This window comes from Xanthomonas cucurbitae (genome assembly GCF_002939885.1).
Lineage (GTDB): Bacteria > Pseudomonadota > Gammaproteobacteria > Xanthomonadales > Xanthomonadaceae > Xanthomonas > Xanthomonas cucurbitae.
In genome coordinates this window covers 1-115,343 of sequence record NZ_MDED01000004.1, presented here as the reverse complement: position 1 = coordinate 115,343, position 115,343 = coordinate 1, and the positions used below count along the sequence as shown (strand labels likewise).

The following is a 115,343-nucleotide window of genomic DNA, read 5'->3' as shown; positions in this document are numbered from 1 at the left end:
CAGCAGCACGTCATCCGGCTGCGGCTGCAGCGCGATCTCGGCGGTGGTGGGCAGGTCGGTGCGGCGCGCGTCGAAGGACAGGAAGGCGGGCAGTTTCTCGAACAGCCAGTCGCTCAGGTCGATGCGCCGGCCCTGCCCGTCCTGGCTCAACGGCAACTGCGCCTGCCATTGCTTGAACAAGGGCTGCGAGGTGGCGCTGCCCAGCAGCAGCAGATCGCGATCGGCGTGCTGCTGCACCGCGCTGGGGCCGATGATCTGCACATGCAACGCCGGGTAGCCGGTGGATGCGCCGAAGCGCCCGAGCAAGGTCAGCACATTGCCCAGATCCTGGTCGCCCGGGTTGTTGGGCAGCACGATGGTCGATTCGGCCAGGTCGGCCAGCCGCGTGAACGGATAGCCGGCGTTGGCGAACGCGGCCAGGTTCGGCATCGCCATGTAGTGATGGAAGCCGCTCAGGTCGATGGTGGAATCGGCATCGATGGCGCCAGAGACGTCCGGGAAACTGTTCTTGCATTCCTCGTCCTGCGGGCGATCGAAGAAGAAATGGAAGCGCAGCTGGCTATTGGCCGAAAACGCGCCCACCGGCAAGGTCAGGTCCTGGTGCACCGGCATGCTGCCGCGCGCGCCCAGGCTGTTCCACCAGCGCATCGGGGTGGACTCGGCGAACGGGCGCCCGGTCAGCGGCAGCGTGGTGACGAACGACTCGTTGATGCTGACGTTGAGCGCGGACTTGTTGTCCACCTCCGGCACCGTGTAGCGGTATTTCAGCGCCACCGGAATGCCCTCGCGCTCCCACACGAACAGGTCCGGCGGCAGCTGCAGGCCGACCCGGATCAGGTCCGGGTGGTAGCCGGTGACATTGAGCGCGCCGGGTTGGGTGACCAGATCACCGAAACGCACCGGGTGTTCGCTGGAGACCCACTTGGGCGCGTCATAGGGCTGGCGCGGCGCCGGCGCGGACATCTCGCCAATGCGGGCTACCGCACCGGTCAACGGCGCACGCAGCGCCAGTGCGGCGGCGGCACGTTGCAGGTCATCGGTATTGCGACCGAGCACCAGCAGCAGCTTGCCGTTGGGATCGGTGGGGTTGACCACCACCGCCACGGTGGGGCCACGGATATCGGCCACGCCGCTGTCGGCGGTGGCGAACTGCGCCGGCAAGGTGGCCGGGGTGGCGAACACCACCGCATTGCCGCTGGCCGGCAGCGCCGTGGTCGATGCCGGGAACACCGCGCCGCGATACCCGGCCAGGGTGCCGAACCACGAGGCCACCGTGCCGGCCGCCTGCAACGTGTCCATGTCCGGCTGCTGCGGGAAATAGAACGGCAGCTCCAGCCGGCGCGTGTCGCGCACATCGAAGAACGGCACCGGCAGCAGTGCCAGGTTGTTGGCCAGCGCCAGCGGCGTGGTGGTCAGCGACAGGCTGGTGGCCGCGTCCACGTTCGCCCACAGGCTGCTGTGGTCGGGGTCTTCGCACTCGCGCGTGTAATGGCCGATCAGCTGCAGGTTGAGCTGGTTGTAGTCGGTAATCAGGCGCGGGTCGATCGGCACATCGGCCGAGAGCAGCTTGCCCGCGTTGGCCTTGTCGGTGGGCAAGGTGGCCACGGTGACGCCGTTGATGGTGACCTTGACGTGCGACAGGTCCGGCAGCAGCGACGGCGAATAGCTGTATTTGAGATTGAGCGTGGCGGCGGTGACGATCTCGTCGCTGCGCACGCTGAAGGGCACCCCGGCACTGCCCTGCACGCCGCGCAAGGTGATTTCGTAATCGATGCCCAGATCGCGCAGCGTGGCCACGCGCGCGCTGCCGGCGGGCAGCGGCGCCTCGGGCACGGTTGCCGCGGCGGCCTGCGCATCGGCTGCGGGCGCCGTCGGCGCGGCCTGCTGCGCCTGTGCCAGACCGGCCAGGAGGGTAAGCGCGCAGGTCAACACGGCGGGGGACATTCGCATCAATCGATTCTTGGCAAGGGAAAGGGACACAGCACGCATCGCACTCACGACTCCAGATCCAGCGGGCGCGCCGGGCGAAAGCCCTGCCGCGCACTGTCCACCATATGCCGGCCCAACCGCCCAAATCCGCGCGCACTGGCTTCCAGCACCTGGCCCATCGAGCGCCAGAAAGAATCACGGTCGTGCTGGCCCCATTGCGAAAGCCAGATATCGGCACGCGCGAAGGTGGACGCCACCAGCCAGCGTTCCTGTTCCATCGACATCTGCGTGAACTGGATGCTGACCTGGCCATCGCGATCCTGCCGTACCACCGCCGGCAGGGTCTGTTCGATGCCGCGATGGCTCAGGCCGATCTGGACCTGCATGCCGGGTTCGATCGGCTGCGGCTGATCGAGCATGATCGCCATGCCGCCGGTGGAGAAATTCAACGAACGGCTGGCCAGCACGTTGCCATCGGGCAGGTACAGATTGACCGGGATATCCAGCGGCACGCGGTGGGCGCTGCGCACCTGGCGGGTTTCGCTGGCAGTGGCGATCGTGGCGCCCAGCAGCACCATGTTGTACAGCGTCCAGGCCAGGTTGAACCAGATCGTCTGTTGCTCGCCGCTGCCGCCCACATAGATCAGCCGCAGCACGCCGGCCACCACGCCCACCACGTTGAGCAGCAGCAGGAACAGGTAGGGCTTGGCGATCTGCGCATCGAAATAGCTGCGCGCCACCAGACCGCCCTTGGGGGTGACGTTGAACTTGCCCAGCTTGGGGTTGAGCAGCGCCACCAGCGTCGGGCGGAAGATGTACCAGGCCAGCGTGGTCTCGTAGACCTCGTTCCACAGCAGATGCCGAAACCGGCTCTGCACGCGCAGATTGGTCAGGTTGGCCTGCAGGATATGCGGCAACGCATAGGCCAGGATCATCAACGCCGAGGCCTGGATCACATGCGCGCCGAAGAACAGATAGGCCAGCGGCGCGGTGAGATAGATGATGCGCGGCACCCCGTAGAAGAAGTGCAGCATCGCGTTGAGATAGCACAGCCGCTGCGACAGCTTGAGCCCACGGCCCAACAAAGGGTTGTCAATACGCGCGATCTGCGCCATGCCGCGCGCCCAGCGGATGCGCTGCGCCACATGGCCGGACAGGCTCTCGGTCGCCAGCCCTGCGGCCTGCGGCACCGCCAGGTACGCGGTGCGGTAGCCGCGGCGCTGCAGCTTGAGCGCGGTGTGCGCATCTTCGGTGACGGTTTCCACTGCCACCCCGCCCACTTCTTCCAGCGCGGTGCGCTTGATGACCGCGCACGAGCCGCAGAAGAACGTGGCATTCCACTGGTCGTTGCCGTCCTGCAGCAGGCCGTAGAACAGCTCGCCCTCGTTGGGCACCTTGCCGTGGGTGTCGAGGTTGCGCTCGAACGGATCGGGCGAGAAGAAATAGTGCGGCATCTGCACCAGCGCCAGCTGGGTGTCGCGCAGGAACCAGCCCATCGCCACCTGCAGGAACGAGCGGGTCGGGATGTGGTCGCAGTCGAAGATCGCCACGTACTCGCCGCTGCACTTCTTCAGCGCCGCGTTGATGTTGCCGGCCTTGGCGTGCGCATTGTTGGTGCGGGTGACATAGTTGATGCCGACCTCGGCGCAGAACTCGCGGAACGCGTCGCGGCGGCCGTCATCGAGCAGGTGGATGGTGATCTTGCCGGCCGGCCAATCGATCACACTGGCGGCCAGCACGGTGGTACGCACCACCGACAGCGGCTCGTTGTAGGTGGGAATGAACACGTCCACGCTCGGCCACAGGCTCTGGTCGGCCGGCAATGGCACCGGTTTGCGGTTGAGCGGCCACAGCACCTGGAAATAGCCCAGCACCAGGATCACGAACGCATACAGCTCGGCGCCGAGCAGGCCCAGGCCAAGAATGAAATCCACCGCGCTGCCCACGCCCATGGTCTGGGTCATGCGCCACCAGATGTAGCGGCACGACACCGCCAGCGACATGCCCATCATCATCAGGATGACCACGCGCCCGCCCCGGTTGCGCACCGCCAGTGCCACGGCGAACAGCACGCCGGAAAACACCAGCTGCTGGGTTACGTCCATCGGCACGGCCACCACGAACACCAGCAGCAACGCACCCAGCGACCACAGCGCCCAGGTCGCCAGCCTTGGCAGCGGTGATGCGGAACGGATACGGGCAGCGGTCATCGGGAAAATCCTTTCAGGCGTGGCGGCATGCGGCAGAACAGGCACTGACAAGCGCGCGGGCGCTTGCCGTGGATCATTCAGTCAAGCGGGTCAACGCGACCGCAGCCGCCTGAGCGGGCTCTGTGCCGAACTGCGCACATCGGCCTGCGACAGGCGCTGGAACAGACGCTCCAGCGGTGTGTGCGCCAGTCGTCCGGGCGCCGGCAGGCCGCGCGGCCCTGGTTCGTCGAGCTGGCGCAGCTTGCGCAGCGGTGCCAGCGCATCGGCCGGCGGCACCTCGCCAGGGTCGCCGGCCGGCGTCGCGGCGACGGCCGCCTGCACGATCGGCCCACGCGGCGCGGGCGCCGGTATCGGCAGAGCCGGCGTCAGCGCTTCCGGTGCGGGCCGTGCTGTCTCGGCGGGCGCAGGCACATCGGCCGGCACCACCTCCGGCTTGCGTGGCGGCAGCTGGGTGTAGGCGAAGTCGTGATACCCCTCGCTCGCCTGCGTCCCCAGACGCGCGAACAGGCCCGAGACATCGTCGTGCTCAGGTGCATTCTTGGTGTTCTTCGGTGCCATCACAGTCCCCTTGCCCGGTCACACATGCTCATTGCGCCCGCGCCAGCACGAACTGACGCAGATCCACGGTTTCGCCCGGAACGGTCTGCACCGCCAGGCCTGCCAGCATCCCCACTTGCTGGAACCACCCTTCATACACACCCTGCAAGAACCCGTCGCTCCACGCCGCGCCATCCAGCACCACGCCCAACGGCGCGCCGGCATGCCGGATCCACACATGGTCGGCCTGCTCGTCCAACGCGCACCGCCCCCAGTCGCAGTCGTCCCAGACCGCGTTGGCGGCCTGCTGCATCTCTTCCAGCGTCGCGCACGGCAGCAAGCGATGCGCCTGCGCGAAGCGGCGGCCGATACGCGCCATCAACGTCGCCAGATCGTGCTCGGGCAGCTCGGCGCCGAACTCCTCGGCCATTGCACGCACAAATCCCAGCCACTGCCGGGAACAGCTGCGGGTGCGGTAGAGCGACAACGGGTCCAGTGCTGACATTCGGCGGGTTTCGCGATGGAGGGACACCACATACGACAGATGCACCAGAAGTGATGCAAGCGTGATGCCAATGTTAACGCGCGCAAACTGCCAATTGAGAGATGCATCTCACTTTTCAGCGTATTCACCGAAGGCAGCCTTTCCGTCCGGGCAGTTTGTGCCCGATTGCGTCATTCCCTGTCGCGCGCAGTCACCTCGTCGGACAGGGGCGGCAGGCCGAATACATCGCGCAGGTACCGCAGGTAGCCAACGTCCTCGCACATGCGCTTGCCGGGCGAATCGCTGAGCTTGGCCACCGGCTGGCCGTTGCAGCGGACCATCTTGATGACGATCTGCAGCGGCGTCGGCCCCAGGTCGTTGGTCAGGCTGGTGCCGACCCCGAAGGCCAGCCGGCAGCGGGTGTGGAAGTGCTGGTACAGCCGCATCACCTTGTCGATGTTGAGGCCGTCGCTGAACACCAGCACCTTGCTGCGGGGGTCGATGCGGTGCGCCTGCAGGTGCGCGATGACGCGCTCGCCCCACTCGAACGGGTCGCCGGAGTCGTGGCGCATGCCGTCGAACAGCTTGCAGAAGTACAGGTCGAAATCGCGCAGGAAGGCGTCCAGCCCCACCACGTCCGACAGCGCGATGCCCAGATCGCCGCGGTACTCGCGCGCCCACGATTCCAGCGCGGCCACCTGCGAGTCGCGCAGCCGCGGTCCCAGCGCCTGGAACGCCTGCAGGTATTCGTGCGCCATCGTGCCCAATGGTGTCAGCCTGTAATGCTTGGCGAAGTACACATTGCTGGTGCCCACGAACTGCTCGCCCAGCCCATCGCGCAGCAACGGCAGCAGCTCGCCGTGCCAGTGCCGCGAGTAGCGCCGCCGGGTGCCGTAATCGGCGATCTTGCAGCCAGCCGGCATACTGCGCAGGCTGGCGATCTTCTCGCGCAGGCGACAGCGGCCCTCCTCGAAATCCGGCTCGGAGGTGTTGCGGAACCACACCTCGTTGATGATCGCCAGCAGTGGCACCTCGAACAGGATGGTGTGCAGCCACGGCCCACGGATGGTCAGCTCGATCTCACCCGGCGCGCTGGTGGATGCCGCCAGCTGCAGGTACTTGCGATCCAGATGGAACAGCGCCAGGAAGTCGGCAAAGTCCGGCTTGATGAAGCGCAGGCCGCGCAGATAGTCCACCTCGTCCTCGCGCAGGCGCAGCCGGCACAGCGCATCGATCTCGCGCGCGATCTCATCGATGAACTGCGCCAGGTCCACGCCAGGGGTGCGGCACTTGAAACGGTACTCGACCTGCGCGGCCGGGTGCTGGTGCAGCACCGCCTGCATCATGGTGAACTTGTAGAGGTCGGTATCGAGCAATGAATGGATAATCATGCGGCTGGATTATGCCCGCCACGCCGCCGCCTGCATGTGTCGCGGCGCGCGCTGCGCCGCAGCCATGGGCGCAGTAGGCGGCCGATGACGCGCGCACATCGACGTGCGAGGCGATCTTACCGCCCCGCCTCCGCATATCTCCAGCGATGCCCCCCCCAGATGGATGGGCCGCCGGCAGCGGCATCGCTGTCCCCTGCCCCACCGCGCCCTCAGCGCGCCAGCACCTGTTGCGCCGGTTTGCCTTGCACGGTGAAGTCGCTGTCGTCCGGGCCGCCAGCCGTGGGATCGGTGTACCAGCACCACAGCGCGATGCCGTCCATGCCGTGTGCCTGCAACACCGTGCGCCATTGCTGCAGCACCTGCCGCTGCAGATGGGTGTCCACCGCTGCGGTGCGTTGCTCCGGGCTTTCCCACGGCGCCGCCAGGCTGCCGCGCGCCGAGCGCAGACCCAGCTCGGCCACCCAGACCGGCTTGCCCACGCGCTGCCCCAGCTGCTGCAGCCGCTGCGCGGCGGCCTGCATTTCCTGCGTGCGTGCCTTGGCTGCTTCGGACAGACGCGGATACAGGCTGGTGCCCACCGCATCGAACAGCGACCAGTAACGGAAGCTCTCCGCGTGCTCCATGCCATCGGCCACGTACAACAGCTTGCCGCGATAGACCTGGCGCACCGCCGCCACCAGCCCGGGCCATTGCGGGGCGTCCTGCAGCTTACGTAGCTCGGTGCCGACCACCAGCGCCTCGGCGTGTTCGTCCTCGGCCAGCTGTGCCAGCGGCAACAACGCCTTCTGATACGCGGCGAACCAGGCCGCCTGATCGTCGGGCGCCACCTCGCCAGCCCAGTGCCCGGGGATCCAGACATGCACCTTGAGCGTGGGACTCAGGCCGGCGCGATGGCTCTGGCGCAGCGCCGCCCGCAGCGCCTCCAGGCGGCTGTCGCTGCCCAGCACCGGGTCGTTGGAATGTGGGGTTGCCTGCCACACGAACGCCACCAGCAACGCCTTGCTCGCACCGGTGGCGGCCAAGGCCTCCAGCGACTGCGCGGCAGCCGGGCTTTCCCAGGGCGCGTTGGCCGAAACCTTGACGTTGGCGCCCATCCACATCGGCGCGGCGGCATTGCAGCCATTGGCCAGCAGGCACACACCCAGCACCGCAAAAAGGGTCAGAACGCGCTTGAACATGCAGCCGCTGCCTCGCTGGTCGACGCTGCCGTGCCCTGCACGCAGCGGGTCGTGCCCAGGGTCGCATGTGTCGTGTCGGGCGGCGCCATGGTGCCGGTGGTTGGGCCCACGGCCGCGTCAGGAGCGCTGGCGGGCGTGGATGCACCGAGCACGGCTTGCGTCTGCACTCGGCCCTGCCATGCCACTGGCGCATTCGCTGGCAGCACCACCGCCTCACCCTTCACCAATGCCCGTGCGTGGGCGGCTGGCACCGCGCGCAGCCAGCTCCCCCAGCCCTGCGGTTGCACCCAGGCTGCACCGAGCAGGCCAAGCAGCAGCAAGCCGGCCGCCTGGCTGCGCTGGTCCGGCTGCAAAGCGCGCAGCAGCAACGCGGCCGGCACCCACAGCAGCACCAGCGCATCGAACCCGGCCCAGCCGAAGGCGAACGACAGCGCTGCCGCGCAGATCACGGTCCCGGCGCTGGCGATCACGCCACGCGCCAGCGCCGCGCTGCGCGCACGTAGCACGAGCGCCAGCACCGGGAAGCAGACCGCCGCAGCCACGCCCCAACGCACCGCTGGCAACCAACCCTGCGCCTGCGCGGCCAGCGGCAACGGCAGCGAGTGCGCGCCCTGCGCGATGTTCGACAGTGCCGGCCACGGCGCATGGAACACGGTCAGATTGACGTACGCCCATATGCCGAGCAGAAACACGAACGGCAGATAACACACCAGGTAGAACGACCCCGGCGCCTTGCGCCGCAGTTGCGGCGGGATCACCAGCAACAGCCACGGCGCCACCATTGTCGACAGTGCCAGCGTCTGCACATCCAGGCACAGCAAGAGGCACAGCCAGCCAGCGATACGCAGGTAGGTAAACGCCTCCACCGGCGCCTGCAGGCGGCGCAGCGTACGGCACAAGCCATAGAACGCCAGCAGCCCCACCGCCTGGCTGCCGCCGGCCGTGATCGGCAGCAGGAACAGCGGGTTGCAGCCCACCAACAGGGTCAAACCGCTGGCCCAGCCACGCCCGAACACACCGGCCAGGTCGCGCCACAGCAGTGACAGGAACACGGCATTGGCCGCCACCGCCAGAAACGGCCAGACCAGGAACGGCAGATCCCAGCGATGTAGCGCCCGCTCCACCGCCCAGGTCAACAGACCCGTCGCCGGCACGCCCACGCCGGGGGCGGCCACCGGTGCGGCGCCGCCCAACGACTGCACCAGCAAGGGCTGACTCAACAGCGACAGCGCTACCACCGCCACCAGGAATGCCGGCAGACCGCGGTCGCGACGCACGGCAGCCGGCTCATTCTTCGAGTGCGGCACGGCGCTCGTTTTCCGAATGCTTGCTGAGGCCATGCGTGGTCTTCTCCCAATAGAAAGGATTGTGGATCAGCTGCCAAAGACCTTTGTAGCCGGCGATCAACTGCAATACCCAGTAAAGCGGCACCGTGAGCGCGTACGGTGCCAGCTTGAAGTAGTCGCGTTTGAACGCAGCCACCAGCGTGATGTAGATGAAAAACGCGTTGGCCAGCAGCAGATTCACCAGCGAGATCGCAGCCAGCCACGGCGGAAAGATCGCATCGAACACGCGCGCACCGCTCACCACGCTAATCAGGCACAACGCCCACATCACCGGCACGCCCAGCGCAATGAAGAAATTGCCGCCGATGAAGAACTGGAAGCCCCAAAACCCCTTGAATCCGGTACTGCGGTACAGATGCACCGGGTCGCGCATATGCACCAGCCAGGTCTGCATGTAGCCCTTGAGCCAGCGCGAGCGCTGCCGGATCCAGTTGGGGATGCTGACGTTGGCTTCTTCGAAGGTAGTGGAATTGACCACGTTGACGCGGTAACCGTTCTGGATCAGGCGCACGCCCAGGTCGGCGTCTTCGGTGACGTTGTAGGGGTCCCATGCGCGCACCTGCCGCAGCACATCCAGACGGAAGTGATTGGAGGTGCCACCCAGTGGAATCGGGATGCGCAGGTATTCCAGCGCCGGCAGGTAGAAGTCGAACCAGAGCGTGTACTCCAGCGTGAACATCCGTGTCAGCCAGTTTTCGTCGGCGTTGTAGTAATTCAGCCGTGCCTGGATGCACACCACGTCTTTTTCCGCCTTGCGGAATGCGGCCACCACGCGCTTGAGCTGGTCCGGCTCGGGCTTGTCTTCGGCGTCGTAGATGGTGAGCAGCTCCCCACGCGCGAAATGCAGCGCATAGTTGCAGGCCTTGGGCTTGGTCTTGGGCTGCGACGGTGGCACCCGAATGATTTCGAAGAACGTTTCCAGGCCGAGTTTCTTGGCCGCCTCGATGGTCTCCACGTCGTCGGCTTCCAGCACCAGCTTCACGTCGAGCTTGCTGATCGGGTAATCCAGCTTGCGCAGTGCGTTAGCCAGGATCGGCAGGACTTCCGGCTCCTTGTACATCGGCACCAGCACGGTATAGACCGGCAGGTCGTCATCGCGCAGCGCAGCCACCTCGCCTTCGGTGACCTTGATGTCGATGCGATGACGCGAGCCAAACCACACCAGCAACAGCTTCAGGCCGAAGGTGGCCAGGAAGCCCAGCGCCACCAGCATGTTGACGGCAATCAGCGCCGGCACCGGAAACACCACCAGCGTTACCACCAGCAAGGCGGCCAGCACCCACAGCGTGATCTTCTGCCTGTGCGTCACCACCTGGCGCGCCGAATAGGTCGGCGCATGCGCGGCGAGCAGGTTCAGCGCGTTGTCGGTGAGCTGCTCGTCGGCGTGGCGTTGCAGGCTCCAGATGATGTCGAACTTGGCGGTGCCGACAAAGCGCACCTCTTCGCCGTAGTGCGCGCGCGCCCAGGCAAACAGCGCCGGGTCCGGGTCGGCCACTGCCAGCACCAGCACGTCGTTCTCGCGCCGCCACGGCAGCAGCAGGCGTTGTGCATAGCTGTCCAGATCTCCGGGAACCAGCAGCGCCGGATCCGGCGGCTGCTGCACCAGGTCGATGAATTCCAGCCCGAAGTGCGCCGCCACGATGGCGTAGAAACGCTGCGCCGGCACGCCGCGCTGGGCCAGAATCACATCACCCAGGCGCGAGTTCCAGCGCTGCTGCAGTGCCAGCGCCGCACCCAGTTGCTCGTCGGTGATGACGCCTGCCGACACCAGCGCACGACCCAGCAGCCCGCGTTCGCGGCCGATGTCCGGCGCCCGTCCCAGCGCATCCAGTTCACAGGTGACCGTCATGGCGTGGCGTCCTTAGAACCGCCACCAGGCCGCCACGAAGGGCCCGCCTGCGGCACCGGTATTGCGGCCCATCACCGGCTGCTGATAGCCCAGCTGCCACTGGCTGCCGCCCGGCGCGGTGTACAGCGAGGACAGCTGCAGCTTGGTGAGGTCGTAGTTGGTGCCGGTGGCGACGAAGCCGGTATCGCCAGGCCTGGAACTGATGACAAACGCATCATTGCGCCCATTGCCCAGACCCTGGATGACGTTGAGCTCGCCCAGTAGCAACCAGTTCGGAGCCAGGCTCAAGCCGGTGGACGCATCCACCCGCACTTCGTCCGACGCGGCACTGCCACGCAAACGCACCGCGCCGCCCAGGTCGACATAACCGTTGTGGCTACCCAGCGTGTAACCACGACCGCGGCTATAGCGCAGCTCCAGGCCGTAATCACCCAGGCCCAATGCCGGATCAGGTCCGGGATTGCCCGGGTGATACGTCTTGCTGCGGCCGTAAGCGGGAATGCTCACCAATGCCTGCACGGCACTGCGCCACACATCGTCTGCCGCAGCGGGCAGTGCGTAGCGCAGACCGATTTCCTGGTCCGCGAACCCCGTGGTGCTGCGACGCGCACGAGCTGGCACGCCGTCGACCGGCTCGTCGTTGTTGAAACCGACTTCGGTGAAATACAAATTGCCGATCAGGCTCAGACGGTCGCTCAGGCCATGCTCGACGTAGACGTTGAGCTGGTCCTGGCGGCTACGCCCGTTATTGGCGAAATCGCCGCGGCGATGCGCATCGTCAAACCAGCCGGTTCCATCGCTATGCAACGCCTTGACGATCACCAGCGTGTCGCCCTGCGGCTGGGTCCAGGCACCGGCCATGGCGGTGCCCGGCAGTGCCGACAAGGAGCAGCCCATGGCAAGCACGCAGATTGCAGCCAGTGGCAGCCGGCAGGATCGGCGACGGGACACGGCTGCCAGGGCAACCGAACTGGACTGCAGGCAGACAAGGCACGCCTGACGGACCCGCGAGCGCGGGTCGTTCTTTGCAAACATTTGTACGATTCCTGATGGGGGACCCGTTAGGGGCAGGACGCACGGATGAGGTCACACTTCTAAGCGAAACGTATCACAGTTTAGACCAATTCCCGATCACAGATTTACCATCAATTTAACGCGCGGAGGTCATTTCGAACGCAACAATCTGGGCACCTGGGCAGCCGCGTGGGTCCAGATCGCCAGCCAGACTCCCAGCTGGGTCGGCAGGTCGCGCTGGCCCGCCTCGAACTTGCGGAAATACCGCCACAGGCCGCGGTGCTTGTGCCACTCCACGAAGAATGGGCGGGCACGGCTGGAGACGCCGCGCACATGGACCACCTGCAGATCGTTGGCCACGGCCACCAGCGCGCCGGCCTGGCGCGCGCGCCGGCACAGGTCCAGATCTTCGGCATGCAGCCGGTAGCGGCCATCCCAGCCACCCAGCCGCTCGAACAGGCTGCGCTGCATCAGCATCAACGCACCGGAAATGGCGTCCACCGGCTGCAGCGACAGGCGCGAGTCGGCCGGCACCGCCAGTTGCGCGGCAGCACGCGGCGCGCGCAGCATCGCCGCAAAGTCGGGGTCACGCCGCCGCACCGCCGCATCCGGCCGGCCCTGCTCGTCCACCTGCTCCACCCCCAGCAGCACGGCGGCGTGCCCGGCGGCGCGGGTGCACAACTGCACCAGCGTGTCGGTTTCGACCATCAGGTCCGGGTTGATGAACACCAGCCACGGGGCGGTGGAATCGCGGGCGCCCTGGTTGCAGGCGGTGGCAAAGCCGGGATTGTCGGGATTGGCGATGAAGTGCACCCGGGCGTCGGCCAGGGCATGCCGTTGCACCAGCTCCAGGGTGTCGTCGCTGGAGGCATTGTCCACCACCCGGATCTCGTCAATGCCCTCGGCTGCGCGCAGCCGCGACAGACACGCATCGATGGTGCTGCTGCTCTGGTAGGTAACGACGACGGCGGCGATCTGGACAGGAGTCATTGGCGCATTATCCGGTGGCCAGGCCTCGCAGCGCCATCGCAGGCGCACGTCCGGCATCCAGCGCTCGCGCAGCGGGCGAAAACCACACGCGGGCGGCGAGCGTCTTGAGCACCGATACCGGTCCAGCGTGGCGGCCGGCAACCGCAGCGGGCATACTGCGCGCCCGACGGCCGCCCAGCGGCATGCATCGGTGCCGTTCGCGGCGCACCCCCTCACTCGATCTCCGTGATGACAGCCAGCAACCGCGTGGTTTGCCGCTGCCTTTTCACCTTTTGCCTCGCGGCGGCCTGATGCGGCCAGCGCGGCAACGACGGCCCGGCAGCGCCGTCCTTGGTTTCGCCGGCCTGCGCACCGGTCATGCAAACGCGCTTCTACATGACTGGTCTATACCAATAGTGATTCTCGTCAGTAGCAGTCGTCTGTCCGGGGTTGCCTGATGAGTGCCATCCATCAGGTCCACGGCATGAGCCTGGCGTTGGCGCTGCCGGACTGGCCAGCGCTGACCGTGGACGAAATCCAGCAGGTGCTGCAGCAGTTCGTCGGCATCGGCGGTGGCGAGGTGGTGCGCTGGCATAGCGCGCGTCCGTTCTCCGCAGCCGCCTTGGTCGAAACCGCCAGCGGGCCGGTGATCGTCAAGCGCCACCATCGCCGCGTGCGCAGTGCCGCAGCCTTGCGCGAGGAACACGGCTTCATGGCGCATCTGCGCTGGGCCGGCGCACCGGTGGTGGAGGTCCTGCATGCGGCCGGCGGCCAGACTGCGCTGGCGCAGGACCCATGGGTCTATGAGGTGCAACGCGTCGGTGCCGGCCAGGACCTGTATCGCGACGCCTTGTCGTGGACGCCGTTCGCCAACTGCGTCCATGCGCAGGCGGCAGGCGAGGCGCTGGCACAGGTGCACCGCGCCGCGCAGGGCTTCGATGCGCCGCCGCGCTCCACCAGCGTGCTGGTCGCCAACCTGCAGCTGTTCGCACAGGCAGAACCACTGCTGGCGCTGCAGCGCACGCTGCCGACGCGGCCGCTCCTGGCGGCGGCCCTGCAGCGCTTTGCATGGCAACGCGACCTGACCACCCATCTGTTGCCCTGGCATGCCAAGGCCTGGCCGCTGCTGTCTGCGCCGGGTGCGATGCCGCCGCTGTGGACGCATGGCGACTGGCATGCGTCCAACCTGCTCTGGAACACAGATGCCGACGGCCACGTCGGGGTCAGCGCGATCTTCGACTTCGGCCTGAGCGATTGCAACAGCGCGCTGTTCGATCTGGCCACCGCCATCGAACGCAACCTGGTGCCCTGGCTGCAGCTGGATGCTGGCGCACGCGCGCGGCCCCAGCTCGCCCAACTCGATGCCTTGCTGGATGGCTACGCCCTGCACCGGCCGTTAACGGGCGCGCAGCTGCGTTGCCTGGCGGCGCTGTTGCCGATCGTGCATGCCGATTTTGCGCTGAGCGAAATCGAATACTTCGCCGGCATCACCCGCTCCGCCGACAACGTGGACATCGCCTACCACCGCTACCTGCTGGGCCATGCGGACTGGTTCGCCAGTGCCGATGGCCAGGACCTGCTCGCGCATCTGCACGCGCGCGCGCACCGCTCGCCATGAACGCTTCCTCCTACTCTCGAGTCTTTCGCATGCCTGCATTACGCCCCACCCTGCTCTCCCGCTGCCCGCTCACACTCGCCATGACGCTCTGCCTGGCAGCGCCCGCGCTGGCACAGCAACACTCCGATGCCGACGCGGTGGAACTGGACGCGGTGAATGTACGCGGCGAACGTGGCGACACCGCCACCGCACTGGGCGGCTTCGGCGCCACCGCCCTGCTCGATGCACCCGCCTCGATCGCCGTGATCGAGCGCGGGCAACTGCTCGACCGCCAGGCGCGCGTGCTCAGCGAGGTGCTGCGTGCCGATGCCTCGGCCGGCGATGCGTATGCGCCGATCGGCTACTACGAAAACTTCGTAGTGCGCGGCTATTCGCTCAATGCCGCCAACAGCTACCGCATCAACGGGCTGAGCGCGGTGGGCGAGCAATCGATCGCGCTGGAGAACAAGCAGCAGGTGCAACTGCTCAAGGGCTTGTCCGGGCTGCAATCGGGCGTCAACGAACCGGCCGGGCTGATCGACTACCGCACCAAGCGGCCAGAGCAGGTGCGCAGCCTGACCCTGGGCACCGACGAGCAGGGCTCGCGCTATATCGCCGCCGACCTGGGCGATTGGTTCGGTGCCGAGCGCTCGCTGGGCCTGCGCGTGAATGCTGCGCGCGAAGACATCGACAGCTATGTCGATCATGCCGATGGCCATCGCAACTTTCTGTCGCTGGCCGGCGACTGGAAGATCACCCCGCAATCGCTGCTGCAGCTGGACGTTGAATACCAGCATCGTCAGCAGCGCTCGGTGCCCGGGTACCAGCTGCTGGGCGGTACGCAGGTGCCACGCGAGATCGACGTGCGCCGCCTGCTCGGCTACCAGCCGTGGGCGCGCCCGGTGGAAATGGCCTCGCTCAACGCGCAACTGCGCTATGCCTACCAGTTCAACGACGACTGGCGCGCCACCGCAGAAGCATCGCGCAGCCGTTCGGCGATCAACGATTTCTCCGCGTTCGCCTGGGGCTGCTATGGCGCCACCAGTTGCGCCGACATCGCCACGCCCAATTTCTTCAGCGCGCAGGGCGAGTACGACATCTACGACTATCGCAGCCCCGACGACACCCGCGTGCACGATCAGCTGCGCGCCACGCTGGAAGGCCGCCTGGTCACCGGTCCGCTGGAGCATCACCTGAGCATCGGCGGCGACTGGCTGCGCCGCACCATCGACCGCTTCGGCTCGGTCAACGCGTTCGTCGGCAGCGGCCGCATCGACCGCGACCCGGAGGTCTTTGCGCAGACCGATGTGGCACTGGACCCCAAACAACGCCGCCTGGATAGTCGCCAGCGCGCGCTGGTGCTGGCCGACCGCATCGGCCTGGGAGCCCTGTGGGAACTGTCACTGGGCGCACGCGCCGTGCGCCTGGACGAGCGCACCTTCGACCGCGACGGCCTGCTGGAGCGACGCACGCGCAAGGACGCGGTGTTGCCGCAGGCGGCGCTGTTGTTCAAGCCGCAACAGAACCTGTCGCTGTATACCAGCTACGCCAAGAGCCTGGCCGCCGGCGGCACCGCGCCATGGTTTGCCGACAACGCCGATGAAATCCTGCCGCCCACCAACGCCTATCAGCTGGAAACCGGGGCCAAGTTCGCGCTGGAGGGCCTGCGCCTGGGCGCGGCGCTGTTCGATATCCGCCAGGCCTATCAATTCACCCAGCCGCAGGCCGACGGCGGCCTGCGGTTCGTGCAGCAGGGCCGCCTGCACAACCGCGGGCTGGAACTGTCGGCCGATGGGGCGGCGACCGAGCAACTGCGCCTGTTCGCCAGCGTTGCGGCCATCCGCGCGCGCGCCGAAGACACCGGCATCCCCGACATCGAAGGCCACCAGGCCATCAACGTGCCCAAGCTGCGTGCCAGCCTGCAGGCCGACTACCGCGTGCCCGGCGTCGATGGCCTGGCCGTGCTGGCAGGCCTGCAGTACAGCGGGCGCAAGTTCGCCGACCGGCTCGGCAACGCCAGCGTGCCGGCCTATACCGTGGCCAATCTGGGCGCGCTATGCCACCACCGTCGGCGGCCTGGCGACCACCCGGCGGGTGAACGTGGACAACCTGTTCGACAAGCGCTACTGGCGCGATTCGGGCGAGTACCAGGGCGATGCGTACCTGTTCCCAGGCGCACCACGTACCGCGCGCCTGACGGTGCAGGTGGATTTTTGAGGTCTGCGGCCCCCATCCGCCCTTCGGGCACCTTCCCCCGCAAGCGGGAGAAGGGAGTCGAAGCGAGTCACTTGTGATTGAGCGTGTTTCAGGCACCGGCTGAAGGCAGCAGCAGCTTATTCCGCGGCGAAGGCGCTGGCGTGTTTCCATCGCACGCAGACTCGGGGCATCGCGCAGCATCCACTGACAACTGCAACACGGCTTTGCTTGTGCTGCACCTCTCCCCCGCTCTCCACTTTCCATCAGGCAGTGCATGTCGTTGCTCGAATCCATCGCTGTCGTGATCAACCTGCTGGGCGTGTGGCTGACCGCGCGACGCATCCGCTGGTGCTGGCCGGTAGGCATCGTGGCGGTGGCCTTGTACGCCTGGCTGTTCTACCAGTGGAAGCTGTATTCGGACATGCTGCTACAGGGCGTGTACGTGCTGACCCAGCTGTATGGCTGGTGGCAGTGGCGACAAAGCAGTGGCATGCAGGCACGCATCCGCCCGCTGCCGATGCCGCCGCCGGAGCTGTGGCTCTCGCTGTGCATCGGCGCCGCGTTCGCCGCCGCGCTGGGCGCGTACATGCACCATCGCACCGACGCCGTGCTGCCATGGCTGGATGCGGCGCTGGCCAGCTTCAGCCTGGTCGCCAGCGTGTGGGCGGCGCGCAAGCGCATCGCCAACTGGGTTTTGTGGATCGTCCTGGATTGTGTCTACGTCGGCGTGTTCGTCTACAAGGGGCTGTACCCCACCGCCCTGCTCTACGCCGGCTTCGTGGTGCTGGCCGTGTACGGCTGGCGCAGCTGGAACGCCCAACGCGCGCGGGGCCCGATGCCCGCAGCGTGAATCAGGGCCGGTTTGCGGCCGCGGTCTTTCTTTACCATCGTGGCCTTGCCGGTTTCTGGTCATCACCTTGCACATGCTGTGTGTCACCTCGCGGCGGATCGCCGCATGAACGTTTCGCGCCAAGCCGCCATCACCGATGCCATCGGCGCGCAGATTGCAGCCGGCGCCTGGGGCCCGGACCATCGCCTGCCGGTGGAACGCGCGCTGGCCGAGCGCTTCGGTTGCACCCGGATCACGCTACGCGAAGCACTGCAGCAGCTCGAAGCCGAAGGCCGCATCTACCGCGAGAATCGCCGTGGCTGGTTTGTCAGTGCACCGCGCGTGCGCTACGACCCCACCAGCATCGCCGGGTTCATGCAGTACGTGGCTGCGCAGGGGCGCAGACCGCGCACCGAGTTGTTGAGCGCCAGCCTGCAACCGGCCGGTGCGCAGTTTGCCGCCGCGCTGCGCCTGCACGGCCCGCAGGAGCAGGTCTTCGTGCTGCAGCGTCGGCGCTGGATCGATCGGCGTGCGGTGCTGCTGGAAACCAATGTCGTGCGCGCCGCGTGGGCGCCGGGCCTGCTGGAACACGACCTGGCCGGCTCGTTATCGAACGTGTTCACCCAGAAGCTGGGCCTGTTCCTGAGCCGCAGCCAGTTGTCCATGCATCCGGCCGGGCTGGATCCAGCGCAGGCGGTGCTGCTGCAGTCCACCCCCGGCACCCCGTGCTTCCGCCTGCAGCGGGTGAGCTTTGCCGAGGACGGCAGCGCGGTGGAGCTGGATATCGAATCCTGGCGCCACGATGCGTTGGACGTGGTGGTGCACACGCAGGCACCGGCGCGTTCGGCGCTGTAGCGCCGGGAATCGGGAATCGGGAATCGGTGACGAGCGTGCTGCGCTGCCATCTTCGTTGCAAGGCAGCTACGGGCCAAACAATGTGCGCTGCGGGTCCGGCGGCGGCAGCTCGGCCAGCAGCTGGCTCAGCTGCTCGCGCTGGGCACGTAGTGGGTCGTGCATGAGGAAGCCGGCCAGGCGGGCGTGCCAGGCCGGCCAGCGGGTGGCCAGCGCGTCCATGTCGCCGTCGGCCGGGCGACCTTCATGCGGCGAGGCGACGAAGGCGGTGTCGCACAGCACGTTGCGCCAGCCCAGCCCGCCCATGCGCAGGCTCAGGTCCACCAGCGCGGCATACCAGGAGCCGTAACTGCTGGCATCCAGGCCGCCGGCCTTGCGCCGTGCACTGCCGCGCAACAACACCGCATGGCCGACCGCCGATGGCAGCTCCGGATGCAGCGGCGGCATCGCCGCACAGGCGGCGGCCAGCCGTTCCGGAGCCTCCGGCAGGGGGTTGAGTTCGCCCAGGCGCGGCCAGCTACAGGCTTCGCCCACATTGCTCCACGGGGTGGCCGTGGCGATGGCGGCATCGCGCGCGAAGCATGCGCTCAACTGGCCCAGCCAGCCCGCTAGCGGGCAGGCATCCACGCCCAGCACCACCACATCGGCATCGCCGCAGGCGCTGAGCATTTCATCCAGATGCGCCACCTCGCCCAGCATGCGCTGGCGACGGGTGTGGTGCGCCTGCAACGGCGTGCGTGCCAACCAGTGTTCGATCACCGCGCGTCCGCGCGGACCGGCCTGCGCATCGTCGGCCAGCCACACCCGCGTGCCGGCCGGCGTGGCCGATTCCAACGCTCCTAGGCAAGCGTCCAACCGGAACTCATCGAATCCAACCCCAACCAAAATGATGGGTAGATCCTGACCCATCAACAGCTCCAAACAAAGGCGTGCACTATTTTCCCTTAATGTAAATAAATTCTCTAACTACCCAGGTATCTGCTTAGTGCATGTAACAGTTACGATTACAACATAGCCTCCTGCGGCACCGTTAGGCTTATACCACGTGATGTTTGTCATAGGACAAACCTTACTTGAAACTGCAGGATTAGTAGCGCCAAGCCACCCGTCAAAGTACGCATATGTAAGCGCGGTATTGAGCGCATTAACCCGAGCAGTTTCATAAACCGGATGGCTAGCTTGTGCACTATAAAGGAGACTGAATGGGACAGCTTGCACATTTGTCGAGAAAAATAAGAGCAAGAAAAAAATCGTAAGCGGATAACAGATAATCCGATTTCTTTTAAAAATTTTCATGCTGGTTAGTCCCTACGTCTTAGTGAAATGAACTATAAAAACGAAACCGTCATTTTTTTATCGGCCTCATTGCGTTAAACTTCTGACCATATTCATCCGTCAATTTTCTCGCCTCCTGAGGATTTCTCACAATAGATGGAGTAATCAGCACAATAACTTCCCTGCGATTCTTATTTTGTGTCTTACGTCCAAAAAGCGCACCAACAACCGGCAATTTGCTCAAAATTGGAAGCCCATCGCTACCATCTGAGGTCGAGTCATCGATCAAACCGGCCAGCATTATCGTGTCCCCATTCTGGACAGCGGCTTCTGTTTTTACTCGACGAGTATTGATATCAACATTACATGCAGCACTATTAACAGTAGTTGTTGCCGCTGAGGTACATGCTGCCGGGCGCGCGCCCGGCGTACTAACCTCCTGAACAATATCAAGAAAAACCATTCCATCTTTAGTAACGCGCGGACGCACCTTCAAAATTACACCGGTATCAATATACTGAACCGATGAAAAACTACTATCACTACCCAATCCGGTATTTATTGATGTCGAATTGATAGGAATTCGAGAACCAACATTAAGTGTGGCTTCAGCGTTATTTCGCACAAAAACCGACGGAGTTTGAAGCAAACGCAAGTTAGTAACACGATCCAGCGCGCTAATTATTGCAGCTGCATTTTTACCCAGGAAAGTCCAGGCAAGACCATTATTTGTAACGCTCCCGGACACATCACCCCATATACCTCTACCAACAGCTGGCGGCAAACCAGCGCCCCCCGTGCCATCCGCATTTACGGGCGCACTGACCGCATTTTCGAAATACCAATTAACACCATACTCTAGCTGCCCCGTCAGGGTCACTTCGGCAATCTGTGCCTCGATGTGCACCTGCATAGGCATCACGTCGAGCCTTTCAATCACATCACGAATAGAGCCCCATGCTTGAGCACTTGCACGTACCAGCAGCGTATTAGTCTCGGAAACTGCCGAAACGCCGACTTTGCCGCCTTCAACTTCAAGAGTTACGCTACCGTTTTGGTTAGTGCTGGGCTGTAGCTGGAGCATGCCACTTCCACCGCCTGCTCCAATGCCCCCAGGTCCACCAGACTGACTTGAACCGCCAGTCTCGCCTCCAATACTTCCACCCGTTGTTCCACTGCTACTTCCAAGACTTTCGTCTCGATCGGCTCCGCCGCTGTTATTGCCCAACATATTCACGACACCGCCAGGCACCAACGTAGAACTGCTATTGCCGCCGTTACCGCGCCCACCAAACACTTCCGACAATCGATCCGCCAGGTCCTTGGCCTTGATGTACTTCAACTCGTAGGAGAACAGCCGCACGCCGCCGCCGGCGCTGTCGATGCGGTCCAGCCACTGCTGGATCTGGTCCAGATAGCGCGGCTGCGGGGTGATGACCAGCACCGCGTTGGCGTTTTCCAGCGGCATGAAACGGAACATGCCGGCGCTGGGTGTCTTGCTCTGTTCGCCGAACACCTTTTCCAGATCCGCGCTGACTTTCTCCGCCTTGCCGGACTGGATCGGGAACACGCCCACCGACATGCCCGACAACCAGTCCACGTCGAAGATCTGCACGGTGCGCAGGTAGTTTTCCAGCTCGGCGCGGGTGCCGCCCAGGGTGATGACGTTACGCGCCGGGTCGGTGCCGACGATGGCATTCGGGCGTGCGTAGGGCTCGAGCACCTTTTTCATTTCGCTGGCGGAAATGAACTTCAACGGCACCACGCGCACTTCGAAACCGCGTGCGGCCGAGGGCGATGCAGTGCTGGGCGCGACCGTGCCGGCCAATGCCTGGTCGGCCGGCACGATGTTGTAGCGGCCACCGCTGAACACCATGCGGGCGTTGTTCCAGCCCAGCACCATCTCCAGCAGGTTCAGCGCCTGCGCAGGCGAGACCGGGTTGGGCGTGGCCAGGGTCACGGTGCCCTGCACGCCCGGCGCGATGACGTAGTTCTGCCCGAGCATGTCGCCCAGGATCGCCTTGACCACGGCCTGCACCGATTCGCCTTCGAAGTTGAAGGTGGCGCTGCCGCTGCTGGCCATGCCCAACGTGGGCGACGGCGCCGACGCGGCGCTCTGGTTGATCATGGTGCCGCTGCCGCGGCGGATCACCGGGCTGGGCTTGGCGTCGGCATTGGCGTCGGCCCGCTGCTCGGCAGCGGTCTGGGTGGCGCCGGCGGCGCCGACTTGCGGATCCAGGCGCGCAGTGCGGCGCACGTCCGGTGGCGGAGTGGTGGCGCAACCGGCCAGCAGGCCAATCAGCAGGGACACGGAAAACAGGCGCGGCGTCATGCGTTCACTCATTGGGTCTGACCGGGGGGTGAGCCGCTCTGGCGCTGCTGTTGCAGCTGGCGGCGTCGGGCTTCGATGCGTTCGCGGATGGCACGCATCTGATCGTCGGAGGGGCGTGGGGCTTCCTGCGCACCATCGCTGCGCTGCGGCGGCACCGTGGGCGGTGCCTGCCCGCCGGGTTGCTGCTGCGGCGGCGTGGTCGGTTGCGGCTGCGGCTGCTGCGGCGGTTGCACGGCCGCGCCGGTATCGGGCACCGGCAATGGCGGGGTGCTGCCGGCAGCGCCGCGCGCGGCGGCATTGGCGGTGGGTGGCTGCCCGCCCTGGCCGTTGAATACATGCAATTCCAGGGTCTGGGTGCCGCCGGGGCCTTCGATGGTGGCGCTGCGCGGTTGCAGCGCCAGCAGGCGCCAGCCCTTGACCGCATCGCCGCCCAATTGCACGCGCACCGAATCGCGCGGGTCCAGGGTCAGCGTGGCCATCTTGAAGGTCTCGGTCAGCAACACGCCGGTCAGGCGCACCGTGGAGGCAGCGCCGCTGCCGTCGTTGCCGGACAGGAAGAACGGATGCGGCAGGCGGTCTTCGGCGAAGGCCGGGTGCGCGGCGATCTCCGAATATTTTTCGAAGGCGCCCAGGCGCTCCGGTGCCGGCGCCGGCAAGGTGGGCAGGCGTTGTACCAGGGCCGGGTCGTCCGGCAGCAGTTCCACCCGCTTGCCCAGCCCGGCCACGGCCAGGATGCACACCAGCAACGCCCAGCCGGCCACGGCGGCCAGCAGCCAGGTGCGCAGGCCGATCAGGTCAGGGCGCATTGCTGGCCTCCCCGGCGGCGGCGGGTGCTGCATCGGTGTTCAACGGCGCGGCGCTGGCGCCCGGGCGCAGATAGCCGGCCAGTTCGAAGGCGATATCCAGGCCGTTGCCGCTTTCGTTGGGCGAGAGTTGGTAGCGCTGCGCCATCACGTTGAGGTTGTCCACGAACAGGCGCGGGGTGCCGTTTTCCAGGCTGTACAGCACCGAGGCCAGCTCCGGGGTGCCGCAGCGCAGGCGCACCTGCACTGCCACGCGGGTGAAGCGGGCCTTGCTTTCCGGCTGCAAGGGCGAGCGGTTGCTGATGGCGCAGCTACGGTTGCCGGGGCTGGCCTCCACCACCGCGCGCTCCAGCCGTTGCACCAGCCCGGCCGAGGCCAGCTCGGCGGAGGTTTCCGGCAGGAAGCCGGGGCGGCTTTCCAGGGTCTGGCGCGCCTGCTGCAGCCGTTTGCTGACTTCCGGTGCCTGCTGCAGCTGCACGCGCACGCGCAGCTCGCGCTCGCGCAGCGATTGCAGGTCGTCCTGTGCGGCGATCATCGGCTGGGTGAACCAGGGGTGCACCAGTACCAGGTAGGCTACGCCCAGCACCAGCAGCAGCAGGCCCAAGGCGATCCAGCGGTCGCGCTTAACGCTGCGTGGCATCGGCGGCCTCCTTCGCACCCGGGCCCGCCAGCTCGGCGGTGATGGTGAAGCGATCGACATTGCGGCCGGCATCGCTTTGCAGCACGCCGGTCAGCGAGGGCGTGCGCCACAGCGACGAGCCTTCCAGGCGCCGCACCAGCGAGGAGGCTTCGTTGCTCAAGCCGATCAATTGCAATTGCCCACCTTCGACCGAGAATTTTTCCAGATAGGTGCCGCCCGGCAGACGCCGGCTCAGCTCGTCCCAGATCTCCACCGAGGTGGGGCGCGTGGCACGTTGTTGCTGGAAGAAGTTGGCGCCTTCGACCAGGTCCATCAGTTGCTGGCGTTCGGCGGCCACCTGGCGCGCGCGCGCGGCATTGGCCTGCACCTTGGCGCGCAGGTCGTCGGCGGCCTGGCGGCGATTGTCCAGCAGCAGCCAACCGGCCACTGCCAGCAGCAGCACGGCGGTGGCGGCAAGCAACAGGTTCCAGCGCTGCATCGGGTCGCTGCGGCGCAGGCGACGTGCCGGCGGCAGCAGGTTCACGCCCAGCGGCGCGCCCTGCGCATCGGCCACGTCGATGCCGGACAGCGCCGTGGCCCAGGCATCGGGCACACCGGCCGGACCATCGATCATGCGCCGTGGCACCACCACCAGTTCGACATCGAGCTGGCCGTCTTCGCGCACCTCGAGCACGCGTGCATCGAAATACACCTGGTCGGCGGTAAACGGGGTTTGCCGGTCGATCTCGAAGCGCGCCACATCCTGCAGCCGCGCCGCGGCGGCGGCCGGCAGGCGCAAGGGCCGCCGCAACGTGTGCGTGGCCGGCAACAGCCAGTGGCGCGGCAAGCCGTCCAATGCGCTCGGCAGCACCGCATTGACTTCCTGCGGCTGCAGCGGCCACGGCAGGCTGGCGATCGCCTCGCGGCTGTGATCGCGCTGGCGCACCACCTGCAAGGTCTCCCCGTCCAGCTGCAACAGCAGGCGCGCCTGCGACAGGCCCAGCTGCCATTGCCAGCGCTGCGGCAACCATGCCAGCAGCGATTGCTGCCACCAACGCCAGAAGCCTCCGGCGCCCGGCATGGCGCGTACGCCGATACGGCCCAAGGTGTCCCGCCATGCGGTCATTGCACTGCTGCTCCCTCTTCCCAACGCAACACGGTGTAGGCCGATCCCGGCAAGGCAGACGCGCTGGTGGACACCACCGCGCGCAATACGGCCTCGCGTCCCTGACTCAGTCGCGCCCGGCTCTCGATACTATAAGTGTCCGAGCCACCGACCGTCGCGTCACTGCCCGGCAAACCCGGCGGCGCGTCACGCTGGGCCAGCAGCTGCCGTGCGTCCAGGCCCATCGCGGTCAACACCGGACCAGGTGCAAAGCGCGCTTCCGGCCGCGAACGGCCGCTGTGCAAGGTGATGTTGGGCAACAGCTTGCGATACAGCTCGCTGTCCATGCCCAACACCAGCCGCAGTTCGCCCAGGGTTTCGAACGGGCTGTCCTTGGCGCCGTATGGGAGGCCGGCATCGGCGTAATCGCGGTCTTCCGCGCCGCCACCGGGCTGGCTCAACGAGTCGCCATCGCGCCAATCGACGATGGCGCCGGCAATGCGCGTGTCGCGGCCCTGTTCACCGCCGACTGCACGCACCAACCCGGCCAGCAGCGCCGGCTCGGCCATGTTCAGATCCACCTTGCCACTTTCATCGGTGATGCGGATCTCCACCGTGGCATCGTCCATCTGCCAGCGATAGCGCCGGCCATCGGCGCGCCAGCGTGTCTGGAGATCGGCGCTGCGCAAGCGAAACAAGGCGTATTCCAGGCCGGCACGTGCGTATTCCTGCGCCTGCGTGCCATTGCGCAGCATGCTGCCCTGCAGCGCCTCCACGCGCGCGCTCAACGCGAATGCGCCGATCATCGCGGTGAGCAAGGCGATCAACCACAACACCAGCACCAGCGCGGCCCCGCGCGCCCGGCTCATTGTCCTGCCCCCGGGTTGCTGGATTGCGGCAGGGCCACCACCACCGGCGGCCAGGGCGCATCTTCGCTGCGGATGTCGATGCGCACCAGCAGCGGCAGGCGGTCGTGCCATTCCCACTGCGGCAACCATGCGCTCAGGCGGCCGTTCTGCGGGTCCATGCCGCGATAGCGAAAGCTGACCTGCTGCACGCCGTCGGCCAGCGTCTCCGGCGGCAAGGCGGTGCCTTCCTCGATCGACTTGCCCGATTGCAGCATGGTCAGCGCAATCTGCAGGCGGCGTTGCTCGCCCTCGCCAGCCACCGACAGGTCGTGCAGATACGGGCCGCCACGGCCCAGGTAATCCGGCACGTCGGCAGCAAAGCGCATGCGCTGCGGCTCGCCGACGAACAGCATCGGTTGCTGGCTCTGCGGATCGATGCCCATGGCCAACGGCAAAGCGGCCGCCAGCCGCTGGCGCAGGAACTGTTCCACTGCACGCATGCGCTCGCTACGTTGGGCGATGGCCTCGCCGCGCTGGCTCACCGCACTGGCAGAGCGCAAGGTGGCAAACGCCAGCGCCAGCCCGCCGACCAGCAGCATGGTGGCCAGCAGCACCTCGATCAGGGTGAAGCCGGCGCTGCGCGAACGGGTCATCGCGCCCCCTCCTGCGCGGTGGCCGTCACCAGCCGCAAACTGCGCCATTGCAGCATCTGGTTGGCCGCCTCGCCCCACCGCACCACCAGGGTGAGTTGCAGCAACGTGGACCCGCCAGGGGCCACCGGTGCCTGCGGGTTGCGCCGCGGTTCGTCGTACGGGCGCACCTCCATGGACCAACGGAAATGCCCGTTTTCGAAACTGCCCTGCTGCTGCCCGGGCAGCAACGGCTTCTCCACGCCCTGCACGGCCAGCAGCGATTGCGCGTGCAGCGCCGCGCGCGTGCCTTCGTCGGCTGCACGCACCTGGCGTGCGGCACCGGACAACGATCCCAGCAGCAGGGTCAGCGCCAGGGCGAGCAGCGCGAAGGCGACGATCACCTCGATCAGGGAGTAGCCGCGTTGCCGCTTCATGGCACCGGCGTCCGCAATGGGCCCGAACGTACCTCGCCGGTGATCCAGCCCACGTCCACGCGCCAGCGCGCGTCCTTGACCTGCAGATCGATACGGCCGCCCGTAGAGGCGCCATCGGGGAAGAACTGGATGGCGCCTTGATCTTCCCGCGACTGCACTTGGCGCGCGCCGGTGAAGCGCACCTGCAGCGAGGACGGCAGATCGCCGTGATGGCCGCCGGGCGCTTCCCAGCGGCGCTGCAACGGGTCGATCAGGAACCGCTGCGGGGTGCCGGTGGCGATGGCCTGGGTGCGGGTGTAGCGCAACTGCGAGGCAATCGCCTTGCCGGCGGTGCGCAGGCGCATGCCGTCGATGCCGCCGTTCAAGGCAGCGGCCGCCAGCACGCCGGCCATGGCGATCAGCGCGATCACCAGCAGCATTTCCAGCAGCGAAGTACCACGCACGCCTCCGCCGCCAGGGCCGAACACGGCGGACGGGCAACGCAACGGCGGAGGCGCAACGCGCATGACCTGAAACTTATTGGTACTTGATGTCCGCGTCGTAACTGCTGCCACCGGGGCGGCCGTCCTTGCCCAGGCTCATCAGGTCGAATGGCTGGCCATCGCCGGGGACGCGGTATTCGATGGTGTGGCCCCACGGGTCGTTCAGTTCGGCCGGTTTGGCGTACGGCCCCAGCCAGCCGCTGCTGCCGCCGGGCTGGGTGACCAGGTCGTCGAGCTTGCCGGGCAGCTTGCCGGTGTCGAGCTGGAAATTCTCGATCTTGCCGGCCAGGGTCTGGATCTGCGATTTGGCCAGGTTGGCCTTGCCGCGATCGGCGCCGCCCAGCACGCGGCTACCGACCAGGGTGAGCACCGCGCCGATCAGCACGATGACGATGATGATTTCCAGCAGGCTCATGCCGGCCTGGCCTGCGCGCGACGGACTGCGAGTGATGGAACGCTTACTCATGAACGATTTCCTTGCATGTCGATGAAGGATGCCGACACCCACTGAAGACCGGGCGGGCAGTGCAATGGTTCCCGCCGGTTGCCCGGCAGTGGCCGAAAACAGGTGTCGAAACTGCCGGGCCAGCCGCGCCTAGCCGATCGCATTGGTGAGGTCATACAGCGGCACCAGCACCGAAATGATGACAAGCCCCACCACCGAGGCCAGCACCAGGGTAATCAAGGGCACCAGCGCCGCCAATGCACGGTCGATGGCCTGTGCGGTTTCCAGCTCGAAGGTGTCGGCCGTCTTCAGCAGCATGGTGTCCAGGGCACCGGATTCTTCGCCCACCTGGATCATCTGCAACGCCAGCCGCGGGAACCGCTTGCCGCGCGCCAGCGACATCGACAGGCCATGGCCGTTCTTGACGTCGTCGGCAGCGGCGGACACGTCCTCGACCAGCGCGGTATTGGACATCACGTTGCGCGCGATGCCGATCGCCGCCAGCAGCGGCACGCCGTTGCGCAACAAGGTGCCCAGCGTGCGCGTGAGCCTTGCGGTTTCCAGCCGCGCGATCAGGCTGCCGATCACCTTCTGCCGCAACAGCCAGTGATCCAATGCCGCACGGAATGCCGCGTTGCGTCGCTTGCGATCCAGCCACGCTCCCAGCACGCCCGGCACCACCACCAGCACGATCCACCAGTCGCGCACCAGCAGGCCCACGCTCAGCACCGCCTGGGTAAACCACGGCAGGGCGACATCCAGGCTTTCGTACATCTGCGCAAACTGCGGCACCACGTAGCCGAGCAGGAACAACAGCGCACAGCCCACCACCGCCAGCAGGATCGCCGGGTAGATCAGCGCATTGATGACCTTGCCCTTGAGCGCGCGGCTACGCTCCAGGTAGTCGGCCAGCCGTTGCAAGGTGTCCTGCATGCTGCCACCGGCCTCGCCGGCGCGCACCATGTTGATGTACAGCTTGGAAAACAACCCATGCTGGCGCTCCAGTGCCGAGGACAGCGGCGCGCCACCGCGCACGGTGTCGCGTATGTCGCCAATCACGCGCCGGCTTTTGTCGTCTTCGGGCAGATCCATCAGGATCGACAGGGCGCGATCCAGCGGCTGCCCGGCACCGATCAGGGTGGACAGCTGCTGGGTGAACTGCACCAGTGCCGCGTTGTCGAAGGGCTTCTTGCGCAGCAGCATGCGCAACGACGGCGAATCGCTTTCGCCGGTGGCCAGGCGCGTTTCCACCGGCAGATGGCCTTGCTCCTGCAGACGCAGCGCCACCTCGGCATCGCTGGCCGCTTCCATCTGGCCGTCGAGCATTTCGCCGTGGGCGTCGAGCGCTTTGTAGCGGTAGAGGGGCATCAGGCTGGACGGCCGGGATTCGGGATTCGGGAATCGGGAATCGGGAAAAGCAGGATCCTGCGCTGCGTTGGCGCCACCGGGCGCAGCTTTGCGCGTGCGCGACGCGTTGCCGGGACATTGCCCTGCTTATCTTCCGATCCCGAGCATCCCATGCTCACTATTGCCCCATTGACGCTCACGCATCCTCCGTGACGCGCAATACTTCCTCGATGGTGGTTTCGCCGCGCAAGGCCTTGGACAGGCCTTCTTCGTACATGGTGCGCATGCCGGCCTGGCGCGCCAGTTGTTCGATCTCGCCCATGCCGGCGCGGCGCATCACCGCGCGCCGCAGCTCGTCGTTCATCACCAGGAATTCGACGATGGTGGTGCGTCCCAGGTACCCGGTCGGCGCCGCCGCCGAGGGACGCGGACGATACAGGAAGATCTCGCCATCGGGCTGCAGGCGACGCAGGTTGAAGCGTTCGATCTCCTCCGGCGATGCGGCATAGCGTTCGGCGTTGGCCAGATCGAGCTTGCGCACCAGGCGCTGCGCCAGGATGCCGTTGATGGTGGAGGTGAGCAGGTAATCCTCCACTCCCATGTCCAGCAGGCGGGTGATGCCGCCGGCGGCGTTGTTGGTGTGCAACGTGGACAGCACCAGGTGGCCGGTAAGCGCGGACTGGATCGCGATCCGCGCGGTTTCCAGGTCGCGCATTTCGCCGATCATGATGATGTCCGGGTCCTGCCGCACGATGCTGCGCAAGGCGTTGGCGAAATCCAGCCCGATCTGCGGCTTGGCCTGGATCTGGTTGATGCCTTCGATCTGGTATTCCACCGGGTCTTCGACGGTGATGATCTTGACGTCGGCGGTGTTGAGCTGGCTCAGCGCGGTGTACAGCGTAGTGGTCTTGCCCGAGCCGGTGGGGCCGGTGACCAGCATGATGCCGTGCGGTTGCTCCAGCACCTTGCGGAACTGCGGCAGGAATTCTTCGGTGAAGCCGAGCTTGTAGAAGTCGAACACCACCGTTTCACGGTCCAGCAGGCGCATCACCACGCTTTCGCCATGCGCGGTGGGCACGGTGCTCACGCGCAGGTCCAGTTCCTTGCCCTGCACGCGCAGCATGATGCGTCCATCCTGCGGCAGGCGGCGCTCGGCGATGTTGAGCTTGGCCATGATCTTGATGCGACTGATGACCGCCGCAGTGAGCTTGGCGGGCGGGCTTTCGCCTTCCACCAGCACGCCGTCCACGCGGTAGCGCACCTTGAGCCGGCTTTCGAACGGTTCGATATGGATGTCGGAGGCGCGCAGTTCCACCGCGTGCTGGATCACCAGGTTCACCAGCCGGATCACCGGTGCTTCGGAGGCCAGGTCGCGCAAGGCTTCGATATCGTCGCTGCTGTTGGCATCGCCGTCGGCGGTTTCGACGATGGTGCCCATCGCACTGCGGCCCTGGCCATACCAGCGCTCGATCAGATCGTCGATTTCCGAGCGCAGGCCAACCTGCAGCGACAACGCGCAGCCGGTGGCAAGACGGACCGCATCGATGGCGTAATCGTCGTACGGGTCGGCGATCCACAGCTCCAGCCGGCCATCGCGCTCACCCACCGGACACAGATGGAATTGCTTGAGGAAGCGCAGCGACAGTCCCTGCACGTCGGGCAGCATTTCCGGTGGGGTATCTCCCAGTTGGCGCGCGTCCACCAACGGCAGGCCAAGCACGTCGGCGCAGGTTTCGGCATGATCGCGCTCGGACACCAGGCCCAGGCGGCCGAGCAGGGCCAGCAAGCCCATGCCCGATTCGGCCTGCAGCTGCCGCGCGCGCAGCAAATCGGTGTCCTTCAGACGACGGCGTTCAAGCAATGCGTCGACGATGCGCGCCTGGGCATTTCGATGCTCGATTGGATCGACGGCAACCGCGTTCACACTCGTCTCCACTGGTCCGGCGCCGACTGTAGCAGTTTGCCGCGGCGATCAACCGTACGCCTCTGAATCACCCTGAAAAACGATGCCCCCGGTGATTGGCCGGGGGCATCGGTCACACTATTGCCTGCACTTACTGTCGTGCGACGAGCGTCAGCTTCGCGTAGTCTGCCGCGCCGACCAACTTGATGTAGTAAGTCCCGGCCTTGGGCGCCGTGAAACGCACGGTTTCGCTGTTGCCCGGACGCGTGGACTTGGCATCGAAGCGGGTGGCGCTGGGTTCGGCTTCGTGACTGACATAGACCGACACATCGCCGGTACCGCCGTAGGTCATGAAGCTCAGCACTGCACCGGCCTTGGCGTCAAAGCTGTACAGCGTGGTGCTGGCCTCGGCGCCGCTCAGGCCGGCCAGCGGCACTTTATTGGTCAGCGCGATGGCGGTCGGTGCGCAGTTCTCGGTCGCCGGATCGCAGGGTGCTTCCAGCACCGCTTCCAGTGCGGCCTTGGCGTCGACGATGCCGCTGCCGATGGGGTGCTGGCCGGCGGAGTCACCGGGAAACGGCGGCTGGTCTGCTTGAGCAGGGTTTCCACTTGCCGCCGGGGTCAACGCGCCCTCGCCCAGACCGATGGCCGCACTCTGCACCAGGGCCACGACGCCGGCCACGTGGGGGGAGGCCATCGAGGTACCCGCCATTCCCATGTAACTGTACGAACCGGAGGTCGGCGTGGTGCTGCCGGTGTAGCCGGCCTGCCAGACATAGCCGCCCGGGTTGCCGTCCACGCTGCCGCCGCCACCCGGGCCGGCCAGGTCCACCTTGCTGCCGTAGTTGGAGTAGTAGGCGATGCCGCCAGTGATGCGCGTGGCACCGACGGTGATGGTGTTGCTGCAGCTGGCCGGCGAATGGTTGGCCGCATCGTCGCCATCGTTGCCGGCCGCCACCACCACGGTGGTACCACGCGACACCGCGCCATTGATCGCCAGCTGGGTGGCCGAATCGCAGGCACCGCCGCCGCCCAGGCTCATGTTGATGACCTCGGCCGGATTGGCATTGGCGGGGACGCCTTCGACCGTACCGCCGGAGGCCCACACGATCGCATCGGCGATGTCGGAGGTGTAACCGCCGCAGCGGCCGAGCACGCGCACCGGCAGCACGGTCGCCCCGGGCGCCACGCCGGCCATGCCGACGCCGTTGTTGGTCGCTTCGGCCACGGTGCCCGCCACATGGGTGCCGTGCCAGGAGCTTTCCGTCGCCACCGAACCGGCGTAGCAGACGTTGTCGGCTTCTTCCCAGTCGCCGTAGTCCAGTGCGCCCGGCACGCGCGCATCGGTCGGGCGACGCGAGACTTCGGCATCGCTGATGAAGTCATACCCCTGCAGCAGATTGCCGGCAAAATCCGGATGACCCGGCAGGATGCCGGTGTCCAGCACTGCCACCACCACGCCGGCGCCCCGCGACAGATCCCATGCCGCCGGTGCGTTGATGCCACCGGTGGGATTGCTCAGGTGCCACTGGTATTGCGCGTACAGCGGGTCGTTGGGAACCAGCTGCGGACTCACATTGGTGGCGGCGCTCTGCTTGATGTCCACCGGACGCAGCATGCGGTCGATCTGCACATCGGCGACCGAGGGGTCCTGCTTCAGCTCGGCCACCACCTTGTCCACCTACGCGGCGGTCAGGGTGCTGGACAGCTTGACGAGGTCCGAGCCGATGCCCAGCTTGCGCACATAGGTCGCCTTGGCGGCGGCACTGCTGCGTGCGCCGCTGCTGGCGCCAACCCGGCCCACCGCAGCCTGCACCGCACCCAGCTTGCTGCTGCGATCGGTCGCAGCAGCGGTATTTTCCTTGTAGCGCACGATCAGGCGGCTACTGAAGGCAGCGCCGGTCGGGGCGGCCTGACTCGGTTCCTTGACCAGCACGGTGGGTGCGGCGGCCAGGGTGCCGGAGGCACCCAACGCCAGCATCAACATGGCGCCGGTCAGCGGGGTAAGGCGGAACGTCTTGTCGGTCACGGTGAAGTCCTCTTCGTGTTTTTTCGTCAATCAGGTTTGGAGCAGCGTCGAAGGCGCAGCACGGCCGCCGCGCGGCCCGCTGGGTCTTGTCGATCGCTCCTGATACGGCCGTCCCTGCATGCGGATCCGTTGGCTGGCCTAGCCACGGTCCCTGCCCGCCCCCTCAGGCCCTGCCCTGCCGCGACGGCGCGCTGCCGCGCCGTCGCGTTGATGCAACCGCACTTACCAACCGAAACCGGCACCCACGCCGATGGAACGGTCGTCGCCGCTGAGCGCGCCGCCCACCGTCAGGGTGGCGCGCGGGCTGATCGCCCGCTGGTAGCCCACCGACAGCGCCGATTCGCCGTTCTGGAAACCCACGCCGGCACCGACACGGTTCTGCGAGGCGATACCCGCCACGCTGGCGGACATGTTCAACATCGCCGAGCCCATCGCACCCTGGCGGTCCAGACGCCGGTTCTGCCGACGCAGACGGTCTTCCAGATCACCCCGGTAGCTCTGGAAGCTGTCGGCCATCGCGTTGTAGCGGCTGTCGGTGTAGCTGTTGGCCGCCGCCACGCCACTGTCCAGCTGGCCCTTGTTGACCGCATCGGTGGCGCGCGTGCCGGCGGCCACGTTGACCACCTGCCGCTCGCCGCCCACGCTGCCCACCGACACCGTGTTGGCGCGGTCGGCGACCGAACCCTGGCCCAGCGCCACTGCGCCTTGCGCGGTGACCCGTGCACCCTGGCCAATGGCCGTTCCCGACGCCGCGGTGACCTGGGCGCCTTCGCCCATCGCCACCGCATTGGTCGCCGCGGCGGCGATCTGCGTGTTGGCGCCCACTGCGGTGCTGCCGTCGGCATCGACACGCGCATTGCTGCCGATCGCGGTGTCGTCGGCGCCGTGTGCATACGCGCTGCCGCCGATGGCCGTGCCGGTAACGTGGTTGGCCACTGCAGCAGTCCCCACCGTTGTGGACGTCGCCGCTGGGGTGATGCCGCCGACCGCCGCTGCGGTCGGCGTACCATGCAAGCTGGAGGTTGCACCGCTCACGTTGCTTGCTGCAACGGCACTGGCGGCCGGCGTCGAGACAAGCGCCGTCTCGCTGGCGACGGAGGTCGGCGCTGCCGCAACCGTCGCATCGGCAGCGCTGCCAACACCTGTGCCGCCTCCTGTTGCGCTCATCCGCGTGTCTGCAGTGCGCGCCGCAGATACCCGCGAGACCGTTGCCCTCCCCGCACGCGCATCCAGTTCGCTGACCTTGCTGTCCAGTGCCGTCAATGCCGCGCCGACGTTGCTGTAACTGCTGCCTTGAATCACATAGGTCGGTGCCACGAACACACCCTGCGCACCGATCGCTGCACCACCGCCGAGGAAGCTGGCCGTGTTGCTCAACGACTGGAACAGCTGGCCGCCATTGATCGCATCGGTACTGCTGCCTGCAATCGCGCCGGTGCCCACGTTGACGATGCGCCGCGTCGCCGGACCGCCACGACCATTGCCATTCCCCACCGACACTACATTGGCTTCGCCGCTGCGCGCGCCGGAACCCAGTGCCACCGAGTCCGCACCGCTGGCGCCGGAGTTGGCACCCAGTGCGAGCGCATTGCGCGCGCCCTCCCGGGTGAAGGCGTTATAGCCCATCGCCATACTGTTGTTGCCGAGCGCCCGCGCCTGCACACCCAATGCCACCGCCGCACTACCCACTTCACCAACGAACACACCAACGCTGGCATTGCGTCCGATCGCGATCGCGTCGGGCGCATCAGCCTTGGCATTGGTTCCCAAAGCGATGGTATCGCCGTAGATGATCGAGGTATCGGCGCCACTGCCGATGGCGATGCTTCGGTTGGAAATGGCACGTGCGTCATAACCAATGGCAATCGCCTCTGCCGCCTGTGCCGACGACGATGCACCCAGCGACACAGCGCGTGGTCCGAACGCGCCGGCGCTATGCCCGATGGCCACCGCATCGACGTTATTGTCGTTGCTGAACACATTGGCGTTGTAGCCTAACGCAATGGCGTAGTCGGCACCGCTTCGCGCGCCTGCGCCGATCGCCACGCCACCAAGACCGGAGCTGCTCGAATTGAAGAGCGTGTTGCTGATCAGCGAGAAACCACCGATGGTGACGCTGCGGTCCCCCACGGCAGCTGCACCACTACCCACCGCAATGCTGCTCTCGCCATTGCCAAGCGCCGCGAATCCCACGGCGGTGGCCAGCCTGCCGGTGGTCACCGCATTGGATCCCAACGCCGAAGAGCCCGCGCCATGCGCCGCCGAAAAGCTGCCCAGTGCGCTGTTGGTGTCTTCCAGCGCCTGCGCGGCGAAGCCGACCGCCGTGGACTGCGCGCCGCGCGCCGACGCACCGGTGCCGACAGCGGTGGCGAATGTCTGCATGGCCTGCGCGCCGCCACCCAACGCCACCGCGCCACGCCCCTGCGCGCTCGTGGCCTGTTCCTGTTCGCCCACGATGAAGCCGTTCTCGTCCAACAACGGGACGCTGGCAACGCCGCCCAGTGCCACTGCCGACACATCGGAAGCGCTGGCGTTGCGCCCCACTGCCACGGTGTCGCGGCCGATTGCCGCACTGCCGGAGCCCAACGCATTGGCGCCGTTGCCCAGTGCATTGCTGGCGCTACCGAGGGCGATGGCATTGCTGCCTTCGGCAAACGCGCCTGTCTCATCGGTATCGGACTTGGCCAGTGCCAGATGGTGGTCCAGACGCGTGGCGAGGGCGCCAACACGATCGAGCTGCGCCAGATTCACCGCATCGGTGGCCTCGGTCCCGGCCGCAACGCTGGTGATCTGCCGGGTCAGCCCGGCCTGCACGTTGCCCACCGACACCGCGTTGCTGCGATCGGCGTACGACGACGCCCCCAGTGCGACGGCGTTGGACGGGGAGCGACCCCATGCATCGTCGACCTGATTGCTCACCCGCGCGCCATAACCGATCGCCAGCGCATCGACGCCATTGGTTTGCGCATCCGCGCCGATGGCGATGTTGTTGCCGTTGACCCACGAGGTCGCGGCACGCGCGCCCAGCGCAATGCTGTTCTCGGCGAAGGTGATGCTCTCCTGGCCGATCGACACGCTGCCATCGCCCGCCGCCAATGCAATGCCCCCCAGGGCCACGGTGCGCGGCGCAAAGCTTGCCGCGGAATGGCCGATTGCAATCGCATCGGTGTTGCCCGGCAGATTGGGGAAAACGGTGGAGTTGTAGCCAATGGCAATGGCGTAATCGGACTGGCTCTGCGCACCGGCACCCAGCGCGATACCGCCAAGTCCTGTCGCTGCACTGATCGATCCCTGGGTGCTTCTGCTGGTACCGCCGATCGCCACGCTCTCGGCACCGCTGGCGAGCGAACCGTCGCCCATTGCCACTGTGCTGATGCCGGTGCCGCGTGCACCGAAGCCCACCGCCGTAGCGAAATCGCTACTTGCATTGGCGGTGTAGCCCAGCGCGGCGCCACCGAAGCCGGACACCTGCGACAAGCCACCCACCGCCGTGGCGGCGTCCTGAGCGGTGCGCGCGTGGTAGCCCAGTGCCGTGCTCTGGATGCCGCTGGCAATGGTGCCAGTCCCCACCGCAGTGGTCAGCGGATCGACGGCCTTCGCGCCGCCACCGATGGCGGTGGAGGAAGTCCCGGTGGCCTCGGTGGCTTGCTCGCTGCTGCCGATGACGAAACCAAACGCGTCGTAGTCGAACACCGTCGCCACCCCCCCCACCGCAACGGCGGAAGTGCCGACGGCGACCGCATTGCGCCCCACGGCGGTCGCATCGCGTTTCAGCGCCAGGCTGCCGGCTCCCAACGCACTGGCACCATCGGCCAGCGCGTTACTCGCGGCACCCAACGCGATGGCGTCGCGCCCATCCACAAAGGGAGGCACTTCGTCTTCCTCCACCGCTGCTGCCGTCATCTTGGCGGCGGTTGTCTGCACGGCTGTACTGGCGAGCGCATTGACGCCGGTCATGGTCGCTGCCACGGGCGCAACGCAGGTCTGCCGACCATCGATGACCGTGCAGCGTTCGGCGGCAGTGTGTTCCTCAGCCGATCCAGTTGCCGGAATAACCCCGCCGGCAAGGATGATGCAGATGGCTAGCGCAAGGCCGTTGCCTGCTTTGGCTTCAGCCCATCCCTGGAAATTTGAAAGGATTGGATAGCACTTCACCGTAGCCGCGGAAAGATCTCCCCCGGCATGCCTGATGTTTTTCATTAACGAATTACTCCCCATTATGGTCTGGCGTATGAAAACCGACCACCATGCACCGCTGCGGCGCATGGTCCCCCTGAGGTTTTATAGAGCACAGCAACTCCCGTTCGCGCGTATTTACAGGCGAAAAGAAGCGATCTTGAGCAGTCAGCAGGATTACGACGTTTGCAGATATGCAGCGCGTGATGAATCTATTAAAAATCCGAATGACTAAATGCGAACCGTGTCACGCTGATGAAAAAAGAGGCATCCACACCAAATAAATCTCATTTTTGCAGTTACCTGGAGCAACCTTTATTGACGATTCGATACATAGTTTCGAATGCGGACCAAGGCAACCACGTGACTCAACAAAACAGCATTCCCTAGCAGCCGGCAACAACGCTGCTACGGAATGCGCAAGGCGATTCCCGCGCACCGTGCCCTGCAATTGATCTCGCGGGCATGAGGCGATCGTCAGCAGTGCAAGCGACCGCCCTGCCGCCTGTCATGCATCCCAAGCAACACCCGTCGTTGACCAGTGCTGCACAGCAGGCATTGCGTGCACTGGCCGGACCAAGCGTGTGGTTCTGGCGCGCGACAATGTGCTTTCCATTCACCGCAACGGGCATGCCGCGCGCCAAATGCAAACGGCCGTGTGCATCGCTGCACACGGCCGTTTGCAAGAAACGCATGGCGCACTCAACGCATGCGGCTCAACCGCACCAGACGCGCGCGTTACGGAACATCCGCAGCCAGGGCGACTGCTCGCCCCACTGTGCGGGATGCCAACTCAGGTTCACCGTGCGCGGGGTGCGCTCGGGATGCGGCATCAGGATGGTGACGCGGCCATCGGTGCTGGTCAGGCCGGTGATGCCGTCCGGCGAGCCGTTCGGATTGAGCGGGTAACGCGCGGCCACCGCGCCATCGCCATCGATATAGCGCAGCGCCACGCGTGCGGCGGCCTGGTCCACGGCGCTGTCGAACTCCGCGCGGCCTTCGCCGTGCGCCACCGCCACCGGGATCCGCGAACCCGCCATGCCGCGCAGGAAGATCGACGGCGACTCCACCACTTCCAGCAACGCGGTGCGCGCTTCGAACTGCTCGCTACGGTTACGCAGAAAACGGGGCCAGTGCTCGGCACCGGGAATGATGTCCTTGAGCTGGCTGAGCATCTGGCAGCCGTTGCACACACCCAGCGCGAACGTATCGCTGCGCGCAAAGAACGCGGCAAAGGCCTCGCGCAGGGCCGCGCGTTCCAGGATCGAGGTGGCCCAGCCGCGGCCGGCCCCCAGCACGTCGCCGTAGCTGAAACCGCCGCAGGCGGCGAAGCCGGAAAACTGCACCAGATCCACGCGCCCTTCGATCAGGTCGCTCATGTGCACGTCGAACGCGCGGAAACCGGCACGCTCGAAGTTGTAGGCCATTTCGATCTGCCCGTTGACGCCCTGCTCGCGCAGGATCGCCACCTTGGGCCGCGCGCCGGTGGCCACGAACGGCGCGGCCACGTCTTCGGACGGGTCGAAGCACAGCGTCGGCCGCAGCCCGGGCGCCTGGAAGTCGCGTGCCAGGGCACGCTCTTCGTCGGCGCTGTCGGGGTTGTCACGCAACGTCTGCATGGCGTGGGTCACCGACCACCAGGCATCGAACAGCGCTTCCCAGCGCCATTCGGCCAACACCCGGCCCTGCGCGCTGACCCGCACGCGCGGCGTGCCGGTGGGGCGCGCGATACGCTGCGCGCATTCGGTCAGCGCATGCCGCTCGACCAGATCGGCGAACGCGGCGCGATCCTCGCTGGCGATCTGCACCACTGCACCCAGTTCTTCGTTGAACAGGCTGCGGAACGCATCATCGCCCCAGGCATCCAGGGTAATGTCCAGGCCCTGGCGCGAGGCGAACGCCATCTCGCACAGCGCCGCGAACGCACCGCCGTCGCTACGGTCGTGATAGGCCAGCAGCAGCCCGCTCTGGCGTGCATCGCGGATCAGCTCGAAGAAGCTGCGCAGTCGCTGCGCATCGTCCAGATCCGGCACCTCACCGCCGAAGGCCGGCAGCGCCGAATCGTCGGCATACACCTGCGCCAGCACCGACCCACCCAGACGCTGCTTGCCGCCACCGAGCCCGATCAACCACAGCTCGCTTTGTTCATCGTTGCGCAGCAACGGCGTCAGCTGGGCGCGCACATCGCTCACCGGCGCAAAGGCACTGATGATTAGCGAGACCGGAGAAACGCTTTTCAGCGTTTCTCCGGGAATTGGGAATTGGGAATCGGGAATGGTGGAAGCGGAGGGCTGCGGCGTTTTGCCATTCCCGATTCCCGATTCCCCATTCCCGGCAACCCACTGCGCCTGCATCGACAGCGAATCCTTGCCCACCGGGATGCTCAACTCCAGCGCCGGGCACAACTCCATGCCCACTGCGCGCACCGCGTCGTACAGCAGCGCGTCTTCGCCGGCATGACCGGCGGCGGCCATCCAGTTGGCCGAGAGCTTGATGCTGGCCAGGGTCTGCACCGGTGCCGCGCACAGGTTGGTGATCGCCTCGCCCACCGCCATGCGCGCCGAGGCGGCAGCGTTCAACAGCGCCAGCGGGGCGCGCTCGCCGATCGACATCGCCTCGCCTTCGAAGGTGTCGAAACCGGCCAGGGTGATGGCGCAATCGGCCAGCGGCAGCTGCCACGGCCCAATCATCTGTTCGCGTGCGGTCAGCCCGCCCACGCTGCGGTCGCCGATGGTGACCAGAAAACTCTTGGACGCCACGGTGGGATGCGCCAGCACGCGCAGACCCGCCTGCTGCAGGTCCAGCCCGGCGGTCTGCAGCGCCGGCCACTGCGGCGCGGCCGGCCGCACCGCATCGCGATGCATCTTCGGCGCCTTGCCGAACAGGACATCCATCGGCAGATTGATCGGGAGCGGGGAATCGGGAGTCGGGAATGGGGAATGGGGAGAAGCGGCTTCGGCAACCGGCAGCACGCCGTTACCATTCCCGATTCCCGATTCCCCATTCCCGGCGTCCAGGACGCCGTAGCCCACCACCAGCCGCTCCTCGGCCGTGGCCACGCCGACGGCGGCGAACGGGCAGCGTTCGCGGGCGCAGATGGCGGCAAATTCGTCCAGGCGCGCCTGCGGCACGCCCAGCACGTAGCGTTCCTGCGATTCGTTGCACCACAGTTCCAGCGGCGACAGCGATGGGTCGTCGGTCAGGACGCGGCCCAGGTCGATGATGCCGCCCACGCTGGAATCGTGCAGCAGTTCGGGGATGGCGTTGGACAGGCCGCCCGCGCCCACGTCGTGGAACCAGCGGATCGGGTTGTCGGTACCCAGCGCCACGCAGCGGTCGATGACCTCCTGGCAGCGGCGCTCCATTTCCGGGTTTTCACGCTGCACGCTGGCAAAATCCAGCGCTTCGGCACTGTCGCCGGCCGCCACCGAACTGGCCGCGCCGCCGCCCAGGCCGATCAGCATCGCCGGGCCACCCAGCACGATCACCGCATCGCCGGGCTGCAGGCGCAGCTTCTCAACCTGGTTGCGATCGATCGCGCCCAGGCCGCCGGCCAGCATGATCGGCTTGTCGTAGGCACGGGTCAGGCCCGGACCTTCGGCAAGCTCGAAACTGCGGAAATACCCGAGCAGGTTCGGGCGGCCGAATTCGTTGTTGAACGCGGCACCGCCGAGCGGGCCGTCGAGCATGATGTCCAGCGCCGGCGCCATGCGCGGGTTCAGCGCGCGCGGCGCTTCCCACGGCTGCGGCAGGGTGGGAATGCGCAGGTGCGAAACCGAAAACCCGGTCAGGCCGGCCTTGGGCTTGCCGCCGCGACCGGTGGCACCCTCGTCGCGGATCTCGCCGCCGGCGCCGGTAGCCGCGCCGGGAAACGGCGCGATCGCGGTCGGGTGGTTATGCGTTTCCACCTTGATCGCAAATGCCGACGGCAGCACCGCTTCGCCGCGGTACTCGCCGCTGACCGGGTCCGGGCGGTAGCGCGCGGCCGGCACGCCTTCCACCACCGCCGCGTTGTCGCTGTAGGCCGACAAGGTGTGCTGCGGGGTCTGCTGGTGGGTGTGCTTGATCATCCGGAACAGCGAGCGCTCCTGCGGCTTGCCGTCGATGGTCCAGCTGGCGTTGAAGATCTTGTGCCGGCAGTGCTCGGAGTTGGCCTGCGCGAACATCATCAGCTCGACATCGGCCGGGTCGCGGCCCAGGGCGGCGAAGCGTTCGCGCAGGTAGTCGATCTCGTCCTGCGCCAGCGCCAGGCCCAGGTCGCGGTTGGCCTGTTCCAGCGCCTCCAGCGGCACGCGTTGCAACTGGCCCGGCTCGGGCACGTTGAACAGGGCTTCGGCCGCAGCGGTCGAGCCCAGCAGCGATTGCGTCATAGGGTCGTGCAGCAGCTTGGCCACGGCGGCCTGCGCGGCCACGTCGGCCGGCCAGCCGGCCAGGTCGATGCGGGTGCCGCGCTCCACGCGCTGGATCGGCTGCCCGGCCCCGCGCACCAGTTCGGTGGCCTTGCTCGACCACGGCGACAGCGTGCCCAGGCGCGGCACGACATAGTGCGAAGACGCATTCTCGTCGCGCGGCGCGGGGTCTGCAGCGGCCTGCAGGATCCGCTGCAAGGTGACCTGATCGGGCGATTGCCCGGCCTCGGCGCGAATGAAGTAGACGTGCCAGGCGCCGGTGATGCGCAGCGCGGGAACGAAGGTTTGCAGGCGGGTTTCGAGCCGAGCGCGGCGGAACGGCGAAAGGGCGGAAGCGCCCTCGAGGACCATCATGTCCGGAGAACCGTGTCAGAAACGTGGCCGATCATTGTAGCGGAGGTTGGCTGGGGCCGGCCGTCCGGCCGGGAATCGGGAATCGGGAAGCGGGAAGCGGGAAGCGGGCAGGCTGGCGTCGGCGGCCAGGGCCAGAACGGCTGGCGCCCCCCTTGGCATCGCACGTATCCGCGAGCCACCAGTGGACGGTTTCCATCCGCAATCCCGCCACCGCAAACCCCGGATCACTGAAACGACGAAGGCCGAAATGCGTCTGCATCCCGGCCTTCGTGATCCCTTTCGCCGCAGTCACACACCCGGATGGCACGCATCGACTGCCAGCCTGGGCGGTGTTTCTTAGCGGCTTCCAACGGCGGTGGTCACGGCGCGCTTTTCCAGCGCTTCACGCAGCTGCGCCGGCGGCAGGTAACCGCCGAGCTGGGTGCCATCCGGCGCAAAGATCGCCGGGGTTCCGTTGACGCCCAGCCGCTGGCCCAGCGTGTACTCCATCGACACCGGGTTCTTGCAGTCCTTGGAGGCCACCGGCTGGCCGGACTTGGCGGCGGTGAGCGCCTGCTTGCGGTCGGCCGCGCACCACACCGCAATCATTTCCTTGTGGTCCTGGCTGCCCAGGCCCATGCGCGGGAACGCCAGGTATTCCACCGCGATGCCCTGCTTGTTGAGCTCGCCGATTTCGCTGTGCAGCTTGCGGCAGTAACCGCATTCCACGTCGGTGAACACGGTGACGGTGTACTTGGGGTTGGCCGGCGCGAACACGATGCGGTCGGCCTTGGGCACCGACTCCAGCTGCTTGCGGCGATACGCCAGCAAACCCGCGCTGGCAGCGAACTGCTTGTTCTGGATGTCGAATGGCTGCGCCTGGATCAGGTAACGCCCATCGTCACTGACGTACAGCACCTGGCCGCCGGCCACCACCTCGCGAAACCCCGGGAACGGCGCAGCGCCGATGTAGTCGGGCTTGAATTCCGGGTCCAGCAACTTGAGCGCCTTGCCCACGCGCTGATCCACGTCCCCGGCCGGGGCGTTGGCAGCGGCGACTGGCTTGGTGGCGGTGCTTGATGCGGGCTGCGAGGATTGCGCGCAGGCAGTGAGGCTGATTGCGCCCAGCAGCGCGACGATGGCAAGACGATACATTCACGCATCCAGTGGTATGGGGTGGCTGGATTCTCGCACAGGGCAGATGAAGCCGCGCGGCGGCAGCGGCGATCGGTTCGCTGGCAGACGGGCCAGTTCATGAGAGGTGCAGGCCGCTCCCCCGGCGTGCGCCTAGCCGCGTGGATGATGCCGGGCGTGCAGCGTCTGCAATTGGGCCCGCGCGACCAGCGTGTAGATCTGGGTGGTCGACAACGTGCTGTGCCCCAGCAGCATCTGCAGCGCGCGCAGGTCCGCGCCGCGGTTGAGCAGATGGGTGGCAAAACTGTGCCGCAGACCATGCGGACTCACCGTGGCCGGGTCGATGCCGGCGAGCGCCGCGTAGCGTTTGACCAGCGCCCAGAACTGCTGACGGCTGGGCGGCCGGCCGACGGCGTCGATGAACAAGGGAACCTGCCCGTCCACGGGGGACACCGGCTTGCCACCGGCCAGCAGCGGACGCGCCTCGCGCAGGTACCGCTCCAGCCAGTGCTGGGATTCTTCGCCCAGCGGCACCAGGCGATCCTTGCTGCCCTTGCCGGTGACGCGCAGCACGCCCTGGCGCAGGTTGACCCCCACCGCCGGCAGCGTGACCAGTTCGCTGACGCGCAGGCCTGCGGCGTACATCAGTTCCAACATGGCGCGGTCGCGCAGCCCCACGGGCACCTGGATGTCGGGCGCCGCCAGCAAGGCGTCGATCTGAGTCTCGGTCAGTGCCTTGGGCAGCGAACGCGGCAGGTGCGGCGGGTCCAGCATCGCGGTCGGGTCGTCGCTGCGGCTCCCGTCGCGCAGCAACAGCCCGTAGAAGGCGCGCAAGGTGGACAACAGCCGGGCATTGCTGCGCGGCGAATAGTGCGCCTGGGTACGCCAGCGCAGGTAGTCGAACAGCGCCGCGCGCTGCATCCCGGCCAGGCCGCCACCGGCCCCGTCGCGCCAGCGCGCCAGCCCTTCCAGATCGCGTCGATAACTGTCCAGGGTCTGCCGCGCCACGCCATTCTCGGCCCAGAAACGGTCCAGGAAACGGGCAATCAGCGCCGCATCGGCCGCCTGCACGGGCGGCAGTTGCCGGGCGAGCTGGCGACGTTCGGAAGGGCTGCTGGCAGGCATCGCCACAGCATAGAACGCGACGCACGGCCGGCGCGAGGCCAGGTTTCGATTGGCGACGCGATATCAAACCTCCGGCCCCGTTGGCTCGCCGCTCCACCAGGCACGCCAGGCCTGGGACAGGGCACTGCCGCAGCGCGGCGTTGCCGTCGCGTTGGCGACCGCTATGCTGCTGGCATGACGTCGCTTCCTGCCCCCTGCACTGCACGCCCACCTGCCCTGCTGGGCTGGCGGGTATTGGCCCTGTGTTACGACTTCTGGCCGGTGCTGGCGCTCTGGATGCTGGTGTCTACCGGGTTCACACTGGGATTCACGCTCGCTGGCCACCCGGCACGCGAAAACATCGCTCCCTTCAGTGGTTGGCAATGGCTGCTGTGGTTGTGCTGCTGGGCCGTGGCAGGCCTCTACGCCACGCTCAGCTGGCACCGCGGCGGACAGACCCTGGGCATGCGCCCGTGGCGGCTGCGATTGCAGGAGCCACGCCCCACCTGGCGACAGGCCTGGACGCGTTATGCGGTGGCCACGCTGTCGCTGGGCCTGGCCGGCGCCGGATTCTGGTGGGCCTGGCTGGATCGCGACCGGCTCACCTGGCACGACCGGGCCAGCAGGACCCGGCTACAGCGCGTTCCCAAGCCCTAGCGGCGACCTGCGCCGCGGTCGCCACACCCCGCGCAATACCTTGACGGCGGCATGTGCAACCGCCACGCATCGCAACCGGCCCGCACCTGCACGGCGCGCGTCAACTACTGCGCCGCCGGAACAACCAGACCGAGATCCCCAGCATCACCATCGGTGGCAGCGCGTAGGCAATGCGGTAATCCAGCTTGAGCGCGCCAGCCATGCGGCCGAAGAACAGCTGCAGCAGCCAGAACCCCAGCGCGAACAAGATGCCCAGGAACAGCCGCTTGCCCAGACCGCCGCTGCGCAGCGAGCCAAACGAGAACGGGATGGCCGCCATGCACAGCGCCAGCACGTTGAGCGGGTAGAACCAGCGGCTCCAGTACTGGTCTTCGTAGTCGCGCGCGTCCAGCCCGTTGCGGCGGCGATATTCGATGCTCTGCTCCAGCTCATGCGCCGAAAGATTACGGGGCTTGGCCAGGCCAGCCGCCAGCGCGGCCGGGCTCAGTTGCGATTGCCAGGCCAGCTCGGGAAAGGTCTCGCGCTGTACCGATCGCTGCTGGAAGGTATCGCGGCGTACCTGGCGCAGGGTCCAGCGGCCTTCGCGATGCTCGGCCACTGCCGCATAGGTCAACTGCTGCACGCGGCCATCGGCGTCCAGGTGATACAGGCGCACGTCGTGCAGATCCAGCGCGGTGCCACCGCCGTCCAGCAGCTTTTCCTCGCCGCTGAGCGCGTTGAGGAAGGTGTCGCCTTCGCGCGCCCACAGGCCGGAATAGCGCGAAGAGGCCATGTTGCTGTTGTAACGGGCGTTGGTCTTGAGCGTATCGGCCTGGTCCTGCGCCCACGGCCCCACGGTCTCGCCGCTGATGACCATGCTGGCGGTCAACAAGGCCATTGCAGCGACCACCGACGCAGACATGCGTTTGCGCGACACGCCCAACGCCCGCAGCGCGGTCAGTTCGGACGTGGCCGCCAGCTGGCCCAGGCCCATCAGCGCACCGATCACCGCAGCGGTGGGAAACAAGGTATAGGCACGGCGCGGCACCGTATAGGCCACGTACGCCACCGCGTGGCCGAAGCTGTAGCTGCCCTGGCCGATGTTCTTGGCCTCGCTGGCGAATGCATTGACCAGGTCCAACCCCAGCAGCACCGACCAGGTCAGCAGCACGGTGAACAGCACTGCACGGCCGACGTACCAATCATGCACCCGCGGCGTCAGCCTCATGCGCGCGCCCTCGGCCGGCGCACGCGGCCATCGCGTGCATACGCCCAGATCGCGACCGCCAGCAACGGCAAGGTCAGCCACCACAGGCCCAGCGCGGCCGGGGTCTTGCCATTGGTGATCCACTGGGTGCCGACGATCATCAGGTTGGTGCCGACCATGTAGGCCAGGAAGGCCAGCATGATCCGGCCATAGCGTTGCTGCCGTGGCGCGCTGCGCGACAGCGGCAGGGTCAGCAGCGCGAACGCCAGCGCCAGCAACGGTGGCGCCAGCCGCTCATGCAGCTGCGCCCGCGCGGCCGGGCGCTGGTCGGACAGGAGTTGCGTGGTCCACATCACCTCCGGGTCGTTGGCATCGCGCGGCCGTGAATGATCGGGCAGGGCCACGTCGTTGCTAGCGAACTTCATCAGGCGGTAGTCCAGGGTGTCGCCGGCCACCGGGCCTTCGATGCGGTAGCCATCTTCCAGCCGCAGGTAGCGGTCGGTCTTGCCTTCGAAGAACATCGCCCCGCGCTGCGCGGTGACCACGTCGATGCGGTCGTCCTTCTGCCGCTGCAGGAACACCTTGCCCAACCCCTTGCCATCGGCGGAGATGCTGGTCAGGTAGACCACGCCGCCGCCGGAGAGCGGGGTGAACTTGCCCGATTCCAGCCCGGCCATCAGCACGCTGCGGTTGGCGTCCTGCAGCATGGTCTCGGCGGTCCGGCTGGCCCAGGGGCCCAGCCACAACGAACACAGCCCGATGATGACCACCACCGGCACCACCAGCATCAGCATGGGGCGCAGCATGCGCCTGGGGCCCACGCCAATGGCGGTAATCACGGCCATTTCTGAATCGCGGTACAGCCGCGCCAGCGCCAGCAGCAGGCCCAGCATCAGCGCCAGCGGCAGGATGATGGGCAGGTAGGCCACGAACTGCAGCCCCACCTGCGACAGCAACAGGCGTGCCGGGATGCGGCCGTCGGCGATATTGCCGAGGATATCCACCAGCACACCGCCGACGCTGACGACCAGCAGCACGATCAAGGTGGCCAGGAAGCTCTGAGTGAAATCGCTAAACAGGTATCGATCGAGCTTCGGCATGGGGTGGGCTTGTTTTAAACTCTCGGATTCGTTCGCGGCGCCGCCAGCCTAACCGGGCCGGCGTAAACAGCCCGCGATTGTACGGATTTGCCTACGGAATCTGATCAATGGCCCTGCAATTCACCCTGAACCAAGACGCGCCGGCAAGCGCTGCCGTCGACTGCATCGTGGTTGGCGTGTTCGCCGACAAGACGCTCTCGCCCGCTGCCCAGGCGCTGGACAGCGCCAGCCAGGGTCGCCTGACGGCCCTGGTGGCACGCGGCGACGTGATTGCCAAGACTGGCAGCACCACCCTGGTTCACGACCTGCCTGGCGTGACCGCCCCGCGCGTCCTGGTGGTGGGGCTGGGCGAAACCGGCAAGTTCGGCGTGGCACCCTATCTCAAGGCCATTGGCGATGCCACCCGCGCGCTGAAGACCGGTGCGGTCGGCACCGCCCTGCTCACCCTGACCGAGCTGCCGGTCAAGGCCCGCGATGCGGCCTGGAACATCCGCCAGGCGGTCGTGGTCAGCGACCATGCTGCCTACCGCTACACCGCCACGTTGGGCAAGAAGAAGGCCGACGACACCGGCCTGACCACCCTGGCCATCGCCGGCGACGACGCCCGTGCACTGGCGGTGGGCATCGCCACCGCCGACGGCGTGGAGTTCGCCCGCGAGCTGGGCAATCTGCCGCCGAACTACTGCACCCCGGCCTACCTGGCCGACACCGCCGCCGCCTTCGCGGGCAAGTATCCCGGCGCCGAGGCCGAGGTGCTGGACGAGGGGCAGATGGAAGCGCTGGGCATGGGTTCGCTGCTGTCGGTGGCGCGCGGTTCGGCCAACCGCCCGCGCCTGATCGTGCTGAAGTGGAACGGCGGCGGCGACGCGCGTCCCTACGTGCTGGTGGGCAAGGGCATCACCTTCGACACCGGCGGCGTCAACCTCAAGACGCAGGGCGGCATCGAGGAAATGAAGTACGACATGTGCGGCGGCGCCAACGTCATCGGCACCTTCGTGGCCACGGTCAAGGCCGAGCTGCCGATCAACCTGGTGGTGGTGGTGCCGGCGGTGGAAAACGCCATCGACGGCAACGCCTACCGCCCGTCGGACGTGATTACCAGCATGTCCGGCAAGACCATCGAAGTCGGCAATACCGACGCCGAAGGCCGCCTGATCCTGTGCGATGCACTGACCTATGCCGAGCGCTTCAACCCCGAGGCGCTGGTGGACGTCGCCACCCTCACCGGTGCCTGCATGGTGGCGCTGGGCCACCAGACCGCCGGCCTGATGAGCAAGCACGACGACCTGGCCAACGAGCTGCTGGCCGCTGGCGAGCAGGTATTCGACCGCGCCTGGCGACTGCCGCTGTGGGACGAATACCAGGGCCTGCTGGATTCTACCTTCGCCGATGTCTACAACATCGGTGGCCGTTGGGGCGGCGCCATCACTGCCGGCTGCTTCCTGTCGCGCTTCACCGAAAACCAGCGCTGGGCGCACCTGGACATCGCCGGCGTGGCCAGCGACGAAGGCAAGCGCGGCATGGCCACCGGCCGCCCGGTCGGCCTGCTGACGCAGTGGTTGCTGGACCGCGCCGCAGGTGGGAATTGAGAATTGAGAATCGTGAATAGAGAATCGTGAAAGCCCTCTATTCTCAGGCACCGCCGCGACCTTCGAGGTCGCGGCGGTGCCGTGACCATTCCCGACTCCCCTCTCCCGATTCCCTGCCCTGATGCCCCGTGCCGATTTTTATCTGATCGCCAAGCCGCGCTTCCTCGACGAACCGCTGCGGCTGGTTTGCGAGCTGGCGCGCAAGGCCAACGACGCCAACCTGTCCACGTTGATCCTGGCGCGTGACGCGCAGCAGGCCGAAGCGTTGGACGACCTGCTGTGGGCGTTCGACGACGACGCCTATGTGCCGCACCAGATCGCCGGCACCGACGACGAGGACGAACTGGCCCCGGTGCTGATCGCTGCCCCCGACGTCGCCGCGCCCTCGCGCCCGCTGGTCATCAACCTACGCGACGACCCCTACCTGGGCGCCTGCGACCGTGTCCTGGAAGTAGTCCCCGCCGACCCCGCCGCCCGCGAACCGCTGCGCGAGCGCTGGAAACAGTACAAGGCCCTGGGCCTGGAACTGACCAAATACGACATGTGAATCGGGAATCGGAAATGGGGAATCGAACGTCGACTGCCCATAGACCTTCACCGTTCAACGCACCCGCTTTCCGATTCCCTATTCCCTATTCCCCATTCCCGACTCTCGATTCCCCGCCTTATGACCACCCTCGCCTCCAGCTACGACCCCGCTTCCTTCGAATCGCGCCTGTACGCGCAGTGGGAGGCGGCCGGCTACTTCGCGCCGTCCGGCCAGGGTGAGCCGTACACCGTGCTGCTGCCGCCGCCCAACGTCACCGGCACGCTGCACATGGGCCATGCGTTCCAGCAGACGCTGATGGATGCGCTGGTGCGCTATCACCGCATGCGCGGCTTCGACACGCTGTGGCAGGTGGGCACCGACCATGCCGGTATCGCCACCGAGATGGTGGTCTCGCGCAACCTGGCGCTGGAAGGCAACGGCGACACCCGCGACTCGCTCGGCCGCGAAGGCTTCATCGCCAAGGTGTGGGAATGGAAGGCCGAATCCGGCGACATCATCGAGCGGCAGATGCGCCGGCTGGGCACCTCCAGCGACTGGTCGCGCAGCACCTTCACCATGGACCCGCAGCCGTCGGCGGCGGTCAACGAAGCCTTCGTGCGCTGGTACGAGCAGGGCCTGATCTATCGCGGCCAGCGCCTGGTCAACTGGGACCCGGTGCTGAAGACCGCCATCTCCGACCTGGAAGTGGAAAACGTCGAAGAAGACGGCTTTTTGTGGTCGATCCGTTACACGTTGGCCGATGGCGTGACCTACGAGCACGTCGAGCACGATGCCGACGGCAACCAGACCCTGCGCGAAACCCGCGACTACTTGGTGGTGGCCACCACCCGCCCGGAAACCCTGCTCGGCGATACCGCGGTGATGGTGCACCCGGACGATGCGCGCTACGCCACGCTGCACAGCGCGCGCATCGTGTTGCCGCTGACCGGCCGGCAAGTGCCGGTGATTACCGACGATTACGTGGACCGCGCGTTCGGCACCGGCGTGGTCAAGGTCACGCCTGCGCATGATTTCAACGATTATCAGGTGGGCGTGCGGCACGCGCTGCCGATAATCAACCTGTTCACCGTCACCGCGACCCTCAACGACGAGGCGCCGGAGCGCTATCGCGGCCTGGATCGCTACGACGCGCGCAAGCTGGTGCTGTCCGAACTGGAAGAGCTTGGCTTGTTGGCGGAAACCAAACCGCACAAACTGCAAGTGCCGCGCGGCGACCGCACTGGCCAGGTGATCGAGCCGTATCTCACCGACCAGTGGTTCGTGAAGATGGACGCGCTGGCCAAGCGTGGCCTGGAGCTGGTCGAAAGCGGCCAGGTCCAGTTCGTGCCGCCGAACTGGATCAACACCTATCGCCACTGGATGGAAAACATCCAGGACTGGTGCATCAGCCGTCAGCTGTGGTGGGGCCACCGCATTCCGGCGTGGTTCGACGAGGCCGGCAAGTGCTACGTCGGCCACGACGAAGCCGAGGTGCGCGCCAAGCACGGACTGGGCGCAGAAATCGTCCTGCACCAGGACAGCGACGTGCTGGAAACCTGGTTCTCCTCGCAACTGTGGCCGTTCTCCACGCTGGGCTGGCCGGATGCGAACGCGATGGTCGAGCGCGGCTTCGACCGCTACCTGCCCTCCAGCGTGCTGGTCACCGGCTTCGACATCATCTTCTTCTGGGTGGCGCGCATGATCATGGCCACCGACAGCTTCACCGGCCAGGTACCGTTCCGCGATGTCTACATCACCGGTCTGATCCGCGATGCGCAGGGCCAGAAGATGTCCAAGTCCAAGGGCAACGTGCTCGATCCGCTGGACATCATCGACGGCATCAGCATCGAAGACCTGGTGGCCAAGCGCACCAACGGGCTGATGCAGCCACGCATGGCCGAGAAGATCGAAAAGGCCACGCGCAAGGAATTTCCGGACGGCATCATCGCCCATGGCGCCGATGCGCTGCGCTTCACCATTGCCGCACTCGCGACCCATGGCCGCGACATCAAGTTCGACCTGGGGCGTGCAGAGGGCTACAAGAACTTCTGCAACAAGCTGTGGAACGCCACGCGCTTCGTGCTGATGAATACCGAAGGCGCGCGCTTCACAGGCGTGCCGCAGCCGCACACCGAAACGGAAAAGTGGATTCTTGCGCGCCTGGACAAAGTCACGGCCGAAACGCACGCGCATTACGCCAACTACCGCTTCGACCTGCTCACCCAGGCGCTATACGAATTTGCCTGGAATGCGTTCTGCGACTGGTTCGTCGAATTGGCCAAGCCGGCGCTCAGCGATGCCATGCAGGACCGCGATGCGGCCGCCAGCACGCGCCATACCTTGCTCTACGTGCTCGAAACCCTGCTGCGCCTGCTGCACCCGCTGACACCCTTCGTCACCGAAGAACTGTGGCAGCAGGTCGCTCCGCGCCTGGGCATCACGCAGGCCACGATTTCCCTGCAAGCCTTCCCGCAGGCCGGCGACCTCGACACCAGCGGCTACGCCGGTGCAGAGGCCGATGTCGAATGGCTGAAGTCCATGGTGTCGGCACTGCGGCGCGTGCGCAGCGAATTGAACGTACCGCCATCCAAGCAGGTGCGCCTGTTGCTGCAGGCCGGAAACGCCGACGACCGTGCGCGCGTGGCGCGCTTCGCCTCGCAGTTGTCGTTCCTGCTCAAGCTCGAAGCGATCGACTGGCTGGATGCCGGCCAGGACACACCGCCCTCGGCCACCGCCATCGTCGGCGAACTGGCGCTGCTGGTGCCGCTGGAAGGCCTGGTGGACATGGATGCCGAACGCACCCGCCTGGACAAGGAAATCAAGCGTGTGGAAAGCGAGATCGGCAAGTGCAACGGCAAGCTGGGCAACGCTACCTTCGTGCAGAACGCGCCGGCTGCGGTGGTCGAGCAGGAGCGCGCACGCCTGAACGACTGGACGGTGCAGCTGACCGGGCTGCGCCAGCAGCGCGCCAAACTCTGAAGGCCACCGGTCAAGGCGTTGTGCGGCAGTCATGCCGCATCGCAGCCGACGACGCGGCTTCTGCGGGCTCCACCTTACATGCGCAAACGCACAACGCCCGCATCGCTGCGGGCGTTGTGTGATGCCTTGTCACGCCACAGCCATCGCAGCATCAGGTGGAGATACGATTACAGCTTGCCGGCGCCGGCCTTGGCCTTGACGTCTGCGGCAACCTGGTTGGCCGACAGCAGATTGTAGGTATATGGCGGCTTCCAACCGATGCTGCTGTTCCACGAGCAGCTCAGCGACTTGCCGTTGAGCAACGAGCCCTGGTCGCGATACACGCTGCCCTTGTAGTCGGCGGCAATCTTGTCGCAGCTGCTCACGCCGCTGATATCGAAGGCATTGTTCTCGGAGAAGATCTTCGATTCCTTGCCCACGCCATGCGCGTGCGAGAACGGATAGACCTTATGGCTGGTGCTACCGACGTGATAGTTGTTGTACAGATGCACCTGGCCGAAGCGAACGCGCGGCGCGCGCGCAGAGATGTTCTCGAACAAGGTGTTGTGGATGGTCACCTTGAGCTTGCCGCTGTCGGTGCTGGAGGCGCTGTCGCTGGAGCCGATCAGGGAATTCTTCTCATGCGACTTGAACGCCGAGTAGGAAACGGTGACGAAGTTGGCGCCCTTCTTGACGTCCATTGCGCCGTCATGGTGCTGCTTCGGACGACCATTGGCGGTGCCATTCTGGTCGTCGGTACGGCGGCCATCGGTAAAGGTGACGTGGTCCACCCGCACGTTGGTGGCGCCTTCGACGGTCAGGCCGTCGTATTCGGCGTTCCAATTACCGGCACTGCCGTCGTCCGCATCCCAAACCGGCTGCGGGTCCCACGGATTTTCGATGGTGAGATTGCGGATGATGACGTCGTTGGCCTTGACGTAAAAATAGCCTTCGCGGATTTCCGCATTGCTGGTGATGCCGATCAAGGTGGTCTTGGTCGGAACCTCCAGCCTCGCACGCGACTTCATGTCGGAGGTGGTGCTGTACGGCTTGCCCTCGCTGATATCGATGATGCCGCTGACCTTGATGATGCGCCCATTGCTGCCCACGCTGGCCTTCAACGCGCTTTTCAGTTCTGCCGCGTTCTTGACCGTGTAGATGTTGGCGGCCGCCGCTTTCGAGCCGCCCTTGGTCCCACCGTTCTGCGTGGCCCAGCCGGTGGTCGCCACTTCCAGTGCCGGATCGGCGCTGGCAGCGCCGGTCAGCAGCAACGCACAGACACACAGCGACGCGGCGGCCGCCGTCGAGAATTTCGGCTTCATCTTGATCTCTCCCTGGTTGGATTCGATGCGCCGAGCAGCGGCGCATCCCTCGTCTATTGAAAGCGGACTGTATTTTTCATCTATGTAATGTTCAGTTCAGCTGGACGAATACTAGGAGCGCCGCAATCGCTTGTATCTAGGCAATGCATGGATGTGCATGCCCAGTCACGCAAACGGTTGCGAGACACGCAGGAAGAGACAAATCGCTGCAATCGGGACAGGTAGAGACAAGGCCATGGACACTGCGATGCAGCATGCGCAGCACAGGCGCAATGCCACCGCCGCCCGCGCTGGGCGTAGCGGTGTTGGTCGATAGCCTCAGCAGTGCGCTACGCGGGCAGCGTCGGTGTCTTGGTGCAAATGCCGTGGCGGACGATGGACGCCGCCGACGTCAGCGCGTGGCAACCAATCGAAAACCTCAGGCGGCGGCGCGGCCGCCGCAAGGCTCAGGAAAAGCCTTCGAAGAACAACTCGATCGCCATCACCAGCGCATCTTCGCGGCCGGTGTGGGAGGGGTAGTAACGCGGACGTCGCCCGATTTCGTTGAAGCCTTCGGAGTGATAGAGCGCAATGGCCGACGGATTGGAGGGGCGCACTTCCAGGAACGCGCGCCGCGCGCCACGATCGCAGGCGCCCTTGACCAGCGCGCGCAACAGCACGCGGCCATGCCCTTGCGATTGCGCCTCCGGTGCGATGCAGACGTTGAGCACATGCGCCTCGTCGGCGGCGATGCTGATGACGCCGTAGCCGATCACCTGACCGGCTTGTTCCATCACCCAGCCCGGATACCCGGCCTGCAGGCAATCGCGGAAAATGCTGCGCGTCCATGGAAACGGATAGGCGCGCAGTTCGATCTCCATCACCACATCCAGATCACTCTCGCGCATGGCGCGCAACGCGGTGGGCAACGGCGCATTCTTTGCGTTCACGCCGGACCCTGCCGCCGCCGCAGCGCACGCAGCTGCGGCCACAACGCGCGCTTGGCAGCGGGGTTGCCTCGCAATTCGGCCAGCGGCCAGGACGCCATCAGGGCCTGGGTACTGGCATCACCGGGATTGCAGCCGGATGCACGCAGCAAGGCCATTTGCAACCGGTCCGGCAGCCCGACGCGGCTGCGTCGTTGCGGTGCGGCCGCAGGCGCGGTGTTGGGCGCACGCGTCGGCTCAGCCGGCGCAGTGGGCGCGGAGCGACGCGGCAAGGGCGCAGCCGCCGCCTCCACCGGCGGGACACGCTGCTGGCGCACCGTCGCCGACACCGGCGCACTGTCGGCCACGTCGACCGGCGCGGGCAAGGCCTCGGCCGTTGCACGGTCCAGGTACACGGTGTGCCCCATCGCCTGCAGGCACGACACCTGCAGATCCGACCACACCGGCTCGTTCGCCAACGCGCTCATCGACCGCGACTCACGGAAGCTCGGGCGCGCGGCGCCAGCGCCGCCATAGCCACATCGCCGGGCCAGACAATGCATACAGCACGCCGATCACCAGCAGCGACCGCGCCAGGTCGATGACCAGCAAGGCGATCACCACCGTGGCGATCGCCAGGGCCAGGAACGGCACCCGGTCGGCCCGCGCACCCTGCGCACTGCCCTTGAAACTCCAGAAGCGGATCCGGCTGACCATCAGCAACGCCGCCACCACGGTGACGGCCAGCGCCACATAGCGCAGCTGTTCACCGTCCAGGGCCAAGCTATCGTCGGCGAATGCCCACACGAAGGACATCATCAGCCCGGCCGCCGCAGGGCTGGCCAGGCCGATGAACCAGCGCTTGTCGACCACGCCGACCTGCGTATTGAACCGCGCCAGCCGCAGCGCCGCGCAGGCCGCATACAGAAAGGCGGCCGACCAGCCGACCCGGCCCATCACACTGCTGTCGTATTTCAGTGCCGACAGCGACCAGTGGTACATCACCAGCGCCGGCGCCATGCCGAAGCTGACCAGGTCGGCCAGCGAGTCGTACTGCACGCCGAACTCGCTGCTGGTGTTGGTCAACCGCGCCACCCGCCCGTCCAGCCCGTCCATCACCGCAGCCACGAACACCGCCATGGCGGCATGGACGAACTGCCCATTGGCGGCGGCGATGATGGCGTAGAACCCGGAAAACAGCCCGGCGGTGGTGAACAGGTTCGGCAGCAGGTAGATCGTGCGCGAGCGCGGAGGCGGTCTCATTTCATCCATGCGCCAAGTGTAGGGCCTGAGGTCCATCCGGGGGTAGCGCGCCGCGCCGGACCAGGATCGCTTGCCAGCACGGGCTGCGGATGCTGCAATCGTGGCGGGAATCACCCAGGGGAAGCCACATGCACCTGTCGTCCGGGCTCTGCGCCCTGTTGATGCTGGCCAGCGCCGCCGCCGGCGCCACCGATTTATACAAGTGGAAGGACGCCAAGGGCGTGACCCACTACACCGAAACACCGCCGCCAACCGGCCAGCGCTACGAAGCGCGCCGGATCGACGCGCGCAGCGGCACGGCGGCCATTGCCGCGTCGGAGACCGCCACGCCCGAGTCGGCCGATTGCCTAGCCGCACGCCGCAACCTGGAGGTGCTCAGCGGCAAGGGCGAGGTGACCATGGGTACAGGCACCGACGGCAAGCCCGGCACCACGCTGGATCCGGAAGCCCGCGCCGCCCAGCGCAACCTGGCCGAGGCCGCCACCAAGGCCTATTGCAAGCCGGCCGCCGCCGGTGCTCCCGCGGCCTGAGCCAACCCATGGCCGCCCCATGGCGGCCAGCGACACCGGGCCGGCGGCGCCCGACAATGACCGGCAGGGCGCACACTGGCAAACTACGGGTTTTCCGCCCAAGCGAAGCCCGATGCGTCTTTCCCAGTTCCACCTGCACACCACCAAGGAAACCCCGGCCGACGCCGAGCTGGTCAGCCACCGGCTGATGCTGCGCGCGGGCATGATCCGCAAGCTGGCCTCCGGGCTGTACACCTGGTCGCCGCTGGGCCTGCGCGTGCTGCGCAAGGTCGAGGCGATCGTGCGCGAGGAAATGAACCGCGCCGGGGCGGTGGAAGTGCTGTTCCCCACCATCCAGCCGCGCGAGCTGTGGGATGCCACCGGGCGTTGGGAGAAGTTCGGCGGGCAGCTACTCAAGATCACCGACCGCAAGGAGCAGGAGTTCTGCTACAGCCCCACCGCCGAAGAGGCCGCCGCCGAGTTCGCGCGCCAGGAAATCAACAGCTACAAGCAGCTGCCGCTGAACTTCTACCAGATCCAGACCAAGTTCCGTGACGAGATCCGCCCGCGCTTCGGGGTGATGCGCGCGCGCGAGTTCCTGATGAAGGACGCCTACTCCTTCCATCTCACCGACGAGGACATGGCGCGCGAATACGACAACATGCGCGCGGCCTATACCCGCATTTTCACCCGCCTGGGGCTGGAGTTCCGCGCGGTGCAGGCCGATTCCGGCGCCATCGGCGGCGATGCCTCGCAGGAATTCCACGTCATCGCTGCCTCCGGCGAAGATTCGCTGGCGTTCTCCACGGCTTCCGATTACGCGGCCAATGTGGAAACCGCCAGCGCCGCCCTGCCCGGCCCGCGCCCGGATGCGGGCGAGGCCATGCACCAGGTCGCAACGCCCACCCAGAAGACCTGCGAGGACGTTGCCCAGCTGCTGGGGATCGCCCTGCAGCGTACGGTCAAGTCGGTGGCGGTGATGACGCAGGCCGGCTTCGTGCTGGTGCTGGTGCGCGGCGACCATGCCGTCAACGAGATCAAGCTGGGCAAGGTGGCCGGCCTGGCCGACTACCGCTTGGCCAATGACACCGAAATCCGCGACCACCTCGGTTGCGAGCCGGGCTTCCTGGGCCCGGTCACTACCGCCCGCCCGATCCGCGTGGTGGCCGACCGTGATGTCGCGGCCATGGCCGACTTCGTGGTCGGTGCCAATGTGGCCGGCGCCCACCTGGCCGGCGTCAACTGGGGCCGTGACCTGCCGGAACCGGAGACCGTGGCCGATGTGCGCAACGTGGTCGATGGCGAGCGCGCGGCCGATGGCGGTGAATTGCGCCTGGCCCGCGGCATCGAAGTAGGCCATGTGTTCCAGCTCGGCAGCCAGTATGCCCAGGCCTTGCAGGCCACCGTCATCGACGAGGGCGGCAAGGTCGCGGTGATGAAGATGGGCTGCTACGGCATTGGCATCTCGCGCATCGTGGCCGCAGCCATCGAACAGAACCACGACGACGCCGGCATCATCTGGCCGGCGCCGATGGCCCCCTGGCAGGTGGTGGTGTGCGTCATCAACCCCAAGCACGACGCACAGGTCGTCGCTGCCGCCCAGGCATTGCTCGAAGCATTGACCGCTGCCGGCATCGACGCCGCTCTGGACGATCGCGGCCTGCGCCCCGGCGCCATGTTCGCCGACATGGAACTGCTGGGTATTCCGCACCGGGTCGTTGTCTCCGAGCGCGGATTGGCCGCCGGCACATTTGAATATCGTGCCCGCACCGCCGATGCGGCGGAAAATCTGGATAAGGCCGGATTATTCACGCGCCTGGGGCACTGATCCAACCCCTGTATCCCGCTCCAATTGGATGAACGCAAGGCGCCGAATTATTTCGGCGCATTTGTCATACTGGTTTTCTGACATTATGATGGCCGCCCCTGCCAGGGATTGGCATTCTTTTCTCTCTCATCTTCTGGAGTCGTGATGTCGATCGATCTCACCGGCCTGTCGGTCAAGCAATTGGCGGCACTGATCAAAAACGCAAAGAAACAGCATTCCGTGGTCGCCCAACGCACCCCGATCACCAAGGTCCGCTCGGAGCTGACCCGCGCTGCCAAGGCCCACGGTTATTCCATCGAAGAAGTGTTCGGTGCCGCTGCAGGCCCGGGTCGCCCGGCCGCTGCCGGCAAGCCGGGTCCGCGCGCTGGTCGCAAGCTGGGCAAGGTTGCGCCGAAGTACCGCAACCCGGCCAATCGCAAGGACACGTGGACCGGCCGTGGCAAGCAGCCGCGCTGGCTGGCCGAATTCACCGCCGCCGGCAAGAGCGTGGAAGAGTTCCTGATCAACAAGAAGGGTGGCAGTGCAAAAAAGGCGTCGGCCAAGAAGGCCTCGCCACGTAAAGCGACCACCAAGCGCGCCGCCAAGAGGTCCAAGGCCGCCTGATCCATCCCGATAAAAACGCCGGCAGTGCCGGCGTTTTTATCTGATCTTTTCCGCCCGTCATAAATTCTTGCGGGCTGGAATCAACAGATTTCCGAACAGCAGGCCGGCCATCAAGGCCATCACGATATTGGTGACCGCCAGCAACGCGGCTTGTCCGACGCCGACATCCTGTTGCTGCACCAGGGTCAAGAATCCCCGCAGGCTGACACTGCCGGGAACCAACATGATGATGCCGGGCAAGCGAATCAACGCACCGGGTTTTTGGATCACCCTTCCGAACAGATTACCGGCGGCGGTCAAGGTCATGGCAGAGGCGAATACTCCCGCCGGCCCGCCCCAGGCATGTCCTGCGTAACGCGCAATGACATAACCGGACATCGCGGCGGCCATCACCCACAGATAATCGCGGCGGTTGGCCTTGAACAACACCGCGAATGCATAGGCTGCCAGCAGCAGCGAAGCCCATTCCACCCAGCCGGCCTGCGGACGCAAGGCGGCCACCTGTGGATGCAGGCCAACCAGTTGGGTCAAGGTCACCGCAATCACCGCGCCCACCGTCAATTTGAGCACCGTGGTCACCGCCCCGGCCAGGCGCGCGGTACCGGAGACCCAATGCTGGCTGGCCAGCTCGTTGAAGGCATTGGTCAGCGACATTCCCGGCAGCAGCACCACCAGCGAGGCGATGATGACCGTATTGAGGTTCAACGGCCCAAGCAGTGAGGCGACCATCGCCGCCACCACCCCGGCCAACAGGCCGGCCAGCGCTTCGCCCGCCTCCTTAGTGGCTGGCCGCTGGTCGGTGTATTGGGTAAGCAGGCCGATCGACACCCCGATGCCGCCAGCGGTGGCGATATCCAGCCAGGGCAGCTTCCACAGCCCGGCCACGCCGGCGGCCGCCAGACCGAATGCCAGCACCTGCAGCGCCTTGCCGCGGCGATCGACCTCACGGTCCAGTCGGCGCAACGCGGTATGCCCCTGCGCGATGCTCATGCGTCCATGGGCCACGCCGTCGGCCACATAGTCGGCCACGCTGAGCTTGTAGAGGTCGTTTTCGCCCGGCGCCAGGCGGATCACGCGGGTGATGTCGCTGGACCCGATCGCCTTGGTGGGGTCGCTGAAGCTCAGGATGATGCCGGTGGGATTGGACCAGGGCTCGCAGTCCAGGCCCAGCTTCTGCGACAAACCGATCACCGCCGCCTCCAGCCGCTGCGCCGTCGTACCGTAGGAATGCAGGCGCCCGGCGATTTCCGAAACGAAGGCCACACGCTGGGCATAGGTGGCGCTGGCGGACGGTGGAACGACGATGGCAGCGGACATGCGTGGCGGGTGGAAGCACGAGGGCGCCATCAGGCGAGAACGCCAGTGTATGCCGCAGCGCTTGCTATCGGCGTCGTCATCGCCGGCCGTTTTCAGCCGCATCCCCATCTTTCGCTCACACCGTGCCTGTATGCTGGCGCCACGGACAGGCCACCCATGATCGAACAGCAACCTCCCCGCCTCGAACAAGACCCGCAGGATCAGACCCAGGTCCGCCTCGCCGGCAGCTGGGTGCTGGCCACCGCCCTGCCCCAGGCAGAGTTGCTGCAGGCCGTACCCGACGGCGTGCGCCGCATCGACGCGCGCGATATCGGGCAACTGGACTCGGCCGGCGTGTTGCAGCTGCTGCGCTTTGCCGGGCGCATGGGGCTGAAGGAAGACGCGATCGATTTCCGCGACGAGCACCAGGCGCTGGTGTGCACCATCGAGGAACTCAACGACGAGCGCCCCAAGCCCAAGCGCGACTACGGCTTTGTGGCCGCGCTCGATCGCCTGGGCCGCACTACCCATGGGGTTGGCCAGGGCATCCTGGAACTCAACAGTTTCCTCGGCGAGAACCTGGTCAAGATCATGCGGCTGATCCACGAGCCGCGCCGCTTCCGCCTGACCTCCACCGTGCACCACATGGAGCAGGTGGGCCTGGATGCGGTGCCGCTGGTGGTGTTGCTGTCGTACCTGGTGGGCGCGGTGATCGCGTTCCTGGGCTCGACCATCCTGCGCGACTTCGGCGCCGAGATCTACGTGGTGGAGCTCGTCTCCATCGCTTTCCTGCGCGAATTCGCCGTGCTGCTCACCGCCATCGTGCTGGCCGGGCGCACCGCCAGCGCGTTCACCGCGCAGATCGGTGCGATGAAGTCGCGCGAAGAAGTCGATGCCATCCGCACGCTCGGCCTGGACCCGATCGACCTGCTGGTGATCCCGCGCTTGCTCGCATTGATCTTCACCTTGCCGCTGCTGACCTTCATCGCGATGATCGCCGGCCTGGCTGGCGGCGTCACGGTGGGCGCGTTCGACCTGGATATCCCGCCGCAGATGTATCTGGCGCGCATGCACGACACCATCCAACTGCGGCATTTTCTGGTCGGCCTGTCCAAGGCGCCGCTGTTCGCGCTGGTGATCGGCCTGATCGGCTGCCTGGAAGGCCTGAAAGTCAGCGGCACCGCGCAATCGGTGGGCGAACGCACCACCTCCTCGGTGGTGCAGACGATTTCCTTGGTCATCATCCTCGACGCGATTGCAGCGTTGTGGTTCATGAAGATGGGGTGGTGATGGAGCCGGGATTCGATAGTCGGGATTTGGGATCGGTGCAGAGCAGAAGCGTGGCTGGCGCACTGAGCGTCGGGAGAGTTGTGCCTTGACCAATCCCCAATCCCCACTCCCCAATCCCGGCCCAGAGGCCGACGACGACCAGCTGGCGATCTGCGTGCGCGGGCTAACCAACCGCTTCGGCAGCCAGACCGTGCACGAAGAGCTGGACCTGGACGTGCGCCGGGGCGAAATCCTCGGCGTGGTCGGCGGCTCGGGCACCGGCAAGTCGGTGCTGATGCGCAGCATCCTGGGCCTGCGCGAACCCGATGCCGGCCGCATCCAGGTATTGGGTGCGGATGCACGCTCGGGCCGTTTCGCCGACCGCCAGCACATCACCCGCAACACCGGCGTGCTGTTTCAGGATGGCGCGCTGTTTTCCTCGATGACGGTTGGCGAGAACGTGCAGGTGCCCTTGAAGGAACACCACGGCGAGTTCCCGGAGCGCTGGTATTTCGAACTGGCGCTGCTGAAGATCAAGCTGGCCGGGCTGCCGGCCGATGCGCTGGACAAGCTGCCCTCGCAGCTATCCGGCGGCATGCGCAAGCGCGCCGGCCTGGCGCGTGCGCTGGCGCTGGACCCGCCGCTGTTGTTCCTGGACGAGCCCACCGCCGGGCTGGACCCGATTGGTGCGGCCGCCTTCGATCGCCTGATCCGCACCCTGCAGCAGGCGCTGGGCCTGACCGTGTTCCTGATTACCCATGACCTGGATACGCTGTACGCCATCTGCGACCGCATCGCGGTGCTGGCCGATCGCAAGGTGATCGCCAACGCACCGCTGGCCGAGGTCGAACAGCTCGACCATCCCTGGATCCAGGAATATTTCCACGGTCCGCGCGCCCGCGCCGCGCGCGCGGCCAAGACCGACTCCACCGAGACCGCCTGAGCATGGAAACCAAAGCCAATTACGTCCTGATCGGCGCCTTCACCATCGTGGCCGGCCTGGCCTTGCTGCTATTCGGGCTATGGGCCGCCAAGTACTCCTCCGACCGCACCTGGCAAGAGTACCGGGTGGTGTTCCGCGAGGCGGTGACCGGCCTGACGGTCGGCAGCCCGGTGCAATACAACGGCATCGCGGTCGGCTCGATCACCGAGCTGACCCTGGCCCCGAACGACCCACGCCAGGTGGTGGCGCATGTGCGGATCAATTCCACCACGCCGATCAAGAGCGACACCCGCGCCAAGTTGGGCATCACCAGCCTGACCGGCCCGTCGATCATCCAGCTCTCCGGCGGCACGCCCGAAGCGCCATCGCTGACCACCATCGACAAGAGCGACGCGCCGATCATCCAGACCACCCCGTCGGCGCTGCAGAACATCACCGACACCGCCAACCGCATCGTCGAGCGCATGGACGAGATGCTCTCGGACAAGAACGTGGCCAGCATCACCGCCACTTTGCAGAACCTGGAAAAGATCAGCGGCGGCATCGCCGACCGCGACGAAGGCATGCAGGCGTTGATCGTCAGCGCACGCGATGCCGCGCGCAATCTGGATACCACCCTGACCACCACCAATGGCACCATCAAGCGGCTGGACCAGAACCTGGTGCAGCAGTTGCCGGGCATCCTGGAAAAGCTCGACGCCACCCTGGTCAAGCTGGATTCGGCTGCCGGCAACGCCGACACCATCCTTGGCGAGAATCGCGCGGCCATCAACAGCTTCGCCAGCGATGGGCTGGGTCAGCTCGGGCCGACATTGACCGAATTGCGCGGTCTCATCCGCGACCTGCGCCGGGTCAGCGACAAACTGGACAACAACCCTGCGCGTTACCTGCTCGGCCGCGACGCACCCAAGGAGTTCGAACCGAAATGACTGCCATGCGCCTGTTGCGTCCCGTGTTGTGTGTTTCGTTGCTGGCATTGGGCGGTTGCTCGGTACTGTCCGGCGGCGACCAGAAGCCGGCCACGATCTATGCGCCCACCGTGCGGATCACCCCCAATCCATCCTGGCCGCAGGTGCGTTGGCAACTGTCGGTTGCCAAACCCAGTGCCGCGCGCGTGATCGACAGCCCGCGTATCAACGTACGGCCCACGCCGGGCGAATTGCAGGTCTACCAAGGCGCCGGCTGGGCGCAACCCGCCACCGACCTGCTGGAAGACAGCGTGGTCCGCGCGTTCGAGGACTCCGGCAAGATCGCCGCCGTGGCTCGCATCGGCACCGGCATCCGTTCCGACTACAAGCTGGCTATCGACGTGCGCCGCTTCGAATCCGATTACGCCGGCCAGTCGCTGCCGTCGGCCACGATCGAACTCAACGCCAAGCTGCTGCATTCGGCCGATCAGCGCGTGGTGGCCTCGCGCACCTTCCTGGTGGCACGCCCTTCCAGCGCCACCGATACTGCGGCAGTCGCGGTCGCTTTCGAACAGGCGCTAACCCAGGTCACCACCGAACTCGTCGGCTGGACGCTGACGACCGGGCAGCAGGACAACGCCTCGCTGCCGCAGACACCGTAAACGCCGGGCATCCCGAGCATAAGCGCCGTGCGCGCCGTGCTCAATCCCCTTCTCCCGCACGCGGGAGCCCGAAACGGCTTCCCTTCTCCCGCACGCGGGAGAAGGTGGCGCGCAGCGCCGGATGAGGGCACTGCGGCATCACCGCACAACACGCTCGCCGAGCAACCGGCACTAGCCGTGGCCATTACTCCGCCGCCACTGGGGCAATATCCCGGAAGGTCAGATTGATCCGCTCCCCCACCAGCCGCACCGTGCGTGGCAAGGCGTGCTTGTAGTAACGCTGGGTGTCGCCCCCCATCAACAGCAGATCGCCGTGCCCCAGTTCCAGTGTCTGCTTCAGCGCCGCATTGCAGCGATGCTTGAACGCAAAGCGCCGCGTCGCGCCCAGGCTGACCGAAGCGATCACCGGCTGCGCCCCCAGCTCCGGCTCGTCGTCGCTATGCCAGCCCATCGCATCGGCCCCGCTGCGGTAGCGGTTGACCAGCACGCTGTTGAATGGGTGCCCCGTCTCGGCCTGCAGCCGCGCACGGACTGGCTGCAATGCGTCCAGCCACGGCTGCGGCGCAAACCGTGTGCCGGAATAGCGGTAGCTGGCATCCGCATCGCCGATCCAGCTGCTCAGGCGCGGCGAATCCACTACCCGCCCGAACATGCGGATGCGGTGCACTTCCCACCGCACCTGCGCCAGCAGGGTCTGCAGCAGCGCATCGGCCTGCGCCGCGTCAAGCCATCCTCGCTGCCAGTGGATCTGCGCCCCCGGCAATGCCACCTCGATCTTCATCGCCCGGACGCTAACACGCGTGTCCGCAACGCGCCGTCGGCAGCGGATGAATCGGCCCGATTTGCCGCCGTCACATGCAATCCCGGAAAATGCGGCTCAGCCATCGAGCCAACGGGAGCGGAGCAATGTCGGTAACGGGAGTCGGCGCACAGGCGCCAGAGGCGGTCGAACGTGACGTCATGGAATACGACGTCGTCACCGTCGGTGCCGGGCCGGCTGGGCTGTCGTTTGCGATCCGGCTCAAGCAGCTCAACCCCGCGTTGAGCGTGTGCGTGATCGAAAAGTCCAGCACCATCGGCGCGCATATCCTCTCCGGTGCCGTGATCGAGCCTGGCCCGCTGGATGCCCTGCTGCCGGGCTGGCGCGACACCCCGCCGCCGATCTGCGTGGCCGCCACCGACGACGAATTCTGGTTCCTCGGCAAGGACAGCGCGCGCAAGTTTCCGGTGGTGCCGCCGGGCATGCGCAACCATGGCAATTTCATCGTCAGCCTTGGCGCCATGTGCGCCTGGCTGGCGCCGCAAGCCGAAGCGCTGGGCGTGGAGATCTATCCGGGCTTTGCCGCCGCCGAAACCCTGCACGACGACAATGGCCAGGTGATCGGTGTGCGCATCGGCGACATGGGCGTGGCCAAGGATGGCGCGCACAAGCCCGGCTACACCGCCGGCATCGACATCCGCGCCAAGGTCACCGTGCTGGCCGAAGGCGCGCGCGGCCATCTGACCAAGCGGCTGTTCAAACGCTTCGACCTCACTGCCGACAGCGACCCGCAGGGGTATTCGATCGGCATCAAGGAACTGTGGCAGGTGCCAGAAGGCCGCGTCAGCCCCGGCAAGATCGTGCACACCCTGGGCTGGCCCGCCGACAACCGCACCTACGGCGGCAGCTTCCTGTATCACCTGGACAACAACCAGATCGCGCTCGGCTATGTCAGCGGGCTGGACTACAGCGATCCCAAGTACCAACCGTGGGAGGCCTTCCAGCAATGGAAGAACCACCCGCTCATCAAGCCGCTGCTGGAAGGCGGCACCATCCTCTCGTCCGGCGCGCGCGCCATCGTCACCGGCGGCTGGCAGTCGCTACCGAAAGTGGACATGCCCGGTGCCCTGCTGATCGGCGATACCGCCGGCCTGCTCAACGTGCCCAAGATCAAGGGCACTCATCAAGCGATCCGCAGCGGCATGCTGGCCGCCGAACACCTGGTGCAGTCGCAACTGGTCCCGCAGGGCTTCGACGCCAAGCTGCGCGCCTCCGCTGCAATGACCGAGCTGAAGCAGGTGCGCAACATCAAGCCCGGCTTCAAGAAGGGCCTGTGGTTTGGCCTGCTCAACGCCGCCTGGGAAACCGCGCTCAAGGGCGCCTCGCCGTGGACACTGAAGAACAAGCCCGACTGGTCGGCGTTGCGCAAGATCGGCGACTACGAGCAACCCACCCGCGACTACGTCGCCCGCGAGCTGGCCCCGCGCGACCGCCTGCAGGCGGTGTACTTCGCTGCTACCGAACACGACGAAGACCAGCCGGTGCATCTGCAGGTGCTGGACACCGACATCTGCGCCACCCGCTGCGTGCAGGAATACGACAACCCCTGCACGCGTTTCTGCCCCGCCAACGTCTACGAAATGGTCGCAGACACCGCCAGCCCATCCGGCAAGCGCCTGCAGATCAATGCCGCCAACTGCGTGCACTGCAAGACCTGCGACATCAAGGACCCCTACGAAATCATCAATTGGGTGACGCCGGAGGGTGGTTCGGGCCCGAACTACCAGAACCTGTGAATTCGTCTCATCGTTCGATTGGGAATCACCTGCGCACCCGCCTGTTCGGTCTGCTGCGCGCCGCGTTCCGTGCCATGCCGCTCGACGAAGCGACACGGGACCGTTGGCGCGGCTGGTTCCTGGACCGCCATGCCGACTGGGTGCCGGAACCTGCGCGTGGCCGAAGCGGCCACGGCATCGCTCGGCGTCCAGCAGCGCGCAGCGACCAGGCCGCGATCGGGCATGTGCCCTATCGCACCGAAGCCCTGCCTGAGGTACTTCCTGCAAGCCTGATTGCCTTTTACCTGCCGCAATTCCATCCGATTCCGGAAAACGATGCGTGGTGGGGCAGAGGCTTTACCGAATGGCGCAACGTCGCTCGCGCGCTTCCGCAATTCGAAGGGCATCTGCAACCCCGGCTCCCGGCGGATCTAGGCTTCTATGACCTGCGCAACCCGCAGATCATGCGCGAACAGGCGCGCCTGGCGCAGGAGTACGGCCTTGCCGCATTCTGCTTCTATTTCTACTGGTTCGCCGGCAAGACCTTGCTGGAAATGCCTATCCTTCAATGGCATGAAGATGACTCGATCACGTTGCCGTTCTGCCTGTGCTGGGCGAATGAGAAATGGGCGCGGCGCTGGGACGGGCGCGGCGACGATATTCTGATCGATCAAGCGCATGATGCCGACGACGATCTCGCCTTCATTGCGCACGTTGCGTCGTACATGCGTCATCCGAAGTATTGGCGAGTCGAAGGACGTCCACTGCTACTGGTGTATCGACCCAATCTGCTTCCCGAACCGGCACAGACCGCCGCGCGCTGGCGCACCTGGTGTCGCGACAATGGCATTGGCGAAATCCACCTGGCCTACGTGCAGGGTTTCGAACGCCCGGATCCGCGCGATATCGGGTTCGATGCGGCAGTCGAGTTTCCTCCCAACATGAGCACTCCGCCATCGGTGGCGGCCCAGCAGCGCCTGCTGAATTCGGATTTCAGCGGCGAGGTGCTGGATTGGCGCGTGCTTGCAAGCGAGATCGCGCAACGTCCGTTGCGCGAGTACACGCTGTATCCGGGGGTGAATCCGGGTTGGGACAACGAGCCTCGCCGCTCGGGCAAAGGCCGAGTCTATCTGCACGCCTCCCCTCGCCGTTATCGGGACTGGTTGTCCAACACCGTGCGGCAGCGCCTCGCAAATGCGCCGGCCGCGCATCGCCTGGTCTTCATCAATGCCTGGAACGAGTGGGCCGAAGGCGCCGTCCTCGAACCGGACATGCGCCTGGGGCATGCATGGCTGGAAGCGACGCGCCAGGCGTTGACACGCTCGGCCGATTGCGTTCCTCCACCGCACCGGCACGGCGCCTGCGTGGTCGTGCACGCCTGGTATCTGGATGTGCTGGACGAGATCCTCGACGCGCTTGCCCCCTGCATCGCTGCGTTGCGGCTGATCGTCACCACCGATGTGACGCTGGTCGGACACGTGCGTCAATGCCTGCGGCAGCACGGCATCGAAGCGGAGGTGGAAGGCTTCGAGAATCGAGGCCGGGACATCCTGCCGTTCCTGCACGTGGCCAATCGCTTGCTCGACGAAGGCGAGCAGGTGGTCTTGAAACTGCATACGAAGAAATCGACGCATCGCCACGATGGCGACGCATGGCGGCGCGAGATGCTGGCCGCGTTATTGGGCGGTGGGCGCATGGACGCAATCGTCAGTGCGTTCGTCGCCGACCCGCAGCTTGGGCTTGCCGCACCAGCGCAGCATCTGTTGGCCGTCACCGACTTTATCGGTGGCAACACCGATGCGCTGGATTATCTGGCCGTTCGCACCGGGACGCGCGCGGTGGCCGAGCACGACCGGTTCGCCTCCGGCAGCATGTTCTGGGCAAGGCTCGAAGCGCTGCGCCCGCTGCTCGATGCGCATCTGCAGCCAGGCGACTTCGAAAGCGAGCTAGGCCAGATCGATGGCACCCTGGCGCATGCGATCGAACGCTTCCTCGGCCATGCGGTCGGCCAGTCAGGGCACCGCCTTGCCACGATCGAAGGCCTGCTGGGCCAAGGCGAACCGGCAGCGGGCACGCCCTATCGCTATGCACGCAAGGCGCCATAACGGCGCCTTGCTGATGGTGGAACACATTGCCGCCTTTTCAGCTCCGGAAATCCGTGCCGGTCTTGGTGCGCAATTCGGAAATCTCCACCCCGTCCGCGGCCTCCACCAGCACCAACCCATCGGTCGTCACATCGAACACCGCCAGGTCGGTAATGATGCGATCCACCACGCCCACACCGGTCAGCGGCAGGTCGCATTCGCGCAGGATCTTGTGGCTGCCGTCCTTGGCGACGTGTTCCATCAGCACCACCACGCGCTTGACCCCGGCCACCAGGTCCATCGCCCCCCCCATGCCCTTGACCATCTTGCCGGGCACCATCCAGTTGGCCAGGTCGCCACGATCGGTGACCTGCATCGCCCCCAGGATCGCCAGGTCGATATGGCCCCCACGGATCATCGCGAACGAATCGTGGCTGCCGAAATAACTGGCGCCAGCACGTGCGGTCACGGTCTGCTTGCCGGCGTTGATGAGGTCGGCATCGACGTCCTCTTCGGTCGGAAACGGGCCGATGCCGAGCAGGCCGTTTTCCGATTGCAGCCATACATCCACGCCGTCGGGGATGTGGTTGGCCACCAGCGTCGGCAGGCCAATCCCCAGATTGACGTAGGCGCCGTCGGTAAGCTCCCGCGCGGCACGCGCGGCCATCTCATCGCGGGTCCAGGCCATCAGGTGTCTCCCTTGCGCACGGTGCGCTGTTCGATGCGTTTTTCCGGCGCCGCGTTGAGCACCAGTCGATCGACATAGATGCCCGGCAAATGCACCTGATCCGGATCGATCGCGCCCAGCTCCACGATCTGCTCGACCTCGGCAACGCAGATGCGCCCGGCCATGGCACAGGCCGGGTTGAAGTTGCGGGCGGTCTTGCGGAATACCAGGTTGCCGGCGGTATCGGCCCGCCATGCCTTGACCAGCGCAACATCGGCCTGCAATGCGGTTTCCAGCACGTAGTGCTTGCCGGCGAACGCGCGGGTTTCCTTGCCCTCGGCCACGATGGTGCCGTAGCCGGTGGCGGTATAGAACGCGGGAATTCCTGCACCACCCGCACGCAGACGCTCGGCCAACGTGCCCTGCGGGTTGAATTCCAGCTCCAGTTCGCCCGCCAGGTATTGGCGCTCGAACTCCTTGTTCTCGCCGACATAGGACGAAATCATCTTGCGGATCTGGCGGGTGGCCAATAATTGACCCAGCCCGAATCCATCCACGCCGGCATTGTTGGAAATCACCGTCAACCCGCTCACGCCACTGTCGCGCACGGCGGCAATCAAGGCCTCCGGGATTCCGCACAATCCAAAGCCGCCAACCGCAAGGGTCTGGCCGTCGGCCAATACCCCGGCCAGCGCGGCCTTGGCATCGGCATGGCGCTTGCCGCCAGCCGTTCCACGTTCATCGTTGCCCATCACCGCCCTCACCTCGCTGATGCGAAGCGGCCATTCTATCCGCTGAGCGTTCCCTGTCCCGGGTCGCGATTCCGCCACACCCAAGACACGGCGCAGCCGCTAGACTGCCATGTCCCCATTCCAGGAATTGCCCATGACGCTACCCGCCTTCAAGGCCTACGACATTCGCGGCCGCGTGCCGGATGAACTCAATGAGGACTTGGCCCGCCGAATCGGCGTGGCGCTGGCGGCGCAGCTGGATCAGGGGCCCGTGGTCCTGGGCCACGACGTGCGCCTGGCCAGCCCGGCGCTGCAGGCAGCGCTGTCCGCCGGACTGCGCGCCAGTGGCCGCGAGGTCATCGATATCGGCCTGTGCGGCACCGAGGAGGTCTATTTCCAGACCGATTACCTCAAGGCCGCCGGTGGCGTGATGGTGACCGCCAGCCATAATCCCATGGACTACAACGGCATGAAGCTGGTGCGCGAGCAGGCGCGCCCGATCAGTTCGGACACCGGCCTGTTTGCGATCCGCGACACGGTCGCGTCCGATACCGCCGCGCCCGGTGAGCCAACGGCAAGCGAGCAGAGCCGTACCGACAAGACCGCGTACCTGGAGCACCTGCTCAGCTACGTGGACCGCAGCACGCTCAAGCCGCTCAAGCTGGTGGTCAATGCCGGCAACGGTGGCGCCGGGTTGATCGTGGACCTGCTCGCCCCGCACCTGCCGTTCGAATTTGTGCGCGTTTTCCACGAACCCGATGGCAATTTCCCCAACGGCATCCCCAACCCGCTGCTGCCGGAAAACCGCGATGCCACCGCCAAGGCGGTCAAGGATCACGGTGCGGACTTCGGCATCGCCTGGGATGGCGACTTCGATCGCTGCTTCTTCTTCGACCATACCGGCCGCTTCATCGAGGGCTATTACCTGGTCGGCCTGCTGGCGCAGGCGATCCTGGCCAAGCAGCCGGGCGGCAAGGTCGTGCACGACCCGCGCCTGACCTGGAACACGGTCGAGCAGGTTGAAGAAGCCGGCGGCATCCCGGTGCTGTGCAAGAGCGGCCATGCCTTCATCAAGGAAAAGATGCGCAGCGAGAACGCCATCTACGGCGGCGAGATGAGCGCGCACCACTATTTCCGCGAGTTCGCCTACGCCGACTCCGGCATGATTCCGTGGTTGCTGATCGCCGAGCTGGTGTCGCAGTCCGGCCGCTCGCTGGCCGACCTGGTCGAGGCGCGCATGCAGAAGTTCCCCTGCAGCGGCGAGATCAATTTCAAGGTCGCCGATGCCAAGGCCTCGGTTGCCCGCGTGATGGAGCATTACGCCGACCTGTCGCCGGAGCTGGACGACACCGACGGTATCAGCGCCGATTTCGGCCAATGGCGTTTCAACCTGCGCAGCTCCAACACCGAGCCGCTGCTGCGTCTGAACGTGGAAACGCGTGGCGATGCCGCACTGCTGGAAACGCGCACGCAAGAGATTTCCGACTTGCTGCGCGCCTGATCTACCATTCTCCCCCAACCTTGACGCACTGGAGTTTCCCCCGCCCATGAGCGACGTCCTTCCGATCATCCTGTCCGGCGGTTCCGGCACGCGCCTGTGGCCGCTGTCGCGCGAGTCCTACCCCAAGCAGTTCCTGCCGCTGGTCGGCGACAAGAGCATGCTGCAGGCCACCTGGCTGCGCGCCGCTCCCGTTGCCGGCCACGCCCCCATCGTGGTGGCCAACGAAGAGCATCGCTTCATGGCCGCCGAGCAGCTGCAGCAGCTGGGCGTCAAGCCCTCTGCCATCCTGCTGGAGCCCAAGGGCCGCAACACCGCCCCCGCCATTGCGGTCGCCGCGCTGGAAGCCACGCGTGATGGCAGCGATCCGTTGCTGCTGGTGCTGCCCTCCGATCACGTGATCGGCGACGAGGCTGCATTCCAGGCCGGGGTGAAAGTGGCTGCTGAAGCAGCAGCACAGGGCAAGCTGGTCACCTTTGGCATCAAGCCGACCGCACCCGAAACCGGCTATGGCTACATCAAGGCCGGCGCGGGCGCGGGCGTCAGCGCGGTTGAACGCTTTGTCGAAAAACCGGACCTGGCGACTGCGCAAGGCTACTTGAGCAGCGGCGAGTACTACTGGAACAGCGGCATGTTCCTGTTCCGCGCCTCCCGCTATCTGGAGGAACTGCGCAAGTTCCATCCCGCCATCGCCGACGCCTGCCAGACCGCGTGGCAGAACGGCAAGCGCGATGCCGACTTCACCCGCCTGGACAAGGACGCGTTCGCGGCCAGCCCGTCGGATTCGATCGACTACGCGGTGATGGAAAAGACTGCCGACGCGGTCGTGGTCCCGCTGGATGCCGGCTGGAACGATGTCGGTTCGTGGTCGTCGCTGCTGGATGTGTCCGAGCAGGACGCGCAGGGCAACGCGCATCATGGTGACGTGATCCAGCTGGATTGCCGCAACACCTATGCCTACGGCTCGCGCCTGATTGCCATGGTCGGCCTGGAAGACGTGGTGGTCGTCGAGACGCCGGACGCCGTGCTGGTCGGCCACCGCGATCGCATCCAGGAAGTGAAGGAGGTGGTCGGACGGATCAAGACCGACGGTCGCTCCGAGGCCACCTGGCATCGTAAGGTCTATCGCCCGTGGGGCGCCTACGACTCGATCGACATGGGCCAGCGCCACCAGGTCAAGCGCATCACCGTCAAGCCCGGTGCCGTGCTGAGCCTGCAGATGCACCACCACCGCGCGGAACACTGGATCGTGGTCAGCGGCACTGCCGAAGTGACGCGTGGCGAAGAAGTGTTGCTGCTGACCGAAAACCAGAGCACCTACATCCCGCTCGGCGTGACCCACCGCCTGCGCAATCCGGGCAAGCTGCCGCTGGAGCTGATCGAAGTGCAGTCCGGCAGCTATCTGGGCGAGGACGATATCGTGCGCTTTGAGGATACCTACGGCCGGGCGTGATAACGCGCCCAACGTAGACGGCAAGATCGACGGCGGCCCATGGCCGCCGTCTTGCGTTACCCGCGACCCACTTTGGATTGCGACACGCCACGCGTGGGCAGATCAAAGATCGCAGGCTGCATTGCACACCTGTGCACGCGGGCGACGCGACTGTACCGCCCGCATCCGGATACCGTCTAGAAAGGCAAGCGGGGCCGCCTGCGAGGTGACAAGCAGCGCCGCATCGTGTGAACCTCATGGACGCCTAAACGAGTGGCATTGCCACCCGCCAGAACGCGGCGCTGACCCTACTCAGTTGTCGCCGAACAGATCGCGCGTGTAGAGCTTGTCCTGCACGTCCTGCAGCGCGTCGGCCATGCGGTTGCTGATGATAACGTCGGCCTCACGCTTGAAGGTTTCCAGGTCGTTGACCACGCGCGAGCGGAAGAATTCTGGATCGCTCAGCGTCGGTTCGTACGCGATGATGTCCGCGCTCTTGGCCTTGAGGCGCTTCATCACGCCCTGGATGCTGGACGAACGGAAGTTGTCCGAGCCGGCTTTCATGATCAGGCGATAGATCCCAACTACCTTTGGATTGCGCCGCAGCACGTCGGCGGCAATGAAGTCCTTGCGGGTGGTGTTGGAATCGACGATTGCCCGGATGATGGTCTGCGGAACGCTTTGGTAGTTGGCCAGCAACTGCTTGGTGTCCTTGGGCAGGCAGTAACCGCCGTAGCCGAAGGACGGATTGTTGTAGTGGCTGCCGATGCGCGGATCCAGGCAGATGCCTTCGATGATCTGACGGCTGTTCAGACCGTGGGTGAGCGCGTAGGTGTCCAGTTCGTTGAAGTAGGACACCCGCATCGCCAGATAGGTGTTGGCGAACAGCTTGATCGCCTCGGCCTCTGTAGGCTCGGTGAACAACACCGGCACGTCGGGCTTGAGCGCGCCTTCCTGCAGCAGCCGCGCGAAGGTTTCCGCGCGCGCCGAGCGCTAACCGAGGATGATCCGGGACGGGTATAGGTTGTCGTACAACGCCCGTCCCTCGCGCAGGAATTCGGGCGAGAAGATGATGTTGTCGGTGCCGAACTGCTCACGCAGCTTGACCACGTAGCCGACCGGAATGGCCGACTTGATCACCATCGTTGCCTGCGGGTTGATCTCCAGTACCTTGGCGATCACTACCTTGATCGAGCGGGTGTTGAAGTAATTGGTGTCCGGATCGTAGTCGGTGGGTGTGGGGATGATCACGATCTCGGCGCCGGCAAACGCCTCGTTGGCGTCCAGCGTGGCCTTGAAGTTCAGGCCACCCTCGGCCAATGCGGCCTCGAGTTACTTGTCGACAGTTGGCGAGCGGCCTTCGTTGAACAGCTTGACCTTGTCCTCGACGATATCCAGCGCCACGACCTCATGGTGCTTGGCGAGCAACACGCCATTGGACAGACCGACATAGCCGGTACCCGCGACAGCGATCTTCATTGGAATTCCTTGCAATTTTGGATGGGGGAGGATGCAGCGCGCTGCACGCAGGCCATGGCGTGAAGACGGTGCGGACGCGCCCGCCATGAGCCGGAGCGCCCGCTGGGGGACACGCAAGAACCTGCACAGTGCCGACCGATGCGATGCAGCGCACGCACGCGTCCAGCCCATGCATCACGCGTCGCACTCGCTTCAGCGGCACATACACGCCCGCCGCGACCTGCACGGAGCAGTTCGTCGGCCCGGCGCGGACCAGCCCCAGATGATGGCCGAAGCGGGGTGTAGGCTATGGGTCAGTGCTGACGCCACACCGGCCCATCAAACCACTCAGAGGCTCACTCGCGGGCGAGCGTGTCAAGCACCCGGCTCAGTCCGTCCTGCCAAGCGGGTAGGTGCACACCGAAGGTGTCCTGCAGGCTGTGGGTATCCAGCCGCGAATAGGCAGGGCGCATGGCCGGCGTTGGATAGTCGGCGGTACTGATCGCTTCCACGTGCGGCACGCGGGCGAGCAGACCGCGCGCGTGGGCCTGGGCAAAGATGGCCTCGGCGAAACCATGCCAGGAGGTCTGCCCCGCAGCGGTCAGATGCCACAGGCCGGAGGGTTCACCGGGCTGGCGTAGCGCGTGCGCCGTGATGTCGGCGATCAACGCGGCCGGCGTCGGCGTGCCGATCTGGTCGACGACCACGCGCAGCACGTCGCGCTCGGCTCCCACGCGCAGCATCGTCCGCAGGAAATTGTTTCCATGCGCCGCGTAAACCCAGGCTGTGCGGAAGATCAGATGCCGGCCGCCGGCCGCCTGCACCGCCTGTTCGCCGGCCAGCTTGCTCTGCCCGTACACGCCGAGCGGCGCGGTGGCGTCGTCCGGCCGATAGGGGCGAGTGCCCTGCCCGTCGAAGACATAGTCGGTCGAATAATGGACCAAGGGCACATCGGCACGCGCGCACCATTGCGCAATGACCGCCGGCGCCTCGGCGTTGGCACGAAAGGCCGCATCAGGGTCCTGCTCGGCACGATCGACGGCGGTGTAAGCGGCTGCGTTGACGACGCGAGTTGGCCCTAATCGGTCCAGCAAGCCAAGCAATGTTTCCGGCGCGTCGAAATCTGCGGTCTCACAGGCCGTGCCGTCAGGCAGCTGACCATTACGGGTCGCCGCCACTACCTTTGCCCCGTCTTTTGCAAGTGCACGTAACAGTTCTGTACCGACCTGTCCGCTGGCACCAAATACCAACGTGGTCATGCTGGAAAGGCTGGCAAGCGATCAGGCGGCACATCGGCCAGAAACGGCGCGGCTGCGTCCTTGGTAGACAGCACAGGATTGCTGATCGGCCAATCGATCCCGATTGCAGCATCGTCCCAACGCACGCCGGCGTCGGCCTCCTTGACGTAGATATCGGTGCACAGGTAACTGAACAGTGCAGTTTCCGACAGCACTGCGAAGCCATGTGCAAAGCCCTCCGGTATCCAGACTTGGCGACGGTTCTCAGCGCTCAGCAGGACAGCTGTCCAGCGCCCGAAATGCGGCGAGCCAGACCGCAGATCAACCGCAACGTCGTACACCTCACCGGCAAGGACGCTAACCAGCTTGCCCTGCGGACGTGGCCACTGATAATGCAGGCCACGCAGGACACCCTTGGCGGATGTGGAGACATTACTTTGCACGAAGTTCGGGGGCAGGCCGTGCTGCCTGAAACGCTCGGCATTCCACGTTTCGAAGAAATATCCCCTCGCATCGCCAAAGACTGCGGGCTCAATCACAACGCAACCAGGCAACGTCGTTTCGATCACTTTCAACGGACCACTCCACGCTTGGCTAGTGCGTTTAGATATTTACCATAGTCATTTTTAGCCAGCGGTGCCGCAAGGCGCTCCAGCTGTTCGGTGTCGATCCAGCCCTGACCAAATGCGATTTCCTCGGGGCAGCACACCTGCAGACCCTGGCGCATCTGGATGGTTTCGATGAAGTTGGCCGCTTCATGCAAGGACTGGTGCGTGCCGGTATCCAGCCACGCATAGCCGCGACCCAGGGGTTCGAGGTGCAGATCACCCGCTTCCAGATAGCAGCGATTGAGATCGGTGATCTCCAGTTCGCCGCGGGGCGATGGCTTCAAGGCGGCCGCATAGTCGCTAGCCTTGCCATCATAGAAATACAGCCCAGTCACCGCGTAGTTGGAACGCGGTTGCACCGGCTTTTCGGCGATATCGATCACCTTACCCTGCTGATCGAATTCGGCGACACCGTAGCGCTCCGGGTCGTTGACCCAGTAACCGAACACGGTCGCCCCCTGCTCACGCGCGTCGGCCCGGCGCAGGGTCTCGGTCAGGCCGTGACCGTGGAAGATGTTGTCGCCCAACACCAGGCAGCTCGGCTTTCCGTCAACGAAGTTGCGACCGATCAGATATGCCTGTGCCAGCCCGTCTGGACTCGGTTGCACGGCATACTGGATATTGACACCCCATTGCGAACCATCGCCCAGCAGCGACTGGAACAGCGCCTGTTCGTGCGGTGTATTGATGATCAGGATGTCCCGGATACCTGCCAGCATCAGCACGCTGAGCGGGTAATAGATCATCGGCTTGTCGTACACCGGCAGCAGCTGCTTGCTGACGCCCTTGGTGATTGGATACAGGCGGGTGCCAGAGCCGCCTGCCAGGATAATGCCTTTGCGTTGTGTCATGAGAGCTTCCTTGAAAGGTCGGCACGCACCTGAGCGGCCACCAGTAGAGAGACGTCAGGCCGCCGCGCCGATACGTTCCAGACGGTAGCTTCCGTCCAGCACGCCCTGCACCCACGCCTGATTGCCGAGATACCACTCCACCGTCTGTGCGATGCCCTGCTCGAAGGTATAGGCAGGCTCCCAGCCCAATTGGTTTTTCAGTTTCGAGGCATCGATCGCATAGCGGCGGTCGTGCCCGGGCCGGTCGGTCACATAGGTAATCTGGCTAGCGCGTGGCTTGCCGTCTTCGCGCGGACGATGCTGATCCAGTAGTGCGCAGATGGCCTGCACGACCTCGATGTTCTGCCGCTCGGAATTGCCGCCCACGTTGTAGGTTTCGCCGACCCTGCCCTTGGCCAGCACCGTACGGATCGCCTCGCAGTGGTCGCTGACGAACAACCAGTCACGCACCTGCTTGCCGTCGCCGTAGACCGGAAGCGGCTCGCCAGCCAGCGCCTTGGCGATCACCAACGGGATGAGCTTCTCGGGGAAATGGTACGGACCGTAGTTGTTCGAGCAATTGGTGGTCAGCACCGGCAGCCCGTAGGTATGGTGGAACGCGCGCACCAGATGATCCGAAGCGGCCTTCGACGCGGAGTACGGCGAGTTCGGCGCATAGGGCGTGGTTTCGGTGAACTTGCCGGTCTCGCCCAGGGTGCCGTAGACCTCGTCGGTGGACACGTGCAGGAAGCGGAACGCGTCGCGTCGCTTGTCCGGCAGCGCCTTCCAATAGTCGCGGACAGCCTCGAGCAGTGCCAGAGTTCCGACCACATTGGTCTGGATAAAGGCGCCCGGACCCTCGATCGAACGGTCCACATGGCTTTCCGCGGCGAAGTTCAATACCGCATCAGGCTGGTGTTCCTGCAGCAGGCGGGTGACGAGCGCACCGTCACCGATATCGCCCTTGACGAACACGTGGTCGGCGTTGTTCTCCAGCGATGCCAACGTGTTCAGATTTCCTGCGTAGGTCAGCGCGTCCAGGTTGATTACACGAATCCCACGGGAGACCGCCTCAAGAACAAAATTGCCACCGATGAAGCCGGCACCGCCGGTTACTAGCCAAGTCGCCACTGTCTACCCCTCCTGGTCGCGCGCCGAACGCGCTGCGTTATCGAACAACACAGGATATACGGTCCCGGCATTATCGGGCTTAAGCGAGAGCGACTCCGCAATCGCGCCCTCTGACGCATTGCAACACCCATACGCCATCGCATGGTGGATGCTCCCCGGTTAGAATGGCCCCACTCCCGAGCCTGCCGCCGCGGCCGGGCCTTCCCGCAATAGCTGAAGGATCTCGTACACGATGAAAATCCTCGTCGCCTACAAGCGCGTGGTGGACTACAACGTCCGCATTCAGGTCAAGCCGGATGGCTCCGGCGTGGTGACCGAGGGCGTCAAGCTCTCGCCCAACCCCTTCGACGAAATCGCCCTGGAAGAGGCATTGCGCCTGCGCGATGCCGGCATCGCCAGCGAAGTGGTGGTCGCCACCCTGGCGCCGGCCGATGCCGCCGCGCACCTGCGCAACGGCCTGGCCATGGGCGCCAACCGCGCCATCCATGTGGTGACCGATGCGGCGGTCCAACCGCTCACCGCCGCCCGCAGCCTGCTCAAGCTGGTCGAGAAGGAGCAGCCGGACCTGGTCATCCTGGGCAAGCAAGCCATCGACGACGATGCCAACCAGACCGGCCAGATGCTGGCCACGCTGTGGGGCCGCCCGCAGGCGACCTTCGCCGGCAAGCTCGTGGTGGCCGACGGCAAGGCCACGGTCACGCGTGAAGTGGACGCTGGCCTGGAAACGCTGGAAGTCGACCTGCCGGCCGTGATTACCACCGATCTACGCCTGAACGAGCCGCGCTTCATCAAGCTGCCCGACATCATGAAGGCCAAGAGCAAGCCGCTGGACACGCTGGCGTTCGCCGACCTCGGCGTGGACGCACACGACAGCCTGACCACCACTCACCATGCCGCGCCATCCAAGCGCAGCCGCGGCGTCATGGTCAAGGATGCCGCCGAACTGGTGGCCGCACTCAAGCAGAAGGGGTTGCTGTAATGGCCAAGGTTCTCGTTATTGCCGAACATCTCAACGGCCAGCTCAATGCGGCCACCGCCAAGACCCTGAGCGCCGCGCAGGCGATCCCGGCCGGGTCCATCGATGTGGTCGTGCTGGCCGCCGACCCGGCCGGCGTCGCCGCACAGGCCGCGCAGCTGTCCGGCGTTGCCCGCGTGCTGACGGTGACCAATGCCGCCAACGAACACGCCATCGCCCAGGTGCTGGGGCCGCAGATCGCCCAGCTGGCGGGCCAGGGCTACACCCATGTGTTCGGCCCCTCCACCACCTTCGGCAAGGATTTGATGCCAGTGGTTGCGGCACTGCTCGGCGTTAATCAGATCTCCGACCTGATGACGGTCGAGGACGCCTACACCTTCAAGCGCCCGATCTACGCGGGCAACGCCATCATCACGGTCAAGGCCCCGGCCGACCAGATCGTGGTAGCCACCGTGCGCAGCGCCTCCTGGCCCGAAGCGGCCAGGGGCGGCAGCGCGGCGGTCGAGTCGGTGACGGTCGATGTGACCCTGCCCACCCATACCCGCTTCATCGGCCTGGCTGCCGGCAACTCCGACCGCCCGGACCTGCAGAGCGCCAAGCGCGTGGTCTCTGGCGGCCGCGGCGTGGGTTCGGCGGACAACTTCAAGCATATCTACAGCCTGGCCGACAAACTCGGCGCAGCCGTGGGCGCCTCGCGCGCGGCCGTGGACGCCGGCTATGTGCCCAACGAGCTGCAGGTCGGCCAGACCGGCAAGATCATCGCCCCGGAACTGTACGTGGCCATCGGCATCAGCGGCGCCATCCAGCACCTGACCGGCATCAAGGACGCCGGCACGATCGTGGCGATCAACAAGGATGCGGAATCACCAATCTTCGAGATTGCCGATATCGGGTTGGTGGGGGATTTGTTTACGCTGTTGCCGGAGCTGGAACAGGCGATGGGCTGAGCGCGGAGATGCGTGCCGCAGGCTGTTGGTCACGCTGCGCCCATCAGGATTGCTTGGAGTGGCGGACAATCTGTCCGCCACGTAGACATGTGCGTTTATAATTCGCAATCACTTTGCGGGATACCGTAGATGCCGTTGCAAAGCTTCGAGGTCCCGGGCACATGGCGGTTGAACGTCCCTTATCGCCGTGTCTTCGCTCTTTTGCCTGGAACAGATGATTCGGCAGAGCCAGCTACAGTGGATCAAGACGGCTATGCAATAACCGGCTTTGCAAGGAGGCAGGATCTGCCGGGATAGCACAGCCAATGTACGCTTCAGTCATTCCAGTGCAGCCGCTTGTGCTCGTTTAAGCGCTTTGCCCCGCACTGCGGGGCTGGCGCGATACCGGGCAGATCGAGTCGGCGCTTCCACTCATACGTCTAAGTCAGACCCGCCCACTGACCACCGGCCGAACGCGATATCCTTCCGGTCAAAGATCTCTACGGCGGCATACCAATGCTGCAGCATTTCAAATCCACCCGCACATCACTTGATACCTCGGATTCCATGGACGCCCTGATTCCCGTCAACTCGTTGTCCCGCCACATTGCGCCCGTACAGGATGCACTGTCTCAGATCGCAAGCACGATCGTCGCGAGTGGTTACTATGTACTCGGTCCGAACGTGAAGGCTTTTGAGCAGGAGTTCGCCAGCTACTGTGGAAGCCGTCACTGCGTCAGCGTTGCCAACGGGACCGACGCCCTTGAACTCTCCCTGAAAGCGCTGGGCGTCGGCCCGGGAGATACGGTGGCCGTTGTTGCCAATGCGGCGATGTACGGCACCAGCGCGGTCCTGGCCTGCGGCGCTTCACCGGTTTTTGTCGATACAGGCGCGGGGACGGGGCTAATGTCCGTATCTGCGCTGGAAGCAGTACTCGCTGGCGAAAACGCACCGGCAGCCGTGATCGTGACCCATCTCTATGGCCAACTGGCTGACATCGAAGCGATCGTCGCGCTGTGTCAACCACGTGGCATCAAAGTCGTGGAAGACTGCGCACAGGCACACGGCGCCGAACGGAATGGCCACCGCGCCGGTAGCTTCGGCGATATTGCTTCCTTCAGCTTTTATCCCACCAAGAATCTGGGCGCCTTGGGCGATGGCGGCGCGATCGTGACAAACGATGACCAGCTAGCCGACCGTGCCGCGCAACTCCGCCAGTACGGATGGACGGCCAAGTACACCAATACCCTACGGGGGGGCCGCAACAGCCGCCTCGACGAATTGCAAGCTGCCATGCTGCGCCATATGCTTCCCCTTCTGGACGGCTGGAACCAGCGTCGCCGGGATATCGCCAACCGCTACGCTCGGGGCCTGTCCAACCCGAAGATCGAAGTGGCTGGCATGGTGGGCGCCGATAATGTGGCGCATCTGTACGTCGTTCGTTCCGATGACCGCGAGCAACTGCGGTCGCACCTGCAGTCTGCTGGGGTGCAGACGGAGGTCCATTACCCGTTGTGCGACCACCGTCAACCCTGCCATGAGGGCGTATTCGATTCTGTGGTACTACCGAACACGGAAGCCGATGCGGTGCGCGTGACGACGCTGCCATGTTTTCCGGAGCTGACAGATCAAGAGGTCGATCGGATTGTCGAAGCATGCAACCGGTTCTGAGCCAGGTGCAGTCGCCTTCCCTCAGCCTGGTTGTTCCGATCTACGGCAATGAGGGCTCGATCGACGAGCTCCTGCAGGCTGTCGATTCGATTGCTCGTAGCGTCGACGGGAAGTTTGAAGCCATTTTCGTGGTGGATGGCAGTCCCGATCGTAGCTACGCCTTGCTGCGTGACAAGTTGCCTGGCTGCGCCTTCAGTTCGCAGCTGGCGACCCTGACCAGAAATTTCGGCGCGTTCCCGGCAATCCGCACCGGCTTGCAGCTTAGCCGCGGCGAGTTAACTGCGGTAATGGCGGCCGACCTGCAGGAGCCGCCGCAATTGGTCATCGACTTCTGGCAACGCTACTCTAGCGAGCGGTACGACGTCGCCTTCGGCGTGCGCGAAGCGCGCAGCGATCCGGCCGCATCAAAATTGGCGTCAACCATGTTTTGGGCAACGTATCGACGCATGGTCATCAAGGACATTCCCAAGGGTGGCGTGGATATCTTCGCTGTGAGCCGCGGCTTTCTTGAACGGCTGTTGCTGTTGAACGAAGCCCATTCCAGCCTGCTTGCGCAACTATTTTGGCTGGGCGGCAAGCGCGAATTTGTCAGTTATCAACGGCGCGAGCGGCAGCACGGCAGGAGCGCCTGGACCTTGAGCAAGAAACTGCGGTACCTGTCCGATAGCGTCTTTGCCTTCACCGACCTACCGGTCCGCATGCTGACGGGGCTGGGTTTGATCGCGCTTGCATTTACCACGTTGCTCGCTGCACTGGTGCTGGCCGCGAAATTTTCCGGACTCGTCGCAGTGCCGGGCTACACACTGACAATCTTGACCATTCTCTTTTTCGGCGCACTCAATTCATTGGGCCTGGGTATCGTGGGTACCTACGCCTGGCACGCGTTCGAAAATACCAAAGCGCGGCCCCTATCGATCATGCAGTCGGTCGAAAACTTCGAAAAGGATAACCTGTGAGTCATTTCGTGCATCCTAATGCCCTTTGCGAAAGCGACACCATCGGCGAGGGCACCCGCGTCTGGGCATTTGCCCACGTACTGCCAGGCGCTCGCCTTGGCCGTGACTGCAACATCTGCGACGGCGTATTCATTGAGTCCGACGTAGTGGTCGGCGATCGTGTGACGATCAAGTGCGGCGTACAACTATGGGACGGCGTGCGCTTGGGCGACGATGTCTTCGTGGGCCCGAATGCCACCTTCACCAACGACCTTTTCCCACGCAGCCGGGTGTACCCCGAGAAATTTCTAGGCACCGTGGTCGAATCGGGCGCATCGATCGGTGCCAACGCAACCATCCTGGCCGGCACCACCATTGGCGGTGGTGCGATGATCGGCGCTGGTGCAGTCGTTACGCGCTCGGTGCCGCCTAACGCTATTGTGGTTGGCAATCCTGCACGCATTGTCGGCTACGTGTCCAACCAGGACGCGGACAAGACGGCTCCACTTCCCACCGCCCAGGGCGTCACCGACACCGCCGTTCCTGGCGTCAAGCTTTACCAGATGCCCAGCTTTGCGGACATGCGCGGGTCCCTATCCGTGGGGGACTTCGATAGCTTCCTGCCTTTCAACGCAAGACGGTATTTCCTGGTTTATGGCGTCCCCACGCAGGAGACCCGTGGCGAACACGCGCACAAGCGCTGCCATCAGTTTCTCGTCTGCGTCTCCGGTTCGGTCAGGGTGCTAGCGGACGACGGTACGCGCCGCATCGATGTCGAACTCAACTCACCGAACCAGGGCATCCATCTGCCGCCGATGATCTGGGGCACGCAATACAAGTATTCCAAAGACGCCGTGCTGCTGGTGTTTGCGTCCGAGCCCTACGACACCGATGAGTACATCCGCGATTACTCGTCCTTCAAGAGTCTGACGAATGTGGGCGGATGAGTCCTCACAGGCCGATACCCTGCTTCGACGGCATCGGCCATTGGTCTCCGTAGCGCTGCGCTTCCTGCTGGGCGGAGCACTCAACACAGGCCTGACCCTGGCGCTGTACTGGGTGCTCCTTCGCTTTATGCATTATCAATGGGCTTACTTTGCGAGTTTTTGTGCAGGCATCCTGATCAGCTACCTGATCAACACTCGTTACGTCTTCCGTGCACAACACAACTGGTTAAAGTTTGCGGCGTTTCCGTTCATCTATCTGGTGACCTATGCACTTGGGGCTCTAGCACTGAAACTCAGCGTAGGGCATCTAGGCGTGCCGGCGGCGGTCGGCCCGCTGATCTCTATCGTTGTCACGTTGCCAGTGTCATTCATCCTGAGCAAGTTGGTGTTGCAGGCTCCCAAACCTGACGCCTCTCAGAGCTGAGCCAGTCGCGGCGCAGAACGTCACCCCACCTCACGCCTGCTTTGCAGTCCCAATGGCGCAGCGCATCCATTCTTGACCTGTGGATTACATGAGCACCCTACTTCCTCCTACAACGCCGGCCCGCCCCAAGATCAAGGCCGAATGGCTGCCCCTGCTGTTAGGCGCTGCTCTGTCCGTCGTGGCGGGCAGCGTCCTGCTCGTGGGCTGGCGGGCGGGCCTGTTGCCCGTGCTGGACTATCCGCTATCATATAGCGGCGACGCGTTGAGCAGCCTCTGGCTGACACAGCGAGCAATGGAAGGATGGATCTTCGAGAACGCGCGGAGCGGCTTCCCATTCGGGTCATCTTTCCTCGATTACCCCGGAGCAGATTCCGGCAGTTTCCTGTTCCTGAAGCTTGCCGGCATGCTGACCGGCAGCAGTGCCGCGGCAATCAATCTGTTCTTCTTGCTGGGCTTTGCCGCGAACTTTCTGACGGCATATTGGGTGATGCGTTGGCTGCGCGTCGGTCGTTCGCTGTCATTTACCACTGCCATGCTCTTCACGCTGGCGCCTTTCCACTTCCTGCGGTTGCAGCACATCTTCTACACCTGGTATTTCGGAATCCCGATCTATTTCATGCTTGCGATCCGGATCGCACGCGCCGACGTATCGCTGGATTTCTGGAGCGCCCGGCCCGCACGCAAGATCACGCTTGCTGCGCTATACCTAGTCCTGAGCTGTTTCGGCGTTTATTACACGGCATTCGGCCTGATCCTGATTGGAACGGCTTGCCTCATGGCGCTGTTCCATAAGGACTGGACGTCCATCACCCGCCTCGCAGCACCCGTCATTTTCTTCCTTGCGCTTGGCACACTGGCAAATGTCGCACCCAACGTAATCAACGAGCGGATCAACGGTCACAACCCGGAGGTCGCTGCCCGCGCGCCGGCGGAGTCGGAGATCTACGGCGTGAAGTTGATGCAGTTGATCCTGCCCCGCCCCGACCACAGGCTACCTAAGCTGGCCAATGTAACGGCCAAGTACATGGCCAGCACACCGTTGATAAACGAAAACACGACGGCCTCCCTGGGCCTGATTGGTTCCATTGGTCTTGCCATCCTGGCGCTGGTCGCGTTCGCGCGCCTGGCAGAGCGGCGCAGTGAAGAACGCATTGCTCTGTTGGCGATTCTCTCCGGCGTCCTTCTGGCATTCATGACCATCGGCGGGCTTGGCTCACTCTTCGCCCACGTCGTTTCGCCATCCATCCGCGGCTGGAACCGGGCCAGCATATTCATCACGTTCAGCACCCTCGCTGCGGTAGCCATCGCGGTGCAGATGTTCTCCGACAAGGTAGGGCGTCGGTACCACATGACCATTGCCTCGATCGCTGCTGCCGGCATGTTGGTCTTCGGCATCTGGGACCAGACCTCCGCTGTATGCGGCCCGTGCCAATCCGGCGCGCGCACTGCATACGAGCAGGACAAGCGTTTCATCCGCCGCATTGAAGCTACCCTGCCTGTAGGTGCGGCGGTTTACCAGTTGCCCTACATGCCGTTTCCCGAAGTGCCGCCCAAAAATGGCTTGCATGCATATGACCTTGCGGTGGGATTCATACACTCGCAGCAACTGAAATGGAGCTACGCAGGCATGAAGGGCCGTGAGGGCGACCTGATCTACCGGAATCTGGAAACCCAACCCGCCGCAGCACAGCTCCAGGCGATTGGTCGTTTCGGCTTCGACGCTGTCTACATCGACAAGCGAGGTTACGCCGACCAAGGGGCACGCATCATTGCTGAATGGACACAGGCCATTGGCGCACCGCCAGCGGTGACTCGCGAGGACGGCGCGGTTGTGGTGTTCCGTCTACCAGGGGGTACAAAGCCTGCAAGCATTGAAGCTGCCAAGGACGCAGCGATCACCGAGCCTGCGGCAGATACGAGCATCACCCTGCCTTCACTGCGCAGCCTGCTAACACAAGGCTGGTCTTCCGACGAGGCATGGGGTGTCTGGTCGGAAGGCACAAGTTCATCGCTGCGCTATCGTGTCAGCCCAACAACCGTCGGCAGGACAACGGTAATTCTGCGTGGCAACCCGTTTCTGGCCGGGCCCCAGCAAGCGCTACGCATCCGTGCAACGGTCAATGGCGTTCAAGCGCTCGATACCCGCGTCACTGCAGCACAAGCCCTACCGCTGGCACTGCGGATTCCCGTTACAACCCGCCAGCCGGATGAGGTGGTGCATATCGTCCTGAACTACGAAACACCGGTCTCCCCCGCCGAGATCGACATGTCTGCAGACCAGCGGCGGCTTGCCTTCGGGCTGACAAGTCTTGAAATCTGCAAGGCAGATTGCGACAGATAAGCCGCTGGGGCCCCACCACCACCATTGCCATTGCCACCCCTGCCATTTTCAGCTGGCGCAGCTTTTTCGCGGCCGGCAGTGCATCAGCGTTTGCGATGAAGCCGAACCAATTCGCAACGCCAGGCTTCGGCTGGATTTTCCAGCCGAAGCTCGATTGCTCTCAATGCTCTTGGGGTGTTCTCACTGCTCACTGCTCGCAGCTTCGAGCATCCAGCGCAGCGTCTCCTCCAGCGCAAGACTCTGCCAATCGCCGATCAGCTCCTGCAATCTGGCATTGCTGCCAAGCAACTTCTTGACTTCGTTCTCCCGAACGAATGCAGGGTTCACCTGGACGCCGATATCGTGGCCGGTGATTTTCGAGCAGATCCTGATGATGTCCCCTAGCGAACTGGCGACACCCGAACACACATTGACGATCTGCCCCTCGGCCGCTGGCGCTTGCAGGAGCTTGCGATAAGCCAGCACGACCGACCTGACATCCCCGAAATCGCGCCACACTTGGGTGTTGCCCAACTCGATGGAAGAGGCATGCGATGCGAAATGGGAAACAATCTTGGGGATCAGGAAATTGGTAGCCTGACCGACCCCGGTATAGTTAAAGGGGCGGGCAATCACCAGAGGCAGCCGCTCGCACCACAAGCTGGCGACATACTCCATGGCGAGCTTGCTCACCGCGTAGTCGTTCGAGGGCGCGGGTGTGACCGACTCGTCGATCATGCCCTCAGTTGCATTGCCGTAGACATTGGCACTGCTCGCGATCAGCACCCTCTCCGGGCGGTGGTGACTTGCGGCCAGCGCCTGCAGCAAGTTACGCGTGCCGAGCAGATTGACGCGGTAAAAATCGTCGGCATCCCCATGACCGACAAAGGCCACTGCCGCCAGATGCACAACGTAGTCGGCTTGGGCCTGCGCAACGACGCGAGCGACGTCGGCACCGTCGCGTAGATCCATCGGCCAGAACTCGTTGGTGCTGGCCGTACCAGTACCGTCCGAACGCGTTCCGACGCCGATGACCGTGCAGCCCTGTTCCTTGAGCTGCTGGGCCATGTAGCGCCCGGTGAACCCGGACGCTCCACTGATCAGAACCCGCTTCCCCGTCAGGTCAGAATGAGAAGCCACGCTCGTTCCTCTTCAGATCGGCCTCGACCATCATCTGGCACAGCTGTTCCAGGGTGGTCTCAGGCTTCCAGCCGAGGAGACGGGTCGCCTTTTCGGGATCGCCGATCAGCAGCTCCACTTCTGCAGGGCGATGGAACTTCGGATTGATGCGCATGACCACCTTGCCGGTGGCAGTGTCCACCGCAGTCTCTTCAGCGTCCTTTCCCCGGAACTCGACGTCGATGCCCGCGCCCTTGAATGCCATGCTGACGAAATCGCGCACGGTCTCGGTGCGATTGGTCGCGAGCACGAAGGTATCCGGCTCCTCGGCCTGCAGCATCCGCCACATACCTTCCACATACTCGCGCGCGAAGCCCCAGTCACGCTTGGCGTCCAGGTTGCCTAACTCCATGCAGTCCAGCAGCCCGAGCTTGATCTTGGCCACCGAATCGGTGATCTTGCGCGTCACGAATTCACGTCCACGCAATGGACTTTCGTGGTTGAACAGGATGCCGCTGCAACCAAAGATGTCGTAACTCTCGCGGTAGTTCACTGTCATCCAGTGCGCATAGAGCTTGGCGACGCCGTAGGGGCTGCGCGGATAGAACGGCGTGCTTTCGATCTGCGGAACCGCCTGCACCTTGCCGAACATCTCCGACGTCGAGGCCTGGTAGAAGCGGACATCCCGGTTCACCTGACGGATCGCCTCCAGCAAGTGGACCGGACCGATACCGGTGATCTGCGCCGTTGTGGTCGGCTGATCGAAAGACACGCCCACGAAGCTCTGAGCCGCCAGATTGTAGACCTCGGTGGCTCCGGTGCTTTCAAGCATACGGATGCTCGAACCTAGATCCGTCAGATCGTATTCGATCAGATTGAGGTTGGGGTGGGCCGCAATTCCAAGCTCTTCGATCCGCCAGAAATTGACCGAACTCGTACGGCGATACGTGCCAAATACGCGGTAGCCCTTGTCCAACAGCAGTTCTGCCAGGTAGGCACCGTCTTGACCCGAGATTCCAGTAATCAACGCAGTTTTCATTAACACATTCTCTTGTTTACGTATTAGTTCCGGCTTTGAGCCGATGCAGGGTCGGGGACGCTCCGACGCGCGGTGCAGGTCAACGCGTTGACAGCGGCTTCCCACCCGCGCCGCATAGGGTCTGCTTGCCCTGATCGGCGCAGCTGGTGAATGGGCCGTAGTCGAGCGGCTCGATCTTGAAATCGCTGAACCAGGCGACGCCCTCCTGCACCAACCCGAATCGCAAGCTCTTTCCGACCACTGCCTGGGCAGGCACCTCGGCGATCACCTCGGCAGAGGCACCGGCAGCGATCCCTTCAGCGGGAAGCGGAGCACGTACAAAATCCTTCGTCGATACAGTGCCGGAACTGTCTACCAGCGAGATCGCGAGGTTGATCGGCAAGGTGCCCTTCGAACTTAACGTTTCCTTGCCCGCGTTGGTGACCGACACAACGGTTCGTATCAACTCACCATTATTGACGATCACAGGGTCCGAGACGATGGCGTAGCGAGCCCCTACCTGCTCCTGCGTCAAGGGGGTGGTCATATTGGGTGCCTCGGAGGCCGGAGCAGCCGGTTGAGGTGTGGCGGTTGCCGGCTGGTCTGCCTCAGGCGACTTGGAGCAACCGGCCAGGGTGACGACAGTCGCCAGGAAGGCGGCAGTGCACAAAGAGACGGGAGTTTTCGCAAACGATTTCATGCGTTAGGACCTGGGTTGGATGAATGTGCCCCCTCATGATTGAGTGGCTTCTACACGTACGAGCAGCCGGGCTGGTACAAACCCCCGACTTTTGAACCAGCAAACAGATTCCTGGACGAGATCGATTTCCAATTCATACTCACCAACGGCATCTGGCACGCGAAGCGAGATAACTTGTTCGCGACACGAAGCTGGCTCGATTGGCTCATCGATCCATTGGCGCGGCTGCTCCACTTGCTGCAGCGGTGCAGCAACGGAGCGCCAGTAATACCCGATGTAAATGCCGAACGGCGTCACCGAGTGTCCGGGTGGACTGAGCCACGGAAATTCACTGGTATTATTCAGCATCAGCCGTACGGTGACCTCGCTGGAGGGCTCCGCTACGCTAAGATCGGTTTCGATCAGTACCACCCCTCCTTGACATGCTTCGACCGGCAAGGCCTCAGTATAAGGGTACGGCTCGACCGTGGCGAAGATCATTTGTCCGTGCGCGTCGACTTGGCGCTCGGATAAGGCCTTTAGCGCAGAATCGACCCACCGGTCGCCACGCAGCGTGCTGCGGACATCGATCCTCTGAACTTCGCTCAACAGCGGAGAATCAAGGTCGATATTGAGGTCGGCCAAGGCCTCGGCGACGCGATCCCTGAAATCGGAAAAGACACGGTTGGATTTCAAGAGCTTCACATAGCGGTCGGTAGCACCGTATGGGTCAAGCTCCGGGCGACCTGCCTGATCTAGACATTCTTCTGCCCAACGCGAGTACGCTGCCGAATCCAGCGCAAAGTGCTGCAATAGACCGCAAAGAACCTCTGGACATTCTGAAGTGGGAGGCACTTTCCTGACGCAGGACGGCAGTTCCGCGTACCAGCCCTGATCCGATACCACGACAGGCAGGCCCGCCTGCAACGCCTTCGACACGACCGCGGATGCTTCGCCCATGGTCGGCTGGCGAAGCGCGATCATCAGGTCGGCACGCTCGAACACACTGCGAAATTGCTCGTCGTCGATGCGGCCATGATTGACCAGTCGCACGTTCTGCAAACCCGAAAGACGTTCCAGCTGTAGCTGCACAGCAGGTTCAACCACCCCGGCTATCTCGAGAGAAAGCGGGTGAGTCAACTCGGGCTCGACCTGCAACAACGCCTCAACGATCCAGTCGAACCTGCGATTCACTTGACCACCACCCATCACCGCAATGGTGCTGAGACGATCACGCACCCGATGCCGCGCGGCGACAGGATAGAGCTGGGGTATGACCGTAACAGGCAGCCAGGGAAACGCCTCGGCAACCCTTTCAGCCGCGTATCTGGAATGCACAACCACTTCGAGCGCAAATTTCGTAGCCACCTGATGAAGCGGGTAATGCACGATTTCGTCACGGCCCCAGATCGGAGAACCATAGCGCAACGCAAGCGTTGCGTTCTTCACTTCAGCAGCGGAGTGCCATTGTTCCAGCACCCGCGCATACCCGTCGCCGAGCAGTGCCTCGTCACTCAGTACGCCCGCCACCATGTGGTGCAGCACCAGATCATGAAGGTGAACAACGCCGGGAACACATGCCATAAGTGGAAGCATCCATCCATGGAAGGCGGGATGATTTCCCATCTGGTACACAACGGCATCCGCTTCAAGCAGCCCATCAACAACCTTCTGGGCTCCCATACGCTCCACGTCACCGCGAACCACCGTGTCGACCTGCACGCCGCGCGCGCGCAGCAGTTCCACCAGCCCGGCCGAATACTCGGCAATACCGGAATGTTCCGGGGGCAGTGGCCCGACCATGGCAATGCGGAAACGCGTGTTCAAATCTTTTCCTCCACGAGCTCGCGTATCACGCGATCCCACGTAATCGAGGTGCTGAGGCGGTAACCTTCATCGGCAAGCGAACGTAGTTGCGCACCGGTTCTTGCGTAGCAATCCCCGATGCTCTGCGCGATCTCCTCTGCCGTGGGACCGGTGACCCACCCACTTCCGGTGGCTTTTACGATCCTTCCGACTTCGCCGCTGTCGTCAACAGTAATGACAGGCTTATGCGCCGCAAATGCCTCCAGGGTTGCGAATCCGTAGTCTTCGTCAACGGGAGAGTAGAAAACAGCCCTGCAATTCGCGATCAACGCGAGCAATTTCTCATCCTCGACAAAGCCAGTCAGTTCTACCCTGTCCTGGAGCCCCAGCTCATGCACCAACGGTGCCAAGGAGAGCGCATAGTCACTGGCTCCTGTGCCTGCTATGACGACTTTGGCTTTTGACACATGTGCCGCTGCGCGAATCAGCAGGTCAGGCCGCTTCATCGACTCGAGTCGGCCGATGCACAAAATATAATCGCCGTAGTCACCAGATGTGATCAACGGGGCCAGTTTGGATGGAGGGTACAGAACCTGCGAAGAAAGACCGTTGAACTGCTGAAGCCTCTCGGTCACGGTCTGCGAGATGGTGTAGCGCGATTCAATGTCCGACAACAGTTGCGTGTCCGAAAAGCGCAAGGCGTCGCGCAACGCCACATCCCGCGAGTTCAGATGGGGGAAATCAAAACGCGTGCGCTCCAGATCGTAAAGCACCCTGTGCTGATGCACTAACCAGAGCGTCTTGTTTGCATGCGAGGCAGCGTATGTTGGAAACTTGGTACAAATACACAGGTCGATCTTCTGACCGTTACTCTCATTCAGATCCAGTAACCGCCACGCCAATGCGGAGGAAAGGATCTCCGTTTCCGGGTACCAACGATATGGCAGCTGCACCAATTCGGCGACGACCTGGCTTCGCTTACCCCACAAATTGATCTGACGGACCAGCTCCTCATTCAGAAACTCTGCCCCTCCCCTGATAAACGGCACCTGCGCACCGAGTACGATGACTCTTTTCACGCCCCCCCCCCCCTACATGATGTCCTTACCACGACGTTGACTTCCTCTTGATTATTTACGTGACTTGCGGATACGACTACCCAGCTGATCGACTGCGGCAACACGCTTATCCATTGCAGCTTCTGCCGGAGTCGGCACCGAACCATCAGCGGTTACCACATCCTCCGGCTGAGGGACTCGCGCGTTACGGATAATCGCAGCATTGCCATCGCCACGTTTCAGTACCCGCGTGGTGAACAAACGAAGCGGCGCCGTAATCCTCCAGGACCGGCTTGCGTGAAGGCTGTCGATCTGTCCCTCCAGGACCTCCACCGCCAACTCGAGCTCGCGAATGTGCTCTCGTGCTGCAGTAGTGACCTGCATGCTCCTGGAAAGATCGGTTTGCAGCTCCTTCAATCGATTTCTATCCTGCTCACTCGAGTTCTCGAGCTGGGAAATTCGTTGCTGCTGTGCGGCAACCCGACCCTGCAAGGCGGCGTTGGTGGCATCTTGCTGCTCAACCACACGTTGGATGCGCAGCGCATCAGTCCTCGCAGCGTCGCGCTCTTCGGTCAGCCGCGCAACATCGACGGCCAATAACTCGGACAACTCACGCGCACGCTGGCGCTCTTCAAGCTCTTGCTCAAGCTCTGCGATCCTAGCTGAAAGTACAGCCTTGTCAGATTTCAGCTCGGAAGCGCGCGCGGCCGACGCTTCGCTCTCACGGCTAGATGCAATCGCTTGAGCCTCGAGTCCTTTGGCCCAAGCTGCCAGTTTCTCGCTATCCTCCTCAAGTCGCTGGCACCTGCTTTCGGAAGCGGCAATTTGTTGTTCAAGCAACTGGATGCGCCCATGTTCCTTAGATGCGTTCTCACGAAAATGCTCGATCGCCGCGCCACGTGCGGCAAGCTCTACCCGATGATGCTCCGTTTCGGTATGCACCGCGCTCAGCCGCGCGTTGTAAACAAGTAGCGCGTTATGCAGACGTTGGTAAATCGATGCCCACTCGGGAAGCGGGGCCGGCGCGGTATCGGCTTGTTCGAGACACTGCTGCAGCAGGGCGAACGTCAACTGGGAATGATTCTGCCCAAATAGCGCTACGAACGCATTGCAGTAGCGGGCGGGAAGTGTGGTGAAATCCAGCGCAGGCTCACGGCTCGGGCTGGACGGAACAACCCGACGTTCAACAATTTCCTTGACCGTGATTAGGAAGGAAAACAGCAGATCCTCAAGCCAAGAGCAATCCGCGGCGTTGATCGAAATCGCGCCGTAATCGATCAGTAAAGCACGCATTTCCGACGTGATGAGGATATTCCAGCAGCGCACGTCGTTGTGATACAACCCGGCGCGCTCAAGCAACACAAGCTGCTCAAGAATCTGCGCGATTATCTCATCGGCGCCATAGACCGAACCATCGTCGATCGCCTGAGAAAGAAGCCGCCCATCCATCATGGACCTGGCAAGAAACAAATCCCTGGAATCGTTCAGCGACGCGATCAGGCGCGGAGCCGGATAACCGGGTGCTGGATTGCTTAGGAACTCCACTTCATTGACGAATTCGCGCAAGTTGATCTCTGCGCGATCTTCAACGCCTAGCGTCATTCTTTTTACGAAAACCTGTGCCCCGAAATAATAACGACGCGATTGCAGGTGCGTGCCCCGCCCATGCGCATGCGAGTCGGCTGTCCAGGACGTGAAATCGCCGATGATTCCGTCCACATACCAGAGCCGGCTGCTCGCGAAATAGAGCGGCCTTGATACCGCTGAAAGGTGGGTCTCCTGCCGCGAAAGCAGGCGCAAGAACGCATAACTGGATAGGATCTCGGCAGGATCCTGCGGTAAGGATGGCGCCCAGTAAAGCGGCTCCTCATGCAAGGCGAGTTCAAACAATCCCGCAGCGGTCTTTTCCGAAAGCTTGCGACACAGCTCCGATACGCTCAGGATGCCTCGGGCGTGTACGAGATGATGGAAGACACTGAGCCCGAGGACTAGGTCGTACCGACCCGGTTCAAGCCTATCTATCACGTCCTCGACCGTACCGTGCTCAAAGCTCGCTGCAAACGAAGGATTCTCGGCGGCCAGCGCTTTGCACACATTTACATTGAGATCGAGAAAGTCCACTCCGTGCACCGTGTGGCCATCGGCCGCCAGGTTCAGTGAGAAGAAGCCCTGCGCGCAGCCAAGATCCAGGACGCGTAGCGGACGCCCGAGCGCAGCCTGAAGGCGCTGTGCACACTCGCGAATCAACAATAACCTATCCTCGCAACCACGCGAGCTCCCATCGGACAGCTCAGGATGCCCGAAAATCGGCTGATACTTCTCGGGCAGGGCTGCCACAACAGCACCCATACTCAATGACTCGGTCATGACTGTTCGCTCTTTGAATTGATATGAAATTCCGCCGCCGTCATGACAAGGCCTCAACGATCTCGAAATCGGCCTTCAGGTCCATCATTCCCCAAAATTGCATCCCTCTGGCCACGTTCAGCAGGATGGCATCGTATCGCCGATCCAGTGGCGTCAATTCCACGAGAGGGTCACCACTGGAAATGCCGAGCGAGACCAGATAGTTCGCTTCATTGAGGTCGAGAGGCATGTTGAACTTGCAGACGATTACCTGCCCCGCTTTTACCGAAATCCCTGCCCGCCCTCCACTGGAAAGAAAGGAGTTGGTGCCATAGAGGAATAGACCCTCGAGGGTTTTAATCAAAAACCCTGGAACTACACTGTCAAAATCCTGATCGAAGGCGATCTTGACGTAAAATGCCGTCCTGGTACCGCTCTCTACGCGAGCAGGAAATTCCTCCCCGCCGCTGACGACAACATAATCGAGAATTCGCGCTCCGCCCTGCCCCCAACGGTGCTCGCCCGCATTGTAGTTGGGACGTGTATGGAAGATATCCTCATTACCAGCCTGCATCTGGCCTGGTGCATCATCGGCCTGTGCTTGAAGCGATGCAGGCTTCTTGCCGAACAATTCGTCCAGATAAAGGTTCGAGACCTCACGCGAGGGCCCATCGGCATGAACGCTACCGTCCTTGATCAAAATGGCACGATCACAGTGTTTGACAACATCTCCGACCGCGTGACTGACCAGGATGAGCGTCATACCCTCGTCCTTGTAAGACTGGATTCGCTTGAAGCACTTCGCCTGAAAATACGCGTCACCCACTGACAAGGCTTCGTCGACGATGAGTATATCGGGCCGGAATGCGGTGGCCACCGCAAATGCGACGCGCACCTGCATGCCGCTTGAGTAGGTGCGCACCGGCTCATCGAAATATTCTCCGATCTCGGCGAACTCCTGTATCTCGGGCAACACCTCGTCGATTTGCTCCAGCGTGTAGCCCATCAGCCCGGCCGAATGTTTGGCATTCTCGCGGCCACTCAGGTCCGGATTGAAGCCCATGCCGAGTTCAAGAATTGCGGCAATACGGCCGTACCGGACAATTCGCCCTTCGGTGGGTTGCGAAGTGCCAGTGATCAACTTGAGCAACGTGCTCTTTCCAGCGCCATTGCGCCCCATGATCCCGATCGACTCACCCGGAGCGACTGAAAACCCGACATCCCGCAGGACCCAATGCTCTTCTCGCGGCTTGACCTTCACGCCTAACCAGCTGGCAGCGCGTAGCCACTCGCTACCCCAGACACGGTAAGACTTTCCCAGCCCTTCAACCATCAGTACCGGGCTCATAGGGCATCCACCATTTCGGCACTTGCGCGGCGGAAGATGACCAACGAAAGGGCGGACATTACGACAGTCGCCAGCATGAGAGGGACAAGCTCAATCCATGCCGGGGAACGTCCATAAAGAAGGACTCCCTGGTATGCACTGACGAGCGGGAACAGCGGGTTGAGCTTGAACAGTTCCTGGGTCTGCGCGGGTAGGATGTCAATGGTGTAAACGATAGGCGTCACCCAGAACATCGCCTGCAGAACAACCGGCACAACCTGACCAATGTCGCGCACAAACACATTGAAGACCCCAAGCAGCAATCCTATTGACATGGCAAATGCCAACGTCAACAACATCAGTAGCGGGAGCCACCCTGTCTGCAGCCCCAAAGTATGACCCAAAATGGCAAAAACGACGATGATCGCCAAAAACAGCAGCAAGTTGTTGACCATGACGGTACCGCCTGCAATGAGCGGGAGGCAGATGCGAGGAAATGCCTGCTTCTTCATGAGATTGCCGTTGTCGACGAACAATGAAGCACATTTCCCAATACATTCGGCAAACATGCTCCAGCAAAGAGTTCCAGCCATCAGGTAAAGCGCGTAGGCAAACTTGTTGTTGACGCCTGGCAGCTTCGCGGCCAGCACCTCGGAAAGAATCGTCGCAAAGATCAGCACCTGCATGAGCGGGTGGATGATCATCCACAATGCGCCGAGTTTGCTGCGCAGGAAGCGTAGACGCAGGTCATTCCTGATCGACGACAGGATGAAGTATCGGAAGGCCCATACGGACCGGATCATGTCCAACGTTGCTACCTCTGAAAGTTTTCACTACTTTGGTGAAGCGGAGTAACCAGATCGCTACATCACAGGGTCGACAAAACCAGTCACCGTCAGTGCGTTGACGCGACCACCTTCGCAGCCCTTGCCAGCAGGTGCTCCGCTACGCTTGGGGGAGCAAGCCTTGCGCAGATATCGTCCCTGGCTGCTTCGCCCAGCCGCCGCGCCTGTAACGGGTCGTCCGCAAGCCGACGCATCGCAGCTGCGGCAGAGTCGATGCGCGGCTCTGCCCAGCGCGCGCCATCCGACTCCGGATATCGGCCCGCAACCGGCACCAGGTCGTAGTCTACGAGGCAGGAGTTGCTGTCCGTCATGAACTCCATGTTGCCCGACCAGCCCGTTGCAATGACCGGCCTTCCGAGTGACATGCACTCGGCAAGCCCCAACCCGAAGCCCTCGGCCCGATGCAGCGATACATACACGTCACAGCATCGCTGCAGCGCGCGCACATGCATCCTGTCGATCACCTCGTCCCGCAGCAGTATCCGCTTGTCAGCCGCGACCAGGCTCAGGAGTTCCGCCATCTGTTCGGGGTACATGTGCCCATTGCTTGACTTCACGACCAGACGCACATCGTCGCGATCGTCGGGAAACGCATGCCTGAATGCATTGACCACGGCCTGGGGATTTTTCCTGGTCACGAAGGAATGGAAATCGAAAGTGAAAAGAAAGACGAAGGCCTCCGGCTCCAGCCCAAAGTCCCGCCGCTGCAATCCACTATCACGCTGGTCGGAGAGTGGCAGCGGAAGACGCATGATCGGCTTGTCAGTAACATCGCGAAATGCGTCCTCGATGAACCTTGAGGCCACCATAATCTCGTCCACCAGCGTAATGGCGCTCAGCCAACTGGACGGGATTACTTCGAGTTCCCAGAACCAGCAGGCGATGATGTAATGCCCTTCCATGCGAGCCCGACCGACTTTTTCAAAGGCAGCGTCGAGATAGTCTGGATTGACGAAGACGATTGTGACCTTGTGCGGCATGTGCTGGTCGATGAAGCCATCCAGGCTCCGATCCTCCCAGGAGTGCGGCAGTCCCAGGTCTAGGTCGTATAGCGACACTGGAACACCTGCGTTAATGAGCGCACGCGCGTACATTCTTGCGCTCTCCGCCAGCCCGAATTCGCCACGGATGTAGCCAAGAATGTTGATCCCAACCGACGTTAGGCGTGTATCAGCGACATCACCCGTATTCGGCACGGATATCTCGGCCCTTTCCAGGCTGAGTTCCCAGGCATCGGTCCGCTGAAACTGTGTTTGAACCACGGAGCGCGCGGACAGGGCCGAAAACACGCGATCACGCAGGTTGCGCGGAAACACGCGGTAAACAGGTCGCAACCAAGGCTGTCGAAGCACCCATGACTGCAGACGAAGACCTGCAAGTCCGCTCCGCCAGGAAGCGAACAAATTCCGCCGCTGCGGCGACGCCGTCATGAAGAACTAGACGCCTCAAGCGCCCGCTCCAAATCCCCCTTTAAATCCCCCAAATCCTCAATCCCCACACTCAACCGCACCAGCGCATCGCTGATACCAAGCTGTTCGCGGCGAGCCACCGGGATGGAGGCGTGCGTCATGACGGCCGGATGATTCACCAGGCTTTCCACGCCGCCGAGCGATTCGGCCAGGGTGAACAGTTCGGTCTTTTCGCAAAAACGCTTGGCTGCGTCGAAGCCGCCCTTGAGGACGATGGAGACGATGCCGCCGAAACCGGACATCTGGCTTTTCGCAAGCGCGTGCTGCGGGTGCGAGGCCAGGCCGGGGTAGATCACCTTTTCGATCGCGGGGTGGGTTTCCAGCCACTGTGCCAGCGCCAGGGCGTTGTCGCAGTGCGCGCGCATGCGTAGCGGCAAGGTTTTCAATCCGCGTAGCGCGAGGAAGCTGTCGAACGGGCCCTGCACGCCGCCGATGGAGTTCTGCAGGAACGCCAGTTGCTCGGCCAGTTCAGCGTTGTCGCCGACCACGGCGATGCCGCCCACCATGTCCGAGTGACCATTGAGATACTTGGTGGCCGAATGCACGACGATGTCGGCGCCCAGCTCCAGCGGGCGCTGCAGCATCGGCGAGGCGAAGGTGTTGTCCACCACGACCAGCAAGCCATGCTTGCGCGCGATCGCGGCAATGGCGGCGATATCGACCAGCTTAAGCATCGGATTGGTCGGCGTCTCGATCCACACCATCTTGGTGTTCGGGCCGATGGCCGCTTCGAAGGCCGCCGGGTCGGTCAGGTCGACGAAGCTGAAATCCAGGCCGGCAGTGCGGCGGCGCACGCGCTCGAACAGGCGGAAGGTTCCACCATACAGGTCGTCCATCGCCACCACGTGGCTGCCGGCATCCAGCAACTCCATCACGGTGGAGGTGGCGGCCATGCCGGAGGCGAACGCAAATGCACGCGTGCCGCCTTCCAGCGCGGCCACGCAGCGCTCATAGGCGAAGCGCGTGGGGTTGTGGGTGCGCGAATACTCGAAGCCCTGATGCTCGCCCGGGCTGGATTGCGCATACGTGGACGTGGCGTAGATCGGCGGCATCACCGCGCCGGTACTGGGGTCCGGCGACTGCCCTCCATGGATCGCCAGCGTGGCGAGCGACAGCGCGCGCGCGCCGTCATGGCTGTGAGTGGTGCGGTTGGACATGGAGGTTCCCAAAAAAGTGCGCAATTGTAACAAGCAGGTCTGAACGGCCCGCGCCGCGCGCCTCGACGCGGCGCGCGGCTGTGCAGGGCGTCACTGCACGCGGCGACGCAGGTAGTTGAGCAGGTCGATGCGGGTAATCAGGCCAAGGAACTGCTTGCCGTCCATGACGATGGCGACCTGGCCGCGGTCGAACACCGGCAGCAGCGCCTCGATCGGCGAAGCCACGTCCAGGCGATCGAGCTTGCTGACCATGGCGGTAGAGATGGGATCGCGAAAGCGCGCCTCATCGCCATACACATGCAGCAGCACGTCGCTTTCGTCGACGATGCCGACCAGCTCGCCGTCATCGATCACCGGCAACTGGGAGACGTCGTACAGCTTCATGCGCTGGTAGGCGGTGGTCAGCAGGTCCTTCGGGCCAACCACCACGGTGTCGCGCTTGTTGTACGGGCGCAGGATCAGGTCGCGCAGGTCGCCGTGCTGCGGGCGCTCCAGGAAGCCGTTGTCCAGCATCCAGTAGTCGTTGTACATCTTGGACAGGTACTTGTTGCCGGTATCGCAGACGAACACCAGCACGCGCTTGGGCGTGGTCTGCTCGCGGCAGTACTTCAGCGCGGCAGCCAGCAAGGTGCCGGTGGACGAGCCGCCGAGGATGCCCTCCTTGGCCAGCAGCTCGCGCGCGATGTGGAAGCTCTCCGCGTCGCTGATCGAATAGGCCTTCTTGACCCGGGAGAAGTCGGAGATGTCCGGCAGGAAATCCTCGCCGATGCCTTCGACCAGCCAGCTGCCGGACTTTTCGCTGACCGTGCCCTCTTCGATGTACTGGGTGAGGATCGAGCCGACCGGGTCGGCCAGCACCAGTTCGGTGTGCGGCGAGGCGCTGGCGAAGGCGCGCGACAGGCCGGTCATGGTGCCGGAGCTGCCGCAACCGAACACGATCGCATCCAGCTGACCGTCCATCTGCGCCAGGATCTCCGGGCCGGTGCCGAATTCGTGCGCGGCCGGGTTGTCCGGGTTGCCGAACTGGTTGATGAAGTAGGCCCCCGGGGTCTCGGCGGCAATCCTGGCGGCCAGGTCCTGGTAGTACTCCGGGTGGCCCTTGGCCACATCCGAACGGGTCAGCACCACCTGCGCGCCCATGGCCTTGAGATTGAAGATCTTCTCGCGGCTCATCTTGTCCGGCACCACCAGGATCAACCGGTAGCCCTTCTGCTGCGCCACCAGTGCCAGGCCCAGGCCGGTATTGCCGGCAGTGCCCTCCACCAGGGTGGCACCGGGCTCGAGGTCGCCGCGCCGTTCGGCCGCTTCGATCATCGACAGGCCGATACGGTCCTTGATCGATCCGCCGGGATTGTTCGCCTCCAGCTTGAGGAACAGTTCGCAGACGCCGGTGTCCAGGCGCTGGGCCTTGACGATCGGCGTGTTGCCAATCAGTTCGAGTACGGAGGAATACATCGCCATCGGGATATCGTCGCTGCGCCGCATGGGCTAGGTCGATCATTATCCGACGAACCGGCGGGGAATGCTCATTCAGACACAAAGCACCCCGGTCCGACCTGAACGAACGGGCTCGACCATGGCGCACAGCCCGCCACGCTGGCGTCCCGGCCTCGCACATAAAAGACGCGGGCGGTGGCAAGCCGACGAGGAGGCCGCCACCGCCCGCGACGGTGAACCTGTTCTAACGGTGGGGAAGGATCAGTGGGTCAGCTGGTCGTACATCCGGGTGAGCTTTTCTTTGGCCTGCAACTTCTCGCGTTTCATCTGGCCCAAGGTGACGTCGTCGATCGGGAGCACCCCGAGTTCGGCATCCATGCATTTCTTGTTCAATAGCTTGTGGCGTTGGTAGAGCTGCTTGAACGTGGGATCGGACTTCATCAATGCATCGATTTCGGTCTGCGGCTGCCCTTCGAACATGGCGTTACCTCCTTCACTTAAAACAAGAACGCCCCGGCCGACAACGGCACGGGGCGCCACTTGGGAATGGAAGACCGACGCAGTGCAAAGGCCGACACACGGGCGAAACCACCACCAGCCATTTCACCCATCTGCGTCGTTGCGTGCCTCTGCGTCACTGGCCCGGCCCTCCGTACTGCCCGGGCGGCGGAGTTGCTGCCCGGGGATACGACCCTACCCCGGTCGCGGGAGCGGTTCAAGACCGGAACGACCGCTTTTGGCATTCCTCGGCCGATTCGGCGACCGCGGTTCAACCGGCCGTCATGCCCGGGTTAAAAGGCCTTAACTTCCAACCACTTGGCATCAGGGTGCGACAACGACCTCGGCGGCGCGGGTCTTGCTGGCAGCCCCCTTGCTCCCGCTGACCTGCAACCGTGCGGTTGCCACGCCGGCAGCCACCAAGGCATCGCGCAGCGCTTCGGCACGCTTCTTGGCCGTGGCCGCATCGCTATCGAAGCCGACGATGCTGACCCGGCCCTTCTTGCCGATGTTCAGGTATTCGGCCAGGGCCTTGACCTGCCCGGCCGCATCGCCGGACAAGGCCGCCTTGCCGCCGAAGGAACCACTGCCCAGCGAGAACACCTCGCCACGGCTGTCGAACCTGGCGGGCGGCAACTTGGCGCCGGCCACCAGTTCGGCCTCCTCGTGCGCCAGCTGCACGGCCTTCTGCTGGGCGGCGTTGAGCTTGGCGGTCTGTTTGCCGGCCACGCTGGTCAAGGCCAGCTCGGCATCCTGGCGGGCCAGGGTCTCCTGCTCGGCCGCCTGGCGCATGCGCTCGGCCTCTTCGGTCTGGATCTGCGCCTGCACGCGCAGGCGCTCGGCCTCCTGACGCGCTCGCGCCGCGTCGCGGCGGCTGGCTTCGATCAGCAGATCGTTGCGGGTGCCTTCCAGCCGGTCCAGCTCGCGCCGGGCCAGCGCGGTACGCGCGGTCAATTCAGCGATCTCGACCCGACGGTCGGCCAGGAACAGCAGTTCGTCGCGGTCGCGGCGCTTGGCCTCGGCCAGCGCGGCCACGGTCTGCTGCGCCTGCAGGCGCTCGTAGCGGGCCAGGTCGCCGGTCTGCGGATCGCTCTGCAGCACGGCCAGGCGCCGGTTCAGCGCATCGGCCTGCGGGTCGTCCTTGGCCGCAACGGCCAGCGGCGGCAGCGTCGCCAGGCTCAACACACCCAGGTACAGCAAGGGACGCAGGTTCATCGGGCGCCCTCCCCGGTGTTGAGGGTGTTCTGCAGCTGCGCCACTTCCTTGCGGCGTTGCTCCAGCTGGGCGCTGACCACCGCTTCCTCGCTGCGGGCCTTGGCCAGATCGGCGTCGGCGGCGGCACGCAAGGCGATCTGCGGCACCTGCTTGCGCTGGCGCTTGTCCAGTTGTGCTTGCTGGGCCTGCATCAGTTCCTGGCGGGCCAGGGTGACCAGATCCGGGGCGTATTGGTCGGCATCGGCCTGGGTGGCGCGCTGCACGGCCTGTTCGGCGGCGGTGAGCTCCGGAGCCACCTGGGCGGCGACCGGAGAGGAAAGAACCATGAAACAGGCGATGCCGTACAGGGATCGCCGCAAGTATGCGAAGCTAGCCGTCATTAGGGGAGCCGTAGCGAGAAGTCTCGAGCACGGCTATTGTCGGAAGCCAGCAGCGGACTTGCAACGAGACGCTGCTGTTTGTTGGGGAACCATTGCGCATGGATATCGGCTACTTCCTGAAGCTGATGACCGAGAAGAATGCCTCGGACATGTTCTTGACCACCGGCGCGCCGGTGTACATCAAGATCGAAGGCAAGCTCTACCCGCTCGGCAATACCGGGTTGCCGCCGGGGATGGTCAAGAAAATCGCTTACTCATTGATGGACGAAGGCCAGGTGCCGCAGTTCGAGCGCGAGCTGGAACTCAACATGGCCATCGCCCTGCCCGATGCCGGCCGCTTCCGCGTGAACGTGTTCAAGCAACGCGGCGAGGTGGGCATGGTGATCCGTGCCATCCGCAGCCGGATCCCGAGCATCGCGGAGCTCAACCTGCCGCAGGTGCTCAAGGACGTCATCATGACCCCGCGCGGGCTGGTGCTGGTGGTGGGTTCGACCGGGTCGGGCAAGTCCACCTCGCTGGCTTCGATGATCGACCACCGCAACAGCACCACCACCGGGCACATCCTCACCATCGAGGACCCTATCGAATACCTGCACAAGCACAAGCTGTCGATCGTGAATCAGCGCGAGGTGGGGCTGGACACGCATGCCTTCCAGAGCGCGCTGAAGAACGCGATGCGCGAGGCGCCGGACGTGATCCTGATCGGCGAGATCCTGGATGCCGAGACCATGGAGGCGGCCATTGCGTTCGCCGAGACCGGCCACCTGTGCCTGGCCACGCTGCACTCCAACAATGCCGACCAGACCATCGAGCGCATCCTCAACTTCTTCCCGGAAAGTGCGCACAAGAACGTGCTGATGAACCTGGCGCTGAACCTGCGCGCGGTGGTGTCGCAGCGCCTGGTCAAGGGCACGGATGGACGTCGCCGGCCGGCGACCGAGGTGCTGCTCAACACGCCGATGATCCGCGACCTGCTACGCCGCGGCCAGGTGCACGAGGTCAAGGCGGCGATGGAAGAGTCGCTGGAAGAAGGCATGCAGACCTTCGACCAGTGCCTGTTCCGGATGGTCAAGTCGGGCGAGATCGAGCAGGAGGAAGCGCTGCGCGCGGCCGATTCGCGCGATGGCCTGGCGCTGAAGTTCCGCCTGTCCGAAGGCGGCTCCGGCGAACACGACCCCTATGCCGACTACGAGGCGGCATCGGCCCCGAAGATCAGTCACGGGTTCATCTGATCGGTTTGGCGGCGAAGATCGGTGATCTTGCGGCGCTTGGGGTCACTGGCTGTTGATGGTCCAGGGCGGACCTGTGGGACAAGCGCCCCTCATCCGGCGCTGCGCGCCACCTTCTCCCGCAAGCGGGAGAAGGAAGATCAGAGGCATGCCGCATTGGCATTTTCCCAACTTACGGGAGAAGTGAAGATCAGAGGCGTGGCGCACTGCCCTTCTCCCGTACCACGGGAGAAGGTGCCCGAAGGGCGGATGAGGGGCCGCAACCTCTGCTCTCACGCCACCGCGTCAGCCTGCAGTTCCGGCCGCGCCGCATCGAACGCCGGCAACGCCAGGCAAGCCTGCTCAATGCGTTGCAAGGTCGGGTACGGCGCCAGATCGACATCGAACCGGTGCGCGTTGTAGAGCTGCGGAATCAACACGCAATCGGCCAGCCCCGGGGTGTCGCCATGGCAGAAGCGCCCGGTGTGCGCATCGCGCGCCAGCTGGGCTTCCAGTGCGGCGAACCCGCACTGCATCCAGTGCCGGGTCCAGTGCAGGCGCTGCGCGGCGTCCTGCGCGAACTCGCGCTCCAGCAGTTGCATGACGCGCAGATTATTGAGCGGATGCACGTCGCAGGCGATGAGTTGGGCCAATGCGCGCACGCGGGCGCGCTCGGCCGGCGCAGATGGCAGCAGCGCGGCGGTGCCTGCGAACGCCTCTTCCAGATACTCCAGAATCGCCAGCGACTGCGCGATCACCACGCTGCCATGGCGTAGCGTGGGCACCAGCTCCTGCGGATTGAGCTGCGCATAGGCCGGCGCATGCTGCTCACCGCCGTCGCGCACCAGATGCACCGGGTGGATGACATGGTCCAGCGCCTTCAACTGCAGCCCGATGCGCACGCGATAGGCCGCACTGGAGCGCCAGTACGAAAACAGCTCCAGGACCGTGTTCATGGGTGGCCGCCGCCCGCAGCCGCAGCCGCCCGCGTCACGGTAGCGGCTGCCGTTCGATGCGCTGCTCGATCGCGCCGAAGAGGCTGCTGCCATCGGCGGCGAACATCTCGATCCGCACCTCGTCGCCGAAGGACATGAACGGCGTACTCGGCTTGCCGTCGCGCAAGGTTTCCACCACGCGCTGTTCGGCGAAACACGAGGCGCCCAGCGTGGTGTCCTGATTGGCGATGGTGCCCGAGCCGACGATGGTGCCGGCCGACAACGGCCGGGTCTTGGCGGCATGCGCCACCAGCTGGGCAAAGTCGAACTGCATGTCGTTGCCGGCCTCCGGCGCCCCGAACCAGGCGCCGTTGATATGCGTCACCAGCGGCAGATGCACCTTGTTGCCGCGCCAGGCATCGCCCAGCTCGTCGGGGGTGACGAACACCGGCGACAGGGCCGAGCGCGGTTTGGACTGCACGAAGCCAAAGCCCTTGGCGAGCTCGGCCGGAATCAGGTTGCGCAGGGAGACATCGTTGACCAGGCCGATCAGCTGGATATGCCCGGCCGCCTGCGCGGTCGAGGCGCCCATCGGCACATCGTCGGTGATGACCACCAGCTCGGCTTCCAGGTCGATGCCGTGGTCTTCGCTGACGACCTTGATGGCATCGCGCGGGCCATAGAATCCGGCGCTGGTGGCCTGGTACATCAGCGGGTCGGTGTAGAAGCTCTCCGGCACCTCGGCATTGCGGGCGCGGCGCACGCGCTCCACATGCGGCAGATAGGCACTGCCATCGACGAACTCGTAGGCGCGCGGCAGCGGCGCGGCCAGCGCCTGCGGGTCCAGGTCGAAGACGCCATCGGCACTGCCGTCTTCGAGCGCGTTGGACAGGGCATTCAGGCGCGGCGCGATGTTGCTCCAGTCTTCCAGCGCACGCTGCAGGGTGGGCGCGATGCCGGTGGCACGCACGGCCTTGCCCAGGTCGCGGGAGACCACGATCAGGCTGCCGTCGCGGCCGCCTTCCTTCAGGGAACCTAGCTTCATGATCTTCCTGTGCAGTAGCGGATCAGCCGATTGTACGACCTGTTGCAACACCCGTTACAGCTGAAACAACTGACTCGCACCCCAACCGCGAAACGGAACTTTTGTGCAGCGCGCCAATCGCGCGTACACTGGCCGGGTCTGCATGCGGCCGTCCGTTTCCCTTTGGGACCGCCGGCGAGGCCAGGATCGATCGACCCGCTCGCCCGCCCCACCCGACGCCTTTCGTGGTGCCGACAAACCCATCGCTCCTTGATCGGGTTGTTCCACCATCTCGCAGCGCGGTTCACGGGAACGCTCCGAGCCTCACCTTTTTGCATCTGCACTGCGTTTGCGCTCCGGGCCCGGCCTGGTGGCAGCGCTTTACTTGGAGCTTCCTGATGTCGTTTGAATCCCTGGGCCTGGCGCCCTTCCTGCTGCGCGCGTTGGCCGAGCAGGGCTATGAAACCCCCACCCCGATCCAGCAGCAGGCGATTCCGCTGGTGCTGGAAGGTCACGACCTGCTGGCCGGCGCACAGACCGGCACCGGCAAGACCGCCGCGTTCGGCCTGCCGCTGCTGCAGCACCTGGGCACCTCGCCGCAGCCGGTCAATGGCCCGCGCAAGCCGCGCGCGCTGATCCTGACCCCCACCCGCGAGCTGGCCACCCAGGTGCACGACAGCCTGCGCGGCTACAGCAAGTACCTGCGCATTCCCAGCGCGGTGATCTACGGCGGCGTGGGCATGGGCAACCAGCTCGATGCGCTGCGTCGTGGCGTGGACCTGCTGATCGCCTGCCCGGGCCGCCTGATCGACCATATCGAGCGCCGCAGCGTGGACCTGTCCGGCATCGAAGTGCTGATCCTGGACGAAGCCGACCGCATGCTCGACATGGGCTTTTTGCCGTCGATCAAGCGCATCCTGACCAAGCTGCCGCGGCAGAACCGCCAGACCCTGCTGTTCTCGGCGACCTTTGAAGAGAACATCAAGCAGCTGGCGCTGGAGTTCATGCGCAACCCGATGCAGATCCAGGTCACCCCAAGCAACACCGTGGCCGAGAGCATCACCCACCGCGTGCACCCGGTCGATGGCGCGCGCAAGCGCGACCTGCTGCTGCACCTGCTGGCGCAGGACAGCCGCGAGCAGACCCTGGTGTTTGCGCGCACCAAGCACGGCAGCGACAAGCTGGCGCTGTTCCTGGAAAAGTCCGGCATCAAGACCGCAGCGATCCACGGCAACAAGAGCCAGGGCCAGCGCATGCGTGCGCTGAGCGACTTCAAGGCCGGCCGCGTGACCGTGCTGGTGGCCACCGACATCGCCGCGCGCGGCATCGATATCGACCAGTTGCCCAAGGTCATCAACTACGACCTGCCGATGGTGGCCGAAGACTACGTGCACCGCATCGGCCGCACCGGCCGTAACGGCTCCACCGGCGAGGCGATCTCGCTGGTGGCGCAGGACGAAGCCAAGCTGCTGCGCCAGATCGTGCGCATGCTGGGCCGCGACGTGGAGATCCGCGACGTGCCGGGCTACGAGCCGCAGACCCCGATCCGCTGGGGCAATAGCGCGCCGGGCCGTGCCGAACAGCCGGGTGGCGACCGCGCACCGCGCAAGAGCCATGCCCGTCGTCCGCATGGCGATGCACCGCGCCAGGCGCACGCGCATGCCGGCCCGAAGAAGCCGGGTGGGCAGCGCGGCAACGGCCAGCGCCAGGCCAATGCCGGCGCAGGTGCCGGCCGGCGCGATGGTGGGCGTGGCGGCAACGGCCGTCCGGCCAACCGCGGCGCCTGAGCGTTGAGCGTCGGTTGACCACATCGGTTAACCAGCAAGGGCCGCGATGCGGCCCTTGTCCTGTTTGCCGCCGCCTGCCCAGGCCGTTGCGTGATCCGGCGTCGGGCCGGCACCCACCCTTCCTTACCTACTGCTTGCCGAATCATCCTCATGGATATCTTCAAAGTCTTTACGCTCGAAGCCGCCCACCGGCTACCCAACGTGCCGCCCGGCCATAAATGCGCGCGCCTGCATGGGCATTCGTTCCGGGTCGAGCTGCATGTCAGCGGCGAACCGGGGGCGGACACCGGCTGGATCATGGATTTTGGCGATATCAAGGCGGCCTTCCAGCCGATCTACGACCGCCTGGACCACCACTACCTCAATGACATCGAGGGGCTGGAGAATCCGACCAGCGAGCAGTTGGCAATCTGGATCTGGAACCAGCTCAAGCCCGCGCTGCCACAACTGAGCGAGATCGTGGTGCACGAGACCTGCACCTCCGGCTGCCGCTATCGCGGCTGATTTCTTGCGCAGCTGCACCATCCGAAGCCGCCGACCAGGCGGCTTCGTCGTTTTCGAGTTACTTGCAACTCACTGAATCAGAAGCGATTTTTTCGGTGTTTGGGAATATTTCAGAAAACTTGTTGCATCGCAGCAATCCTTGCGTATGCTTCAACGCAACACACGATCACGGCCTTCCCCAAGGGGTTCGCAATGTCGGCGCAGTTCGAAAACAGCTTCACCGGTCAGTTCGCCGCTGCCGCAGCACGTGCCAACCAGTTGGCATTGGACACGCTGGAGCAGAACGTCAACGCGACCACCCGCTTCTTCGGTGAATTCGCGCAGGCGCGCAATCTGGGTGCCTACCAGACGCTCTGGCCCAAGGGCCTGCAACTGGCCCGCGACAACCTGGAACGGCTGGCATCGGCGAACCAGGAAGTGGTCGGGATGGGGTTGAAGATGTCCAGCGAACTTGGGCAATTTGCCCGGCAGCAGTTCGAAACCGGCAGTGACCAGGCCGGCGCAGCAGGCAAGACCCGGCGCAAGTAACGGCCAACAACATTCAGCGTCTTTGCATGGGTCCCTCCCCCCATGCAATCCGGCCCGACAGATCCCTCCCTCTGTCGGGCTTTTTTATGGATTGCCGTCGGGCATCTTCGATGCCCGGGCATGTGGTGTGAGGATGCAGTGGGGGCATGCAGGCGGCCGCAATGCGCGTACCCCAGCCGGCCGCACGGCAACGACGGCGCAACGTCCAGTTGCCGAAAGCGCACGCGACGCGGTCAGGCACCGCACCGGTCACAGCGACATGTCGCGATGACTGCCGCAGGCTAGGCCGGCAGCTGCAGGCCTTGCGCCTGGCTGGCGGCATCGGCACCGGGTCGCCAGCGGATCCGCCCCCAACACGGCATTGCCAGCCGCTGGCCGAGCATGGCGATGTTCTCTTCAACCCGCTCCATCTGCGGATCCACCTCGTTGGCGATCCAGCCGACGCAGTCCAGCCCGTCGGCGGCGATGGCGGCGGCGCTCAAGCGCGCGTGGTTGATGCAGCCCAGCCGTACACCCACCACCAGCACCACCGGCAACTGCAGCGCACGCACCAGATCGGCCTGATCCAGATCCGCGCTCAGCGGCGCGGCCCAGCCGCCGACGCCTTCGACCACCACCATCTGCGCCTGCGCGCGCAGCTGCGCGAACGCGTGGGCGATCGGCGCCAGCGACAGGGTCACGCCGACATCTGCGGCTGCCAATTCCGGCGCCAGTGGCGCAGGCAAGGCGTAGGGATTGAGCGTGGCGTACTCCGGCTGCGGATCGCTGGCCGCCTGCAGCGCCAGCGCGTCCTCGTTGCGCCACCCCTGCAGCGTGCGCGCACAGCCGCTGGCGACTGGCTTCATGCCCACTGCGGTGTGGCCGCGTGCGCGCAAGGCATGCAGCACCGCGGTGCTGGCCATGGTCTTGCCGATACCGGTGTCGGTGCCGGTGACGTAGAACGCCGGGTACTGCATGCGCCTGATCCTGCGGCCGCGCCGCCATTGCCGTGAGGGCGCGCAGCATAACGCGGGTCTGGGCGGCGGAATCGGGAATCGGGAATCGGGAATCGGGAATCGGGAATCGGGATTCGGGATTCGGGATTCGGGATTCGGGATTCGGGAGGCGGGATTCGGGATTCGGGATTCGGGATTCGGGATTCGGGATTCGGGAGGCGGGAGGCGGGAGGCGGGAGGCGGGAGGCGGGAGGCGGGAGGCGGATCTGGATCTGGATCTGGATCTGGATCGTCAGCCTTTGACATGCTTGCCCGGGTGGCGATGCCGCTGGAAAACAGTGTCCGCCGCTGCCGCGCAGAGCCAGCGCCACCGTCGCAACGCCGCGGCAGACCGCCGCTGCTAGACTTCGCGCATGTTCGCTACCTCATCGCTGACCGGCAGCAAGCCGGAACAATACGCCCAGCTCACCGCCCAGGCCCAGGCCCTGGTGCACGGCGAGCAGGACCGGATCGCCAATGCCGCCAACCTGGCCGCACTGATCTTCAACTCGCTTCCCGCACTCAACTGGGCCGGCTTCTACCTCTACGACGGCCGCGAGCTGGTGGTGGGGCCGTTCCAAGGCCTGCCGGCATGCGTGCGCATTCCGCTGGACAAGGGTGTTTGCGGCGCAGCCGCCACTACCCGACAGACCCAGCGTATTGCCGACGTGGACGCATTCCCGGGGCATATCGCCTGCGATTCGGCCTCGCGCTCAGAACTGGTGATTCCCTTGGTCAAGGGCGATGCGTTGATCGGCGTGCTGGATCTGGACAGTCCGCACCTAGACCGATTCGATGCAGACGACCAGCGCGGCCTGGAAGCGATTGCGCAGGTCTTCGTCGGCGCATTGACGTGACCACCGAGCGGCTGCGCAACATCGGCCCCAAGAGCGCGGCCTGGCTGCGCCAGGTCGGCTTGCGCACGCAGCAGGATCTGCAGGCGGTGGGTGCGGTGGGCGCCTTCGTCAAGGTGCGCCGTGCCGGATTCAAGCCCAGCCTCAACCTGCTGTATTCGCTAGAAGGGGCACTGGCGGACTGCCATTGGCAAGAGGTTCCCGAAGCGCGCCGACATGCCTTGCTGGCCGAATATGAAGCCGCCAGCGCACTGCTGCCGGTGCGCGGCCGCGCGGTCGGTGGGCCGGTGGAGACCGTGCACTACGCGCGTACCGACAACGACGGCCTGCACGACGCTGCAGGCGACCTGCGCGATGACGATACGGGGATGGACACCGCGCGCGGCGACTGAACGCGAGTGGGCTGGTGCGGCTGGCAAGTTGCATTGCGATCGAGATGTGCCGGCAGTGCGTCAGCGCAGCGCCAGCAGCTCGCGCATGTCATCGACGATGGCCACCGCACCGGAGGTCTGCGGATCGAAGCCGCGCAGATAGCCGTAACGCACCATCGCCAACGGCATGCCGGCGGCATTTGCCGCTGCCGCATCGGTGCCCGAATCACCGACCATCAGGCAGTGCTGCGGGGGGAGCTGGAACTGCCAGGCCAGGTGCAGCAGCGGTGCCGGGTCGGGCTTGCGTTGCGGCAGGGAATCGCCGCCGAGCACGGCACTGAACAGCGCGGCGATGCCCAGGTGCTCCAGCAAGGGAGCGATGAAGCGCGAGGGCTTGTTGGTGCACAGCGCCAACGTTGCACCGGCATCGCGCAGGCCGTGCACTGCCTCCCCAACGCCGGGATACAACTGCGGGTTGTGCAGCAGGCTGGCGGCGTAGTGCCGCATCATCACCGGCATCTCCACCGCAGCATCATGGGTGCCGCCGGCTTCGCGCAATGCCGTGGCCAGCAACACCTGCACACCTTCGCCGATCCAGCTGCGGATGGTGGATTGGCTGAACTGCTGCAGCCCCAATTCCTGCAAGGTGGCGTTGAGCGCCTCACCGATGTCGGGCGCGCTGTCTACCAGGGTGCCGTCCAGATCGAAGATCACCAGCGGATACGCAAACATGCACATGGCCTCGTACAGGGAACATGTCAGTGTACGCAGTGCCGGATTCACGCCATGTCGGTGCATGCGCGTCCTTGTCCGCTCGTACACTGATGCAACGCCTGCATGGCAGCGCTCACTGCCCTACGCCTGCGGCACCTCGCCAAACAATTGCCCCTGCACCGCGCCTTCTTCGGCAGCACTGAAACCACCCAATCCAACGCCGACCAGGCGGTAACGCGTCTCGGCCGGCAGCTCCACGCGCCGTGTCAGCGCCAAGGCGATCTGCGCCAGTGCGTCCAGTGAGGCAGGCGGCTGCTCCGGCGTGTGCGAGCGCGTGAGGATGCGAAAATGCGAGGTCTTCAACTTCAGCACCACTGTACGCCCGATGCGTTCGGTGCGACGTGTGGCCAGCCAGGTCTTCTCGGCCAGGCGCAGGATGTGCAGGTCGAGTGCATCGAGGGCAAGGTCTTCGCTGAAGGTGTCTTCCGAAGACACCGACTGCACTTCCTGGTCCGGCTCCACCGGGCGTTCGTCGATGCCGCGCGCGCGACGGTACAGACTGTGACCGAAACTACCGAACTGCGCCTGCAATTCTTCCAACGGACGCTGGCGCAGATCGGCGACGGTGACGATGCCCAGCGCTGCCAGCTTGGCATCCATCACCTTGCCCACGCCGGGAATGCGGTTGACCTTGAGCGGAAGCAGGAAGGCGTCCACCCGACTGGGGGCGATGACGAACTGACCATCGGGCTTGCGCCAGTCCGAAGCGATCTTGGCCAGGAACTTGTTCGGCGCGATGCCGGCCGAGGCGGTGAGCCGGGTTTCCTCGCGGATCTGGCGGCGGATCAGCTGCGCGATCTCGGTGGCCAGCTGCATGCCGGTCTTGGCTTGCGTGACATCCAGATATGCCTCGTCCAGCGACAAGGGCTCGACCAGATCCGTGTGCCGATGAAAGATCTCGCGCACCTGCCGCGACACCGCCTTGTAGCGCGCAAAATCCGGCGGCACGAACACTGCATCCGGGCACAGCCGCTCGGCGCGCAGGGCCGGCATGGCCGAGCGGATGCCGAAGGTACGCGCTTCGTAGGATGCCGCGCACACCACCGAACGCGCGCCGCGCCAGGCCACCACCACCGGCTTGCCGCGCAGGCCTGGATCGTCACGCTGTTCGACGGACGCATAGAACGCATCCATGTCCACATGCACGATCTTGCGCATCAAGCTGGGGTCTCTCCACTGGGAGTGGCTCATGATAGAGCAGCGGCATCTCACACCTTGAGCACGGGCGTCGCACGCGCATGACGGCCAGGCCGCTGCCAAGCGGACACGACCGCCGCCGGCCGCGCTTGCGCAGCTGCCCTATGGGCCCTGCGACCGGCTAACCCCAGTGTGGCGAGGTGGCACCGCCTGGCCCGCTCCGGATCCCGTCCAGGCGCCGGTGTCGCGGCAGTGCGCACCAGGCCAATGACTGAAAACAGCACGCCTGCGTACGGATAAAACGTTTGATTGAACCGCGCGGCCTCATGCACCCTTGCCGGCCTCGACTCTCGCTCCTTGCAGGACACTGTTCGTCATGACTCGTCAAAGTGCGTATTCGCGCGACCAATTGCTGGCCAGCGCGCGTGGGGAATTGTTTGGACCCGACAGCGGCCGGTTGCCGAATGACCCGATGTTGATGTTCGACCGCATCACCGAGATCAACGACACCGGTGGCACGCATGGCAAGGGCGTGATCCGTGCCGAACTGGACGTGCGTCCGGACCTGTGGTTCTTCGGCTGCCACTTCATCGGCGACCCGGTGATGCCCGGCTGCCTGGGCCTGGACGCGATGTGGCAGCTGACCGGCTTTTTCCTGACCTGGCTCGGCGCCTCCGGCCGTGGCCGCGCGCTGGGCTGCGGCGAAGTCAAGTTCACCGGACAGGTGCTGCCCACCGCCTCCCTGGTGACCTACGAGATCGATGTCAGCCGCGTCATCAACCGCAAGCTGGTGATGGCGCAGACCGATGCACGCATGCTGGTGGATGGGCGCGAGATCTACACCGCCAAGGACCTGCGCGTGGGCATGTTCACTTCCACGGAGAGCTTCTGATGCGTCGCGTTGTCGTTACCGGAATGGGCATCAATTCGTGTCTGGGCAATGACCTGGACACCGTCTCCACCGCACTGCGCGAGAGCCGTTCCGGCATCACCGCCCTGCCCGATCATGCCCAGGCCGGCCTGCGCAGCCAGGTTGGCGGCGCCGTGGCGCTAGACCTGGAGGCGTTGATCGACCGCAAGCTCAAACGCTTCATGGGCGATGCCTCGGCGTATGCGTATCTGGCCATGCGCGATGCGATCGCCGATGCCGGCCTGAGCGCCGACCAGGTCAGCAACGTGCGCACCGGCGTGATTGCCGGTTCCGGCGGCGGCTCCAGCCAATGGCAGGTGGAAACCGCCGATCTGCTGCGCGCGCGTGGTGTGCGCAAGGTGGGCCCCTACATGGTGCCGCGCACGATGTGCTCGGCGGTGTCCGCCTCGCTGGCCACCGCGTTCAAGATCCGCGGCCTGAGCTACTCGCTCTCGGCGGCCTGCGCGACCTCGGCGCATTGCATCGGTGCGGCCGCCGATCTGATCCGCCACGGCGCGCAGGACGTGATGTTCGCCGGTGCCGGCGAAGAACTGCACTGGACCATGAGCGTGATGTTCGATGCGATGGGCGCACTGTCCACCGGCTTCAACGACCGCCCCACGGTGGCCTCGCGCCCCTACGATGCGCAGCGCGACGGATTCGTCATCGGCAGTGGCGGCGGCATGTTGGTGCTGGAGGATTACGACCACGCCGTTGCGCGTGGCGCACGCATCCATGCCGAGTTGATCGGCTACGGCGTGACCTCCGATGGCGCGGACATGGTCGCGCCCAGCGGCGAAGGCGCGGTGCGCTGCATGCGCATGGCCATGCAAGCCCTGGATCGCCCGATCGATTACCTCAACACCCATGGCACCTCCACGCCGCTGGGTGACGTCACCGAACTGGGCGCCGTGCGCGAGGTATTCGGCGACCACGTGCCGCCGCTGTCCTCGACCAAGGCGCTATCGGGTCACTCGCTGGGGTCGGCCAGCGTGCACGAGGCGATCTACTGCCTGCTCATGCTGCGCGACGGCTTCATGGCCGGTTCGGCGCATATCGACGAACTCGATCCGCGTGCCGAAGGCTTCCCCATCCTGCGGCAGACGCAGGACGCGCGCTTGAACACGGTGATGTCCAACAGCTTCGGCTTTGGCGGCACCAATGGCACGCTGGTATTCGGCCGGGTGTGAGGACCGAAGCGGATGCTGGGCAAGCACCTGTTTGCATGCCCGACACTGCCTATCGATCGCGCTCGCGCTTGACGTCGACGCTGGCAACGGCCGACGGTTTTCAGCGTCGACCCTCTCCAGCGATGCCCTGTTGTCCTGACCAACGACCTGCGTGAGCCGCCCCTGGCGGCGGGCAGGATGCATCCCTCGCCGTGGCAAGTACAACGCTGCTACGGGCGAGGAGATCATGAGCAGGCTCACGCGACCGTCGTTGCGCGTGATCTATGACTTCGTCATCCCCACGGTGGAAACGTCCCGTCTCACCTTGCGAGAAGTGCGGGTAGGAGCGCGATCTCGGCGGGATTGACACACGCCATGCCGCGCGCTTTGCACAGGCCGCTTGCCAGGTCTAGGCTAAGGCCATCTTCGGCCGGCAGAGAAGCGTTGGTCGCCTTCACCGCTTCATAAGGATGCACCGTGTCCAGGTTGCTACGACTCCTCGTTCTGTCGTTGTCATTGGTCTGCGCCAGCTGCGGCGGCGTGTCGTTGCCTGCGCCTGCGCAGCAGTCGGCGTACCCGCTGCGCGCGTATTTTCCCGATCCCAAGGCACAGGCGCTGGCGCTGGCCGCCGAACATGGCAACGTCGAGGAAGTGCGCCGGTTGATGAAAGAGGAGCATGTCGATCCCGATGTGACCTTCTCTACTGAGGGAGAGCCACTACTGATGTGGCCGATCCTCACGCAGAAACCTCAAGGCCTACGTGCAATGCTAGAAAACGGAGCCAACCCAAATGCACGCAAGCCAGATCAAATTGTTAAAACATACAAGGACGGGAGCGTAGGCCGCTATTTTAGAAGTGATAATGCAATGGTATGGGCTGCCAAGCAGGATGATCCGATCTACTTGAAGCTGCTTCTGGACCATGGCGGCGATCCGAACACGAGAAATGCAAACGACGAAACGTTGCTTTTGCAAGCATTCCTTACTCAAAACAAATGGGAGAGCGTGAAGCTGCTGGTGGAGCGGGGGGCGGATGTAAATGCCAAGAGTCAGGGTGTTCCTATCCTTTTCAATTATGCTGCTCG

93 protein-coding genes and 4 pseudogenes (1 of these 97 running past the window's edge) are annotated in these 115,343 nt (G+C 64.7%); 35 read left to right on the top strand and 62 right to left on the bottom strand.

Going from position 1 to position 115,343, the window contains the following annotated elements; genetic code table 11:
- From bcsB to XcuCFBP2542_RS19530, 11 genes are all read right to left on the bottom strand, one after another.
- Positions 1-1,950, bottom strand: partial view of a cellulose biosynthesis cyclic di-GMP-binding regulatory protein BcsB gene (bcsB, locus tag XcuCFBP2542_RS03910; RefSeq protein WP_104602313.1) — the 5' portion only. Its footprint begins 351 nt before the window's first position; the window shows 1,950 of its 2,301 coding nt (coding positions 1-1,950); it begins with the start codon at positions 1,948-1,950; its stop codon lies beyond the left edge, outside the window.
- Positions 1,951-1,994: 44 nt separating this feature from the next.
- Positions 1,995-4,139 (bottom strand): UDP-forming cellulose synthase catalytic subunit, encoded by a 2,145-nt coding sequence (bcsA, locus tag XcuCFBP2542_RS03905; protein WP_104602312.1) that lies wholly within the window; start codon positions 4,137-4,139, stop codon positions 1,995-1,997.
- A gap of 90 nt (positions 4,140-4,229) precedes the next feature.
- Positions 4,230-4,697 carry a hypothetical protein gene (locus tag XcuCFBP2542_RS03900; RefSeq protein ID WP_104602311.1) on the bottom strand — a complete coding sequence of 156 codons (468 nt, stop codon included), beginning with the start codon at positions 4,695-4,697 and terminating at the stop codon, positions 4,230-4,232.
- A 28-nt stretch (positions 4,698-4,725) separates the two neighbouring features.
- Positions 4,726-5,181, bottom strand: a complete 456-nt coding sequence (gene bcsD / locus XcuCFBP2542_RS03895) for a cellulose biosynthesis protein BcsD (RefSeq protein ID WP_104602310.1) — start codon at positions 5,179-5,181, stop codon at positions 4,726-4,728.
- 170 nt (positions 5,182-5,351) lie between these two features.
- Entirely contained in the window at positions 5,352-6,551 is a 1,200-nt protein-coding gene (pncB, locus tag XcuCFBP2542_RS03890) for a nicotinate phosphoribosyltransferase (protein ID WP_104602309.1), read from the bottom strand.
- A gap of 209 nt (positions 6,552-6,760) precedes the next feature.
- Positions 6,761-7,729, bottom strand: a complete 969-nt coding sequence (locus XcuCFBP2542_RS03885) for a glycoside hydrolase family 113 (protein ID WP_167526818.1) — start codon at positions 7,727-7,729, stop codon at positions 6,761-6,763.
- A complete protein-coding gene (locus XcuCFBP2542_RS03880; RefSeq protein WP_211292975.1) occupies positions 7,711-8,967 on the bottom strand; it encodes a hypothetical protein in 1,257 nt (418 codons plus the stop codon). The genes XcuCFBP2542_RS03885 and XcuCFBP2542_RS03880 overlap by 19 nt, the downstream gene beginning before the upstream one ends.
- Positions 8,968-9,016: 49 nt before the next feature.
- Positions 9,017-10,924: a glycosyltransferase family 2 protein gene (locus XcuCFBP2542_RS03875; protein ID WP_104602306.1), complete on the bottom strand. Its 1,908-nt coding sequence runs from the start codon at positions 10,922-10,924 to the stop codon at positions 9,017-9,019.
- Between the two features lie 12 nt (positions 10,925-10,936).
- Positions 10,937-11,821 (bottom strand): hypothetical protein, encoded by an 885-nt coding sequence (locus XcuCFBP2542_RS03870; RefSeq protein WP_425477980.1) that lies wholly within the window; start codon positions 11,819-11,821, stop codon positions 10,937-10,939.
- A 267-nt stretch (positions 11,822-12,088) separates the two neighbouring features.
- Complete coding sequence (locus tag XcuCFBP2542_RS03865; RefSeq protein WP_104602305.1) at positions 12,089-12,928, bottom strand: glycosyltransferase family 2 protein; 840 nt, start codon at positions 12,926-12,928, stop codon at positions 12,089-12,091.
- 212 nt (positions 12,929-13,140) lie between these two features.
- Positions 13,141-13,287, bottom strand: coding sequence for a hypothetical protein (locus XcuCFBP2542_RS19530; RefSeq protein ID WP_158251430.1), 147 nt, complete (start codon positions 13,285-13,287; stop codon positions 13,141-13,143).
- A 77-nt stretch (positions 13,288-13,364) separates the two neighbouring features.
- Between XcuCFBP2542_RS19530 and XcuCFBP2542_RS03860 the strand changes: the two genes are divergently transcribed.
- The 4 genes and pseudogenes from XcuCFBP2542_RS03860 (at position 13,365) to XcuCFBP2542_RS03845 (ending at position 18,384) form a co-directional block, all read left to right on the top strand.
- Entirely contained in the window at positions 13,365-14,525 is a 1,161-nt protein-coding gene (locus tag XcuCFBP2542_RS03860; RefSeq protein WP_104602304.1) for a phosphotransferase enzyme family protein, read from the top strand.
- Between the two features lie 29 nt (positions 14,526-14,554).
- Positions 14,555-16,721 (top strand): annotated as a pseudogene (locus XcuCFBP2542_RS03855) (TonB-dependent receptor).
- A 253-nt stretch (positions 16,722-16,974) separates the two neighbouring features.
- The gene (pnuC, locus tag XcuCFBP2542_RS03850) at positions 16,975-17,550 is read left to right on the top strand and encodes a nicotinamide riboside transporter PnuC (protein WP_104602303.1); all 576 of its coding nucleotides are present in this window, start codon (positions 16,975-16,977) and stop codon (positions 17,548-17,550) included.
- Positions 17,551-17,655: 105 nt separating this feature from the next.
- Positions 17,656-18,384, top strand: coding sequence for a UTRA domain-containing protein (locus tag XcuCFBP2542_RS03845; protein WP_104602302.1), 729 nt, complete (start codon positions 17,656-17,658; stop codon positions 18,382-18,384).
- Between the two features lie 66 nt (positions 18,385-18,450).
- On the opposite strand, the gene XcuCFBP2542_RS03840 is transcribed toward XcuCFBP2542_RS03845, so the two are convergent.
- From XcuCFBP2542_RS03840 to xerD, 17 genes and pseudogenes are all read right to left on the bottom strand, one after another.
- Positions 18,451-19,290: a glycosyltransferase family 2 protein gene (locus tag XcuCFBP2542_RS03840; RefSeq protein ID WP_104602371.1), complete on the bottom strand. Its 840-nt coding sequence runs from the start codon at positions 19,288-19,290 to the stop codon at positions 18,451-18,453.
- Positions 19,291-19,726: 436 nt separating this feature from the next.
- Positions 19,727-22,000, bottom strand: a complete 2,274-nt coding sequence (gene gspD / locus XcuCFBP2542_RS03835) for a type II secretion system secretin GspD (protein WP_104602301.1) — start codon at positions 21,998-22,000, stop codon at positions 19,727-19,729.
- The gene (xpsN, locus tag XcuCFBP2542_RS03830; protein WP_104602300.1) at positions 21,997-22,794 is read right to left on the bottom strand and encodes a type II secretion system protein XpsN; all 798 of its coding nucleotides are present in this window, start codon (positions 22,792-22,794) and stop codon (positions 21,997-21,999) included. The genes gspD and xpsN overlap by 4 nt, the downstream gene beginning before the upstream one ends.
- Positions 22,784-23,431 carry a type II secretion system protein GspM gene (gspM, locus tag XcuCFBP2542_RS03825; RefSeq protein WP_104602299.1) on the bottom strand — a complete coding sequence of 216 codons (648 nt, stop codon included), beginning with the start codon at positions 23,429-23,431 and terminating at the stop codon, positions 22,784-22,786. The genes xpsN and gspM overlap by 11 nt, the downstream gene beginning before the upstream one ends.
- Positions 23,415-24,536, bottom strand: a complete 1,122-nt coding sequence (locus tag XcuCFBP2542_RS03820) for a PilN domain-containing protein (RefSeq protein ID WP_104602298.1) — start codon at positions 24,534-24,536, stop codon at positions 23,415-23,417. The genes gspM and XcuCFBP2542_RS03820 overlap by 17 nt, the downstream gene beginning before the upstream one ends.
- Positions 24,533-25,384, bottom strand: coding sequence for a type II secretion system minor pseudopilin (locus tag XcuCFBP2542_RS03815; protein ID WP_104602297.1), 852 nt, complete (start codon positions 25,382-25,384; stop codon positions 24,533-24,535). The genes XcuCFBP2542_RS03820 and XcuCFBP2542_RS03815 overlap by 4 nt, the downstream gene beginning before the upstream one ends.
- The gene (locus XcuCFBP2542_RS03810) at positions 25,381-26,016 is read right to left on the bottom strand and encodes a type II secretion system protein J (protein ID WP_104602296.1); all 636 of its coding nucleotides are present in this window, start codon (positions 26,014-26,016) and stop codon (positions 25,381-25,383) included. The genes XcuCFBP2542_RS03815 and XcuCFBP2542_RS03810 overlap by 4 nt, the downstream gene beginning before the upstream one ends.
- Complete coding sequence (xpsI, locus tag XcuCFBP2542_RS03805; protein WP_104602295.1) at positions 26,013-26,429, bottom strand: type II secretion system protein XpsI; 417 nt, start codon at positions 26,427-26,429, stop codon at positions 26,013-26,015. The genes XcuCFBP2542_RS03810 and xpsI overlap by 4 nt, the downstream gene beginning before the upstream one ends.
- Positions 26,426-26,935 carry a type II secretion system protein XpsH gene (xpsH, locus tag XcuCFBP2542_RS03800; protein WP_104602294.1) on the bottom strand — a complete coding sequence of 170 codons (510 nt, stop codon included), beginning with the start codon at positions 26,933-26,935 and terminating at the stop codon, positions 26,426-26,428. The genes xpsI and xpsH overlap by 4 nt, the downstream gene beginning before the upstream one ends.
- Positions 26,936-26,945: 10 nt before the next feature.
- Positions 26,946-27,377: a type II secretion system major pseudopilin GspG gene (gspG, locus tag XcuCFBP2542_RS03795; protein ID WP_104602293.1), complete on the bottom strand. Its 432-nt coding sequence runs from the start codon at positions 27,375-27,377 to the stop codon at positions 26,946-26,948.
- Between the two features lie 129 nt (positions 27,378-27,506).
- On the bottom strand, positions 27,507-28,724 hold the full coding sequence (xpsF, locus tag XcuCFBP2542_RS03790; protein WP_104602292.1) for a type II secretion system protein XpsF: 1,218 nt from the start codon (positions 28,722-28,724) through the stop codon (positions 27,507-27,509).
- A 175-nt stretch (positions 28,725-28,899) separates the two neighbouring features.
- Complete coding sequence (gspE, locus tag XcuCFBP2542_RS03785) at positions 28,900-30,627, bottom strand: type II secretion system ATPase GspE (protein ID WP_170066943.1); 1,728 nt, start codon at positions 30,625-30,627, stop codon at positions 28,900-28,902.
- A gap of 130 nt (positions 30,628-30,757) precedes the next feature.
- Positions 30,758-32,635, bottom strand: a pseudogene (locus XcuCFBP2542_RS19940) (S8 family peptidase).
- Positions 32,636-32,857: 222 nt separating this feature from the next.
- Positions 32,858-36,505 (bottom strand): annotated as a pseudogene (locus XcuCFBP2542_RS03770) (YadA family autotransporter adhesin); the annotation flags it as partial.
- 1,022 nt (positions 36,506-37,527) lie between these two features.
- Positions 37,528-41,574, bottom strand: coding sequence for a phosphoribosylformylglycinamidine synthase (gene purL, locus XcuCFBP2542_RS03765; protein ID WP_104602289.1), 4,047 nt, complete (start codon positions 41,572-41,574; stop codon positions 37,528-37,530).
- 336 nt (positions 41,575-41,910) lie between these two features.
- Complete coding sequence (locus XcuCFBP2542_RS03760; protein ID WP_104602288.1) at positions 41,911-42,708, bottom strand: DsbC family protein; 798 nt, start codon at positions 42,706-42,708, stop codon at positions 41,911-41,913.
- Positions 42,709-42,840: 132 nt separating this feature from the next.
- Positions 42,841-43,812, bottom strand: a complete 972-nt coding sequence (xerD, locus tag XcuCFBP2542_RS03755; RefSeq protein ID WP_104602287.1) for a site-specific tyrosine recombinase XerD — start codon at positions 43,810-43,812, stop codon at positions 42,841-42,843.
- A 174-nt stretch (positions 43,813-43,986) separates the two neighbouring features.
- Between xerD and XcuCFBP2542_RS03750 the strand changes: the two genes are divergently transcribed.
- A complete protein-coding gene (locus XcuCFBP2542_RS03750; RefSeq protein WP_104602286.1) occupies positions 43,987-44,448 on the top strand; it encodes an RDD family protein in 462 nt (153 codons plus the stop codon).
- A gap of 100 nt (positions 44,449-44,548) precedes the next feature.
- On the opposite strand, the gene lptG is transcribed toward XcuCFBP2542_RS03750, so the two are convergent.
- On the bottom strand, positions 44,549-45,655 hold the full coding sequence (gene lptG, locus XcuCFBP2542_RS03745) for an LPS export ABC transporter permease LptG (protein WP_104602285.1): 1,107 nt from the start codon (positions 45,653-45,655) through the stop codon (positions 44,549-44,551).
- Entirely contained in the window at positions 45,652-46,734 is a 1,083-nt protein-coding gene (lptF, locus tag XcuCFBP2542_RS03740) for an LPS export ABC transporter permease LptF (protein WP_104602284.1), read from the bottom strand. Before lptF ends, lptG begins: the two co-directional genes overlap by 4 nt.
- Positions 46,735-46,841: 107 nt before the next feature.
- Here lptF and XcuCFBP2542_RS03735 point away from each other — a divergent pair, with 107 nt between their 5' ends.
- The 3 genes from XcuCFBP2542_RS03735 to XcuCFBP2542_RS03725 all read left to right on the top strand — a co-directional run bounded on the left by XcuCFBP2542_RS03735 (position 46,842) and on the right by XcuCFBP2542_RS03725 (position 51,831).
- The gene (locus tag XcuCFBP2542_RS03735) at positions 46,842-48,323 is read left to right on the top strand and encodes a leucyl aminopeptidase (protein ID WP_104602283.1); all 1,482 of its coding nucleotides are present in this window, start codon (positions 46,842-46,844) and stop codon (positions 48,321-48,323) included.
- 121 nt (positions 48,324-48,444) lie between these two features.
- The gene (locus XcuCFBP2542_RS03730; RefSeq protein ID WP_104602282.1) at positions 48,445-48,870 is read left to right on the top strand and encodes a DNA polymerase III subunit chi; all 426 of its coding nucleotides are present in this window, start codon (positions 48,445-48,447) and stop codon (positions 48,868-48,870) included.
- 120 nt (positions 48,871-48,990) lie between these two features.
- Positions 48,991-51,831 carry a valine--tRNA ligase gene (locus tag XcuCFBP2542_RS03725; RefSeq protein WP_104602281.1) on the top strand — a complete coding sequence of 947 codons (2,841 nt, stop codon included), beginning with the start codon at positions 48,991-48,993 and terminating at the stop codon, positions 51,829-51,831.
- A gap of 167 nt (positions 51,832-51,998) precedes the next feature.
- Here the strand turns inward: XcuCFBP2542_RS03725 and XcuCFBP2542_RS03720 are convergent, their stop codons facing one another.
- The 4 genes from XcuCFBP2542_RS03720 to pssA form a co-directional block, all read right to left on the bottom strand.
- Positions 51,999-53,132, bottom strand: coding sequence for a pectate lyase family protein (locus XcuCFBP2542_RS03720; RefSeq protein WP_104602280.1), 1,134 nt, complete (start codon positions 53,130-53,132; stop codon positions 51,999-52,001).
- A 446-nt stretch (positions 53,133-53,578) separates the two neighbouring features.
- Positions 53,579-54,061: a ribosomal protein S18-alanine N-acetyltransferase gene (gene rimI, locus XcuCFBP2542_RS03715; RefSeq protein WP_170066942.1), complete on the bottom strand. Its 483-nt coding sequence runs from the start codon at positions 54,059-54,061 to the stop codon at positions 53,579-53,581.
- The gene (locus XcuCFBP2542_RS03710) at positions 54,058-54,525 is read right to left on the bottom strand and encodes an alanine acetyltransferase (protein ID WP_104602279.1); all 468 of its coding nucleotides are present in this window, start codon (positions 54,523-54,525) and stop codon (positions 54,058-54,060) included. The genes rimI and XcuCFBP2542_RS03710 overlap by 4 nt, the downstream gene beginning before the upstream one ends.
- A gap of 10 nt (positions 54,526-54,535) precedes the next feature.
- The gene (gene pssA / locus XcuCFBP2542_RS03705) at positions 54,536-55,309 is read right to left on the bottom strand and encodes a CDP-diacylglycerol--serine O-phosphatidyltransferase (protein WP_104602278.1); all 774 of its coding nucleotides are present in this window, start codon (positions 55,307-55,309) and stop codon (positions 54,536-54,538) included.
- 119 nt (positions 55,310-55,428) lie between these two features.
- Here pssA and XcuCFBP2542_RS03700 point away from each other — a divergent pair, with 119 nt between their 5' ends.
- The 3 genes from XcuCFBP2542_RS03700 (at position 55,429) to XcuCFBP2542_RS03690 (ending at position 58,240) form a co-directional block, all read left to right on the top strand.
- Positions 55,429-55,830, top strand: a complete 402-nt coding sequence (locus XcuCFBP2542_RS03700; protein WP_104602277.1) for a DUF4124 domain-containing protein — start codon at positions 55,429-55,431, stop codon at positions 55,828-55,830.
- A gap of 112 nt (positions 55,831-55,942) precedes the next feature.
- The gene (locus tag XcuCFBP2542_RS03695) at positions 55,943-57,637 is read left to right on the top strand and encodes a proline--tRNA ligase (protein WP_104602276.1); all 1,695 of its coding nucleotides are present in this window, start codon (positions 55,943-55,945) and stop codon (positions 57,635-57,637) included.
- Between the two features lie 144 nt (positions 57,638-57,781).
- On the top strand, positions 57,782-58,240 hold the full coding sequence (locus XcuCFBP2542_RS03690) for an H-NS histone family protein (protein WP_104602275.1): 459 nt from the start codon (positions 57,782-57,784) through the stop codon (positions 58,238-58,240).
- Positions 58,241-58,297: 57 nt separating this feature from the next.
- On the opposite strand, the gene XcuCFBP2542_RS03685 is transcribed toward XcuCFBP2542_RS03690, so the two are convergent.
- Positions 58,298-59,557, bottom strand: coding sequence for a threonine/serine exporter family protein (locus tag XcuCFBP2542_RS03685; protein WP_104602274.1), 1,260 nt, complete (start codon positions 59,555-59,557; stop codon positions 58,298-58,300).
- 156 nt (positions 59,558-59,713) lie between these two features.
- Between XcuCFBP2542_RS03685 and XcuCFBP2542_RS03680 the strand changes: the two genes are divergently transcribed.
- From XcuCFBP2542_RS03680 to XcuCFBP2542_RS03665, 4 genes are all read left to right on the top strand, one after another.
- Positions 59,714-60,826 carry an MlaE family ABC transporter permease gene (locus XcuCFBP2542_RS03680; RefSeq protein WP_104602273.1) on the top strand — a complete coding sequence of 371 codons (1,113 nt, stop codon included), beginning with the start codon at positions 59,714-59,716 and terminating at the stop codon, positions 60,824-60,826.
- 85 nt (positions 60,827-60,911) lie between these two features.
- A complete protein-coding gene (locus XcuCFBP2542_RS03675; protein ID WP_104602272.1) occupies positions 60,912-61,748 on the top strand; it encodes an ABC transporter ATP-binding protein in 837 nt (278 codons plus the stop codon).
- Between the two features lie 2 nt (positions 61,749-61,750).
- On the top strand, positions 61,751-62,677 hold the full coding sequence (locus XcuCFBP2542_RS03670) for an MlaD family protein (RefSeq protein ID WP_104602271.1): 927 nt from the start codon (positions 61,751-61,753) through the stop codon (positions 62,675-62,677).
- Positions 62,674-63,318, top strand: coding sequence for an ABC-type transport auxiliary lipoprotein family protein (locus XcuCFBP2542_RS03665; protein ID WP_104602270.1), 645 nt, complete (start codon positions 62,674-62,676; stop codon positions 63,316-63,318). The genes XcuCFBP2542_RS03670 and XcuCFBP2542_RS03665 overlap by 4 nt, the downstream gene beginning before the upstream one ends.
- A gap of 184 nt (positions 63,319-63,502) precedes the next feature.
- Here XcuCFBP2542_RS03665 and XcuCFBP2542_RS03660 read toward each other — a convergent pair whose 3' ends face one another.
- Positions 63,503-64,099: an alpha-ketoglutarate-dependent dioxygenase AlkB family protein gene (locus tag XcuCFBP2542_RS03660; RefSeq protein WP_104602269.1), complete on the bottom strand. Its 597-nt coding sequence runs from the start codon at positions 64,097-64,099 to the stop codon at positions 63,503-63,505.
- A gap of 125 nt (positions 64,100-64,224) precedes the next feature.
- Between XcuCFBP2542_RS03660 and XcuCFBP2542_RS03655 the strand changes: the two genes are divergently transcribed.
- Positions 64,225-65,874 (top strand): electron transfer flavoprotein-ubiquinone oxidoreductase, encoded by a 1,650-nt coding sequence (locus XcuCFBP2542_RS03655; RefSeq protein ID WP_104602268.1) that lies wholly within the window; start codon positions 64,225-64,227, stop codon positions 65,872-65,874.
- A 74-nt stretch (positions 65,875-65,948) separates the two neighbouring features.
- On the top strand, positions 65,949-67,958 hold the full coding sequence (locus XcuCFBP2542_RS03650) for a glycoside hydrolase family 99-like domain-containing protein (protein WP_249027604.1): 2,010 nt from the start codon (positions 65,949-65,951) through the stop codon (positions 67,956-67,958).
- A 37-nt stretch (positions 67,959-67,995) separates the two neighbouring features.
- Here the strand turns inward: XcuCFBP2542_RS03650 and XcuCFBP2542_RS03645 are convergent, their stop codons facing one another.
- Both XcuCFBP2542_RS03645 and XcuCFBP2542_RS03640 read right to left on the bottom strand, forming a co-directional pair.
- Positions 67,996-68,625 carry a CoA transferase subunit B gene (locus tag XcuCFBP2542_RS03645; protein ID WP_104602266.1) on the bottom strand — a complete coding sequence of 210 codons (630 nt, stop codon included), beginning with the start codon at positions 68,623-68,625 and terminating at the stop codon, positions 67,996-67,998.
- On the bottom strand, positions 68,625-69,356 hold the full coding sequence (locus XcuCFBP2542_RS03640; protein ID WP_104602265.1) for a CoA transferase subunit A: 732 nt from the start codon (positions 69,354-69,356) through the stop codon (positions 68,625-68,627). The genes XcuCFBP2542_RS03645 and XcuCFBP2542_RS03640 overlap by 1 nt, the downstream gene beginning before the upstream one ends.
- Before the next feature lie 133 nt (positions 69,357-69,489).
- On the opposite strand from XcuCFBP2542_RS03640, the gene XcuCFBP2542_RS03635 reads away from it, so the two are divergent.
- Both XcuCFBP2542_RS03635 and XcuCFBP2542_RS03630 read left to right on the top strand, forming a co-directional pair.
- Positions 69,490-70,836 (top strand): phosphohexomutase domain-containing protein, encoded by a 1,347-nt coding sequence (locus XcuCFBP2542_RS03635; protein ID WP_104602264.1) that lies wholly within the window; start codon positions 69,490-69,492, stop codon positions 70,834-70,836.
- Between the two features lie 46 nt (positions 70,837-70,882).
- Positions 70,883-72,286 (top strand): mannose-1-phosphate guanylyltransferase/mannose-6-phosphate isomerase, encoded by a 1,404-nt coding sequence (locus XcuCFBP2542_RS03630; protein ID WP_104602263.1) that lies wholly within the window; start codon positions 70,883-70,885, stop codon positions 72,284-72,286.
- A 291-nt stretch (positions 72,287-72,577) separates the two neighbouring features.
- Here the strand turns inward: XcuCFBP2542_RS03630 and XcuCFBP2542_RS03625 are convergent.
- The 5 genes and pseudogenes from XcuCFBP2542_RS03625 to rfbB form a co-directional block, all read right to left on the bottom strand.
- A pseudogene (locus XcuCFBP2542_RS03625) lies at positions 72,578-73,744 on the bottom strand (nucleotide sugar dehydrogenase).
- A gap of 335 nt (positions 73,745-74,079) precedes the next feature.
- Complete coding sequence (gene rfbD, locus XcuCFBP2542_RS03620) at positions 74,080-74,982, bottom strand: dTDP-4-dehydrorhamnose reductase (RefSeq protein ID WP_104602262.1); 903 nt, start codon at positions 74,980-74,982, stop codon at positions 74,080-74,082.
- Complete coding sequence (gene rfbC, locus XcuCFBP2542_RS03615) at positions 74,979-75,536, bottom strand: dTDP-4-dehydrorhamnose 3,5-epimerase (protein WP_104602261.1); 558 nt, start codon at positions 75,534-75,536, stop codon at positions 74,979-74,981. The genes rfbD and rfbC overlap by 4 nt, the downstream gene beginning before the upstream one ends.
- On the bottom strand, positions 75,533-76,420 hold the full coding sequence (rfbA, locus tag XcuCFBP2542_RS03610; protein WP_104602260.1) for a glucose-1-phosphate thymidylyltransferase RfbA: 888 nt from the start codon (positions 76,418-76,420) through the stop codon (positions 75,533-75,535). Before rfbA ends, rfbC begins: the two co-directional genes overlap by 4 nt.
- A gap of 54 nt (positions 76,421-76,474) precedes the next feature.
- A complete protein-coding gene (rfbB, locus tag XcuCFBP2542_RS03605) occupies positions 76,475-77,530 on the bottom strand; it encodes a dTDP-glucose 4,6-dehydratase (RefSeq protein ID WP_104602259.1) in 1,056 nt (351 codons plus the stop codon).
- Positions 77,531-77,762: 232 nt separating this feature from the next.
- Here rfbB and XcuCFBP2542_RS03600 point away from each other — a divergent pair, with 232 nt between their 5' ends.
- From XcuCFBP2542_RS03600 to XcuCFBP2542_RS03570, 7 genes are all read left to right on the top strand, one after another.
- Positions 77,763-78,509 (top strand): electron transfer flavoprotein subunit beta/FixA family protein, encoded by a 747-nt coding sequence (locus tag XcuCFBP2542_RS03600; protein ID WP_104602258.1) that lies wholly within the window; start codon positions 77,763-77,765, stop codon positions 78,507-78,509.
- On the top strand, positions 78,509-79,453 hold the full coding sequence (locus XcuCFBP2542_RS03595) for an electron transfer flavoprotein subunit alpha/FixB family protein (protein WP_104602257.1): 945 nt from the start codon (positions 78,509-78,511) through the stop codon (positions 79,451-79,453). The genes XcuCFBP2542_RS03600 and XcuCFBP2542_RS03595 overlap by 1 nt, the downstream gene beginning before the upstream one ends.
- A gap of 546 nt (positions 79,454-79,999) precedes the next feature.
- Positions 80,000-81,103 carry a DegT/DnrJ/EryC1/StrS family aminotransferase gene (locus XcuCFBP2542_RS03590; RefSeq protein WP_104602256.1) on the top strand — a complete coding sequence of 368 codons (1,104 nt, stop codon included), beginning with the start codon at positions 80,000-80,002 and terminating at the stop codon, positions 81,101-81,103.
- Complete coding sequence (locus tag XcuCFBP2542_RS03585) at positions 81,088-82,059, top strand: glycosyltransferase family 2 protein (RefSeq protein WP_104602255.1); 972 nt, start codon at positions 81,088-81,090, stop codon at positions 82,057-82,059. The genes XcuCFBP2542_RS03590 and XcuCFBP2542_RS03585 overlap by 16 nt, the downstream gene beginning before the upstream one ends.
- On the top strand, positions 82,056-82,985 hold the full coding sequence (locus XcuCFBP2542_RS03580) for a WxcM-like domain-containing protein (protein ID WP_104602254.1): 930 nt from the start codon (positions 82,056-82,058) through the stop codon (positions 82,983-82,985). The genes XcuCFBP2542_RS03585 and XcuCFBP2542_RS03580 overlap by 4 nt, the downstream gene beginning before the upstream one ends.
- Positions 82,972-83,409 (top strand): GtrA family protein, encoded by a 438-nt coding sequence (locus XcuCFBP2542_RS03575; RefSeq protein WP_104602253.1) that lies wholly within the window; start codon positions 82,972-82,974, stop codon positions 83,407-83,409. The genes XcuCFBP2542_RS03580 and XcuCFBP2542_RS03575 overlap by 14 nt, the downstream gene beginning before the upstream one ends.
- 88 nt (positions 83,410-83,497) lie before the next feature.
- Complete coding sequence (locus tag XcuCFBP2542_RS03570; RefSeq protein WP_104602252.1) at positions 83,498-85,750, top strand: sugar translocase; 2,253 nt, start codon at positions 83,498-83,500, stop codon at positions 85,748-85,750.
- Between the two features lie 180 nt (positions 85,751-85,930).
- Here the strand turns inward: XcuCFBP2542_RS03570 and XcuCFBP2542_RS03565 are convergent, their stop codons facing one another.
- The 14 genes from XcuCFBP2542_RS03565 to XcuCFBP2542_RS03500 form a co-directional block, all read right to left on the bottom strand.
- Positions 85,931-86,869: an NAD-dependent epimerase/dehydratase family protein gene (locus tag XcuCFBP2542_RS03565; RefSeq protein ID WP_104602251.1), complete on the bottom strand. Its 939-nt coding sequence runs from the start codon at positions 86,867-86,869 to the stop codon at positions 85,931-85,933.
- Entirely contained in the window at positions 86,853-87,887 is a 1,035-nt protein-coding gene (gene gmd, locus XcuCFBP2542_RS03560; RefSeq protein WP_104602250.1) for a GDP-mannose 4,6-dehydratase, read from the bottom strand. The genes XcuCFBP2542_RS03565 and gmd overlap by 17 nt, the downstream gene beginning before the upstream one ends.
- Positions 87,888-87,966: 79 nt before the next feature.
- Entirely contained in the window at positions 87,967-88,566 is a 600-nt protein-coding gene (locus tag XcuCFBP2542_RS03555; protein ID WP_104602249.1) for a glycosyltransferase, read from the bottom strand.
- A 33-nt stretch (positions 88,567-88,599) separates the two neighbouring features.
- Positions 88,600-90,348, bottom strand: coding sequence for a glycosyltransferase (locus tag XcuCFBP2542_RS03550; protein WP_104602248.1), 1,749 nt, complete (start codon positions 90,346-90,348; stop codon positions 88,600-88,602).
- Positions 90,349-90,368: 20 nt separating this feature from the next.
- Positions 90,369-91,430, bottom strand: a complete 1,062-nt coding sequence (locus XcuCFBP2542_RS03545; protein ID WP_104602247.1) for a glycosyltransferase family 4 protein — start codon at positions 91,428-91,430, stop codon at positions 90,369-90,371.
- A gap of 51 nt (positions 91,431-91,481) precedes the next feature.
- The gene (locus XcuCFBP2542_RS03540) at positions 91,482-93,776 is read right to left on the bottom strand and encodes a methyltransferase domain-containing protein (RefSeq protein WP_104602246.1); all 2,295 of its coding nucleotides are present in this window, start codon (positions 93,774-93,776) and stop codon (positions 91,482-91,484) included.
- A gap of 40 nt (positions 93,777-93,816) precedes the next feature.
- Positions 93,817-95,103, bottom strand: a complete 1,287-nt coding sequence (locus tag XcuCFBP2542_RS03535; RefSeq protein ID WP_104602245.1) for an ABC transporter ATP-binding protein — start codon at positions 95,101-95,103, stop codon at positions 93,817-93,819.
- Positions 95,100-95,885 (bottom strand): ABC transporter permease, encoded by a 786-nt coding sequence (locus tag XcuCFBP2542_RS03530; protein ID WP_167526814.1) that lies wholly within the window; start codon positions 95,883-95,885, stop codon positions 95,100-95,102. Before XcuCFBP2542_RS03530 ends, XcuCFBP2542_RS03535 begins: the two co-directional genes overlap by 4 nt.
- Positions 95,886-95,977: 92 nt before the next feature.
- Entirely contained in the window at positions 95,978-97,357 is a 1,380-nt protein-coding gene (locus tag XcuCFBP2542_RS03525; protein WP_104602243.1) for a glycosyltransferase family 4 protein, read from the bottom strand.
- A complete protein-coding gene (locus XcuCFBP2542_RS03520; RefSeq protein WP_104602242.1) occupies positions 97,354-98,553 on the bottom strand; it encodes a cystathionine gamma-synthase in 1,200 nt (399 codons plus the stop codon). Before XcuCFBP2542_RS03520 ends, XcuCFBP2542_RS03525 begins: the two co-directional genes overlap by 4 nt.
- Before the next feature lie 90 nt (positions 98,554-98,643).
- On the bottom strand, positions 98,644-100,014 hold the full coding sequence (locus XcuCFBP2542_RS03515; protein WP_104602369.1) for a pyridoxal-phosphate dependent enzyme: 1,371 nt from the start codon (positions 100,012-100,014) through the stop codon (positions 98,644-98,646).
- Positions 100,015-100,251: 237 nt separating this feature from the next.
- Complete coding sequence (locus XcuCFBP2542_RS03510) at positions 100,252-100,470, bottom strand: HP1242/YdcH family protein (protein ID WP_104602241.1); 219 nt, start codon at positions 100,468-100,470, stop codon at positions 100,252-100,254.
- Between the two features lie 342 nt (positions 100,471-100,812).
- On the bottom strand, positions 100,813-101,703 hold the full coding sequence (locus XcuCFBP2542_RS03505) for an OmpA family protein (protein WP_104602240.1): 891 nt from the start codon (positions 101,701-101,703) through the stop codon (positions 100,813-100,815).
- Positions 101,700-102,083: a DUF4398 domain-containing protein gene (locus XcuCFBP2542_RS03500; protein ID WP_104602239.1), complete on the bottom strand. Its 384-nt coding sequence runs from the start codon at positions 102,081-102,083 to the stop codon at positions 101,700-101,702. Before XcuCFBP2542_RS03500 ends, XcuCFBP2542_RS03505 begins: the two co-directional genes overlap by 4 nt.
- A gap of 98 nt (positions 102,084-102,181) precedes the next feature.
- Here XcuCFBP2542_RS03500 and XcuCFBP2542_RS03495 point away from each other — a divergent pair, with 98 nt between their 5' ends.
- Complete coding sequence (locus XcuCFBP2542_RS03495; RefSeq protein WP_104602238.1) at positions 102,182-103,315, top strand: PilT/PilU family type 4a pilus ATPase; 1,134 nt, start codon at positions 102,182-102,184, stop codon at positions 103,313-103,315.
- Positions 103,316-103,584: 269 nt separating this feature from the next.
- Here XcuCFBP2542_RS03495 and maiA read toward each other — a convergent pair whose 3' ends face one another.
- Together maiA and XcuCFBP2542_RS03485 are read right to left on the bottom strand one after the other, a co-directional pair.
- A complete protein-coding gene (gene maiA / locus XcuCFBP2542_RS03490; protein WP_104602237.1) occupies positions 103,585-104,247 on the bottom strand; it encodes a maleylacetoacetate isomerase in 663 nt (220 codons plus the stop codon).
- A 34-nt stretch (positions 104,248-104,281) separates the two neighbouring features.
- Positions 104,282-105,271 carry a fumarylacetoacetate hydrolase family protein gene (locus tag XcuCFBP2542_RS03485; protein WP_104602236.1) on the bottom strand — a complete coding sequence of 330 codons (990 nt, stop codon included), beginning with the start codon at positions 105,269-105,271 and terminating at the stop codon, positions 104,282-104,284.
- 377 nt (positions 105,272-105,648) lie between these two features.
- On the opposite strand from XcuCFBP2542_RS03485, the gene XcuCFBP2542_RS03475 reads away from it, so the two are divergent.
- From XcuCFBP2542_RS03475 to XcuCFBP2542_RS03465, 3 genes are all read left to right on the top strand, one after another.
- Entirely contained in the window at positions 105,649-107,037 is a 1,389-nt protein-coding gene (locus tag XcuCFBP2542_RS03475; protein ID WP_104602235.1) for a DEAD/DEAH box helicase, read from the top strand.
- Between the two features lie 150 nt (positions 107,038-107,187).
- Positions 107,188-107,541: a 6-carboxytetrahydropterin synthase QueD gene (gene queD / locus XcuCFBP2542_RS03470; protein ID WP_104602234.1), complete on the top strand. Its 354-nt coding sequence runs from the start codon at positions 107,188-107,190 to the stop codon at positions 107,539-107,541.
- A gap of 192 nt (positions 107,542-107,733) precedes the next feature.
- Positions 107,734-108,069 (top strand): phasin family protein, encoded by a 336-nt coding sequence (locus XcuCFBP2542_RS03465; RefSeq protein WP_104602233.1) that lies wholly within the window; start codon positions 107,734-107,736, stop codon positions 108,067-108,069.
- 281 nt (positions 108,070-108,350) lie between these two features.
- Here the strand turns inward: XcuCFBP2542_RS03465 and bioD are convergent, their stop codons facing one another.
- Entirely contained in the window at positions 108,351-109,025 is a 675-nt protein-coding gene (gene bioD, locus XcuCFBP2542_RS03460) for a dethiobiotin synthase (RefSeq protein ID WP_104602232.1), read from the bottom strand.
- Between the two features lie 392 nt (positions 109,026-109,417).
- On the opposite strand from bioD, the gene XcuCFBP2542_RS03450 reads away from it, so the two are divergent.
- Together XcuCFBP2542_RS03450 and XcuCFBP2542_RS03445 are read left to right on the top strand one after the other, a co-directional pair.
- The gene (locus tag XcuCFBP2542_RS03450) at positions 109,418-109,900 is read left to right on the top strand and encodes a GAF domain-containing protein (RefSeq protein WP_104602231.1); all 483 of its coding nucleotides are present in this window, start codon (positions 109,418-109,420) and stop codon (positions 109,898-109,900) included.
- Positions 109,897-110,289: a TfoX/Sxy family protein gene (locus XcuCFBP2542_RS03445; RefSeq protein ID WP_104602368.1), complete on the top strand. Its 393-nt coding sequence runs from the start codon at positions 109,897-109,899 to the stop codon at positions 110,287-110,289. Before XcuCFBP2542_RS03450 ends, XcuCFBP2542_RS03445 begins: the two co-directional genes overlap by 4 nt.
- 60 nt (positions 110,290-110,349) lie before the next feature.
- On the opposite strand, the gene gph is transcribed toward XcuCFBP2542_RS03445, so the two are convergent.
- Both gph and dinB read right to left on the bottom strand, forming a co-directional pair.
- Positions 110,350-111,000, bottom strand: coding sequence for a phosphoglycolate phosphatase (gene gph / locus XcuCFBP2542_RS03440; protein WP_104602367.1), 651 nt, complete (start codon positions 110,998-111,000; stop codon positions 110,350-110,352).
- A gap of 123 nt (positions 111,001-111,123) precedes the next feature.
- On the bottom strand, positions 111,124-112,200 hold the full coding sequence (gene dinB / locus XcuCFBP2542_RS03435) for a DNA polymerase IV (RefSeq protein ID WP_104602230.1): 1,077 nt from the start codon (positions 112,198-112,200) through the stop codon (positions 111,124-111,126).
- A 355-nt stretch (positions 112,201-112,555) separates the two neighbouring features.
- Here dinB and fabA point away from each other — a divergent pair, with 355 nt between their 5' ends.
- The 3 genes from fabA to XcuCFBP2542_RS03420 all read left to right on the top strand — a co-directional run.
- Entirely contained in the window at positions 112,556-113,071 is a 516-nt protein-coding gene (fabA, locus tag XcuCFBP2542_RS03430) for a 3-hydroxyacyl-[acyl-carrier-protein] dehydratase FabA (protein ID WP_104602229.1), read from the top strand.
- Positions 113,071-114,279, top strand: a complete 1,209-nt coding sequence (gene fabB, locus XcuCFBP2542_RS03425) for a beta-ketoacyl-ACP synthase I (protein ID WP_104602228.1) — start codon at positions 113,071-113,073, stop codon at positions 114,277-114,279. Before fabA ends, fabB begins: the two co-directional genes overlap by 1 nt.
- Before the next feature lie 456 nt (positions 114,280-114,735).
- The coding region (locus XcuCFBP2542_RS03420) for an ankyrin repeat domain-containing protein (RefSeq protein WP_104602366.1) at positions 114,736-115,343 on the top strand (608 nt) is incomplete at its 3' end.

What these genes read in the sequence shown, in the direction of transcription:
- XcuCFBP2542_RS03595 (WP_104602257.1), top strand. Translation starts at nt 78,509, where the DNA reads ATGGCCAAGGTTCTCGTTATTGCCGAACATCTCAACGGCCAGCTCAAT.
- xerD (WP_104602287.1), bottom strand. Translation starts at nt 43,812, where the DNA reads ATGCCTGCCAGCAGCCCTTCCGAACGTCGCCAGCTCGCCCGGCAACTG.
- XcuCFBP2542_RS03575 (WP_104602253.1), top strand. Translation starts at nt 82,972, where the DNA reads ATGTGGGCGGATGAGTCCTCACAGGCCGATACCCTGCTTCGACGGCAT.
- XcuCFBP2542_RS03710 (WP_104602279.1), bottom strand. Translation starts at nt 54,525, where the DNA reads ATGAGCGCGTTGGCGAACGAGCCGGTGTGGTCGGATCTGCAGGTGTCG.
- XcuCFBP2542_RS03645 (WP_104602266.1), bottom strand. Translation starts at nt 68,625, where the DNA reads ATGGCCTGGACCCGCGATGAGATGGCCGCGCGTGCCGCGCGGGAGCTT.
- XcuCFBP2542_RS03585 (WP_104602255.1), top strand. Translation starts at nt 81,088, where the DNA reads ATGCAACCGGTTCTGAGCCAGGTGCAGTCGCCTTCCCTCAGCCTGGTT.
- XcuCFBP2542_RS03640 (WP_104602265.1), bottom strand. Translation starts at nt 69,356, where the DNA reads ATGGGCAACGATGAACGTGGAACGGCTGGCGGCAAGCGCCATGCCGAT.
- gspM (WP_104602299.1), bottom strand. Translation starts at nt 23,431, where the DNA reads ATGCCACGCAGCGTTAAGCGCGACCGCTGGATCGCCTTGGGCCTGCTG.
- XcuCFBP2542_RS03520 (WP_104602242.1), bottom strand. Translation starts at nt 98,553, where the DNA reads ATGTCCAACCGCACCACTCACAGCCATGACGGCGCGCGCGCGCTGTCG.
- gspD (WP_104602301.1), bottom strand. Translation starts at nt 22,000, where the DNA reads ATGAGTGAACGCATGACGCCGCGCCTGTTTTCCGTGTCCCTGCTGATT.
- XcuCFBP2542_RS03735 (WP_104602283.1), top strand. Translation starts at nt 46,842, where the DNA reads ATGGCCCTGCAATTCACCCTGAACCAAGACGCGCCGGCAAGCGCTGCC.
- XcuCFBP2542_RS03730 (WP_104602282.1), top strand. Translation starts at nt 48,445, where the DNA reads ATGCCCCGTGCCGATTTTTATCTGATCGCCAAGCCGCGCTTCCTCGAC.
- xpsI (WP_104602295.1), bottom strand. Translation starts at nt 26,429, where the DNA reads ATGAAGCGGCAACGCGGCTACTCCCTGATCGAGGTGATCGTCGCCTTC.
- XcuCFBP2542_RS03690 (WP_104602275.1), top strand. Translation starts at nt 57,782, where the DNA reads ATGTCGATCGATCTCACCGGCCTGTCGGTCAAGCAATTGGCGGCACTG.
- XcuCFBP2542_RS03760 (WP_104602288.1), bottom strand. Translation starts at nt 42,708, where the DNA reads ATGTATCGTCTTGCCATCGTCGCGCTGCTGGGCGCAATCAGCCTCACT.
- XcuCFBP2542_RS03540 (WP_104602246.1), bottom strand. Translation starts at nt 93,776, where the DNA reads ATGACCGAGTCATTGAGTATGGGTGCTGTTGTGGCAGCCCTGCCCGAG.
- XcuCFBP2542_RS03500 (WP_104602239.1), bottom strand. Translation starts at nt 102,083, where the DNA reads ATGACGGCTAGCTTCGCATACTTGCGGCGATCCCTGTACGGCATCGCC.
- XcuCFBP2542_RS03635 (WP_104602264.1), top strand. Translation starts at nt 69,490, where the DNA reads ATGACGCTACCCGCCTTCAAGGCCTACGACATTCGCGGCCGCGTGCCG.
- XcuCFBP2542_RS03860 (WP_104602304.1), top strand. Translation starts at nt 13,365, where the DNA reads ATGAGTGCCATCCATCAGGTCCACGGCATGAGCCTGGCGTTGGCGCTG.
- lptF (WP_104602284.1), bottom strand. Translation starts at nt 46,734, where the DNA reads ATGCCGAAGCTCGATCGATACCTGTTTAGCGATTTCACTCAGAGCTTC.
- rfbA (WP_104602260.1), bottom strand. Translation starts at nt 76,420, where the DNA reads ATGACACAACGCAAAGGCATTATCCTGGCAGGCGGCTCTGGCACCCGC.
- XcuCFBP2542_RS03505 (WP_104602240.1), bottom strand. Translation starts at nt 101,703, where the DNA reads ATGAACCTGCGTCCCTTGCTGTACCTGGGTGTGTTGAGCCTGGCGACG.
- XcuCFBP2542_RS03670 (WP_104602271.1), top strand. Translation starts at nt 61,751, where the DNA reads ATGGAAACCAAAGCCAATTACGTCCTGATCGGCGCCTTCACCATCGTG.
- gmd (WP_104602250.1), bottom strand. Translation starts at nt 87,887, where the DNA reads ATGAAAACTGCGTTGATTACTGGAATCTCGGGTCAAGACGGTGCCTAC.
- XcuCFBP2542_RS03865 (WP_104602305.1), bottom strand. Translation starts at nt 12,928, where the DNA reads ATGACTCCTGTCCAGATCGCCGCCGTCGTCGTTACCTACCAGAGCAGC.
- XcuCFBP2542_RS03750 (WP_104602286.1), top strand. Translation starts at nt 43,987, where the DNA reads ATGACGTCGCTTCCTGCCCCCTGCACTGCACGCCCACCTGCCCTGCTG.
- XcuCFBP2542_RS03725 (WP_104602281.1), top strand. Translation starts at nt 48,991, where the DNA reads ATGACCACCCTCGCCTCCAGCTACGACCCCGCTTCCTTCGAATCGCGC.
- XcuCFBP2542_RS03875 (WP_104602306.1), bottom strand. Translation starts at nt 10,924, where the DNA reads ATGACGGTCACCTGTGAACTGGATGCGCTGGGACGGGCGCCGGACATC.
- XcuCFBP2542_RS03530 (WP_167526814.1), bottom strand. Translation starts at nt 95,885, where the DNA reads ATGATCCGGTCCGTATGGGCCTTCCGATACTTCATCCTGTCGTCGATC.
- bcsA (WP_104602312.1), bottom strand. Translation starts at nt 4,139, where the DNA reads ATGACCGCTGCCCGTATCCGTTCCGCATCACCGCTGCCAAGGCTGGCG.
- XcuCFBP2542_RS03590 (WP_104602256.1), top strand. Translation starts at nt 80,000, where the DNA reads ATGGACGCCCTGATTCCCGTCAACTCGTTGTCCCGCCACATTGCGCCC.
- XcuCFBP2542_RS03900 (WP_104602311.1), bottom strand. Translation starts at nt 4,697, where the DNA reads ATGGCACCGAAGAACACCAAGAATGCACCTGAGCACGACGATGTCTCG.
- XcuCFBP2542_RS03510 (WP_104602241.1), bottom strand. Translation starts at nt 100,470, where the DNA reads ATGTTCGAAGGGCAGCCGCAGACCGAAATCGATGCATTGATGAAGTCC.
- XcuCFBP2542_RS03810 (WP_104602296.1), bottom strand. Translation starts at nt 26,016, where the DNA reads ATGACCCGTTCGCGCAGCGCCGGCTTCACCCTGATCGAGGTGCTGCTG.
- queD (WP_104602234.1), top strand. Translation starts at nt 107,188, where the DNA reads ATGGATATCTTCAAAGTCTTTACGCTCGAAGCCGCCCACCGGCTACCC.
- XcuCFBP2542_RS03650 (WP_249027604.1), top strand. Translation starts at nt 65,949, where the DNA reads ATGCCGCTCGACGAAGCGACACGGGACCGTTGGCGCGGCTGGTTCCTG.
- gspG (WP_104602293.1), bottom strand. Translation starts at nt 27,377, where the DNA reads ATGAGTAAGCGTTCCATCACTCGCAGTCCGTCGCGCGCAGGCCAGGCC.
- XcuCFBP2542_RS03840 (WP_104602371.1), bottom strand. Translation starts at nt 19,290, where the DNA reads ATGGGTCAGGATCTACCCATCATTTTGGTTGGGGTTGGATTCGATGAG.
- xpsH (WP_104602294.1), bottom strand. Translation starts at nt 26,935, where the DNA reads ATGCGCGTTGCGCCTCCGCCGTTGCGTTGCCCGTCCGCCGTGTTCGGC.
- XcuCFBP2542_RS03845 (WP_104602302.1), top strand. Translation starts at nt 17,656, where the DNA reads ATGAACGTTTCGCGCCAAGCCGCCATCACCGATGCCATCGGCGCGCAG.
- XcuCFBP2542_RS03815 (WP_104602297.1), bottom strand. Translation starts at nt 25,384, where the DNA reads ATGAGCCGGGCGCGCGGGGCCGCGCTGGTGCTGGTGTTGTGGTTGATC.
- XcuCFBP2542_RS03555 (WP_104602249.1), bottom strand. Translation starts at nt 88,566, where the DNA reads ATGAAATCGTTTGCGAAAACTCCCGTCTCTTTGTGCACTGCCGCCTTC.
- XcuCFBP2542_RS03870 (WP_425477980.1), bottom strand. Translation starts at nt 11,821, where the DNA reads ATGGGCTGCTCCTTGTCGGCACTGCCGGGCACCGCCATGGCCGGTGCC.
- bcsD (WP_104602310.1), bottom strand. Translation starts at nt 5,181, where the DNA reads ATGTCAGCACTGGACCCGTTGTCGCTCTACCGCACCCGCAGCTGTTCC.
- fabB (WP_104602228.1), top strand. Translation starts at nt 113,071, where the DNA reads ATGCGTCGCGTTGTCGTTACCGGAATGGGCATCAATTCGTGTCTGGGC.
- XcuCFBP2542_RS03535 (WP_104602245.1), bottom strand. Translation starts at nt 95,103, where the DNA reads ATGAGCCCGGTACTGATGGTTGAAGGGCTGGGAAAGTCTTACCGTGTC.
- XcuCFBP2542_RS03720 (WP_104602280.1), bottom strand. Translation starts at nt 53,132, where the DNA reads ATGAAGCCGAAATTCTCGACGGCGGCCGCCGCGTCGCTGTGTGTCTGT.
- fabA (WP_104602229.1), top strand. Translation starts at nt 112,556, where the DNA reads ATGACTCGTCAAAGTGCGTATTCGCGCGACCAATTGCTGGCCAGCGCG.
- XcuCFBP2542_RS03550 (WP_104602248.1), bottom strand. Translation starts at nt 90,348, where the DNA reads ATGGTCGGGCCACTGCCCCCGGAACATTCCGGTATTGCCGAGTATTCG.
- XcuCFBP2542_RS03685 (WP_104602274.1), bottom strand. Translation starts at nt 59,557, where the DNA reads ATGTCCGCTGCCATCGTCGTTCCACCGTCCGCCAGCGCCACCTATGCC.
- pnuC (WP_104602303.1), top strand. Translation starts at nt 16,975, where the DNA reads ATGTCGTTGCTCGAATCCATCGCTGTCGTGATCAACCTGCTGGGCGTG.
- XcuCFBP2542_RS03665 (WP_104602270.1), top strand. Translation starts at nt 62,674, where the DNA reads ATGACTGCCATGCGCCTGTTGCGTCCCGTGTTGTGTGTTTCGTTGCTG.
- XcuCFBP2542_RS03885 (WP_167526818.1), bottom strand. Translation starts at nt 7,729, where the DNA reads ATGTTCAAGCGCGTTCTGACCCTTTTTGCGGTGCTGGGTGTGTGCCTG.
- rfbD (WP_104602262.1), bottom strand. Translation starts at nt 74,982, where the DNA reads ATGACCACGTTGGTATTTGGTGCCAGCGGACAGGTCGGTACAGAACTG.
- purL (WP_104602289.1), bottom strand. Translation starts at nt 41,574, where the DNA reads ATGATGGTCCTCGAGGGCGCTTCCGCCCTTTCGCCGTTCCGCCGCGCT.
- XcuCFBP2542_RS03450 (WP_104602231.1), top strand. Translation starts at nt 109,418, where the DNA reads ATGTTCGCTACCTCATCGCTGACCGGCAGCAAGCCGGAACAATACGCC.
- XcuCFBP2542_RS03700 (WP_104602277.1), top strand. Translation starts at nt 55,429, where the DNA reads ATGCACCTGTCGTCCGGGCTCTGCGCCCTGTTGATGCTGGCCAGCGCC.
- pncB (WP_104602309.1), bottom strand. Translation starts at nt 6,551, where the DNA reads ATGATTATCCATTCATTGCTCGATACCGACCTCTACAAGTTCACCATG.
- XcuCFBP2542_RS03465 (WP_104602233.1), top strand. Translation starts at nt 107,734, where the DNA reads ATGTCGGCGCAGTTCGAAAACAGCTTCACCGGTCAGTTCGCCGCTGCC.
- XcuCFBP2542_RS03570 (WP_104602252.1), top strand. Translation starts at nt 83,498, where the DNA reads ATGAGCACCCTACTTCCTCCTACAACGCCGGCCCGCCCCAAGATCAAG.
- xpsN (WP_104602300.1), bottom strand. Translation starts at nt 22,794, where the DNA reads ATGCGCCCTGACCTGATCGGCCTGCGCACCTGGCTGCTGGCCGCCGTG.
- maiA (WP_104602237.1), bottom strand. Translation starts at nt 104,247, where the DNA reads ATGAACACGGTCCTGGAGCTGTTTTCGTACTGGCGCTCCAGTGCGGCC.
- lptG (WP_104602285.1), bottom strand. Translation starts at nt 45,655, where the DNA reads ATGAGGCTGACGCCGCGGGTGCATGATTGGTACGTCGGCCGTGCAGTG.
- XcuCFBP2542_RS03600 (WP_104602258.1), top strand. Translation starts at nt 77,763, where the DNA reads ATGAAAATCCTCGTCGCCTACAAGCGCGTGGTGGACTACAACGTCCGC.
- XcuCFBP2542_RS03485 (WP_104602236.1), bottom strand. Translation starts at nt 105,271, where the DNA reads ATGAAGCTAGGTTCCCTGAAGGAAGGCGGCCGCGACGGCAGCCTGATC.
- XcuCFBP2542_RS19530 (WP_158251430.1), bottom strand. Translation starts at nt 13,287, where the DNA reads ATGACCGGTGCGCAGGCCGGCGAAACCAAGGACGGCGCTGCCGGGCCG.
- bioD (WP_104602232.1), bottom strand. Translation starts at nt 109,025, where the DNA reads ATGCAGTACCCGGCGTTCTACGTCACCGGCACCGACACCGGTATCGGC.
- XcuCFBP2542_RS03655 (WP_104602268.1), top strand. Translation starts at nt 64,225, where the DNA reads ATGTCGGTAACGGGAGTCGGCGCACAGGCGCCAGAGGCGGTCGAACGT.
- XcuCFBP2542_RS03525 (WP_104602243.1), bottom strand. Translation starts at nt 97,357, where the DNA reads ATGACGGCGTCGCCGCAGCGGCGGAATTTGTTCGCTTCCTGGCGGAGC.
- gph (WP_104602367.1), bottom strand. Translation starts at nt 111,000, where the DNA reads ATGTTTGCGTATCCGCTGGTGATCTTCGATCTGGACGGCACCCTGGTA.
- XcuCFBP2542_RS03515 (WP_104602369.1), bottom strand. Translation starts at nt 100,014, where the DNA reads ATGGCGATGTATTCCTCCGTACTCGAACTGATTGGCAACACGCCGATC.
- XcuCFBP2542_RS03630 (WP_104602263.1), top strand. Translation starts at nt 70,883, where the DNA reads ATGAGCGACGTCCTTCCGATCATCCTGTCCGGCGGTTCCGGCACGCGC.
- xpsF (WP_104602292.1), bottom strand. Translation starts at nt 28,724, where the DNA reads ATGCCCCTCTACCGCTACAAAGCGCTCGACGCCCACGGCGAAATGCTC.
- XcuCFBP2542_RS03475 (WP_104602235.1), top strand. Translation starts at nt 105,649, where the DNA reads ATGTCGTTTGAATCCCTGGGCCTGGCGCCCTTCCTGCTGCGCGCGTTG.
- dinB (WP_104602230.1), bottom strand. Translation starts at nt 112,200, where the DNA reads ATGCGCAAGATCGTGCATGTGGACATGGATGCGTTCTATGCGTCCGTC.
- XcuCFBP2542_RS03680 (WP_104602273.1), top strand. Translation starts at nt 59,714, where the DNA reads ATGATCGAACAGCAACCTCCCCGCCTCGAACAAGACCCGCAGGATCAG.
- XcuCFBP2542_RS03495 (WP_104602238.1), top strand. Translation starts at nt 102,182, where the DNA reads ATGGATATCGGCTACTTCCTGAAGCTGATGACCGAGAAGAATGCCTCG.
- XcuCFBP2542_RS03820 (WP_104602298.1), bottom strand. Translation starts at nt 24,536, where the DNA reads ATGACCGCATGGCGGGACACCTTGGGCCGTATCGGCGTACGCGCCATG.
- XcuCFBP2542_RS03660 (WP_104602269.1), bottom strand. Translation starts at nt 64,099, where the DNA reads ATGAAGATCGAGGTGGCATTGCCGGGGGCGCAGATCCACTGGCAGCGA.
- XcuCFBP2542_RS03695 (WP_104602276.1), top strand. Translation starts at nt 55,943, where the DNA reads ATGCGTCTTTCCCAGTTCCACCTGCACACCACCAAGGAAACCCCGGCC.
- pssA (WP_104602278.1), bottom strand. Translation starts at nt 55,309, where the DNA reads ATGGATGAAATGAGACCGCCTCCGCGCTCGCGCACGATCTACCTGCTG.